This is a genomic window from Bradyrhizobium sp. Ai1a-2 (genome assembly GCF_000426245.1).
Taxonomy (GTDB): domain Bacteria; phylum Pseudomonadota; class Alphaproteobacteria; order Rhizobiales; family Xanthobacteraceae; genus Bradyrhizobium.
In genome coordinates this window covers 1-113,964 of the sequence record NZ_AUEZ01000009.1, presented here as the reverse complement: position 1 = coordinate 113,964, position 113,964 = coordinate 1, and the positions used below count along the sequence as shown (strand labels likewise).

The following is a 113,964-nucleotide window of genomic DNA, read 5'->3' as shown; positions in this document are numbered from 1 at the left end:
AGATGGAGCCGCCCCGGGCGCCGCGCCTGCCGATTTACCCGGCCCTTCCGCTCAGGAAACCGGCGTCCCATGCGGGTTCATGCCCCCCTCGGCCGGACACCCCGGGGGCAACTTTGCGGCCAAAACCGCGTTTCCTTGCCTTGGACTTCCCTTGGACTTCCGGGATTGAGGTGCTATCCAGCCCTCCTCCGTGCCTACCACCCGCATATGGCGGGCCCTCCGGGCGGCGCGCATGCAAGCCAAGCCTCTCATTCCAGACGGATTTTCATCATGACGCAGGTCGATCACACCCGTATGGCCAACGCCATTCGCGGGCTCGCAATGGATGCGGTCGAGAAGGCGAAATCCGGCCATCCCGGGCTGCCGATGGGCGCGGCCGACGTCGCGACCGTCCTGTTTACACAGTTTCTGAAATTCGATGCGGCCGACCCCGCCTGGCCGGACCGCGATCGCTTCGTGCTCTCGGCCGGCCACGGCTCGATGCTGCTCTATTCGCTGCTGTACCTCACCGGCAACAAGGACATGCCGCTCGACCAGCTCAAGCACTTCCGTCAATTGGGCTCGCTGACCCCGGGGCATCCGGAGAACTTCCACACCAAGGGCATCGAGACCACCACCGGCCCGCTCGGCCAGGGCATCTCGACCGCGGTCGGCATGGCGGTGGCGGAGAAGATGCTCGCCGCCGAATTCGGCAAGAAGATCGTCAACCATCACACCTATGTGCTCGCCTCCGATGGCGACCTGATGGAAGGCGTGTCGCAGGAAGCGATCGCGCTCGCCGGCCACTGGCGGCTCAACAAAATGATCGTGCTCTATGACGACAACGGCATCTCGATCGACGGCCCGACGTCGCTTGCGGATTCCGTCGACCAGGTGAAGCGATTCAAGTCGGCGGGCTGGGCCGCCGAACTCATCAACGGCCAGGACCAGAAAGCAATCGCGGATGCAATCACGCGCGCGCAGAAATCGAGCAAGCCGACGCTGATCGCCTGCAAGACCACGATCGGCTATGGCGCGCCGACCAAGGCTGGCACCAACAAGGTGCATGGCGAGGCGCTCGGCGCCGACGAGTTGAAAGGCGCCAAGGAAAAGCTCGGCATCTCGCTCGAACCCTTCTCGGTGCCGGATGACGTGCTGAAGGCCTGGCGCGAAGCGGGCGTGCGTGGCGCCGCGGAGCGCCAGGAGTGGGAAGCGCGTTACGCCGAGCTTGGCAGCCGCAAGCGCGCCGAATTCGAGCGCCGGCTGCGGCACGAGCGGCCGGCCTCGCTGGCAAAAGCGCTGAAGGGGCACAAGAAGGCGCTGCTCGAAAACCCGCTCAACGTTGCGACCCGCAAATCATCGGAGGCCGCGATCGAGGTGATCGCCGCCGCGATGCCGATGGAGTTTCTCGCCGGCTCGGCCGATCTCACCGGCTCCAACAACAACAAGGCGAAATCGGCGGTCAACTTCTCCGCCAAGACGCCGAAGGGCCGCTTCGTTCATTACGGCATCCGCGAGCACGGCATGGCGGCGGCGATGAACGGCATCTTCCTGCATGGCGGCTTTGCGCCGAACGGCGCGACCTTCCTGGTGTTCACCGACTATGCGCGGCCGGCGATGCGACTTGCGGCGTTGATGGGCACCGGCGTGGTTTATGTCATGACCCATGACTCGATCGGGCTCGGCGAAGACGGCCCGACGCACCAGCCGGTCGAGCACCTCTCCGCGCTGCGCGCCATTCCCAACATGCGCGTGTTCCGCCCCTGCGATGCCGTCGAGGTTGCAGAATGCTGGGAGCTCGCGCTGAACCGGATCGATGGCCCGACGGTGCTGGCGCTGACGCGACAGAACCTGCCGCAGCTTCGAACCACCGCGCCTGCCGATAGTCCGTGCAGCCATGGCGCCTATGAACTGGTCGCGGCCCAGGGTGACGCAAAAGTGTCATTCTTCGCGTCCGGTTCCGAAGTCCAGATCGCTGTCGACGCGCAGAAACAGCTCGCGGAACGCGGCATCCCGTCGCGGGTGGTGTCGGCGCCTTCGCTGGAATTGTTACTGGCGCAGCCCGAAGACCGAAAAAAGGCCATCATCGGCAATGCGCCGGTCAAGATCGCGATCGAGGCGGCCGTGCGCTGGGGCTGGGATGCTGTGATCGGCCAGGATGGCGAATTCATCGGCATGCACGGTTTCGGCGCCAGCGCGCCGGCGAAGGACCTTTTCAAGCACTTCGGAATTACCGCCGAGGCTGCCGTTAACGCTGCCCTGAAGCGCGTTGGCTAGCGGTTGAGCTTGCCCCGAAAAAGGACTAGGTAACCTCTATCTAATCCGTCCTCGTCCGGCCGAACCGGGCGATCCGCCGTAACACCCTCGCTGGAGCACGCGCCAGTGGGGACGGCAACAGCTATTAGAGGAGTGAAACAGCATGGCAGTCCGGGTCGCTATCAACGGGTTCGGCCGCATCGGCCGCAACGTTCTCCGTGCCATCGCCGAGTCCGGCCGCAAGGACATCGAAGTGGTCGGGATCAACGATCTCGGCCCGGTCGAGACCAACGCCCATTTGCTCCGTTTCGACTCCGTGCATGGCCGCTTCCCCGGCACCGTCACCGTCGATGGCGATACGATCAGCGTCGGCAGCAGCAAGATCAAGGTGTCGGCCGAGCGCGATCCGTCCAAGCTGCCCTGGAAGGAGCTTGGCGTCGACGTGGCACTTGAGTGCACCGGCATCTTCACCGCCAAGGACAAGGCGTCCGCACATCTGACCGCCGGCGCCAAGCGCGTGCTGGTCTCCGCACCTGCCGACGGCGCCGATGCCACGATCGTCTTCGGCGTCAACCATGACACGCTGACCAAGGATCACCTGGTCATCTCCAACGGCTCCTGCACCACCAACTGTCTTGCGCCGGTGGCGAAGGTGCTGAACGACACAGTCGGCATCGAGACCGGCTTCATGACCACGATCCATGCCTATACCGGCGACCAGCCGACGCTGGACACGCTGCACAAGGATCTCTATCGCGGCCGCGCGGCGGCAATGTCGATGATCCCGACCTCGACCGGTGCGGCCAAGGCGATCGGCCTGGTGCTGCCCGAACTGAAGGGCAAGCTCGACGGCGTTGCGATCCGCGTCCCGACCCCGAACGTCTCGGTGGTGGACCTGAAGATCGTCGCCAAGCGCGCAACCGACCCCAAGGAAATCAACGAGGCGATGAAGCGTGCTTCAGAGCAGCAGCTCAAGGGCATTCTCGGCTACACCACCGCGCCGAACGTCTCGATCGACTTCAACCACGATCCGCATTCGTCGACCTTCCACATGGACCAGACCAAGGTGCTGAATGGCACGCTGGTGCGCGTGATGTCGTGGTACGACAACGAGTGGGGCTTCTCCAACCGCATGGCCGACACGGCTGTCGCGATCGGGAAGCTGCTCTGATTTCTTGGCTTCGTGGTTCGAGACGCGCCGCAGCCAAGTTTACGCAGGCTGCGTAGATTTGCCAGCGTGGCGCGCCTCTTGCCATGAGCGAGAGACCTCATCCTGAGAAGCCGCGCCTGGCGCGGCGTCTCGAAGGATGGCCGCAGAGGACACTCCAATGACAAAATCATTCCGCACCCTCGACGACGTCGACGTGAAGGGCAAGCGCGTGCTGCTCCGCGTCGACCTCAACGTTCCCATGGAAAATGGCCGCGTCACCGACACCACGCGGCTCGAGCGCGTCGCGCCGACGATCACCGAGCTTTCCGACAAGGGCGGCAAGGTCATCCTGCTTGCGCATTTCGGCCGTCCCAAGGGACGCGATCCCAAGGAGTCGCTGAAGCCGGTCGCTGAAGCGCTGTCGAAAGTGATCAAGAAGCCTGTCGCTTTCGCCGAAGACTGCATCGGCGAGCCCGCGGCAACGGCCGTGGCGGCGCTGAAGGACGGCGAGATCCTTTGCCTGGAGAATACGCGCTTCCACAAGGAGGAAGAGAAGAACGATCCTGCCTTCGTCGCCGAATTGGCAAAGCTCGGCGACATCTGGGTCAACGACGCATTCTCGGCGGCGCACCGCGCCCATGCTTCGACCGAAGGCCTCGGCCACAAGCTGCCGGCCTATGCCGGACGCACAATGCAGGCCGAACTCGATGCGCTCGGCAAGGCATTGGAAGCGCCGACCAAGCCGGTGATTGCGATCATCGGCGGCGCCAAGGTGTCCACCAAGATCGACCTCCTCGAAAATCTCGTCAGCAAGGTCGACGCGCTGGTGATCGGCGGCGGCATGGCCAACACGTTCCTGCACGCGCAGGGCGTCGGCATCGGCAAGTCGCTGGCGGAGAAGGATCTCGCCGCCACCGCGCTGCGCATCCTGGACAAGGCCGCGGCATCCAATTGCGCCATCATCCTTCCCGTCGACGCCGTCGTCGCCTTCCACTTCGCGGCCAATTCGCCGTCGCATGCCTATGGCCTGGATGCGATCCCGGCCGAGGGCATGATCCTCGACGTCGGCCCGCAGTCGATCGCCCGCATCCATGCCGCGATCGACGATGCGGCGACGCTGGTGTGGAACGGCCCGCTTGGCGCCTTCGAGCTGACGCCGTTCGATCGCGGCACGATGGTGGCGGCCAAGCACGCCGCCGAGCGCACCAAGGCCAAGAAGCTGCTTTCGGTCGCAGGCGGCGGCGATACGGTCGCAGCGCTGAACCAGGCCGGCGTCGCGCACGATTTCACCTATGTCTCGACCGCCGGCGGCGCGTTTCTTGAATGGATGGAAGGCAAGCCGCTGCCGGGCGTCGAAGTGTTGAAGACCCGCTAGAGCATGATCCGGAAAAGTGGGAACCGGTTTTCCGGAATGATCATACGTAATTGAGACCGACTGAAGCGCGAAAGCGCTGTAAATACAGGGAGAATCCGGATGGCTCGCATTACCTTGCGGCAACTGCTCGACCATGCGGCTGAGCACGATTACGGGGTGCCGGCCTTCAACATCAACAATATGGAACAGGCGTTGGCGATCATGGAGGCAGCTTCCAGCCTCGATGCGCCCGTCATCATCCAGGCCTCCCGTGGCGCCCGCGCCTATGCCAATGACGTGATGCTCAAGCACATGATGGATGCTGTCACCGAAATCTACCCGCAGATCCCGGTCTGCGTGCATCTCGATCACGGCAACGAGCCCGCCACCTGCATGACCGCGATCCAGGCCGGCTTCACGTCGGTGATGATGGACGGCTCGCTGAAAGCCGACGGCAAGACGCCCGGCGACTGGGATTACAATGTCGGCGTGACCAGGACGGTCACGAACATGGCCCATCTCGGCGGCATTTCGGTGGAAGGCGAACTCGGCGTGCTCGGCTCGCTCGAGACCGGCATGGGCGACAAGGAAGACGGCCACGGCGCGGAAGGCAAGCTCTCCCACGACCAGCTCCTCACCAATCCGGACGAGGCTGTGAAGTTCGTGAAGGAGACCAAGGTCGACGCGCTCGCGATCGCGATGGGCACCTCGCACGGCGCCTACAAGTTCACCCGCAAGCCGGACGGCGACATCCTCGCCATGAACGTGATCGAGGAGATCCACCGCAAGCTGCCGAGCACACATCTGGTGATGCACGGCTCCTCGTCGGTGCCGCAGGACCTGCAGGACATCATCAACGAGTTTGGCGGCAAGATGAAGCCGACCTGGGGCGTGCCTGTGTCCGAGATCCAGCGCGGCATCAAGAACGGCGTGCGCAAGATCAACATCGATACCGACAACCGCATGGCGATGACCGGGCAGATCCGCAAGGTGTTCAAGGAACACCCGGAAGAGTTCGACCCGCGCAAATATTTGAAGCCCGCGATGGAAGCGATGACCAAGCTGTGCAAGCAGCGGCTGCAGGAGTTCAATACTGCCGGCCAGGCCAGCAAGATCAAGAAGGTGCTGACCACGGCGGAAATGGCCAAGCGCTACGCCAAGGGCGAACTCGATCCGAAGGTGGCTTGAAGCCGCCGCTGTTTTTTCACCTCTCCCGCTTGCGGGGGAGGTCGGCGCGTTGGCGCCGGGTGGGGGCTCTCCCCCATGGGGAGTGTGAATCGCGGCGACACCCCCACCCCGGCCCTCCCCCGCAAGCGGGAGAGGCAGCACACCGCCGCCGCGGTTCTCAGTTGCGTTAATCTCGTCATGTTCTGGCGCCCGCCGCGGCGAACGTTTTCTAGGCAATTGCCCGATAACCGCCTATTTTGGTTTGCAAGGGCATGAACCATCTGGAGGACGTTCCATGAATCTCGCTGACCTCAACAAGATCGCGCTTGCCATGGTCACCCCGGGCAAGGGCATTTTGGCCGCCGACGAATCCTCAGGGACCATCAAGAAGCGCTTCGACGCGATCGGGGTGGAATCGACCGAGGAGAACCGTCGCGACTACCGCGAGATGCTGTTTCGCTCGACCGAGGCGATGAGCAAATATGTCTCCGGTGTCATCCTCTATGACGAGACGATCTGGCAGAACGCAAAGGACGGCACGCCGCTGGTCAAGCTGATCGAGCAGGCCGGCAGCATCCCCGGCATCAAGGTGGACGAGGGCACGCAAGCTCTGCCCGCCTGCCCCGGCGAACTCGTGACCGTCGGCCTCGACAAGCTCGCCGAGCGGCTGAAGAAATATTACGATCGCGGCGCGCGCTTTGCGAAATGGCGCGCGGTGATCGACATCGGACAGGGCATTCCCACCACGACCGCGATTCATGTCAACGCGCATGCGCTGGCGCGCTATGCCGCGCTGTGCCAGGCGGCGCAGATCGTGCCGATCGTCGAGCCGGAAGTGCTGATGGACGGCGGCCACGACATCGACCGCTGCTATGAGGTGACGCGGCAGGTGCTCAACACCGTATTCCGTGAACTGTTCGTGCAGCGCGTCGAACTCGAAGGCATGGTGCTGAAGCCGAACATGGCGGTATCGGGCAAGAAGAGCCCCAAGCAGGCATCGGTGCAGGAAGTCGCGGAAAAGACCATTCACCTCTTGAAGGCCTGCGTGCCCGCGGCCGTGCCCGGCATCGCCTTCCTCTCCGGCGGCCAGAGCGACGAAGAGGCGACCGCGCATCTTGACGCGATGAACCGGATCGGCGGCCTGCCCTGGAAGCTTACGTTCTCCTACGGCCGCGCACTGCAGGCGGCGCCGCAGAAGGCATGGTCCGGCAAGGCCGCGAACGTCGCCGCCGGCCAGCGCGCCTTCACCCACCGCGCGCACATGAACGCGCTCGCGAGCAAGGGCGCCTGGGAAACCGGCCTGGAAAAGAAGGTGGCATAATTGGCCGCAAAGCCCGTTCCGCAACGCCCGGCGCCGCGCCTCTATCTCGCGACGCCGGTGGTGGACGATCCCTCTGAACTGATCGCGAGCCTGCCCGCTTTGCTCGCCGCGGCCGATGTCGCCGCGGTGCTGGTGCGGCTGCGCGAGACCGACCAGCGCACGATGACCTCGCGCGTAAAGGCGCTGGCGCCGGTGGTGCAGAACGCCGGCGCCGCGCTCCTGATCGACGGCCATGTCGAGCTCGTCGCGCGCGGCGGCGCCGACGGCGCGCATCTCGCCGGCCTTGCCGCGCTGGAGGAGGCGCTGCCGTCGCTGAAGCCGGACCGCATCGCCGGCGTAGGCGGGCTGCCGACACGGCACGATTCCATGGCCGCCGGCGAGCTCGGCGCCGATTACGTGCTGTTCGGCGAGCCCGATGCGAGCGGACAGCGGCCCTCGACCCAGGCGATCGCCGAGCGGCTCAACTGGTGGGACGAGTTGTTCGAGCCGCCCTGCGTCGGCTACGCCACCTCGCGCGAAGAGGCTTTCGAATTTGCATCCGCCGGCGCGGACTTCGTGCTGGTCGGCGATTTCATCTTCGCCGATCCGCGCGGCGCCAGCACAGCGCTCGCCGAGGTCGGCGCGACCATCCGGGAAGCGCATGCGAGTGCATTTGGGAAGGCAACGGCAGGACTGACGCCGGAATGAGCCTGCTGCGTCCGATAGCGGTGGTGCTCGGCTGCGCCGTGCTGACGACGGGCGCGGGCGCGCAGGTTTCGCTGACCCCGCCCACGGCACAGGCGCCGGCCAGCAAATCGGCTCCGAAGAAGGAAGAGCCCAAGCCTGCGCCGAAGCCGAAGGCGGCGGCGGAAAAGAAGCAGGCCGCGCCGAAGCCGGCGCCCTCACCGACGCCATCGCCGAGCCCGACGCACCCGTTCGAGGATCCCAATGTCGACCTCGTCTATGGCGCCTATCAGCGCGGCCTCTACAAGACCGCCTTCGACCTCGCCACCAACCGCGCGAACTACGCCCGCGACCCCAAGGCGATGACGATGCTGGGCGAGCTCTATGCCAACGGGCTCGGCATCAAGCGCGACTACGGCAAGGCTGTCGAATGGTATCAGCGCGCATCCGACGCCGGCGACCGCGAGGCGATGTTCGCACTCGCGATGATGCGGCTTGCGGGCCGCGGCGGCCCGGTGAACAAGGAAGAAGCGGTGAAGCTGCTGGCGTCCTCGGCCAAGCTCGGCAATCCCAAGGCGGCCTATAATCTGGCGCTGCTCTATCTCGACGGCCAGACGCTGCCGCAGGACCTCACGCGCTGTGCCGAATTGTTGCGCATGGCGGCCGACGCCGGCAGCCCCGAGGCGCAATACGCGCTCGCGACCTTCTACAAGGAAGGCACCGGCGTCCCCAAGGACCTCGAGAGATCGGTGCGGCTGTTGCAAGCCGCCTCGCTCGCCGACAATGTCGACGCCGAGGTCGAATATGCGATCGCGCTTTACAACGGCGCCGGCACGCCGCGGAACCAGCCGGCGGCGGTGGCGCTATTGCGCAAGGCTGCCCGGCAGAACTCGCCGATCGCACAAAACCGCCTCGCCCGCGTGCTCGCCACCGGCCAGGGCGTGCTGCAGGACAAGGTCGAGGCGCTGAAATGGCACACCGTTGCCAAGACCGCCGGCAAGGGCGATCCGGAACTCGACGAGATGCTGCTCGACATGAGTCCGCAGGATCGCGCCAAGGGCGAGCAGGCCGCGCGCAAATGGCTCGGCACCGGCAAATGACGCCTTGACGGCGCCACTCCGAGAGGGCACGCAGACCGGAAATCTCCGACGGCATTGGGCCGTTTCCCACCCGGCAAGCCCTCCATCATGCTCTATTCCGCCCTCATCAACGTCATGGTCAAAGCCGCGCGCCGCGCCGGCCGCAGCCTCAAGCGCGATCTCGGCGAGATCGAGCACCTGCAGGTGTCGCTGAAGGGACCGGCGAATTTCGTCTCGCTGGCCGACAAACGCGCCGAGGAGATGCTCTACACCGACCTCGCCAAGGCCCGCCCGGGCTACGGCTTCATCGGCGAGGAAGGCGGCACCCGCGAGGGCGCCGACAAGAGCCACACCTGGATCGTCGATCCGCTCGACGGCACCACCAACTTTCTGCACGGCATCCCGCAATTCGCGATCTCGATCGGGCTGGCGCGCGAGGGCACGGTGATTGCGGGAGTGATCTACAACCCCGCCAACGACGAGCTCTATATCGCCGAGCGCGGCAAGGGCGCCTTCCTGAACGACCAACGCCTGCGCGTTGCCGGCCGCCGCAAGCTCGACGAATGCGTGGTTGCCTGCGGGCTGCCCCATATCGGCCGCGGCGACCACGGACTGGCGCTGAAGGAGATGGCTGCGCTGCAGAACAGGGTCGCCGGCTTCCGCCGCTTCGGCGCCGCCTCGCTCGACCTCGCCTTCGTCGCCGCCGGCCGCCTCGACGGCTATTGGGAACGCAATCTGCAGCCCTGGGACATCGCGGCCGGCCAGATCATGGTGCGCGAAGCCGGCGGCACCATCAGCGGCATCGAGGGCAACGACGATCCGCTCAAGACGGGGGACGTCGTGTGCGGCAACGAGTTCGTGCACGGCGAACTGGTGAAGATTTTGAAGCCGCTGGGCTAGCGGACGCCTCTGCTGGCGCCATCACGCTCACAGTCATCATCCGCCAACGGGTCGGCGGCGCCGCCCGATGACAGGCTGCGGCGGATGATCCAGTAACCTGCGGCGCAAGTGATACGTCCTCTCTGACCCGGTGAGTACTGGATGCCCCGCCTGCGCGGGGCATGACTGTTCCGAGCGATTGCGCTTATGGCTTCTGGGGAGCCGGTGCCGGCGGCGCGTGCGGCTCCTGCGCCTTGGCTTCCTTCGGCTCGCGGTCGCCCGCCAGCACGCGTTGCACGCTGACGAAGAATACCGGGACCATCAACAGCGCCAGGATCACGACCGCGATCATGCCGCCCATCACGACGGTGCCGAGCGCCTGCTGGCTGGCGCCGCCGGCGCCGGAGGCGATCGCCATCGGAAACACGCCGAACACGAAGGCAAGGCCGGTCATCAGGATCGGGCGGAAACGCAGCGAACAGGCTTCGATGGTGGCCTCAAGCAGCGGCTTGCCATGCGCGCGCAGATCCTTCGCGAATTCGATGATCAGGATGGCGTCCTTGGCGGCAAGGCCGATGATGGTGATCAGGCCGACCGTGAAATAGACGTCGTTCGCCAGCCCGCGCATGCTCGCAGCGATCACCGCGCCGGTGACGCCGAGCGGTATGGTCAGGAGCACCGCGAGCGGAATCGTCCAGCTCTCGTACAGCGCGGCGAGCAGGAGGAACACCACCAGCACCGACAGGGCCAGCAAGAACGGTGCCTGCGAGCCCGACAGTTTCTCCTGCAGCGACTGTCCGGTCCACTCATAGCCGAAGCCGCGCGGCAATCTGTTCGCGAGTCGCTCCATCTCGTTCAGGGCGTCGCCCGAGGTGTAGCCGGGGCGCGCCTCGCCGGAGATGCGCACGGCGGGATAATAGTTGAAGCCCGCGATCTGGGTCGGTCCCTTCTGCCATTCGATCGTGGCGAAGGACGAGAACGGCACGAGCTGCCCGCGGTTGTTCTTGACGTTGTAGTTCAGGATGTCATCCGCATTCATGCGGGTGAACTTGTCCGCCTGCACCACGACGCGCTGCATGCGGCCGCGGTTCGGGAAATCGTTGATGTAGTTCGAGCCGAGATTGGTCGAGATCGTATTGTTGATGTCCTCGAAGGTGACGCCGAAGGCGCCGGCCTTTTCGCGGTCGATCACCAGATTGACCTGCGGCGCCGGCGGCAGGCCTTCGATATAGACCTTCTGCAGCACGGGGCTCGCATTGGCTTCCGCGACCAGGCGGTCGGCGGCGGCGGTGAGCTGGGCATAACCCTTCTGCCCGCGGTCCTGAAGGCGGAACGAGAAGCCCGAGGAGTTGCCGAGGTTGTCGATCGGCGGCGGCTGCAGCGCCGAGATCTTGGCGTCACGGATCGATGAAAGATCGCGGTTGATGTCGGCAACGAGCGCGGCCGCAGAATCCTTCGGCCCGCGCTCCGACCAGTCCTTCAGCGTGATGAAGGCCTGCGCGGTGTTGAAGCCCTGGCCGAGGAAGCTGAAGCCGGTGAGGAACGTGACGTTCTCGATCGCGGAGCGCGCCAGAAGATATTTCTCGACCTTCTCGATCGCTGCCTCGGTGCGGGCGTAGGAGGAATCCGACGGCGTCTGCACGTCGGTGGTAATGAAGCCCTGGTCGTCGACCGGCAGGAAGCCGCCGGGCAGCCGCACGAAGCCCCAGCCCAGCCCGACCAGGAGCGCCACATAGATCAGCATCAGCCGCCCGGTGCGCTTCAGCGACCAGCCCACCGTGCGTGTATAGCCGCCGCGAGTGCCATCGAGCGTGCGGTTGAACCAGCCGAAGATGCCGCGGCGGGAGTGACCGTGGCCTGCGGTGACCGGCTTGAGCAGCGTCGCGCACAGCGCCGGCGTCAGCGACATCGCGAGCAGCGCCGAGAACGAGATGGCGGCGACCATGGTGACCGAGAACTGGCGATAGATGATGCCGACCGATCCCGGGAAGAACGCCATCGGGATGAACACGGCGACCAGCACCAGCGTGATGCCGATGATCGCGCCGGTGATCTGCGACATCGCCTTGCGGGTCGCCTCCTTCGGCGACAGGCCCTCTTCGGCCATGATGCGCTCGACATTCTCGACCACGACGATGGCGTCGTCGACGAGGATGCCGACCGCGAGCACCATGCCGAACATGGTCAGCATGTTGATGGAATAGCCGAAGACCATCAGCGTGGCGCAGGCGCCGAGCAGCGCGACGGGCACGACGATGGTCGGAATGATGGTGTAGCGGATGTTCTGCAGGAACAGGAACATCACGACGAACACCAGCACCACGGCTTCGACCAGCGTCGACAGCACCTTCTCGATCGCGGCCTCGACCACGGGCGTGATGTTGTAGGGGATCTCGTAGGTGATGTTGGCCGGGAAGAAGCGCGACAGCTCCTTCATCTTGGCTTCCACCGCGCTTGCGGTCGCCAGCGCATTGCCGGTCGGCGACAGCAGCACCGAAAGGCCCGCCGTCGGCTTGCCGTTGAGGCGCGTCTGGAACTGGTAGCTGAGGCCGCCGATCTCCAGCCGCGCAACATCGCGCAGGCGCACGGTCGAACCATCCGGATTGGCGCGAAGGATGATGGCGCCGAACTCTTCCGGCGAAGAAAGCTGGCCCTTCACCAGCACCAGCGCCGAAACCCGTTGCGCGTCCGTCGCCGGCTCGGCGCCGATGCTGCCCGAGGCGACCTGTGCGTTCTGCGCTGATATCGCCTTGTTGACGTCGTCGGCGGTCAAGCCATAGCCGACCAGCTTTGCCGGATCGATCCAGATCCGCAAGGAACGCTCGGTCGAATACAACGTGGCGCGGCCGACACCGGGGATGCGGCGGATTTCGCCGAGCACGTTGCGGATCATGAAATCGCCGAGGCCGATCTCGTCGAGGCTGCCGTCGGTCGAGTTCAGCGTGATGATCTGCAGCACGGCACTGGAGGCTTCCTCGACCAGGATGCCCTGCTGGATCACGGCGCGCGGCAGGCGCGCCTCGATGCGCTTGATGCGGTTCTGCACCTCGACGGAGGCCTGGCTGGTTTCAGTGCCCGGCACGAAATTGGCGATGATCTCGACCTGGCCCAGCGAGTCGCTGGTGGATTCGAAATTCAGGATGCCGTTGGCGCCGTTCAGTTCCTCCTCGATCAGCCGGGTGACGCTGTTATAGAGGTTTTCCGGCGAGGCGCCGGGGTAGCTGGTCGAGATCGAGATCGAGGGCGGCGCAATGATCGGATATTGCGCGATCGCCAGCAGCGGAATCGAGATCGCGCCGATCAGGCAGATGAAGAGCGCGACGACCCAGGCGAAGATCGGCCTGTCGATGAAAAAGCTGGGCATCTCGGATCACCGCAGCGCTTGCGCGGCTTTATTCTCCGCCGGAGCGGCGGTCGAAGCATCCGCCGCCTCCGTGAACGCCTGCGGCCGGACCTTGTCGCCTGCCGCGAATTTCTGGAAGCCCTCGACCACAACGCGGTCGCCGGACTTCAGGCCTTCGGTCACGAATACCTGCCCGTTCTGCAGCGAGCCGGTACGGACAGGCTGAACCGCGACGCGACCGTCGTCCTTGACGACGAACACCTCGCTGCCGCCACCGCCATTGCGCTGGATCGCCTGCTGCGGCACCGCGATCGAGTCAGAGTCGATGCCCTGCTCGATCAGCACGCGCACATACATGCCCGGCAGCAATTCGCGCCTCGGATTGGGGAACTCGCCACGCAGGGTCACCTGCCCGGTATAGGCGTCGACCTTGGCGTCGGAGAACAAGAGCTTGCCGGGAATCGGATAGGTCGTGCCATCGTCCTGCAACAAGCGCACCTTCATCGCGTCAGCCGCAATGCGGTCGAGCTCGCCGGTCTCGAATGCGCGGCGTAGCTGGTTGAGCTCGGTGACCGACTGGGTGAAGTCGGCATAAATCGGGTCGATCTGCTGGATGGTCGCAAGCGAGGTGGAATCGTTTTGCACCACCAGCGCGCCTTCGCTGACCAGCGCGGCGCCGACGATGCCGTCGATCGGCGCACGAATGGTGGCGTAATCCAGATTGAGCTTGGCGCGCGCAAGATCGGCCTCGCGAGCCGCGACATCGGCTTCGGCCTGGCGCTGCGCAGCGATCGCCTTCTCGTTTTCGGCCTCAGGCATCGCCTTCTGGCTGTAGAGCGTCGTAACACGATGCGCGTGCTGGGCCGCCTGATCGAGCACGGCCTTGGCACGCGCGAGCGCGGCCTGATTGGACTGCACCTCGACCTCGAACGGCCGCGGATCGATGCGGTAGAGGGGATCGCCGGCCTTCACCTCGGTGCCCTGACGGAACAGGCGCTCGACGATGATGCCGGAAACGCGCGGGCGGACTTCGGCGACGCGCGTCGGCGCCACGCGGCCGGGCAGCTCACGCAGCACCGCGCGCGGCTGCGGCTTGGCGACGACAACGCTCACATCAGGTTCAGGCGGCGCCTCCGCCGCAGTGGTCGCGGCAGTGGGCTCGTCACAGCCGGCTAGGAGTGGCGCCGTGGCGGCCAGCATCAGGAGAATGCATGCCGTTCGCGCGCGTAGTCCGGACATTGAAAGCGTCGCCCCGAGTTTGAATTGTTGAACACAGCGGCAAGCGCGGCGTCGCTTCCGACTCCGCCCTGTCACGGTGTGCAGGATAAGGTGGAGGTGCTGCGACGCAATACATCGCGGCGGCGGCTCAATGTCACACACGAATAACTTATTGGATCAGCATATTTTTCTCCGATTCACCGGATTGTGAAACCGGTTCCATCGAAGCTTGTGGGGGTAGCACACCACGCCTTCTTCGACGCAGGGTGGCTGCCGTTGATTTGCTGGGATCTCCGAATCAAACGGGTACGATGTGACGGAAAGCCCTTGGCGGCATCTTCCGATTGCTTCTCGTCTCGCAGTATCCCGCCTCGACATCGGTTCGCGCGCTTCCATAATGGAGGGCGAATGCGAGCTGGACCCGCGGAATGCATCGGTCTGCATGTGCGTGCCGCTGCGACCGATCTCGGCCAATTCGCAACACCTGGAACAGCTTCGACCGAGACGAATTTCGGTGGATGACAGTACCGGCGTCGCCGTCCCGTTCGGCTTCCGCCCGGAAATACCGGTTTCCGATCTTTTTTCCCGCGGCCGCTGTGCCATATTGGCGGCCCAACGCGGCTTTTCGCAACGGACATGCCGGCAATGCCCTCCTCTCCCCGCTCCGACATGGAGACCGAACTCAGCAAATTGTCCTCTCCGCGCATCTTCCTGGTGCGGATGCTGGTATTCCTGGTGCTGTGCGCGTTGATCGGCATCGTCCTCTACAAGCAGATCGTCGTCGCCTTCTTCGCCAATCCAGGGCTGAACGGGCTGATCGGCGCCGTGCTCTTGATCGGCATCATCCTGTCGTTCCGCCAGGTGATCCGGCTCTATCCCGAGGTGCGATGGGTCAACAATTTCCGGATCGCCGATCCGGGGCTCGCGGTCGACCGGCGGCCGACTTTGCTGGCGCCGATGGCGGCGATCCTCGGCGGCGAGCGAAGCGGGCGGATGTCGATCAGCCAGCAGACGATGCGGCACCTGCTCGATTCCATCGCAACGCGCCTGGACGAGGCACGCGACATCTCGCGCTACATGACGGGCCTGTTGGTGTTCCTCGGCCTGCTCGGCACCTTCTGGGGCCTGATCGAAACCGTCGGCTCGGTCGGCAAGGTGATCGACGGGCTGAAGGTCGGCGGCGACGCCGGCGCGCTGTTCGACACATTGAAAGAGGGCCTCGCCGCTCCTCTCGGCGGCATGGGCATCTCGTTCTCGTCCTCGCTGTTCGGCCTCGCCGGTTCCCTGATCCTCGGCTTCCTCGACCTGCAATCCAGCCAGGCGCAGAACCGTTTCTATACCGACCTCGAAGACTGGCTGGCGACCACCGTGCGCGAATATGGCGGCGATGGTGTCGCCGCTGCTGCCGGCGGTGGCGCCGGTGTCCCCCTGCAGCACGCGATCGAGCGGCTGCGTGTCGCGGTGGAGGAAGGTGCCGGAACCCGCAACACCACGGCGGCGATGGCCAATCTCGCCGAAGCGATCCAGGGATTGGTTGCGCATATGCGCACCGAGCAACAGATGATCCGGGAATGGGCCGACGGCCAGGGCGAGCAGAACCGCGAGATCAAGCGCCTGCTCGAGCGCCTCGCGCGCCAGCCGGAGAAGAGTTAGAGAGACAGGGACGGTGTCGATCCTGAAGACGAACGAGAGCCACACGGTTACCTCTCCCGGAGGGAGAGGTCGGATCGCCTCGGCGATCCGGGTGAGGGGTTTCGCTCTATCGATAGACCGGGCGCCCTCACCCGGCGCTGCGCGCCGACCTCTCCCTCCGGGAGAGGTGTAACGTGCGGCCTCCCTCAAGGTACCCTTGCTAACGCTAGTAGAGAGTCAGAATGGCCCTTGCCCGTGCCCGCCGCGGTGAATCCGGCTTCAACTACTGGCCGGGCTTCGTGGACGCGCTGTCGACGCTGGTGCTGTCGATCGTGTTCCTGCTCTCGGTGTTCCTGGTCGTGCAGTTCTTCCTGTCGCAGGAAGTCTCCGGCAAGGACAAGGCGCTGGAGCAGCTCAATGCCAAGATCGCCCAGCTCAACGAGATGCTGTCGCTGGAAAAGCTCGGCAAGCTCAGCCTCAGCGAACAGATCGCGCAGCTTCGCGCCGGGCTCGTGACGGCCGAAGGCGAGCGCGACCGCGTCAAGGGACTCTATGAGGGCCTCGCCAATGCCGGCAGCGACGCGCAGGGCCGCGCCAACGAGCTCACCAAGGCGCTCGATTCGGAGAAGCAGGTCTCCACGCGGGCGCTGGCGCAGATCGAGGTGCTGACCCAGCAGATCAGCGCGTTGCGCCGCCAGCTCGCCGCGCTCGAGGAAGCGCTCGATGCCTCCGAGAAACGCGACAAGGAATCGCAGGGACGCATCGCCGATCTAGGCCAGCGGTTGAACGTGGCGCTGGCGCAGCGGGTGCAGGAACTGTCGAGATACCGCTCGGAGTTCTTCGGCCGCCTGCGCGCGATCCTCGGCAACCGGCCGGACATTCGCATCGTCGGCGATCGCTTCGTATTCCAGTCCGAAGTCTTCTTCGACACCGGACAGGCCACGCTGTTGCCTGAAGGCCGCGCCGAGCTCGACAAGCTCGCGGCAGCCCTGATCGATCTGGACAAGCAGATCCCGAGCGACATCCCGTGGGTGCTCAGGGTCGACGGCCATACCGACACGCGGCCGATCAACAGCCCGGTGTTCAAGTCGAACTGGGATCTCTCCGCCGCACGCGCGATCTCGGTGGTGCAATACCTGGTCTCGCTCGGGGTGCCCGCGCAACGGCTCGTCGCCGCCGGCTTTGGCGAATTCCAGCCGCTCGACACCGCGCAGACCGAAGACGCCTACAAGCGCAACCGCCGCATCGAATTGAAGCTGACGGAACGATAGGTGACGACAGAGTTTCAACTCCGCCCCTACCGCGCCGAAGACGAGGACGAGGACGCGGCGATCGAGCTGTGGCGGCGAACCTGGCAGCAGGCTTATCCGTCGATCGATTTTGATGCGCGCGTGGCGTGGTGGCGTGAGCGCTGGCGCAGCGAGCTGGTGCCGAAGGCAACCATCATCGTCGCGGAAGATGCAAATGCGCTGGTCGGCTTCGTGACCATCGATCGGAGCGGCTATCTCGACCAGCTTGTGGTCGATCCCGCGCATTGGGGCTCGAAACTTGCCTCGGCGCTGGTCGATGAAGCCAAGCGCCTCTCACCTGATGGCGTGACGCTGCTCGTGAACAAGGACAATGCGCGGGCTATCCGCTTCTACGAGCGCAACGGCTTTGCGCATGCGGGCGAGGACGTCAACCCGACGTCCGGGCGCCCGGTGTTGAAGATGCGGTGGGCGCCGTAGGAGAACTTGCCGCTCACTCGTCGTCATGCCCCGCGAAGGCGGGCATCCAGTAACGAGCGGCTTCTCCGTGTCCATCATCTCTCTGGAATACTGGATCGCCCGCCTTCGCGGGCGATGACATCTGTGCTTGGGGCAACGAAAGGAGGTTAAATCCCTTCGAATTGCAACCTTGCCAGCCTCGCATAGAGCCCGTTCGCAGCGACCAGCTCGGCGTGGGTGCCCTGCTCGACGATCTTGCCATGCTCCATCACCAGGATGCGGTCGCAGGACAGCACGGTCGCGAGCCGGTGCGCGATGACCAGCGTGGTGCGGTAGCGCATCAATTCTTCGAGCGCGGTCTGCACCAGGGTCTCGCTTTCGGCGTCGAGCGCGGAGGTGGCCTCATCGAGCAAGAGCAGCGGCGCATCGCGCAGGATCGCGCGTGCGATCGCGATGCGTTGGCGCTGGCCGCCCGACAATGTCACGCCGCGTTCGCCGAGCTGGGCCTCGAAACCGCCGGGCAGGCGGCGCAGGAATTCGGTGGCATGCGCGAGGTCGGCGGCACGCTCAACCTCGGCATCGGTTGCATCGGGCCGGCCGAAACGGATGTTCTCGCGTGCCGACGTCGCAAACACCACAGGGTCCTGCGGCACCAGCGCGATCCGCGAGCGCACCGCGCCTGGATCCGCCTGGCGGATCGGCACGCCGTCGAACGAGATCGTGCCGGAGGCAGGATCGTAAAACCGCAGCAACAGATGGAACAGCGTGCTCTTGCCCGCGCCAGAGGGACCGACGATGGCGACCTTTTCGCCTGATCGCACCCAGAACGAGACACCGTCGACGGTCTTCACCGACTGCCGCGTCGGATAGGCAAAGCTGACATTGTCGAACGCAACGTCGCCGCGGGCGGGCTGCGGCAGCGCCAGCGGCGCAGCCGGCGCCGTGATCTCCGGCTTGACCCGCAGGATCTCGAACAGCCGCTCGGCAGCACCGGAGGCTGCGGAGATTTCGCCCCAGACTTCGCTGAGCTGGCCAAGGCCGGTCGCAGCGAAGGCGGCGTAGAGGATGAACTGGCTCAACCGTCCGGGCGTGATCGCGCCCGCGAGCACATCGTGCGAGCCGACCCAGAGGATCACGACCACGCTCGAGAACACGATGAAGATGATGATCAAGGTGAGCACGGCCCGCGCGCGGGTGGAGTTGCGCGCGGCGTCATAGGCCTGCTCGACCTCGCGGCCGAAGCGCGTGGCGGCGAGGCGCTCGCTGGTGAAGGCCTGCACGGTCCTGATGGCGCCGACCAGCTCGGAAGCATAGGCGCTGGCCTCCGCGAGCGTATCCTGGGCATTGCGCGACAATCGCCGCACCCAGCGCCCGAACGCGACCAGTGGGATCACGATGATCGGGATCGCGAGCAGCACAAAGCCGGAAAGTTTCGGGCTGGTGACCACCATCATCGTGGCGGCACCGAGGAACAGCATCATGTTGCGGAGCGCGATCGACACGGAGGCGCCGACCGCTGATTTGATCTGGGTGGTGTCGGCGGTCAGGCGCGACACCAGTTCGCCGCTGCGCGCGGAATCGAAGAACGAAGGCGACAGCGACATCAGATGCGCGAACACGTCGCGCCGGAGATCGGCGACGATGCGCTCACCGATCGTCATGACGAGGTAATAGCGCGAGGCGCTGGCGCCGGCGAGCACCGCCACCACCGCGATCATCACGCTGAAATAGCTGTTGATCATGGCGATGCCTTCGGCCGTGAAGCCGAAGTCGATCATGCGCCGGACCGCGACCGGCACGATCAGCGTCGTGATTGCCGCAACCGTCAGTGATATAAGAGCAAGAATGGCCCGTCCGCGGTAGCGCGCCACATAGGGCGCGAGCTCCAGCAGCGGCTTCAGCCTGGCGCGGCTCTTCCCTGGCTGTTCGGTCAACGTGGATTCGACCAAGGCCTCGCCTTCGAGCAGCGCGTCGCGGCGCGGCGGCATCGTGGTGCTGGGCGGGTGGTCAAGCTGTTCGGCTGCGCTCATCAGGACAAGAACCAGTTTTTATCTTTTCCAGATAGGCCCCACCGCGGCGGCTGGCAAATCCGGAAGAGTCCTAATCCGGTAATCCCCGGTGGCTTGTTTTGCGGGTTTCCTTACGCTATAGAGCGCCCCAAATCCCGTATCTTTGGACCACTTGCGACGGGCGCCGGCGCGCCGAAGGAACTGCCATGAAAGCCGATATTCACCCGAATTATCATACGATTACGGTCGTGATGACCGACGGCACCGAGTACCAGACCCGCTCCACCTGGGGCAAGGAAGGCGACAAGCTGCAGCTCGATATCGACCCCAGGTCGCACCCGGCCTGGACCGGCGGCTCGCAGCAGCTCCTCGACCGCGGCGGCCGTGTGTCGCGGTTCCAGAAGAAGTTTTCGGGCTTTTTGAAAAAGGACTGAGCGGGCAAGGCTGCGCTCTCTCCTGTCGTCCGACAGACGCCCCTGCCCGTCAGGGGCGTTTTTGTTTCCACCCGTCATTGCGAGCGAAGCGAAGCAATCCATGCCAGCACTCGCGGCGCTATGGATTGCTTCGCTTCGCTCGCAATGACGGGTGGATAAAGTTTCCGCTTACTGCTCGAACGCGGCCTTCAGGCGGTTGAGCTGCGGCACCAGCGGGTTGCCGATCGCGGTGCGATCGGCGGGCGGCGCGTGGATCGTGCTGTCAAGCCGGCGCACGCGCGCCTGCAGGCTCATCGAGCGCGTGATCAGGTCCTGCAATTGTTGCGGCAGCTTCTCGATCAGCTCTGTCGGGCCCGGATCGGCCGCGGAGAGCTTGACCTTGGTCTTCTCCCGATTGGCCTGGGTCAGCGTCATCTCGCCTTCCTTCACCGCGCGATGCAGCAACAGCCAGGAGGCAAGTTGCATCAGGCGGGTGGTCAGGCGCATGCTTTCGGTCGCATAGGTCAGGCTGACGGAGCGCTCCAGCGCCTTGGCCTGGCTGCGGCCGTCGCCGTCGAGATAGGCGGCGGTCTCCTCGACCAGATCCATGCCCTCGCGGAACAGGGTTCCGAACTGTGCAGAATTGGTCAGCCGCTCGCTGAACAGAACAAGCGCGGAATCGCTTTGCGACCGCTCCAGCATGGTTAACGCCCTCACGCCACTTTTAATCTTTGTTTGAGCATGATCTTGCTTGAGATCATGCGCCCAACGCCGCCGGCGTTTGGCGCCAGCCTATGGTGAACAAATCATTGCGCTTGCGGAGCGAAGAGTCCAGACGCATCCGGATTTATGGTTTCCGGCCTCATGCCGGAAGCGACAAATTCATGACGAAATAAAAAAGAGCCGCCGTTTCCGGCGGCTTTGAAGTTGATAACAGGGAGGCGTCAAACAGAGTGGACAGGAGCCACTCGGTGTCCAAACGAGGACGATGCAGTCATAAACGAGAAAGCTTAATTGATCGTAAATGAGCGATTTTGTTTAAGCTTCGTTTGCCATATCGGCCATTGGCCTAGTTTGGGACAGGCGTAGCTCGCGGTTCGTAGCCCGGATGGAGCGCAGCGCAATCCGGGGATCGGTGCGAGCCGGATGCACCGGTCCCGGATTGCGCTGCGCTCCATCCGGGCTACGCGTTTGAACGCTACGACTTGAAGAAGCTGTTGGCGGCGTCCTTCGAGGCGCGCTTCTTGGTGATCGCCTCGCGCAGGCGCTCGACTTCGGCCGAGAGCATCGTCATGCGGTCGGTCAATTCCTCGACCGAGAGCAGCGACAGGTCCTGCCCGATCTCGTGCGAAATCTTCTTCCGCGGCCGGTCGTCATCTTCCATCGCCATGCGCGTCCTCCGTGCTTTGCCTTGAGCATGAAAAGCCGGTCTCCACTTTCCGGTCATGCTCTGTCACGATCCCGTCGCGGCGGTTGCCAGCGCGATCCAGGCTGGGTAATCAACGTGCCGCATTCGAAATCCTCGCATTTTGCCAAGGAAAAACCATGGAAAAGCTGCCAGCGCAAATGACCGTCGTCGGCATCAGCAAGCCCGGCGGGCCGGACGTATTGCTGCCGGAGACGCGCCCGGTGCCGGTGCCGGGCCAGGGCGAGATCCTGGTCAAGGTGAAGGCGGCCGGCGTCAACCGGCCTGACGTCGCGCAGCGTTCCGGTTCCTATCCGCCGCCGCCCGGCGCGAGCGACCTGCCCGGTCTTGAGATCGCCGGCGAAGTGGTGGCGGTCGGACCTGGCGCGACCAGGCACAAGGTCGGCGATCCCGTGATGTCGCTGGTCGCCAGCGGCGGCTATGCGCAATATTGCATTGCGCAGGACGCACAGGCGATGGCGGTGCCGCCGTCGCTGTCGATCGAGGAAGCCGGCGCGCTTCCCGAAACGCTGATGACGGTGTGGCACAATGTGTTCGAGCGCGGCGGCCTGCAAAAAGGCGAGACGCTGCTGATCCATGGCGGCTCCTCCGGCATCGGCACCATGGCGATCCAGCTCGCGAAAGCGCTCGGAGCCAAGGTGATCGTTACCGTCGGCTCGCAGGACAAGGCGGAGGCCTGTCTCAAGCTCGGCGCCGATCGCGCGATCAACTACAAGAGCGAAGATTTCGTCGCCGAGACCAAGGCCGCAACTGACGGCGCCGGCGCCAATGTCATCCTCGACATGGTCGGCGGCGACTACATCGATCGCAACTACGACGCAGCCGCGGTCGAGGGGCGAATCGTGCAGATCGCCTTCCTGGCCGGGACGCCCAAGGCGAGCGCCAATTTCGCCAAGTTGATGGTGAAGCGCCTGCACCATACCGGCTCGACGCTCCGCCCCCGTAGTAATGCGGACAAGGCGGCGATGGTTGCGGCGATCGAGGCCAAGGTGATGCCACTGCTCCGCGAAGGGCGCGTAAAGCCGCTGATGGACAGCAGTTTCCCGCTGGAAAAGGCTGCCGACGCCCACCGTCGGATGGAGACCAGCGCACATATTGGCAAAATTGTGTTGGTCGTTTAGTGCTTTCCACTGCTTGGTCCGGCCGGAAACCCTTTGATTTCCTTCGCTTTCGTGTCAATTATCCGGGAACGCTGGGGCGCTGGTTCGCCCGCATGAATCGGCAAAGCGCGGAGTACTGACATTGCGTCTGATCAGGTGGCTTGCGCCATTTGCGCTGGCCCTCATGATGGTTGTCGGCGCGGCCCCGGCGCGCGCCGTTGACGCCGTTAGCGTGCGCAGCGACGCGCCCGCGATCGATCTCACCGCCGTTCTCGATCACCAGCGCAGCGAGACCGACCGCATCCAGGTCTCGACCGCGCCCGGCACCGACGGCATCGTCCGCCGCATCGAGGTCCGCGCCCGCGAGGGCGGACAATACTGGGTGGTGTTCGCGCTCGCCAACAATACCGACGACCAGCTCGACCGCCTGATCGTGGCGCCACATTACCGCATCGTCTCATCCGGCCTGTTCTGGCCGGATCTCGGCCTGTCGCGCATCGCCACCATCACGCCATCGGTCGGCGACCGCCCCGAGCGGCAGGAAAGCCCGACCGCGGACGTCTTCCGCATCACGCTCGATCCGGGCGCCGTGGTCACTTTTGTCGCGGAATTGCGCACCGACAAGCTGCCGCAGCTCTATCTCTGGGAGCCGGAGGCCTACAAGGACAAGGTCAACTCGTTCACGCTCTACCAGGGCATCGTGATCGGCATTTCCGGCCTGCTCGCGCTGGTGCTGACAATTCTGTTCGTGGTCAAGGGCAGCATCATGTTTCCGGCGGCCGCCGCGCTCGCCTGGGCGGTGCTGGTCTATATCGGCGTCGATTTCGGCTTCTGGGCCAAGGTGCTCGACATGTCGAACAACGCCGAGCGCGTCTGGCGCGCGGCGGGCGAGGCGATATTGGCGGCGACGCTGCTCGTGTTCCTGTTCGCTTATCTCAACCTCAGCCGCTGGCATGTGCGCTACTCCCACATCACCATCGGCTGGCTCATGTTCCTGGGATCGCTGGTCGCGCTTGCGCTGTTCGATCCGGCGGTGGCTTCCGGCATCGCGCGTATGTCGCTCGTCATGATCGCCTTCGTGGGCTTTGCGCTGATCGTCTATCTCTCGACCCACGGCTTCGACCGTGCGGTGCTCTTGATCCCGACCTGGTTCCTGCTGGTGGTCTGGGTGGTCGCGGCCGGCATGACGGTGGCGGGCAGCGTCACCAACGACATCGTCGGCCCGGCGCTGCTCGGCGGCCTCGTGCTGATCGTGATGCTGATCGGCTTCACGGTGATGCAGCACGCGTTCGCGGGCGGCGGCGCCACCACCGGCGTCGTCTCCGATGTCGAGCGCCGCGCGCTGGCGCTGACCGGCTCGGGCGACCTGATCTGGGACTGGGACGTCTCCGCCGACAAGGTGTTCACCAGCCCCGAGACCGAGGCCCTGCTCGGCCTGAAGCGCGGCACGCTGGAAGGGCCGGCGGCGAAATGGCTGGAAGTGCTGCATCCGCTCGACCAGGACCGTTTCCGTGCAGCGCTCGACAGCGTGCTCGACCAGCGCCGCGGGCGCCTGGTGCAGGATTTCCGGCTGCGCACGCCGGACGGCCATTTCATGTGGTTCGCGCTGAAGGCGCGGCCTGTCGTGGGCTCCGACGGCGAGGTCTCGCGCGTGGTCGGCACGCTCACGGACGTTACCGACATCAAGAAATCCGAAGAGCGGATGCTGCATGACTCGGTCCATGACAATCTGACCGGCCTGCCGAACCGCAAATTGTTCATGGACCGGCTCAGTGCGGTCGCCAATCTCGCAAAGACCGTGCCGACGCTGCGGCCGACATTGATGGTGATCGACCTCGACCGCTTCAAGCAGGTCAACGATTCCGTCGGCATCGCGGTCGGCGATTCCATCCTGCTGACGCTCGCGCGCCGCCTCACCCGCATCCTCAAACCGCAGGACACGCTGGCGCGATTGGCCGGCGACCAGTTCGGCCTGATCCTGTTGTCGGAGCAGGACCCGGCGCGGATCACCGCCTTCGCCGAGACCATCCGCAAGACCATCCGCGCCCCGATCGCCTTCAACGACCGCGAGATCTTCCTGACCGCCTCGATCGGGCTGGCGCTCTCCGACCCGCAGACGCAGCTCACCGACGAGATCATCAAGGACGCCGAGCTTGCGATGTATCATTCCAAGCGCATCGGCGGCGACCGCATCGACGTCTACAAGCCGGCGATGCGCGCGCGCAAGACCGACCGCCTGACGCTGGAGAGCGAATTGCGGCGCGCCATCGAGCGGCAGGAGATCACGATCCTCTACCAGCCGATCGTGCGGCTCGAGGATCGCTCGATCGCCGGCTTCGAGGCCTTGTCGCGCTGGGATCATCCGAAACTCGGACGGATGTCGCCGTCCGAATTCATCTCCATCGCCGAGGAGATCGGCCTGATCGTCGACCTCGGCACCTTCGTGATGGACCAGACCGCGCGGCAGCTTTCGATCTGGCAGCGCGCGATGCGCTCGCGCGAGCCGGTCTTTGCCTCTGTCAACGTCTCCTCGCGGCAATTGCTGCGCCACGATCTGATCCACGACATCAGGAGCGTGCTGTCGCGCTCCTCGGTGGCGCGCGGCACGCTGAAACTGGAATTGACGGAATCGCTGGTGATGGAGAATCCGGAGCACGCCGCGCAGATGCTGGCGCGCATCCGCGAGCTCGGCACCGGACTGTCGCTGGACGACTTCGGCACCGGCCACTCGTCGCTGTCCTACCTGCAGCGCTTCCCCTTCGACACCATCAAGATCGACCAGTCCTTCGTCCGCACCACCAGCCGCGGCACGCGGCCCGTGATCCTGAAATCCATCATCGCGCTCGCCCACGACCTCGGCATGGACGTGGTGGCGGAAGGCGCGGAAACTGATTCGGATGCGGTCGAGCTGTACCAGCTCGGCTGCGAATACGCGCAGGGCTTCGCCTTCGGCGAGCCGATGGACGCCGACGCCGCGATGCGCCTGCTGACCGAAGAGCGGCTGGAAGCCGCGAGCTGAACTTCCGCTTTCCGCCGGCTGTCGCGCCCCGCGGAGGCGGGGCATCCAGTACGCCGCGGCTTCTCGGCTCTGCGACTGTCGTCTCTGAAATACTGGATCGCCCGGTCAAGCCGGGCGATGACGGAGCAAGCCCTGTGATTACAGGTCCCCGTCTTCGCGGGGACGACGGGTGTTGCGAGGGAGCCGCTTGAACTTCACGCTGTTGCCGTCGGCCTGGCGCGTGGCGACGTAGCCGGCCTCGAGGCAGGCCTCGCGCTGCGGCATCTTTTCCTGCGGGCTGCGGAGGCTATCCCACCAGGAGGCGCGCTGCGCCGCGCGCGGCAGCGGCGCGTCGATGATGGCCTCGATCTCCTCGAAGCTGAGCACCAGTTCGGTCAGCGTCTGCTTTTTCAGATAGTCCCGCAACGGGCCGTAATCGTTCACTTCAGGTCCTCAAGACTCGCACCATTGCCGAAAAACGTCATGCGCGCCAACCAACCGTTAACCCATTCGCGGATCGCTGTCGCCGCTTAAGGCGGCAACAATGTTTCCGGTGCATGAAGGGTCGCCCGGGACGAAACATGCCATACGAACGGCGACAACAAGCAAAGCGGCGCTGGCGGCTATCGACGAAGCTCCTGATCGCTTCCTCGGTCGCGACCGTGATCGGCTTTTCCGCCGTATGTACCAGCGTCATGCTCGACATGCGCCGCGGCGAGGAAGAGCTGGCCCGGCAGACGCTGGAAAACCTCGCCTCCGGCATCGACGCCGATATCAGCCGCAACATCGAACTGTTCGACCTGTCGCTGCGCGCGGTCGCTGGCGCCATGGTGATGCCGGAGATCAAGCAAGTCAGCAAGGAGGTCCGGCACCTGATCCTGTTCGACCACGCCGCCACCGCGAAGCACTTTGGCGCGATCCAGGTGTTCGACAGCACGGGGCAATTGGTGGTCGATGCGTCGACGCTCGATCCACTGCCGGAGAACCGCAGCGATGAAGAATATTTCTCCATACATCGCGACCAGCCCTACACCGGCCTCTACATCTCAAAGCCGATGCTCCATCGCAGCGCCTACGCGATCGTGCTGAGCCGGCGCATCAGCGGTGAAGACGGGAGCTTTCTCGGCGTGGTCGCGGGCTCGATCCGCTTCAGCTATTTCCATGAGCTGTTCGGACGGCTGACGCTTGCCCCCGGCGACGCCATCACTGTGCTGCGTCGCGACCGCACGATCATCATGCGCACGCCGTTCGATCTCGATGTCATCGGCACCAATCTGGCCGAGGCGCGGCCCAACTGGTCCGCGGACAATCTGAAGGACAACAGCTCCTATGCCGGTGCCGGCCCGATCGATCCGACCCCGCGGCTCTATGTTCGTCGTAGCGGAAACGGCCCGCTGTTCACCGTGGTCGGAAAACCGCTGGATGGTGTCTTTAGTTTATGGCGCAAGGAGGCGATCCGGATCGGCGCCATCATGGCGGCACTGGTCCTGTTCGTGCTCGGCACCACGCTGTTCCTGGCGCGCGAGATCGGCCGCCGCGCCGAGGCCGAGGAGAAGCTCGAAGAGCTCGCGACAACCGACGCGCTGACCGGTTTGCGGAACCGGCGCAAGTTCGATGCCGAGATCGATGTGGAATGGCGCCGCGCCGGCCGGCACGCGACGCCGCTCGCGCTCCTGATCATCGACGCCGACCATTTCAAGGCCTTCAACGACACCTATGGTCACCAGGCTGGCGACCAGGTGCTGGTCGGCATCGCGATCTGCATCTCGGATTCGGTCCGGCGCGCCGGCGATTGCACGGCACGCCTCGGCGGCGAGGAATTCGCAGTGCTGCTGCCCGGCCAGACCGCCGTGGAAGCATTCGACGTGGCTGAGATGATCCGCCGCAAGGTCGAACAGTGGTGCGACGAGGAGACCATCACCACTGTCAGCATCGGGGTCGCGAGCCTCACGCCCCTCGCCGGCCAGAACTGGACCGACCTGGTGGAAGCCGCCGACAGGGCGCTCTATGCCGCCAAGGCCAACGGCCGCAACCAGAGCGTGGTCGCCAGCCTCGAGGCGCTGTCGCTGGTGGCGTGAGACACCACAGCCGTCATGCCCCGCGAAGGCGGGGCATCCAGTACGCCGCACTCTTCAGGATCAATCGCGGGCGCCGCGGGATACTGAATCATCCGCCGGAGCCTGTCATCGGGCGGCGCTCTGCGCCGACCCGTTGGCGGATGATGACAGCGCGAGTGAACTCGTCGCCGTCACTTCTCCAAATATCTCTTCATCTCGGCGAGCAGGCCGTCGCGCAGTTCGGGGCGGCGCAGGCCGTAGGCGAGGTTGGCGCGCAGGAAGCCGGCCTTGGAGCCGCAATCGTGGCGCTCGCCTTCGAACTCCACGCCATAGAATTTCTGCGTCTTCGCCAGCCCGATCATCGCGTCGGTGAGCTGGATTTCGCCGCCGGCGCCGCGCTCCTGCGTCTTGAGAATCTCGAAAATCTCCGGCTGCAAGATATAGCGGCCGGTGATCGAGAGGTTGGAGGGCGCCGTGCCCTTCGGCGGCTTCTCCACCATGCCGTTGATCTCGAACATGGTGGGATGGGCGTGGCGCGGGCCGACACCGCAGATGCCGTATTGGTGGGTGAGATGGTCGGGCACCTCCTCGACCGCGATCAGGTTCGACTTGTCGCCGAGCTTGCCCGCAGCCTCGATCATCTGGGCAAGGCAGCCCGGCGTGTTCAGCACCAGTTCGTCCGGCAGCACCACGGCAAAAGGTTCATTGCCGATAATGTCGCGGGCACACCAGACCGCGTGGCCGAGCCCGTGCGGTGCCTGCTGGCGGGTGAAGCTGACGGCCCCCGCTTCGGGCTGGTTCTGCGCCAGGACATCCATCTCGGCCTTCTTGCCGCGCGCGACAAGCGTGGTGTCGAGCTCGAACATCCGGTCGAAATGGTCCTCGATGATGGCCTTGTTGCGCCCGGTGACGAAGACGAAATGCTCGATCCCGGCCTCCTTCGCCTCGTCATACACGTATTGAATGAGCGGCTTGTCGACGATGGTCAGCATTTCTTTCGGCATTGCCTTGGTGGCGGGCAGGACACGGGTACCGAGACCGGCGACGGGGAAGACGGCTTTACGGATTTTCATGGGAATGTCGGGCGCCTTGAAATGTGGGAGACGGGTATCGCACCTTGCTAACTGGTTTGCAGCCGGGAACAAAGGCGGATGTGTGATGCCGCCTCGCTTTTGTCCTTGTGACAGATCAAAACAAAATGTCGCCTTTGTTAAGCTGTTGGAAACCGTCACAAGGCCTTCTGAACCAATCATTGGAACGGGCAGATCAAGCCATGCGGCGGACGGGAACAGCGACCAGGAGCCGAGTCAGCGCGATGATAATCGCGGCGGCTCTGGTTGTTTCCAATCAGGTCGTCTCTTCTGATCAGGCGTTCGCTCAGTCCCAGGGCGGGCTCGCGGATCTGTTCGGCAACCTGTTCCCGGGATCCAAATCCTCGCCCCCACCGGAGGCCGCGCTCGGCGGTGACGGCTCCGCCCCGCCATGGAGCGGCGAGGACGGCGCTTCCGGTCACCCGCTGATGACGGCGGCCGCGATTCGGCAGGCGGCCGCCAATTTCGACAATTGTGTCGCCTCGATGTGGCCCGATGCGGCGCGACGCAACGTCACACGCGAGAATTTCGAGCGCTTCACCGCCGGGCTCACGCCGGACCTGCGCATCATGGACCTCCTGGATTCGCAGCCCGAATTCACCAAGGCGATCTGGGACTATCTCGACATTCTCGTGAACGATAACCGTCTCGCCAAGGGCCGCGAGATCCTCGCCAAATACAAGGCGCAATTCGACGCGGCGGAAAAAGCCTACGGTGTGGACCGCTACGCGGTCGCAGCGATCTGGGGCATCGAATCCAATTATTCGACCCAGATGGGCGACCGCAGCGTGTTGCAATCGACTGCCACGCTTGCCTGCATCGGCCGCCGGCAGGCCTACTTCAAGGACGAATTTCTCTCGGCGCTGGAGATCCTCAATCGCGGCGATCTGCGCCCTGAGCAGCTCCGCGGCTCCTGGGCCGGCGCCTTCGGGCCGACGCAGTTCATGCCGACGGCCTTCAAGCGCTACGCTGTCGATGGTGATGGCGATGGAAGGCGCGACGTTGTCGACGATCCGGCCGACCTGATCGCCTCGACCGCCAACAACCTGAAAAAGGATGGCTGGCAGACTGGCCAGAGCTGGGGTTACGAAGTCGTCGTTCCCAAGAACTTCAACTACATGCTGGCCGACCGCGCCAAGGCGATGACGCTCGCGCAATGGCAACAGCAGGGTCTCCGCCGCGCCAACAATCAGCCATTTCCGCACCCGGCCGACAAGGCCTATCTGCTCGCCCCCGCCGGCGCCGAAGGCCCCGGCTTTTTGATGCTGCAGAATTTCCGGGTGATCATGAAGTACAACCCGGCCGAGGCCTATGCGCTGGCGATCGGCCATTTCGCTGATCGACTGCGCGGCGCGCCGCCCTTCGTACAGCCCTGGCCCCGCCAGGAACGGGTGCTGTCGCGGGCCGAACGGCTGGAACTGCAGCAACTGCTCGCCCAGCGCGGCTTCTACCGCGGCACCCCGGACGGCCAGATCGGCGGCCAGACCAGGGAAGCGCTGCGCAGTTTCCAGGCCTCGATCGGCACGCCGGCCGACGGATTTGCCACCTCCGACATGCTGGAGCGGCTGAGGGGGCAATAAGGCCCTGAAAGGGACCTGAATACCGCGATTTAGCCGCCGCCTTGACGATTGCGGCGGATGCCCGATCCGTGTTGGAAAATATGCCCGCTTGCGGCCCGATTCCGCTAGTATGGCGTTGTCTTGAAAATCCATTTCGACCGAGCTTTGATGCCGAAGCCAAAGTCCTTCCTGCGCGTGTTCACCGAGACCGGCCCGCTGGTCGCGCTCGCCGTTGCGATCGCGCTTCTGGTCGGGATCGCCGGCCCCGCCTCGGCGCAGTTCTTCGGCTTTCCGGGCTTCGGCGGGCCGCCGCAGCGGTCGGCACCGCGCAACAACGGTGGCGGCTGGTTCGGCGGGGGCGGGGATTTCTTCGCTCCCTTCCAGCATGCGCCGCAGCAACAACAACAGCAGCAACAGGCTCCGCGGCAGGATTTTTCGCGAGCGCCACCGCCGGCGAAGCGCGACACGGCGCCGGAGCGCAACGTGCTGGTGCTTGGCGACGCCATGGCAGACTGGCTCGCCTATGGCCTTGAGGACACCTATTCCGAACAGCCCGACATGGGCGTGATCCGCAGGCACAAGACCGTGTCCGGCCTGATCAAATACCAGCCCAAGGGCGAGCCCTCCGATTGGGCCACCGCCGCGCGGAGCATCCTCGCCACCGAAAAAGCGGATGCGATCGTGGTGATACTCGGCCTCAACGATCGTGTTTCGATCCGCGAGCCTGTCGTCGAGAAGAAGGACGACAAGAAAACCGAGAAGAAGGATGACAAGAACACCCATGCGAAGGACGCCAAGTCTTCGGACACCAAGTCTTCGGACACCAAGCCTTCGGATGGCGCAGCGAAGCCGGACGACAAGCCGGTCGATGCCGAATTGTCGCCTGAGGATGCCGCCGACGCGCCGCAGACCGCGACGTCCGAGCGGAGCGCGCGTTCGGCCAACGGCGTCTATGAATTCCGCGATGAACGCTGGGTCGAGCTCTACAACAAGAAGATCGATGAACTGATCGGCGTGCTCAAGAGCAAGGGCGTGCCGGTCCTTTGGGTCGGCCTGCCGGCGATCCGCGGCCAGAAGGGGACGTCGGACATGCTGTTCCTGGATGCGCTGTACCGCGAAAGCGCGACCAAGGCCGGCATCACCTATGTCGATGTCTGGGACGGCTTCGTCGACGAGGCCGGTCGCTTCATGCAGAAGGGCCCGGATTTCGAAGGCCAGATCCGCCAGCTCCGCACCTCGGACGGCGTCTTCTTCACCAAAGCCGGCGCGCGCAAGCTGGCGCATTATGCGGAGCGTGAGGTGACACGCCTGCTCGCGCGCTCGACACCGATCGCGCTGCCGACCGAGCCGGCGACGCCTGACGCCAGTGCTGCGCCCGGCCAGCCGACGCGGCCATTGGCCGGACCAATCGTGCCGCTGGTCGCCTCCTCCGTCGGCACCGATCAGCTGCTCGGCGGCCCTGGCTCGCGTCCCGCCGCGGTCGATCCGCTCGCGGCACGGACCCTGGTCAAGGGCGAAGCGCTCGCGGCGCCCGCCGGCCGCGCCGACGATTTTGCCTGGCCGCGCCGCGAAATCGGTCGCGAGCAGGCCAAGGGCGAAACGCCGGTTGCCGCGACCACCCCCGGGGGCACGAGCCCAGGTGCAGGCACCGGAACGGCGCCGGCGGCGACGGCCGCAGCTCCCGCGCCTCCGCCAAAGCCGGCACCGCAGAAGCGTGTGTTCCGGCCGGCCCAGTCCAATCCGCCTGCCTCGACCTTTGGCGATTTCTTCGGCTCGCCGCCTGGCGCCGGGCCGCGTCAGCAGACCGCGCCGCGTCCGCCGACACCGATCGTGCCCCGTCCCCCGGCGGACGTCGGACGCTCGGCCGAAGCGCCGTTCGGCAATTTCCTGAGATGGTGACGGCAGTCATTCCAGAGGCAGGGTGGGCACGCTTCGCTTTGCCCACCTACGCCGCTGATCGGCGATTGCTCTAGTAGCGCCAGCGCGGTGGCGGGCGGCGCGGCGGGCGCGTCAGCAACAGCCCGAGCGCCAGACCGATGCCGCCGGCTATCAGCAAGGCGCCGATCGGATTCTCCTGCACGGTCTTGGTGAGCGCCTGCTGGCCGCTGCGAATGGTCTCGCCGCGATTCTCGTAAGCATCCTTGGCGTAGTTGGCAGCGGTGTCCGCCGCTTCGCGCGCGGCATCCTTGGCCTGGCCGTAGAGATTCTGCACCGTGCCGGCCGCTTCGCGCGCGCGGCCCGATGCTTCCGTCTGGGCGTCACCCGTCATTTCACCAACAGCGCCTTCCGCCTTGCCGGCGAAATCCTTGGTGGCGCCAGCGATCCGATCCTTGTCCATCGCGGTCACTCCTCTCCCATTGTCGGTGAGGGTAACCGGCGAGCCGCGCGGCAGTTCCTGTGCCTATAAAATCAAGCCGCCGTCGACGACGATGGTCTGGCCGATGATGTAAGCGGCGAGCGGCGAGGCCAGGAACAGTGCGGCACCCGCCATGTCCTGCGGCGTGCCGAGCCGCCTCAGCGGAATGCGCTCCAGCGCGCCTTCGAGCCGCTTCGGATTCGCCGTCGTCACCTTGGTCATCTTGGTATCGACCAGGCCCGGCGCGATGCCGTTGACGCGGATGCCGTCCTCGGCCCAGGCCTCGGCAAGCGTCCGCGTCAATCCGACCGCACCGGTCTTCGAGGCGTTGTAGGCGGGATTGCCCATCGTCGAATGATAGGCGGCGGTCGAACTGACGATGATGAGCGAGCCCTTGCTCGCGCTCAGCATCGCCTGGAATTTGATCGCGCACGCCATCAAGCTCATGAGGTTGACTTCCACGACCTTGCGAAAGCCTTCCATCTCGAACTCGCCGCGACGGTAGATCACCGCGCCCTGCGTCAGCACCAGCACGTCGAGCCGGTCGAAGCTCGGCTTGAATTGCTCGATCGCATGAGCGTCGCTGACGTCGAGCTGCGAATATTCCAATCCTTCGAGATGCGAACCTTCCTCGGCCGAATAGTCGCTCGCCTTGGCGCGTGTGCCGCAGACATGCACGCGCGCACCCTTGGTGCGGAATGCTTGCGCGATGCCGTTGCCGATGCCGCTGGAGCCGCCCACCACGAGAACCTGCTTGCCGCTGAAATCGAGTTCGTTCATCGCGTGCTTCCTTTCCTCGATCATGATCCGATCAGATTGATCGGATCATGATCTCATCTTTTATTCTGAGCATGATCTTTTCGGAAAACCGGTGCCCACTTTTCCGGATCATGCTCTGCTCTTGCTTGTTTGACCTGTCTGCGGATCGGTGCCAGCCTTGTCAATCCTGCAACCTGTTCCCTCCATCCCGCGAGTCACGCGATGTCCGATTTCAAACAGCTCAGCCGCTCGGTGAAAGGCTTGACCGTCCTCGTCACCGGCGCGGCCAGCGGCATGGGCCGCGCCACCGCGTTGGTATTCGCGGCCGAAGGCGCCAATGTCGCCGTGACCGACATCACCGCCGAAGGCACCGAGACGGTGGCGCAGGAGATCGGCAAGAGCGGAGGGACAGCAAAGGCGTGGGTGCTCGACGTCGCCGATCGTGATGCGATCCCGGTCGTGATTGGCAGCGTCGCCGCGCATTTCGGCGGGCTCGACATCCTCGTCAACAACGCCGGTATCTCTGTGCGGGTCGCGATCGACGACGACGGCTATGACGAGGCCTGGGCCAAGGCGATCGCGGTGATGCTGACCGCGCATCAGCGCATCATCCGTGCCGCTTTGCCGCATTTGCGGAAATCGAAATGCCCACGCATCGTCAACATCGCTTCCACCGAGGCGCTCGGCGCTACCGCGTTGCACAGTCCTTATTCCGCGGCGAAGGCCGGCGTCACCGGGCTGACACGCTCGCTTGCCGTGGAACTGGGCCGCGAGGGCATCACCGTGAACTGCATCTGCCCAGGCCCGATCCGCACCGGGATCACCGACCGGATTCCGGAAGAGCACAAGACGATCTACGCCAAGCGCCGCACGGCGCTCGGCCGCTATGGCGAGCCGGAGGAGGTCGCGCACATGACCTTGAGTCTGTGCCTGCCGGCGTCGTCGTTCCTGACCGGTGCGGTGATCCCGGTGGATGGCGGGCTGATGGCACGGAATGCGTGATGCGCTGCAGCGGCCACCTCGCGCAAGGGGCCATGCGCCGACGCCGCGTTGACATGGCAACGTCACAGGATAGCCTTTCCTCAAACGAAGCGGAAAAACCCGCCTGGACACGAGGAGAGAACGCCATGGCTATCGCAATCCGGCAGCTTCACCCGCATTTTGTCGGTGAGGTCACAGGCCTTGATCTGCGGAAGCCGCTGACCAGGCAGGAAGCGATCGAAGTCGAGGCAGCGATGGACAAATACGCCGTGCTCGTCTTCCACGACCAGGACATAACCGACGAGCAGCAACTGGCCTTCGCGCTCAGCTTCGGCGAACGCGAGAACGCGCGCGGCGGCACCGTAACCAAGAAGGCGGACTATCGCCTCTCCTCAGGGCTGAACGACGTCTCCAATCTCGGCAAGGACGGCAAGCCGCTGCCCAAGGATCACCGCACCCACCTGTTCAATCTCGGCAACTGCCTGTGGCATTCCGACAGCTCGTTCCGGCCGATCCCGGCGAAATTCTCGCTGCTGTCGGCGCGGGTGGTGAACCCGAAGGGCGGCAACACCGAATTTGCCGACATGCGCGCGGCCTATGACGCGCTTGATGACGAGACCAAGGCTGACATCGATGACCTGATCTGCGAGCACTCGCTGATGTATTCGCGCGGCTCGCTCGGCTTCCTCGACTATTCCGACGAGGAGAAGGAGATGTTCAAGCCGGTGCTGCAGCGCCTGGTGCGGACCCATCCGGTGCATCGCCGCAAGTCGCTCTACCTCTCATCGCACGCAGGTGCGGTGCGCGGCATGAGCATGCCGGAGGGCCGGCTCTTGCTGCGCGACCTCACCGAGCACGCGACGCAGCCGGAATTCGTCTATATCCACAAGTGGAAGCTGCACGACCTCGTGATGTGGGACAATCGCCAGACCATGCATCGCGTCCGCCGCTACGATCAGTCGCAACCGCGCGACATGCGCCGCGCCACCGTGGCCGGCACTGAGCCGACCGTCGCGCAGCAGGCGGCGGAGTAACTGTCGTCCGCAATCCCCCGTCATCGTCCGGCTTGACCGGACGATCCAGTATTCCACCGGCAACGGTGCTTATGCTCAGAGGCCGCGGAGAGTACTGGATACTCCGCCTTCGCGGAGTATGACCAGGGAGGAGGGTTTACACAGCCTACGCGTGGCCGGCTTCGTTCGAGAGCATGCCGACGTCGATGCCGATCTTGCGCAGGGCGCGGTCGTACTTGTCCTCGACGTCGTCGCCGAAGATCAATTCCGCATCGGCGTCGCAGTGCAGCCAGCCATTGTGCTGGATCTCGTTTTCCAACTGCCCCGGGGCCCAGCCGGCATAGCCCAGGGCCAGGATGGCGTGCTTGGGGCCGGAGCCCTTGGCGATCGCCTTCAGGATGTCGACGGTCGCGGTCAGGCAGATATCGTCGTCGATATTCAGCGTCGCATCCTGGATGTAGAAATCGCTGGAATGCAGCACGAAGCCGCGGCCGGTATCGACCGGGCCGCCTTTCATCACCTTCATGGACTCGGCATTTTCCGGCAGCTTGATCTGGTCGGCCTTCTGGATGATGTCGAGCTGCACCAAAAGCCCCGGGAAATCGATGCTCCCGGCCGGACGGTTGACGATGATGCCCATCGCCCCCTCGGCGGAATGCGCACACATGTAAATGACAGATCGTTCAAAGCGGGGATCGCTCATAACCGGCATGGCGATCAGAATCTGGCCGTCGAGATAACCGCTGCCCGACGAATTGTCGCCGACGCCGGCCACCTTGCCGCGGGCGGTCTTTGGTACTTTGCCTTCAGGAGTCATCTGAAAGGCCTCCATGCTGATTTGACATCCTGATATTGGGTGAGGCTTCTGTCAATCAAGCTCAACGCCGCATTCGCGCCATCCATCACACGCAATTCAATGGTTTACGAAAGCACCAGCCGGTAAAGACGTTCCATGATCGCCATAGTTCCCATGCGGGTCGCGCTCGGCCTGTTCGCCACTCTCTCAGTCGTCTGGCCTGCGACGGAGGTGCGCGCCGAGGATTCCTCGCCCTGGCAACGGGACGCGCATTCGGCGGTGCGGCTGCTCGCAGGCTCGCGCAGCGGTGCGGTTTTGCTGGGTGGGATCGCCATCCAGCTCGAGCCCGGTTGGAAGACCTACTGGCGCACCCCCGGCGATTCCGGCGTGCCGCCCCGCTTCGATTTCTCGAAGTCGGAAAATGTCGACGCGGTGACGGTGTTGTGGCCGGCGCCGATGAAATTTGACGACGGCGCCGGCGGCACCTCGCTCGGCTACAAGCAGCAGGTGGTGCTGCCGCTTCGGATCGTCGCCAAGAGTGCCGACAAGCCGCTGACGCTGCGCGCCAACATTAACTATGCGGTGTGCGAGAAGCTGTGCATTCCTGTGGAGACCAGCGTCGAGCTTGCCTTTGCGAGCGTCGCCTCGACCGAGGACGGCGCGCTGTCGTCCGCGCTCGACACCGTGCCGAAGCCGGCCAATATCGGCGATCCCAATCCGGTCACGATCCGCGACGTCAAGCGCAGCGGCAAGTCGACCGTGCTGGTCGACGTCACCGCCCCCGAAGGCAAGAACGTCAGCCTGTTCGTCGAGGGACCGACGCCGGACTGGGCCCTGCCGGTGCCGAAGCTCGAGCCGAACTCGCCGCCCGGGGTGAAACGGTTCTCCTTCGAGCTCGACGGCCTGCCGCCGGGCGCCAACCCGGACGGCGCCGCGCTGAAATTGACCTTGGTCGGCGGCGACCGCGCCTACGAATTCAACACCAGTCTGGACTGACCCGTAGCCCGGGTGAAGCGAAGCGCAACCCGCGGACCGCGGAAAGACCTGCCCCGGATTGCGCTTCGCTCCATCCGGGCTACGATTTCAGCGTCATCCATCCAACCCATTCTTAACGTTTCGTTGATACTCCACGGCCCTCGCCGCCCTCGCGGCACTTTCGGGAACTCCGCCTTGGCCGTGATGGATGCCCAATCCGCAACCGCTTCGCCCACGGGCATGATTGCGCGCCTGCGCGGCCTCGTTGGCGGCTCGGGCGAGGCGTCGGTCACACGGCGGCTCGCGGGCACGATCTTTGTCATCCGCGTCGTCAGCGCCGTCGTCGCCTATCTCTCGCAGATCATGCTCGCGCGCTGGATGGGGAGTTCGGACTATGGCGTCTACGTCTATGTCTGGACCTGGGTGCTGCTGCTCGGCAGCATGATGGATTTCGGCATCTCGGCCTCCGCGCAGAAACTCATTCCCGAATACCGCACGGCGGGCGAGCACGCACTGCTGCGCGGCTTTCTCTCCGGCAGCCGCTGGCTGACTTTTGCGGTGTCGACCGCGGTCTCGCTATTGCTCGCGGGCCTGGTAACGCTGCTGTCGCCCTGGATCGGCACAGATACGGTCGTGCCGCTCTATATCGGCTGCCTGACGCTGCCGGCCTTCGTGGTCGCCAATACCCAGGACGGGATTGCCCGCTCGCATGACTGGATGCGGCTCGGGCTGATGCCGCAATTCATCGTGCGCCAGGCGCTGATCATCGGCTTCACCGCCGGCGCGGTCGTGCTCGGCTTCCATCTCGGCGCCACCGCCGCGATGCTCGCCAGCGCCGCGGCGGTGTGGATCGCCATGATCGGCCAGATGCTGGTGCTGAATCGCAGGCTCGCTGTTCATGTCGAGCCGGGCGAGAAGGCCTACGACGTCAGCGGCTGGCTTGCGGTCTCGCTGCCGATCCTGCTGGTCGAAAGCTTCTATCTCCTGCTCTCCTATACCGATGTGCTGGTGCTGCAGCAGTTCCGCTCCTCCGAGGAGGTCGGCGTCTATTTCGCCGTGGTGAAGACGCTGGCGCTGGTGTCCTTCATCCATTACGCGATGGCGGCGACGACGGCGCATCGCTTCGCCGAATACAACGCGCTCGGCGACAAGGCGCGGCTGTCGGCCTATGTCGCCCATGCGATCCAATGGACGTTCTGGCCTTCGCTGGCCGCGACCATCCTGCTGCTCGCCTTCGGCAGGCCGCTGCTCTGGCTGTTCGGGCCGCAATTCGTCGTCGGCTACGACATCATGTTCCTGGCTGCGATCGGGCTCGTGGTGCGCGCCGCGATCGGCCCGGTCGAGCGGCTCCTCAACATGCTCGGCCACCAGAAGATCTGCGCGCTCGCCTACGCGCCCGCCTTCGTCATGAACCTGGTGCTGTGCGTCGCGCTGGTGCCGCGCTTCGGCGGCCACGGCGCGGCGGCCGCGATATCGATCTCGCTGAGCTTCGAGACCGTGCTCTTGTTCTGGATCGTCCGCCGGCGGCTGGGGCTGCACGTGCTGGCGTTCGGGAAGATCGGTTCCGGGCCATAGCAATCTCGGGCCGCGCGGCATATAATTGGGATATGACCGGAGCAGAACTAAAAGATCTTCTGGAACGTGTTCGGACGTGGCCCGAAGCTGCGCAGGATGAGCTCGTTGCCGTCGCAGAGCAAATCGAGAATGAACTGCGAAGCGACGAGTATGTCGCAACGCGTGAGGAATTACTGGCGATCGATGCAGCGATAGCCTCGATCGATGCCGGCGAAGTCGCCACCGCGCACGAGGTCGAGGCCGCCTTTGCGAAGTTTCGCTCGAAATGAAGCTTGTCTGGTCTCGGCGAGCGCTCGCTGATCTGACCGAGATCGCAACTTACTATTCGACCAACGCCAGTCCGACTGTAGCCAGCTCCATCGAGGACCGATTTCTGATCGTGCTAGACCGTATTGGCCGCACACCTGAGTCAGCGCCACGGGTCTCCCAACGGTCCTCTGTCCGCGTCGTTACAGTCGTCCGCTATCCGTTCAGGATTTTCTATCGAGTCCGCGGCGATGCCGTCGACATTCTACACATCCGCCACACGTCGCGGCGTCCCTTCGTTCCAACCGGGTTGGAGTGATAGGGTCATGTCCCTCCCGACTGATGTCGAGAGGGACACGCAAGAAAGCCCCTACTCCGCGGTCCAGCCTCCGTCGATGGAGTAGTTGGAGCCGGTGATCTGCGCGGCGTCGTCGCTGCACAGGAACAGCGCGAGCGAGGCGACCTGGTCGGCGGTGACGAATTCCTTGGTCGGCTGGGCCTCGAGCAGCACGTCGCTGATGACCTGCTCCTTGGTCATGTTGCGCGCCTTCATTGTCTCCGGAATCTGGTGCTCCACCAGCGGCGTCCAAACATAGCCGGGGCTGATGCAGTTGCAGGTGATCTTGAAGGTCGCAAGCTCGAGCGCCGCCGTCTTGGTGAGGCCGGCGATGCCGTGCTTGGCCGAGACGTAAGCCGACTTGAAGGGCGAGGCCACCAGCGAATGCGCAGAGGCGGTGTTGATGATGCGGCCCCAGCCGCGCTTCTTCATCCCCGGAATCGCGGCGCGGATGCCGTGAAACGCCGACGACAGGTTGATCGCGATGATCGCGTCCCACTTCTCGATCGGGAATTCCTCGATCGGAGACACGAACTGGATGCCGGCATTGTTGACGAGAATGTCGACCGAGCCGAAGGTCTTTTCGCCGAGCGCGATCATTTCGGCGATCTCGGCGGGCTTGGTCATGTCGGCCGGCGAATAGGCGGCCTTGACCTTGAAATCGGTCTCGATGCCGGAGCGCTCCCGCTCGATATCGGCCGGCACGCCCATGCCATTGATAACGACATTGGCCCCGGCGCTCGCGAACTTGCGCGCAATTGCCAATCCGATGCCACTGGTGGAGCCGGTCACGACGGCGGTTTTGCCTGTCAACGTAGCCATATCTGCTTCACTCCTTCTTGCCTGCGGGGAACGGATCGACGTCCCCCGTGAGATCGTAGGTCACCATTGTTTCCCCGGACTGCGGCCGTTCTAGCCATTCTTTGTGACGCATCGACAAATGGACGTCGCGGACGCCCGCTTCCCAGTGCTCGACCATGGCGACATGGGAGAAGTCGTAATCCTTCGACGACGTCTCGTAGTTCTTGCTCCGGTAGATCAGGTGCACCACCGTGACGGTGTTCTCTTTCGAGGCCTGCCGCAACAATTCAACGGAGGGGTCGTTCTTCAGGTAGTCCGGCAGCTTGCCGATGAGGTCGCGCACCGCCATGCGCGCATTGTGGATCTGCCTGTTCTTGTCGGTGTTCATCCGGGTGCGGCTGGAATAGCGGATGTCCTTTTCACGTTCGGCGGCTTCCAGCAAGGATTCCGGCAACGGGCCGCGGGCGCTGAACAAGTCGACCTGGAAGATCAGGAGATCGCGGCGGGTCTCCTCATCTAGCACGAAGTCGAGCGGGGTGTTGGAGGCGATGCCGCCGTCCCAATAATGCTCGCCCTCGATGAGGACAGCCGGAAAGCCCGGCGGCAGCGCGCCGGAGGCCATGACGTGTTCAGGGCCGATCTTCTTGCCGAGCTTCTTGAACTCGTAGTTGTCGAAATACCTGAAATTGCCCGAGGTCACGCCGACCGCGCCGACCGACAAGCGGGTCTTGAGGTCGTTGATGCGGTCGAAATCGACCAGCCGCTCCAACGTCTGCTTCAGGGGCGCGGTGTCGTAGTAGCTTTGTGACCCCGAACTGCCCATGGGCCAGAACGGCGCTGGTGGAATCCGTGGCGTGAAAAAGCCGGGGACGCCGAATGTCGCGATGATTGCGGCGCTGGTCTCATTGAACAAAGTGCGGGCGCGATCGCCGGGCGTGACCGGATTCCAGGATACTGGACGCGATACCATCTCCCAGAATTCCTTTAAGCGCGGCACGCGCTTGTCCGGCTCGTTGCCGGCGATGATCGCTGCATTGATGGCCCCGATCGAGATGCCGGCAATCCATTCAGGCTCGAAGCCGGCGTGACAGAGCGCCTGAAACGCTCCGGCCTGATACGAGCCAAGGGCACCGCCGCCCTGCAGGACCAATACGCGTTGCGCCAGGGCCGGCGTCGTGGCGGGCGCGGGATCGGAAGCATCCATTGTGACCGCCAATCAGTGGGGATAATGGCCTCCACCGTGGCCGCAGTTCACGACCGCGTCAATCGGCCTGATCGTGGGTTATGATCACGCAGAGTTAGGTTGACGCCAGGATGAGCGTCCAAAAGACCTTGTACTTGGTGTTCGGCGCATAGCTCGCCGCGATGCCCAATTTTGTGACACCGCCCTTGAGCATATTGGCCTTATGCGGTGGCGAATCGCGCCAGCCGGAAAACGCTTCCGCCAGCGTATGATAGCCGGCCGAGACGTTTTCGACCGCCACCGTCGCCGGATAGCCGGAGCCTTCCAGCCGTTTGCCGAGCGGCGCCTTCACGTCATGGTCCATCTTGTTGCGCGCGGCCATGGCCTGCGACTGCTGCTCGGCGAGCTTCACCAGTGCAGGGTCCACCACCACGGCACCGAGGCCGTTGTTCTGGCGATATTGCGAGATCATGGTTGCGGCGGCCTGGGTGTCCAGGACGGCACCGGGCGCGGCCATGTTGACATACATGGCCGGCTGTTCCGGAAGTGGAGTGTCTGTCGCGCAGCCGCCCAGCACCAGAAGCCCAAAAAGGGCGACGGTCGTCCGTTTCACTGAAAGGATTCCCCCGAGGTTGGTTTGCCGTTGTTGCATACCAACCGTGGCTGAATGGTGAACGGAGGACGATTTTTTACCGCTGCAGTGGTCGCCCGTAGCCCGGATGGAGCGAAGCGTAATCCGGGGCCTTTTCGCAAGCGGCTCAACCGATCCCGGATTGCGCTGCGCTCCATCCGGGCTACGAGGCTTCGCGCCCCGGAATGACGACTAGTCGTGAGCTGCGAAGATCCGGTAGCGGCGGGGCTCCAGCGAGATGATTTCGCCGGCCTGCAGTTCCCGGTCGCGCGGCGCATCGATCTCGATCACGGTCTTGCCTTCGCTGTCGGCGAGCGTGACCTCGGCACGCTGGATCGGGCCGAAGGAACGGACGCGGCGCACCGCCCCTTCCAGCGATCCGCCCCCCGCCGGACCGATCTGCATGTCATGACGGCGCACGAACAGCTTGGAGGCGCCGGGCGCCGCGCCGTTGGCGGCGATGTTGAGTGGCCTGCCACCGAGCCGCACCGCGCCGTCGCTGACGTCGACCGGCAGCACGATGGATTCGCCGATGAAGCCGTGAACGAAGGCCGTCGCCGGATTGTCATAAACCTCGCCGGGGGTGCCGATCTGCTCGATGCGGCCCTTGTCCATGACCACCACGCGGTTGGCGACCTCGAGCGCCTCTTCCTGGTCGTGGGTGACGAAGATCGAGGTGACGTGGATCTCCTGGTGCAGCGAGCGCAGCCATTGCCTGAGCTCCTTGCGCACCTTGGCATCCAACGCGCCGAAGGGCTCGTCGAGCAGCAGGATGCGCGGCTCGATCGCGAGCGCACGCGCCAGCGCAATGCGTTGGCGCTGGCCGCCGGATAGCTGGCTCGGATAGCGGTCGGACAGCCAGTCGAGCTGCACGAGATCGAGCAGGTCCTTGACGCGGGCGCGGATCGCCTTCTCGTCCTTGCGGATCGCGCGCGGCTGCACGCGCAGGCCGAAGGCGACGTTCTCGAACACCGTCATGTGGCGAAACAGCGCGTAGTGCTGGAACACGAAGCCGACATGGCGCTCGCTGGCGCCGCGGCCAAGCGCATCCTCGCCGTCGATCGTGACTTCGCCCGCCTCAGGCCAGTCGAGACCGGCGATGATCCGCAGCAGCGTGGTCTTGCCGGAGCCGGACGGCCCGAGCAGCGCCAACAGCTCGCCGTCGCCGACCTTCAGGCTGACATTGTCGAGCGCTGCGAAATCGCCGAACTTCTTTACGATGTTTCTAACTTCAATCGTCACTGACCATCTGCCCTTCGTCCAAACGCCGTTCGAGGATCGTCTTCACGATCAGCGTGATCAGCGCCAGCATCGCCAGCAGCGACGCGATCGCGAACGAAGCCACGAACTGATATTCATTATAGAGGATTTCGACCAGCAGCGGCATGGTGTTGGTCTCGTTGCGGATGTGGCCCGAGACCACCGACACCGCGCCGAACTCTCCCATCGCGCGCGCGTTGCACAAGAGAACGCCGTAGAGCAGGCCCCATTTGATGTTGGGCAAAGTGACGCGGAAAAAGGTCTGCAGTCCTGACGCGCCGAGTGAAATCGCCGCTTCCTCCTCCTGCGTGCCCTGCTCCTGCATCAACGGGATCAGCGCGCGCGCGACGAAGGGGAAAGTCACGAAGATGGTGGCGAGCGCCATGCCGGGCACCGCAAACAGGATGTGTATGTTGTGCGCCTGCAGCCACGGCCCGAAGAAGCCCTGCGCGCCGAACAAGAGCACGAAGACCAGGCCGGAGATAACGGGGCTGACCGAAAACGGCAGGTCGATCAGCGTGATCAGGAAAGTCTTGCCGGCGAAATCGAATTTCGAGATTGCCCAGGCCGCGATCACGCCGAAGACCAGGTTGAGGCCGACAGAGATCGCTGCGATCAGAAGCGTCAACTGGATCGCCGAGAGCGCCTCCGGCTCGGCGAGCGCGGCGAAATAGGCACTGACGCCGCGCGAAAACGCCGACGCGAACACCACGACCAGCGGCAGCACCACGAACACGGTGAGGAAGATCAGCGCCAGCGCGACGATCAGGGAGCGGATCGGCCGGGGCTCGGTGCGCAGATCCCGCTTCGAGGCCGCCGTGTGCGGGCGCACCTTCTGCCGCTGCTGTGGCGGCGAGGCGACATTGAGGTCGGCCGTCGGGGCATAGGCCCGCAACTGCGTGGTAGAGGGAGCCAGATTCGATTGCAGAGACATCGATCCGGTCCCTCAGTGGGTGGGAATGCGGGTCTGCGCCCAGCGCTGCAGACGATTGACCGCGAAGATGATGATGAAGGAAGCCAGCAGCATGACAACCGCGATCGCAGTCGCATCCGCATAACGGAATTCGGAGAGCCGGATCACGATCAGCAGCGGCGCGATCTCGGAGACATTCGGCAGATTGCCGGCAATGAAGATCACCGAACCATATTCGCCGACGGCGCGGGCAAAGGCGAGCGCAAAGCCGGTGAGCAGCGCCGGGATCAAGCTCGGCACGATCACGCGAAACACCGTGTGCCAGCGGTTGGCGCCGAGGCTTGCGGCAGCTTCTTCGATCTCGGGATCGAGATCGATCAGCACTGGCTGCACCGTCCGCACCACGAAGGGAATGCCGATGAAGACCATGGCGACGAAAATGCCGATCGGCGTGAACGCGACCTTGATGCCAAGCTCGGCCAGCGGCGCCCCTAACCAGCCCTTCTGCGCAAAGAGCTGGGTCAGCGCGACGCCGGCAACCGCGGTCGGCAGCGCGAAGGGGATGTCGACGATCGCGTCGAACAGCCGCCTTCCCGGAAAGCGGTAGCGCACCAGTGCCCAGACGATGATCGTGCCCATCACCAGATTGACGCAGGCCGCGGCAAACGAAAGCCCAAACGAAATCTTCAGCGCGCTCAGGGTGCGGCGGCTGGTGACGATGCCCCAGAACTGATCGAAGCTCAGCTCAAACGTCTTGAGAAACAGGCCGGCGAGCGGAATCAGGACGATAACGGAAAGCCATGTCAGGGTCAGTCCCATCGTGAGACCGAATCCCGGCAAAGTGCTGCGCCGTGCAACCGCTGTGCTCACCTATCCCCCTGCTTCCGGCTTCGTGGCGACAAATTCGCGCATGATCTTGTCGGAAAACCGGTCCCCCTTTTCCGAATCATGCTCCAGATCAATTCTTGTAGATCTGGTCGAAGATGCCGCCCTCGGCGAAGTGCTCCTTCTGCGCCTTGGTCCAACCACCGAAAACGTCGTCGATGGTAAAAAGTTCAACCTTGGCGAAGGATTTCTCGTATTCCTTGGCAATCTCCGGATCGCGCGGACGGTAAGAATTGCGCGCGGCGATTTCTTGGCCTTCCCTGGTATACCAATATTTCAAATAGGCCTCGGCGACCGCCCTGGTGCCCTTCTTGTCCGCAACCGCATCGACGATCGCGACCGGCGGCTCGGCGAGGATCGACAGCGGCGGCGAGACGATCTCGAACTTGTCCTTGCCGAATTCGCGCTGCGCCAGAAACGCCTCATTCTCCCAGGCGAGCAGCACGTCGCCGACGCCGCGCTCGACAAAGGTGACGGTCGAGCCACGCGCGCCGGTGTCGAGCACGGGCACGTTCTGGTAGAGATCGGCGACGAACTTCTTGGCCTTGTCGGCAGAGCCGAACTTCTTCTGCGCATACCCCCAGGCAGCGAGATAATTCCAGCGTGCGCCGCCCGAGGTCTTCGGGTTCGGCGTGATGACGGCAACGCCCGGCTTGATCAGATCGTCCCAATCCTTGATGCCCTTGGGATTGCCCTTGCGCACCAGGAAGACGATGGTCGAGGTGTAGGGTGCGGCATTCTGAGGCAGGCGCTTCTGCCAGTCCGGCGCGATCAGGCCTTTGGCGGCGACCGCATCGACGTCGTAAGCGAGCGCGAGCGTCACCACGTCGGCCTGCAGGCCGTCGATCACGGCGCGCGCCTGCGAGCCGGAGCCACCATGCGACTGCTTGATCTCGACCGTCTTGCCGGTCTCCTTCTGATAGGCGGCGGCGAACGCCTTGTTGAAATCGACGTAGAGCTCACGCGTCGGATCGTAGGACACGTTGAGCAGGGAGTAATCGGCAGCGAAGGCCGAACCCGCCCACAGCAAACCCGCGACGAGCGGCAGGATACGACGGACCATCTCTATCTCCATTCAAATCGGATGAAGCAACACCGGAGCACGCGGAACATAACTCACGGCGGAGAGCGCTTTAGTCAACGGAACCGCATTTCATTGTTTGCGGCGTGGCAGCGTCATTGTCCTAAGAAGTCTTCATCGTATGAATGCCGCATTCTGTCTTGGCGCGGCCACGCCAGCGGCCGGCGCGCGCATCCTCATCGGGCGCGGTGCGGCTGGTGCAGGGCATGCAGCCGACCGACATATATCCGGAGGCGACAAGCGGATGCGGTGGCAGCCTGCCATCGCGGTAGATCGCTTCGATCTCCGTGCGCGTCGCATTGGCGAACGGATTGAATTTCAGGCGCACGCCATCTTCCTCGACCATGGGAATGTCGGCGCGGGCGCCGCCCTGGAAGCGCTTGCGCCCGTTGAGCCAGGCTGCGAACGGCGCCAGCGCACGCGCCAGCGGCTCGACCTTGCGGATGCGGCAGCAGGCGTCGGGATCGGAGAACCAGAGGTCGCGCTCGGGATCTTCGCGGTTCAGCGTCCCCTCGAGCGGCTTGATCGAGCGAACGTCGGTCAGACCAAGCGTGTCGATCAGCGTGTCGCGATAGGCAAGCGTTTCCGCGAACAGCCAGCCGGTATCGAGAAAGATCACGGGGATGGCCGGATCGACATCGGCCATCACCTTCACTAGCGCCGCCGCTTCCGTGCCGAAGGACGAGACCAGCGCAAGGCGCTCCCGGCCGACCATCTTCAGCGCGGTCTCTATGACCTCATACGGCGTCGCCGCGCGCAGGATGCGATTGAGCTCCCGCGCTGACGGCAGCGCCGCCTGAGCCTCGATCGGCATCTCAGGCGCGAGCGCGTTCATGGGCTGGCGCTTTCGGAATGGCGCAACTGCGTGCGGCGGCTCAGTGCCGTGGTGCGGCCGTCGCCGGTCGGCTGGTAGAACACCGTGTAGCGCTTCACCGTCTCCGCGAAAGCATCCGCATCCTTTTCCTTCTTCACGTCGAGCGCGTCGAAGCCGGCGCGCAGCATGAACACGAACTGGTCGCGCAACACCTGGCCGGTGGCGCGCAATTCGCCCTGGAAGCGATAGCGTTCACGGAGCAGTCGCGCCTGGCTATAGGCGCGGCCGTCGCGGAACGACGGGAACACCAGCGCCACCGCAGCGAGCCGGTCGAGATAGGGCACGAGATCGTCGAGGTCGCGGTTGTTCGGCCAGACCACGCCGACCTTGCCGGGCCGCCGCAGCAGCGCCTCGGGATCTTCGAGGAAGCGCGCCGCCGGCACCAGGATCGCGTCGTCAGCCGGAAGCTCCGCGCCGTCGGCGACATGGACGTAGATGTCGGTTGCGATTTTTCCGTTCTTAACGAGTGGCATAGACCCGCTCCCTGAAAGGTTCGACGCCGAGACGCTTGACCGTGTCGATGAAGAGTTCATCGGGGGAGTCGCGCAGCGCCAGATAGGCCTCGACGATGTCCTCGACCACGTCGGCGACTTCGGCATAGGGCACCGAGGGGCCGATCAGCGTGCCGAGCGCGGCACTCTCATCGGCGCGGCCGCCGATCGTGATCTGATAAAATTCCTCGCCGTTCTTCTCGACACCGAGGATGCCGATGTGGCCGACGTGATGGTGCCCGCAGGCATTGATGCAGCCGGAGATGTTGATATGCAGCCGGCCGATCAGGCCTGCGGTGTCATGATTGGCAAAGCGCCGCGTCAATTCCTGCGCGATCGGAATCGAGCGCGCATTCGCCAGCGAGCAGTAGTCAAGCCCCGGGCACGCAATGATGTCGGAGACCAGGTTCACGTTCGGCGTTGCCAGCCCGACCTTGTCGAGCGCCTTCCACAGCGCCGGCAGGTCGCGCTTGGCGACGTGCGGCAGCGCCAGGTTCTGCTCATGGCCGACGCGGATCTCGCCGAACGAATAGCGGTCGGCGAGATCGGCGATCGCGTCCATCTGCTCGGCGGTGGCATCGCCGGGCGGACCGCCAACCGGCTTCAGCGACAGCGTCACGATCGAATAGCCCTGCACCTTGTGCGGAAACACCGAGTTCTTGCGCCAGCGCTCGAACAGCGGATCATGCGCCGCCTGCTTCAGCTCGTCGGGCATGTGCGGCAGCTTCTCATAAGCCGGGTAGCTGAAGCGCGAGCGGACTTCCTCGATCGCGGCGTCATCGAGCGTCAGCGCGCTGTCGCGCAACTGCTGCCACTCTTCCTCGACTTCCTTGCCGAACTTCTCGATGCCGAGCTCGTGCACGAGGATCTTGATGCGCGCCTTGTAGATGTTGTCGCGGCGGCCATACTGGTTGTAGACGCGCAGGATCGCCTCGACATAGCTCAGGATGTCGCGGCCGTGCACGAACGGCTTGATGGACTTGCCGATGAACGGTGTGCGGCCGAGGCCGCCGCCGACCAGCACCTCGAAGCCGGTCTCGCCATCGGCGTTCTTGTGCAGCCGCAGGCCGATGTCGTGGATCCGGATCGCAGCGCGGTCATGTTCGGACGCGGTGATCGCGATCTTGAACTTGCGCGGCAGGAACGAGAATTCCGGATGCAGCGTCGTGTGCTGCCTGAGCAGCTCCGACCAGATGCGGGGATCCTCGACCTCGCCGGGCGCGACGCCCGCCCACTGGTCCGAGGTGACGTTGCGCATGTTGTTGCCGGACGTCTGCATGGCGTGGATGCCGACCTCGGCGAGATCGGCGAGCGCGTCCGGCAATTCGGCAAGCTTGATCCAGTTGAACTGGATGTTCTGCCGCGTGGTGAAGTGGCCGTAGCCGCGATCATAGCGGCGCGCGACATGAGCAAGCGCGCGCAATTGCTTCGACGACAGCGTGCCATAGGGGATCGCGACGCGGAACATATAGGCGTGGAGCTGCAGATACACGCCGTTCTGCAATCGCAGGATCTTGAATTCGTCCTCGGTGAGTTCGCCGGAAAGGCGGCGCTTCACCTGGTCGCGGAATTCTTCGACACGTTCGTGCAGGAGCGTGCGATCGAGTTCATCATATGCGTACATGGGGGAGAACCTTAAGCCGGAACCGGAAGCTCGATGGTGAGGCCTTCCGACCGGACATGTTCGCGGAGATTGCCGGGCGCAATCTCTCCATTGTCCTTGATTTCGACAGGCGCGATGTAAGCACCGATCGCGCCGACGTCGTCGGCAGCCGCTTCGGCAAGCAGCGCCCGCGCTTCGTCGGATGTGCGCACGATGGCGGCATCCGCAAGGCGCGACGACCAGTCATGCTGCGGCGTGCGATAGATCACCACGCCATCATGAGTTCGGTTGGCGGTCACTACCGATGGCCCGGTAATTCTGATTTTCTTCTGTTCAAGCGGAGAGGTCATTCGGCAGCTTCCAAAAGGTCCGAGATCACTTGGTTGAGGTTGGCTTGACGCCACGGCGCGGAGTGGGAGACGACGTCGCCGATGACGAGGATGGCAGGGCCGCCATCGATCTTCTTGACCAGCGACGGCAGATGTTCGAGCGTTCCGACCGCGGCCTTGGCATCCGGCCGCGTCACCCGCGCGAACACGCCGACCGGCGTTTCTGGCGAGCGGCCGGCGGCCAAGAGCCCGGCGCGGATCGTCGGCGCCGCGGTCATGCCCATATAGACGACGACGGTCATCTTCTTGTCTGTCAGCGCCGACCAGTCGACATTCTCGGCGTCGCGCGCCTTGTGCGCGGTGAGGAAGGTGATGCGCAGCGCCTCATTGCGGAAGGTGAGCGGCGTCTCGAATTGTGCGGCGGCCCCTAAGCCTGCCGTGATGCCGGGGATCACCGAATAGGCGACACCTGCGTGGCGCAGCGCTTCGATCTCTTCGCCACCGCGGCCGAAGATGAAGGGATCGCCACCCTTCAACCGCACCGCGCGCTGTCCTGATTTCGCAGCCTCGATCATCAGCTTGTGGATCGCGTCCTGGCCGATGCCGGGCTTGCCGACGCGGCGGCCGACCGGAACGCGCGAAGCATCGCGGCGCACGCGATCAAGAATCTCTGATGACACCAGTTCGTCGTAGAACACGACGTCCGCATCCTGCAGCGCGCGCAACGCTTTGATAGTGAGCAGATCCGGATCGCCAGGTCCGGCGCCGACCAGCGTCACATGGCCCTTGGCCTTGCCGAGCGCATTCGCGCCAGCAAAGGCGGAAGGATCGGAAATCTGCTGCAGCGCCTTCTCGGCTTGGTCCCTCTTGCCGGCCAGCACCAGCGCACCGATCGGACCGTCGACAATGCGCTCCCAGAAACGGCGGCGCAGCGCGAATTCGCCGATGCGCGCGTGTATCGATTTGCGGAATTGTCCGATGAACGACGCTAGATCGCCGATGCGGGCGGGCAGCACCGCCTCGATCCGCTCGCGCACGCGGCGCGCCACAACAGGCGAAGCGCCGCCGGTGCCGACAGCGACCACGACATCGCCGCGATCGACGATCGCCGGGAAGATGAAAGTGGAATGGTCGAGATCGTCCATCACATTGACGGGCAGGCCGACAGCCTTCGCACGCGCCGCCATCGCAACACCGACATCGCCCGCGCCCGCGCAGAGCACCGCGATGACGCCGCCGAGATCGGCAACAAGCGGATCGCCGGTCGCGAGTTCGACGCGCGTCACATCGATCCCGCTCACATCATGATTGCCATCGGTCGCAAACCAGCGGACGCGCGCGCCGGCGGCTGCGAGCAGACGCAGCTTCGCACGCACGAGGTCTCCGGCGCCGACCAACAGCACCACGCCCGTTTGCAGATCGAGGAACACCGGCAAGAACCGCATGCGCCACTCGCTTCCCCAACTTATGGGTTGACTGGAATTTTATTCTATATATGTCTCGACAAGCGCCCGCAAAGAGAAATTTATTTCTTCTCTATTGCATCGCAACTATAGAATTTTCGCCTCCAAAGGCCAAGGCACAGAGATGCATCTTCTCGACAATGAATCCGGCACAGCACGGTTGCGCGCTTCCGAGCCCCGCGAGGGAATAAAGGCGTCGCGCAAAATCCTCGTCGAAGCGCCCGCGACCGTCCCGTCAATGGATCATCTCGACGAGCTCGAAGCGCAAAGCATCTACATTTTACGCGAGGCGTTCGCGCGGCTGAAGAAGCTCGCGCTGTTGTGGTCGCTCGGCAAGGACTCCAACGTGATGATCTGGCTCGCGCGCAAGGCGTTCTTCGGCCGCGTGCCCTTCCCTGCCATGCATGTCGATACCGGCAAGAAATTTCCGGAGATGTACGCCTTCCGCGATCGTTACGCGAAGGAATGGGATCTCGACCTCCGCGTCGAACCCTGCCCGCCGATCGACAGTGTCGATCCCACGCTGCCGCCCGCCGCGCGCTCCGCTGCACGCAAGACCGAGGGCTTGAAGCTCGCGCTGGTCAAGCACGGCTTTGACGGATTGATCGCCGGGATCCGCCGCGACGAAGAGGCCACCCGCGCCAAGGAGCGCGTGTTCTCGCCGCGCGGTCTCGAGGGCGAATGGGACGTGCGCGACCAGCCTCCGGAATTCTGGGATCATTTCAACGCCTCGCCGCCGCAAGGCGCGCATCTACGCATCCACCCGATCCTGCATTGGACCGAGGCCGACATCTGGGCCTACACCCGGCGCGAGAACATTCCGATCATCCCGCTTTATCTGGCGAAGGACGGCAAGCGCTATCGCTCGCTTGGTGATGCCGACATCACCTTCCCCGTCGCGTCGACTGCGTCAAACATCGATGAGATCCTGGCCGAGCTCGAAGACACCAAGGTGCCGGAGCGCGCGGGCCGTGCACTCGATCACGAGACCGAGGATGCGTTCGAGCGGCTGCGTGTCGCCGGCTATCTCTGAGCTCTAGGCAGGTTAAGGCGATCCTCGATGAACATGGTTCTTCCCAGTACGATTTCGGCTACACCGAACGGCACCACGCGTCCGCAAGTCCGCATCGTCATCGTCGGCCATGTCGACCATGGCAAATCCACCCTCGTCGGCCGCCTGTTGCATGAGACCGGCAGCCTGCCCGACGGCAAGCTCGAAATGCTCAAAGCCGTCAGCGCGCGGCGCGGCATGCCGTTCGAATGGTCGTTCCTGCTGGATGCGCTGCAGACCGAGCGCGACCAGGGCATCACCATCGACACCACGCAGATCCGCTTCCGCACCCACTCCCGCGACGTGGTGCTGATCGACGCGCCCGGCCACGCCGAATTCCTACGCAACATGATCACCGGCGCCTCGCAGGCCGACGGCGCCGTGCTCATCATCGACGCGCTCGAAGGCGTGCGCGATCAGACGCGGCGGCACGGCTATCTCCTGCATCTGCTCGGCATCAAGCAGGTCGCGGTCGTCGTCAACAAGATGGACCGGGTCGATTTCAGCGCCGAGCGCTTTGGCGAGATCAGTGACGAGATATCGGCGCACCTGACCGGTCTTGGCGTGAAACCATCGGCGGTGATTCCGATTTCCGCGCGCGACGGCGACGGAGTGGCCGCGCACACGCCGCGGATCGGCTGGTACAAGGGGCCGAGCGTGGTCGAGGCGCTGGATGCGCTCGAGCCGGCGCGGCCGGCGGAAACCTTGCCTTTGCGGTTGCCGGTGCAGGCGATCTACAAGTTCGACGATCGCCGCATCGTCGCCGGCCGCATCGAATCCGGCAGCCTGAAAGCCGGAGACGAGATCGTGATCATGCCGGCCGGCAAGATCGCGAAGATCAAGACGGTCGAGGGTTGGCCGGTGACGCCGCTCGCCACGCCGCAAACGGCGGGCCGCTCGGTCGGCATCACGCTGGATCGCGAGCTTTTCATCGAGCGCGGTGACGTCATCGGCCACGTCGCTCAGAGCCCGCGCGACACCCGTCGCATCCACGCCCGGATATTCTGGCTGCACGACAAGCCATTGTCGAAGGGCGACCAGATCCTGATCCGGCTCGGCACGCGCGAAACCCGCGCGAACGTGGTCGCGATCGACAAGGCGGTCGATCCCGGCGCGCTCTCCAACGAGGAGACCAATTCGATCGCGCGCAATCATGTCGGCGAGATCGACATCTCGCTGGCGCAGCCGATCGCCGCGGATCCCTATCATGAAAACCCGCGCACCGGGCGCCTGGTGATCGAGGTCAACGGCCGGATCGCCGGCGGCGGCCTCGTACTGTCGGTCGATGCCGGCCAGCGCGCCGTGCCCGTCGACATCGTGCCGGTGGAATCGGCCTTGCGCGCCGACGAGCGTTCGGCTCGCTATCGCCATGGCGGCGCCGTGCTCTGGTTCACAGGGCTGCCTGGCTCCGGCAAATCGACGCTGGCGCTCGCGCTGGAGCGGCGGCTGTTCAGGAATGGCGGCTCGCCGATCCTGCTCGATGGCGACACCTTGCGGGCCGGCCTCAACAGCGACCTTGGCTTCTCGCACGCGGATCGCAGCGAAAACATCCGCCGCCTCGCGGAGGTCGCCACGCATCTTGCGCGCAACGGCCATATCGCGATCGTCGCCGCGGTCTCGCCCGCCGCATCCGACCGCGCCGCGGCGCGCCGCATCGCCGACAGCGCGTTCCGCGAGATCTATGTCGCGACGCCTGCGGAAATCTGCGAAAGCCGCGATCCCAAGGGCCATTACGCCAAGGCCCGCGCCGGCGGCCTGCCCTCCTTCACCGGCATCACCAATGATTACGAGCCACCGGCCGGCAACGAACTGACCATCGATACCTCGAGCCGGACAGTCGCTGACGCCGTCGACGAGATCGAACGGATGCTGGCCGAGAGCGGCATCCTGTTCGAGGAGGTCGCCGACCTCGCAGCGAATATTTGAAACTGAGCTTCTGCTTGAGGAGGTGCGGCCGAGCGCTCCCACCTCTCCCCAGCGGGGAGAGGTCGATTTGCGCAGCAAATCGGGTGAGGGGCCGCAGCTCTAACGAGGGACCGTAGCCCCTCACCCGGCGCTCCGCGCCGACCTCTCCCTTTGGGAGAGGTGAGCACCTCCGCCGCAGCGCGCCCACTCACGTTGGTCGGACAATGCGCCCATTGGGGGCCTTCTCATAGCCGTGGCTTTAGCGCTAAAAGGGCGCTGAACCGCCCGCCTTTTGGCGCGTTTTTTGCTGTTTTCGTCCCGAAAACAGTCCGCAAACGCCATTTCTCTTGGAAAGCCCAACATGACGCGTGTCGAAGCCCACGGATTGAAGATCGCCCCTGTCCTGTTCGATTTCATCGCCAAGGAGGCGACCCCCAATACCGGGATATCACCCGACGCCTTCTGGAAGGGGCTCGCCGCCATCATCGCAAAACTGGGGCCGAAAAACCGCGAGCTGCTCGCCTACCGCGACGCGCTGCAGGCCAAGATCGACGACTGGCACCGAGCCAACAAGGGCAAGAAATTCGACATCACCGCCTATTCAACTTTCCTGAAGGAAATCGGTTATCTGCTCCCGGAGCCGCCGACCAGGCAGGTCGAGACTGCCAATGTCGACGAAGAGATCGGCAAGATCTGCGGTCCCCAGCTCGTGGTGCCCCTGACCAATGCGCGCTATGCGCTGAACGCAGCGAATGCGCGCTGGGGCAGCCTCTATGATGCCTTCTACGGCACCGACGCGATCCCGCATGATCCGAGCGAGAGTGGCAAGGGCTACAACAAGGCGCGCGGCGACAAGGTGATCGCGAAGGCCAAGGCGTTCCTGGATTCGGCCGCGCCGCTCGCGACCGGAAGCCACGCCGATGTGACCTCCTACAGCGTCAGCGGCGGCAAGCTCGCGGCAAAGCTGAAGAACGGCAACACCACCACACTGAAATCAGCCGCACAATTCGCGGGCTATCAGGGCGATGAAGCCGCGCCTGATGCGGTGCTGCTCGTCAACAACGGTCTGCATATCGACGTCACCATCAACCGCAATCATCCGATCGGCAAGGACGATTCCGCCGGTGTCGCCGACATGATCCTGGAGGCGGCGGTCTCCACCATCCTCGACATGGAGGACAGCGTCGCGGCCGTCGACGCCGAGGACAAGGTGCTGGTCTATCGCAACACGCTCGGTCTCATGAACGGCACGCTGTCGGCCGATTTCGAGAAGGGCGGCAAGACCCTGACGCGCTCGCTCAATGCCGACCGCGTCTACAAGACGGCCGACGGCAAGGATCTCACGCTGCACGGCCGCAGCCTGCTGTTGATGCGCAATGTCGGCCATCACATGTTCACCGACGCCGTGCTCGATGCGAAGGGCGAGGAGATTCCGGAAGGGATTCTCGATGCCGCAGTGTCCGGCCTGCTCGGGATCCACGATCTCAAGGGCAAGTCGAAGGTGAAGAACAGCCGCACCGGCTCGGTCTATATCGTCAAGCCGAAGATGCACGGCCCGGACGAAATCGCGTTGACCTGCGAATTGTTCGGCGAGGTCGAGAAGCTGCTCTCGCTGCCGGAGAACACGCTCAAGGTCGGCATCATGGACGAGGAGCGCCGCTCCACGGTCAACCTCAAGGCCTGCATCCAGAATGCGGCCAAGCGCGTGATGTTCATCAACACCGGCTTCCTCGACCGCACCGGCGACGAGATCCACACCTCGATGGAAGCGGGTCCGATGATCCGCAAGAACGACATGAAGGCGCAGCCCTGGATCAAGGCCTATGAGGACTGGAATGTCGACATCGGCCTGATCGACGGCCTGCCCGGCCATGCGCAGATCGGCAAGGGCATGTGGGCCGCGCCCGACAAGATGGCCGACATGCTGGCGCAGAAGATCGGCCATCCGCAGGCCGGCGCCACCACCGCCTGGGTGCCGTCACCGACCGCCGCGACCCTGCACTCGCTGCACTATCACCAGGTCAACGTGATCGCGCGCCAGCAGGAACTGGCCAAGGGCGGGCCGCGCGCGAAACTCTCCGACATCCTTACCATTCCGGTGTCGCAGTCGAACTGGGCGCCGGATGACGTGAAGCAGGAGATCGACAACAACTGCCAGGGCATCCTGGGTTATGTCGTGCGCTGGATCGACCAGGGCGTCGGCTGTTCCAAGGTGCCGGACATTCACGACGTCGGCCTGATGGAAGACCGCGCCACCTTGCGCATTTCGAGCCAGCATCTTGCGAACTGGCTGCACCAGGGCGTCATCACCAAAGACCAGGTGATGGAGTCGCTGAAGCGCATGGCTGTGGTGGTGGACGGCCAGAACAAGGGCGATCCGCTGTACAGGCCAATGGCGCCCTCGTTCGACGGTGTCGCCTTCAAGGCGGCCTGCGACCTGATCTTCAAGGGCCGCGAGCAGCCGAACGGCTACACCGAATTCATCCTCACCGCCCGCCGCCGCGAAGCGAAGGCCGCCGGCTGATCTGACCCGTCGCCGTAGCCCGGGTGAAGCGAAGCGCAACCCGGGACCACCATTCCCGGATACGCTTCGCTTCATCCGGGCTACAGAACAAGACGCCGCATGGTTGGAACCCGTGCGGTATCAATCCGTTGCAACGCCATCTCAACTGCAGCATCGGAGAGACGGCAATGGATTGGAACCGGATCGAGGGCAACTGGAAGCAGTTCAAGGGAGCGGCCAAGGAGAAATGGGGCAAGCTCACCGATGACGATCTCAACGTGATCGAAGGGCGGCGCGAGCAGCTCGAAGGCAAGCTGCAGCAGCGCTACGGCTTCGCCAAGGACCAGATCCACAAGGATGTGGACGACTGGTTCCGAAGCCTGAGGTAAGAACGAGCCCCGGCCGGACGCCGGGGCTTTTCGTTTGAGGCGTCTCAGAACACCGCGATGTATTTCAACAGCGAGATCACGCCGAGGATAATCACGACGACACGGGCAATCTGCTTGGCACGGCCGTCGAGCGGCAGCAGGTTGATCAGATAAAGGACGAGGATAACGACAAGAAACGTGATCAGTATGCTGACAAGCATGCGGCCCCCCGAGGACGTCGTGATTGGCGTTTTAGCCTTCCACTAACGACCACGAGCCGGTTCGGTTCCTGGTCCCGGAACTCGCAGTCAGGCGGTGAACCCATAAATCTGCCGGGTGAACGGCCTGCTCCGCCTCAGGGCGCTAGTGGCAACGCCTTCAGTTCCTTCCGAGCGGTACCAAAACTGCCAAGCTGATAGACCGATGCGCCAGTCGCCGAGAACGTGAACGAGTCGAATGGCTCGGCCAACATCTTGTTCAAATAGGTTTCCGTTCCGACGCCGATCGTCACATGCGGATTGAAACGCTTGCCCGCCGCGATCGTAACGAAGTGGGAGACGTACTCGATCAGGGATTCCTGAATGTCGCGTCCGGCATCTTCGCTGAAGAACGCCGCCGGGGTCCCGGTCTTCGCGGTGTAGGGCTCAACGGCTTTGATGAGTTCATTCTGTAGCCGACGCAAGTCTTCAGTCGGCTTGACGACGATCCCCGCGAGGCCGACCGGCGGAGACGGGATGTAGTAATATTTGAAAGCCGTCAGCGTCCATGACGTCGGCTTTTCTTTGGCCAGAACCGCATTCGCCGCGGCGAATACCTTATCGAGGTCGGCCGTGCGGACGAACTGCTGCAACAGAGTGACGTGCGGGTGGTGCGTCTCATCCAGAGTAAAGCCCTTTGGGAAAGACTTGAGCAGGCGAGCGTTGGCGTCCTTCGCGTGCTGAAGCATCGTCGCGTCGGGCTCGAGCGCGATGTCGATCGCCGTCAGGGGATTTTGTTGCGCGACGGCCCCTTGGACGAAGCCGAGCATCAAGGCCAGCCCGACGCCGATGGCTGTAAAGACTCGCGCGCATGAATGCCCCGGATAATCCAGAGGGGCAGGAACGCCTGCCAGGACGGCAGCCTTCATCGCTTTGCTCCCTAAACGTTTAGAAGAACGGTTTCGGGAGTTTGGTCGAAAGGCGGCCGGGCGCGCTATGCGCTTTCGGCGGCTTTTTGCGACCGGGGCGAACGCCTGACCGTCACTCCCGCGCCATCACAGGCACGCGCTCATACTTGGCGCGAATGCGGTCGGGTGCGGGCGAGAGCTGCAGCGAGGCGCCGCGTCTGTCGGGGCGGCCCGCGACCATCAGGCCGTTTTCGCTGGCGACGATGTCGCCCTTGCGCAGGGTGGGATCATCCTCGATCTTGACCTGCGCCAGTCCGCCGGGATCCTTGCCGTTGCAGGTGCAGCCCGCAACGATCTCGTTTCGGTAACGGAACGCGTTCGGCAGTTCTGAATACGCCTTTCCATCTTCCGTCTCGGCGCTGTCGATGCTGCTGCCATAGACCAGCTTGGTCTCGCTCGCCGGGCAGAAACTATTGCAGCTCTGCGCGCGACTGGCGTTGTTAGCTCCCTGGAGCGGGAAGTAACGCCCGTCGCAGGTCCGCACGCAAAACGCGTGACCATCGCCATCCGCCTGCCCGCCGTCATAGGTGCGGACATAGGCGCGCGGCCGCTCGCCCCGCCGTATAAAAGGTGGACCATTGTCGAACGGCGGCGGCTGGACCATCGGTGGCCGGCCGAAACCGCCGAACAGGAACGAGAAGAAGTCCTGGGCTTGCGCCGCGGGCGCGGCGACGGCAAGCGAGAGTGCCGTCGCGCCGAACATCCATCGCCAATGCGGGGTCAGGGCCATCCTCGCCTCAATTCACCGACGACACATTCAGCCGCATCGCCTGCTGGCCCGACGGCAGCGTGGTCGCCGCAGGCTGCGGACGCGGCGGCGCCGGGCGCACGCTGATCGTGGTCCTGCTATCCGAACCGCGGGCCAGCACCGGCGCATTCTTGGGCAGCACCACGACCTTGGTGCCGACGTTGACGCGGCCGAACAGATCGGTGACGTCCTCATTGGTCAGCCGGATGCAGCCGGACGAGACGAACTTGCCGATGGTCGAGGGATCGTTGGTGCCGTGGATGCGGTATTGGCTCGAACCCAGATACATCGCACGCGCGCCGAGCGGATTGCCGGGACCGCCGGCAATGAAGCGCGGCAGATAGGGCTGGCGCTTGATCATCTCGGCCGGCGGATACCAGTCCGGCCATTCCGCCTTGCGGCTGATGGTTTCCACGCCCGACCAGGTGAAGCCCTGGCGGCCGACGCCCACGCCGTAGCGGATCGCGCGGCCCTGCCCGAGCACGTAATACAGCGCGGTGTTGCCGGTATCGATGATGATCGTGCCCGGCGCTTCGCTGCTCGCAAACGGCACTACCGTGCGGCGCAGGCGCTCCGGCAGCACGCCGGCTTCGGCGTCCCTTGCCTCGGGTGTCAACGCCTCGTCGGACGGGAAGCCGTTCTGCTGGGTGGAGACATAGCCCAGCGACTGGGCACTGGCGGCGCTCGAGAGAGCGATTGGCGCCACCAGCAGGCTGGTGGCGAAGACAAGCGCGTTCGCCGCGCGCGAGGATCGGCGGAATAAGGCGGATGACGGTGTCATGTGCTGCCCCATTGGATACGCATCACGCTGATGCTGTGCTCGAACAAACGCACGCCGACGCTTCGCGGTTCCGGCGACGGCGTGGCCGTACCGCACCAGTCAAGGACACGAACGCTCACGATCACGCGATGGAACCCGCGCGTCGACCGAAAGTTGGCCTGCAGGAATTTCCGGTCCCGGGACGCGTCGTGCGTCGCCGCGATCTGCAGGGGAGAGAACCAGCGTGCGTGCCCTTTCCGGTGAGCGTCTCCTGTCCAATGGCGCCGAAGGCACGCCCGCACCCGACGGCCGCGTCGAGTTGCCGCCGGTCATCCGCCGCACCGAGCTCGTCGCTCTGTCGCTGGTCGGGCTCCTGGTCATCGCTGTCGTCGCGGTGCTCTATCTGGCCAGGGCATTCTTCCTGCCGATCACGATGGCCTTCATCGTCGGCACCATGTTGTCGCCCGCGGCAAGCTTCCTGGAGCGCTACCGGGTGCCCCGCGCGGTCGGCGCGGTGCTGATCGTGGCTGCCGTCAGTGCGGCCGGCGCCTTTATTATCGGATTAATTTCCTCTCCGGCGATCGAGTGGAGCGCGCGGCTGCCGGAGCTCGCAGCGACGCTGAAGGAGAAGATGCACATCTTCGACCGGCCGCTGGCGTTGTGGCAGGAATTGCAGAGCATGGTCGGCGGCCCGGAGACGCTGACGCCGCTGCAGTTACCGAAGATCGAATGGGTGCAGCCGACGGTGGAATTCCTGTCGCCGACCTTTGCCGAATTCCTGCTGTTCATCGCCACCCTGATCCTGTTCATCGCAAGCTGGAAGGATCTGCGGCGGGCGCTCGTCATGGCCTTCGGCGACCGCGATTCACGGCTCCGCACCCTGCGGATCCTCAACGAGTTCGAGGGGCATCTCGGCAACTACCTGCTGATGGTGACCATGATCAATATCGGCGTCGGGATCGCGACGGGCCTGATTTGTGCCGTCACCGGCATGCCCAACCCGGCCGGCCTCGGCGCGCTCGCTGCCACGCTGAATTTCATCCCGATCATCGGGCCGGTCGCGATGTTCGTGGTGCTGGTGCTGGTCGGGCTCGTCAGCTTCTCGACCATCAGCGCCGGATTGATTGCGCCGGCCTGCTTCACCGTGCTGACCTTCCTGGAGGGGCATTTCATCACCCCGACCATCGTCGGCCGAAGACTTGCCCTGAATGCACTCGCGATTTTCATCGCGCTGGCGTTCTGGACCTGGCTGTGGGGCCCGATGGGCGCCTTCCTTGCCTCGCCGCTGCTGATCGTCGCGCTGATCCTCAAGGAGCATCTGATGCCGGTCAATTCGCCGCATCTGCCCGAGGACTGAACCAGATTTCGCGTCGGGAACTTAGTTCCCGACCGGGCGTTTTGCCAACAAGCAACATGGTTCGGGAGCTCTTCGATGTCGGCGACAAGCGATTTCGGATTGAAGAACATGACAGACAAAGCAACCTATGACCGCCTGCAGAAAGATGTCGCCGCCGTGAAGGACGACATTGCCGCGCTGACCGATCAGATCACCGAGGCGCTCAATTCGTTCGCCGGCAGCGCCCGAAAGCAGGCCCGCCGCGGCTACGACCAGGCCCGCGACCGCGCCGGATCCGCCGTCGACGACGTGTCGGAGCGCGGCAGCGCGATGATGGACGCCGCGCAGGACGCGTACTCCTCGGTCGAGGAGACGCTGGAGGAGGTCATCACCCAGCGCCCGCTGGCGACCGTCGGCCTTGCCCTTGGCCTCGGCTTCCTGATCGGCATGGCCTGGCGGAGATAGCGGCGGACGCGTCCCCATGCTCCAGCGACTGGTCAATGATGTCAGGGAGCAGGCTGGCAACGCCATGCGGCTGACCTCGCTTGCGGCCGTGATCGCCGCAACCGCGCTCATCGCGCTTGCCTTCCTGTGTGCGGCGTTCTTCGTCTGGGTGCAGCAGACCTATGGGCCGATATGGGCATGCCTTGCCTGCGCCGCGCTCTTCGTGGTGGTCGCAGCGATCGCCGCCGCCCTCTATGTTGCGCGCAAGCGGCAGATGCGGCAGCGCGCCGAGGAGATGGCCCGGGCGGCTCGCCAATCCCTCCTCACCAACCCGGCGGTGCTCGCGACCGGCCTGCAGCTCGTCCGCGCCATCGGCGTGAAACGGCTGGTCCCGATCTTGGCGATCGGCGGGCTGGCGCTGGGGCTGATGGCCAGCCGCAGCGCAGCGAGCGATCCACCACGAGACGAGTGACCGCGGCAGCCGTCGTCCCCAGGGCTACGCAAAGGCTTCGCCGCGGCGCGCAAGCCAGGGACGTTCTGATTCAAATCTCAAATAGCTTCTCCGCTGTCATCGTCAGGCTTGACCGGACGACCCAGTATTCCAGGCGCGTCTGAGTTTAAGTTAAGAGGCCGCCGGATGCTGGATGCCGCGCAGGAGCCTGTCATCGGGCTCGCCGAAGGGGAGACCCGGTGGCGGGGCATGACGGTGGATTAATGAGAGAGAACGAACGATCAGCTCAGGTGACGCAGCGGCCGGGCTGCAGACGCTTTGCCACTTCGGTCAGCACGCTTACCACGGGCTCGCAGGCGCTCATCCTGCGCTCGCCGGATTTGATCAGTTCGGGCGGCTTCGGACGGCTGCGCGCCTCGTTCCGGACCACGGGCACGCGGATCACGACCGAGGTCTCGGCCAGGCTGTCGAGCTTCAGCGAAATGGTTTCGGTCTTGCCGCCGGTTGCCGGGACTGTCGCCCGGTCGGCCTTCGCGGCACGGTTGACTTCGTTTTCCGCCTTGGTGGAGGTGATGAGGCTCTGGCCTCCGATGAGATCATGCCCGGAGGCAAACTGCACGGCGCCGAACGTCAAGGAAACAGCGAGCGTGCCTAAAATTCCCTTCAATATCTGTGACATGGCGATTTATCCCTCGCCCCATGGCGATCACGAACACAACTCGAACAAAGCCCCCCCGTTCGTATGTCTTCGGATCACTTAACCGTGTTCAAAATTATTTTCGAAATTTCGGAACGTTTCTTCGCGCTCCGCGTCGTTCTGGCAGCCGGTTATTCCCCCTGCCCCATTGACCGGCGACGTAGGGCGCGACCGTGGTGATGCCGGTCGCGCTCTACTTTTTTGTCGGGGTCATGGTTTCTGCAATGCCAGCGTGACGCCGCCGAGTGTCAGCGCTATCGCGGCAGCTTCCCTCAGGCCGAGCGACGAGCTCGCGGCTATTTCAGCGCAAGAAAAATCCGGCGCGCCATACGGCACGCCGGATCAATCCACTTAGCCAGAGCGTCAGTTCACGCCGAGGCGGCGCGCGGCGCGCGGTTGCGCGAATTGCGCTGGAAGAACAGCGCCTGGCTCGCAACGGCCGAGACCATCGCGGGCTGGAATGGCTTCGAGATCAGGAACGCCGGCTCCGGACGTTCGCCGGTCAGGAAGCGTTCGGGATAGGCGGTGATGAACACCACCGGTACCTCGAACACGCGCAATAGCTCATTCACCGCATCAAGACCGGACGAGCCGTCGGCGAGCTGGATGTCGGCGAGGATCAGGCCGGGCTTCTTGTTCTTGGCGAGCGCCACCGCATCCGAATGGGTGCGGGCGACGCCAATCACGTTGTGGCCGAGATTTCGCACGAGGCTTTCCAGATCCATCGCGATGAAGGTCTCATCCTCGATGATCAGGACGTCGGTCGCGATCTCGGCGGCCATCTCACGGCCGGCAGCGTCGGTGAGCTTGCGCGTCTCGGCGATGTCGGTGTTGAGGATGTAGGCCACCTCCTCTTCCGAGAAGCCCTCCAGCGACAGCAGGAGGAAGGCCTGCCGCGGCAGCGGCGTGATGTTGGAAAGCCGGCGTTCCGGCGGCAACGCCAACGTCGCCACGTCGGCGTTGTCGTTGATCGAGACCGAATTCCAGATCTGGGTGAACAGCCGGAACAGGCCGGCGCGCGGCCCGTGGGTTTCATCCAGAAGCGCGGGGTCCTGAAGCAGGGCCTCCAGCATGGCCGCGACATAGGCGTCGCCCGACGCCTGGTTTCCGGTCAGTGCGCGGGCATAGCGCCGCAACAATGGCAAGTGTTCAGCAACGAGCTGCGATCGGGACATTCCCACTCCATCCTTGTGTTTGAGGCAAGTGCCTGAAACGCCTTGTATCTGTCGGGCCGGCACATCCGTCCGTGGGGCGACCCGGCCTCCCCGTAAGTTATTACGTCCGGACTACGCCTGAGCCTCGATAAAGTTCCACAAAAAGTTCCGGACATTCGGAACTTTCGGCCGAACTTCGCATTAGCGTACGACCGACAGCAAACGCGGCCAAGACCGAAATTTCGAGGAAACTGCTTGAAACACAGGGACTTAACCTCTCGGGGAAACGTGGATCAGATCATGAAGGAAACCAAGAAGCAGGGCGGTCTCAACGCTGAGATCCAATCGAGAATCGGCCACCAGCTTCGCGCCATGTACGATGATGTGGTGCGACAGGGGGTGCCGGACCGCTTTGCGGAGCTTATCCGCAAACTCGATGATCCCGCGGAGGTCGCCAAGCATTTGGCAGAAACTGACGAGCAGCAAGCTGCAAAAAATGACGGGAGGGACTAATGCCTCTCACCGACCAACTTCGCGACGATATTTTGGCGTCGGTGCCAAGCCTACGCGCGTTCGCGATTTCGCTCTCCGGCAATGGTGACCGCGCCGACGACTTGGTGCAGGAGACCTTGTTGCGCGCAATCGCCAACATCGACTCGTTTCAGCCCGGCTCGAATCTTCCGGCGTGGCTGTTCACCATCCTGCGCAACCTGTTTCGCTCAGACTATCGCAAGCGGCGGCGCGAGGTGGAGGATGCCGAGGGCAACTATGCCAAGACGCTGAAAACACAGCCTGCGCAGAACGCGCATCTGGAGTTCGAGGAGTTTCGCGCAGCACTCGACAAACTGCCGCAAGACCAGCGTGAAGCCCTGATCCTGGTCGGCGCTTCCGGCTTCTCGTACGAGGATGCGGCTGCGATCTGCGGCTGTGCCGTCGGCACCATCAAGAGCCGCGTCAACCGCGCGCGATCGAAACTGAGCGCATTGCTCTATGTCGAAGGCGCGGAAGATTTCGGCCCTGATGATACCGTGCGCGCCGTGATCGGCGGCAACGGCGGCTGACGCTCGCCAACTCTTGATCGTCATGCGCGGGCTCGACCCGCGCATCCATCCATCCTGGAAAAGCGATTTTCCTGAGAAATGGATTGCCGGGTCAAGCCCGGCAATGACGGCGAGAGCAGCGCGTAAGGTGGGCAAAGCGTAGCGTGCCCACCTTCTCTTGCACCGCTCGTGGATCTTGCACCGCCCGTGGATGGTGGGCACGGCTTCGCCTTTGCCCACCCTACGCGACGACGCAACTGCTACGCCGTGCCGCACCCACCGTCATTGCGAGCGAAGCGAAGCAATCCATGCCTCAGCAAGCGGCGCTATGGATTGCTTCGCTTCGCTCGCAATCACGCGTTCAGCGCGCCGGCCGGACTGGCGCCGAGAACTTCTCGGTGCGGTCGCGCTCGTTCATGTCGACGACGGTCTCCATCGGCGCGGTGAGTTCGTAGACGTAGCTGATGTCGGTGAAGTAGCGTTTCGCCGTCCCGCCGAGTGCTTCGGGAGCGACGCGGTCGAGCAGGATCAGGCCGAAATCGGAATCCGGGCGCCGAGTGGCTTCGCTGGTGTTGAACTCCTCCCAGCGGAAATGAAAGATAGCCTCCGACTCCTTGCCGTTGACTTCCCAGTTCGCGACGATGTGCGGATGCTTGCCGACCAGGGACAGGCCCTCGTCGGAATGCGAGGCGAGCTCGAAGAACAACAGCGACAGCGACTGCGCGGCGCGCGCGCTGACCGCTATATCGGGGCCGGAAATCGCGATGCGCTCGGCATGCGGGATCGCGCGGGCCTCGAACAATCCTTTCAGCTTCACGCCCTGCCACTGGCTCTCGCTGAGCAGCGTGACCACGTTCGACATGGCGTGGATGCGTCCGATCAAAAGTTCGCGCGCGACATCGACGTCCGAGCCATGGCGCAGCGTGCGGGTGACGATCGACTGGATCACGGCCAGGATGTTCTTGACCCGATGGTTGAGCTCGTCGATGACAGCAGTGAGTCTCCGCTCGAACCCGATCCTCACCTCGATCTCGCGGCTGAGCCGAAGGTTGTTGTAGGCGACATAGCCGAACAGGCCGCAGACGATGCCGGTCAGCGCGAGGCCGATCGCCGCCACGATCGCCGCAGTCTGGTTGGCCCGCGCGGCCGCGGAGGTCTTGGCGTAATAAGCGAGCGACCAGTCGCGGCCGCCGAACGTCACCGTCCGGACCATCGACGGCGCCGGCCCATCCGGCCGCACCGCGCGCGAGGTGATGACGCCCTGATCGTTGGCGACCAGCTCGTCGTTGGAATCGCGCGGGTCCTTCAGCACCACCGAGAACAGCGACATATCGTCATTCGCGAGCATCAACGGCCCGAGCTCATACGAAAATGTGACAAACCCTGCCGGCTCGGAGGCCCCCTGCTGAAACACCGGCGCGGCGAGCGCGACCCCGATCGGCCCGTTCTGGCGCAACAGCGGAATCGGATCCGAGGCCACCGGCTTGCCGTCCGCCATCGCCTGCGCCAGCATCGGCCCGATCACGGAATGGTGGTCGAAGCTGCGGCCCGGCAGGATGATGGTCTCCGGCGTCCGCGGCTCCAGGTCCATCATCACGTTGAGGGGCCTGTCGATCGTCTTGATATCGAGGGGCTGGTCGTCGAAGTCGCGGATGGTCGGATTGGGGAAGCCGGCCTTCTTCAGCTCCTGCTCGGCCGCCACGAGTTCGTCGGGCCTGAGGCGCGCGATCCAGGCGGCAATCACGAAATCGGTCTTGAAGGCATAGATCGAGGAGCGCAGCGGCTGCAGCATGTCGGCCTTCACCACCGACGGCGCGCGAAACAGGCCTGAGGAGACGCGAGCAAGCAATTCGCGCTCGGTCAGCCGGTCCTGCACCAGGCTCGCGTGAACATCGATCGCTCGCGCCAGCGCGATGCCGTCGAGCGTCAGCTCCTGCTCGTGCACGCGATAGGCCGCAAGACCGGAGAGCAGCACCCCGATCAGCGCAATGAAGGCGATAATAAAACCCAGCCGGACCACGCTGTTACTCGGAGACTGCGGGTTGGCGAAGATGAACAGCGGACATCTGAGGTCTGCGGGGGCGGCAACGATTGGATACGGGGTGAACGCCAACCGGGGCGGAATATGGAGTGGCGATCATCGGTACGCAACGGAAGGCAGCAATTAACGTGAACGACGGCTGGCGCCGGCGGGCGAAACCAGCGTCAGAGTTGGCTAATCGGAGTGGCTGGATTTTGTTCCCATTGCGGCATGGAATATTTCGTCGCACCCCGCCATTGCCTCACTTCTTCCGCTTGAGAAGAGGTGCGCGCATCAAGCTTTGAACAGAGCGGCGTGCCTCGCCGGCATCAAAATATTAACAAATCGGATATCATATTAACAAACGATTCAACCCGCCTTTGCGCTGGCAGAGGCTTTCGGGCGCAGGCCGCCTTTGGCCTCGATGAAGGCGATGATGCGCTCCAGCCCATCGCTCTTCTTCAGGTTGGTCATGACGAAGGGACGCTCACCGCGCATCCGCTTCGCATCGGTCTCCATCTTCTCGAGCGACGCGCCGACATGGGGTGCGAGGTCGATCTTGTTGATCACGAGCAGGTCGGAGCGGGTGATGCCGGGGCCGCCCTTGGACGGGATCTTGTCGCCGGCGGCGACGTCGATGACATAGATCGTGAGGTCGGCAAGCTCCGGCGAAAAAGTTGCGGCGAGGTTGTCGCCGCCGGATTCGATCAGCACGAGATCGAGGCCCGGGAATTTCGCGCGCATGTCGGCGATCGCCGCCAGATTCATCGAGGCATCCTCGCGTATCGCGGTGTGCGGACAGCCGCCGGTCTCGACACCGGCGATGCGGTCCGGCGTCAGCGAGCCCGAGCGCACCAGGAACTCGGCGTCCCATTTGGTGTAGATGTCGTTGGTGATCGCAGCGATGTCGTAGCGCTCGCGCATCGATTTGCAGAGCAGATCCATCAGCGCGGTCTTGCCGGATCCGACCGGACCACCGACGCCGACGCGAAGCGGGCCGTGAGAAGATGCCATGTGAGCCAATCCTCTTAAGCGTCGTCCCGGCGAAGGCCGGGCCCCATACCGCGTGACTTATCCGTGACGTGAGATGGCCGACGCCTTCCGCGACACCAAACCAGGCGCCGCTCTTTCCCTGTCATTGCGAGCGAAGCGAAGCAATCCATCGCGCCCCTTGCTGAGGCATGGATTGCTTCGCATCGCTCGCAATGACGGCGGGACGTTGTGGTTATGGGTCCCCGCTCCCGGGCGCAATTGCGCCCTAGGCGGGGACGACGGAGCGAGCGGGGACGACGGAGACGTCATGACCGGAACAGCCTCGTATATTGCGTCTCGTGGCGCAGGCTTGCGAGATCGGCGCGGAAGGTGGCGCTGCCGAGATCGTCGAGCGAGGCGTCGCGCGCGCGGGTCGCAGTCGCATTGACCACCGGTTCGAGAGCGGCGAGCACCCGCTGGCTGTCGGTCTGGCCGAGCGGGATCAGGCGGGCGCCGGCGGAGATCCAGTTCGAGACCACCGCATGGAAGAACCCGTGCAGCACTGGCGCAAGCGGAATGTCGTGCACGGCGCTGACCAGGCCGACCGCGACGGGATAGACGATCGCGCCGTCGCAGGCGGCGATGAACTCGTCGAGGCCGGGCGAAGGCCAGGCGGCCCGCGCGGTGTCGATGAAGGCGCGGCCCTGCGTGGTGGTCTCGAGCTGGCGCTCGCGCGACGGCACGAAGGCCGCAGCAAGCTCGGCGACGTCGCGCAGTCTTGCAAGGTCGTGCTCCATGGTCGCCTGATGCGTCTGGGCGAGGAACACGCCGTCGCAGAAACCACTGCCGTCGCTCAGCATCGCGGCCAGCCAGCCGCGCATCGAAGCGGCATCCTTGATGTCGCCGGCCTCGACCGCCCATTCGATGCCACTGGAATAGGAGAAGGCCCCGACCGGAAACGCCGGCGACAGCCACGTCATCAAGCGGTAGAGCGAGGCCGCCTCGCTCTCCGTCATCCCGCCCCACGCCTCGCTGCGCGGCGGCTCATTTGTGGTCATGAGCATGGGAGTGGTCATGATGGTGGTGATGGTCGTGGTCGCAATGCTCGTCGTGGTGATGGTGATCGTGATTACCGTGATGGTGGTGATCATCATGACCGTGACCATGATGATGCGCATGGTCGTGGCCGGTGTGGTGATGCGTGGCCAACTCGCCTTCATGCGCATGGCCGGCATAGGCACCGCCTTCGGGATCGAATGGCGCCTCGATCTCGATCACGTGCGCACCCAGCCCCTTCACCATCGCCTCGATGACGTGGTCGCGGCGGATGCGCAGACCCTTCTTCATGATCTGCGTCGGCAGATGGCGGTTGCCGAGATGCCAGGCGACGCGGATCAGATGGTGCGGGTCAGCGCAGCGGATCTCCAGCAGCGGCTCGGGCGCAGCGACCACCTCGACCAGCCGCCCATCTTCCAGCACCAGCGCGTCGCCGCCGCGCAGCGCGATCGCATTCTCGAGATCGAGCAGGAATTCCAATCCGCGCGTGCCCGTCATCGCCATCCGCCGGCGGTGGCGGTCGTCGAAATCGAGCACCACCGTATCGGCCGCCGGCTCGTTCCAGCGATGTTGCGGTTTGACGGACGTCGCGCGGATCATGTGGCCTACTCTCTTAGCGGACTTCGACCTTCTCGGGCGTGATCACCTCGATCTTCGGCGGCGCCGAGAAACACTTCACCGCGACGCGGCCGAAGGTCTTCATGTGGTCGGCGGTGCGGTGCGGCACCAGCGCCTCGGCATTTTCCCACTGCTCGACGAACACCATCCTGCTCGGATCGGTGACGCTCTCGTGCAGGTCGTAGGCGATATTGCCGGGCTCCTTCCGCGTCTCCTTGATGCAGGCGGTGGCCGCCGCAATGAATTCGGCGCGAGTCTCAGGCTTGATGGTCAGTGTGGCAACGACGTAAATCACGGAATTTCCTCCCGGTTTTGGTTCTGGGCATGACTGCCGGGAGAGGTTTTAGAACATGAAATAGCGCTGCGCCAGCGGCAGCACCTCGGCAGGGGCACAGGTCAGAAGCTCACCGTCGGCGCGCACCTCATAGGTCTCCGAATCGACCTCGATCCTGGGCGTGGCGTCGTTATGGATCATGCTCTTCTTGGAGATCTTGCCGCGGGTGTTCTGGACCGCATAGAGCTTCTTGTCGATGCCGAGCTTGCGCGCCAGCCCGCCGGCAACCGCCGCCTTGGACGTGAAGACCACCGAGGATGCGGTGAGCGATTTTCCGTACGCCGCAAACATCGGCTGGTAATGCACCGGCTGCGGGGTCGGGATCGAGGCGTTGGGATCGCCCATGGGCGCCGCCACGATGGAGCCGCCCTTGATGATCAGGTCCGGCTTGGCGCCAAAGAATGCGGGCGACCACAGCACAAGGTCGGCAAGCTTGCCCTTCTCCACCGAGCCGATCAGCTTCGAGACGCCATGCGCGATCGCGGGGTTGATGGTGTATTTGGCGATGTAGCGCTTGACGCGGAAATTGTCGTTGTTGCCCTTCTCCTCGGGCAGCGACCCGCGCTGCTTCTTCATCTTGTCGGCGGTCTGCCAGGTGCGGATGATGACTTCACCGAGGCGCCCCATCGCCTGCGAATCCGAGGACATCATCGAGAGCGCGCCGAGATCGTGCAGGATGTCTTCCGCCGCGATGGTCTCCTTGCGGATGCGGCTTTCGGCGAAGGCGAGGTCCTCGGCGATCGAGGGGTCGAGATGGTGGCACACCATCAGCATGTCCAGATGCTCGTCGATGGTGTTGCGCGTGAACGGGCGCGTCGGGTTGGTCGAGGACGGCAGCACGTTCTTCAGGCCGGCGATCTTGATGATGTCAGGGGCGTGGCCGCCGCCGGCGCCCTCGGTGTGGAAGGCATGAATAGTGCGGCCCTTGAACGCCTTCACCGTATCCTCGACGAAGCCGGATTCGTTCAGCGTGTCGGTGTGGATCATCACCTGGATGTCGTGATCGTCGGCGACCGAAAGGCAGTTGTCGATCGCCGCCGGCGTCGTGCCCCAGTCCTCATGCAACTTCAACGCGCAGGCGCCGCCCTTGATCATCTCAACCAGCGCCGCCGGCCGCGAGGCGTTGCCCTTGCCGGAAATGCCGAGATTGACCGGGAAGGCATCGAACGACTGGATCATCCGGCCCATGTGCCACGGCCCCGGCGTGCATGTGGTCGCAAAGGTGCCGTGCGAGGGGCCTGTGCCGCCGCCTAACATCGAGGTGACGCCAGACATCAGCGCGTGCTCGATCTGCTGCGGGCAGATGAAATGGATGTGGCTGTCGAATCCCCCGGCGGTGAGGATCTTGCCCTCGCCCGCGATCACGTCGGTGCCGGGGCCGATGATGATGTCGACATTGGGCTGGATGTCGGGATTGCCGGCCTTGCCGATCGCGGAGATCATGCCCTCCTTGATCGCGACGTCGGCCTTCACGATGCCCCAGTGGTCGACGATCAGCGCGTTGGTGATGACGGTGTCGGCCGCGCCCTGCCGGTTCGTCACCTGCGACTGCCCCATCCCGTCGCGGATCACCTTGCCGCCACCGAACTTCACCTCCTCGCCATAGGTGGTGAAATCCTTCTCGACCTCGATGACGAGATCGGTGTCAGCGAGCCGCACACGATCGCCGGTGGTGGGCCCGAACATGTCGGCATAAACGGAACGTTTGATCTTCACGGACACTGTGAGCCCCCCATTTCCCTTGTCTCAAAGCGCGCTTTTGGCGGCTTTGGCGGTCTCATCGAACTTCGCATCGAGCGCCGCACTGACGCCTCGGCATCCCGCAACGACTTTCTCGGCCCAGGCGGTGTAGTCAGCGAGATCGTCGCGCTCGTCGTTGCTCGGATTCGGCACGATGCGCGCGCGGATGTTGCTGATCTTGTCGGCGATCTTGATCATCTTGGCGGCGGACGATTTGTGCGGGGCGTCCTCGATCTGCCTTTGACGGCGCTGCGGCTTGGGAAGCGACATGTCGTCGGTCACCTCGACCACCAGCGCGGCGACGCGCTCGCTGAATTTCTGCACGAGCTCCTCGCGCGTGGTGTCGGTGTCCTCGACCGTGTCGTGCAGCCAGCCGGCCGCCACGAGCTCGGCGTCTGCGCCATCGGTCGCTGTTGCGAGCAGGTTTGCGACCTCGGCGAGGTGGTTGATGTAGGGCTCGTTGCCGCGGCCCTTGCGCGCCATACCGTTGTGGCGGCGCGCCGCGAGTTCAGCGGCTTCGGAGACGAGGCGAATTGGCTGCAGCATGACATGAACCTCCTTGTCGGCCCCCAACTGCACCCCGCGCGCTTCGTTCCCCACGCGCCGCTCTCTCCGTTCCCTCCCCCGCAAAGGGGAAGGAAGCCAGACAATCGTGCTCATCTCACGAAGGATCACGGCGCGGCCTTGACGGATCACAACTTGCCCTGCACCTCGCCGCGGAAGCCGTGGATGACGCGTTTGCCCGCGAGGGCGACGAGCTGGACGTCGCGGGTCTGGCCGGGCTCGAAACGCACCGCGGTGCCGGCGGCGATGTCGAGGCGCATGCCGCGGGCTTTTTTGCGGTCGAATTTGAGCGCCGGGTTGGTCTCGAAGAAATGGTAGTGCGAGCCGACCTGGATCGGGCGGTCGCCGGTGTTGGCGACGGTGAGCGTCACGGTCTTGCGGCCGGCATTGAGCTCGATCTCGCCGTCCTGGATGAAGAGTTCGCCGGGGATCATGTTGCGCTCCTTACCGGATCGGCTCGTGCACGGTGACGAGTTTTGTCCCGTCCGGAAATGTCGCCTCCACCTGGATGTCGTGGATCATCTCCGGAATTCCCGCCATCACCTGCGAACGGGTCAGGACCTGAGCGCCCGCCTGCATCAGGTCAGCGACCGTGCGGCCATCCCGCGCCCCTTCGACGATGAAGTCCGTGATCAGGGCGATGGCCTCAGGATGGTTCAGCTTGACGCCGCGCTCGAGCCTGCGGCGCGCCACCATGGCGGCCATCGAGACCAGGAGCTTGTCCTTTTCGCGGGGAGACAAATTCATGCGAGCACTCTGATGGTTTTCGAATGATCTAGTTGAGCCACAGCCTCGGCAGCGGGACGGCAGAGGCGCGGCCGAGCACCGTCATCATGTCGGCACGCAGCCTCATCGCATCTTGGGCACAGAAGCGCGCCATTGCAAACCCATTCCAGCAGGAGATGCCGACTTCACCACGGAAGGAATCTTGCGCCTCACGTATACGCTCCACGACCGCCTGATCGCCGGGCACGATCAGCGCGGTGCCGATGGCGACGCCACCATTGGCGACTGCTGATCGGGCGAGCTTCTCGCCGATATTGCCGTCGAGCCGGATGGTCTCGGCAAACACCAATCTGCCGCCACGGCGCATCCGCCAGCGGTCGACGAATTCGCCGTGGCGCATGGCCTCGCCCATGGCCGAGCGGCCGAACACCACGATTTCACACAGAAGCAGGGACGCACCTTCAGCCAGATCAATATCGATTCGCCGCGAAATCCGCGCGCAGTCGAACAGGATGGTCTCCTGCGGCAGCCACGAAAGATGCGAGCCGGCTTCGGCCTTCAGCGCGATGTTGAGTTGTGCGGCCGGTCCGGCCGCGCGATAGATCTTCTCGGCGGCGGCCGTCGTTAACGTCAGCCGCGCGCCCTCGCCGGCCGCAATATCAATGTCAAAGCGATCGCCGCCGGCAACACCACCGGCGGTATTGACGAACACGGCCGACAGCCCCTCGCCCTCCGGCGACGGAAAGCGCACGCGCAGCGAGCCGGATTCATGCAAGCTTCCGCGGCGGGTGACACCGTCCTGCACGTGCACGCCAAACCTCACCGCGCCGCGGGCGCGGTTGGCCGCAAAGGTCGCTGCATCAGCGCGTGCATTCCCGGTGCGCATCCGTCCCCCCGTTTGGCCGGTCGCGTCCCTTATAGCGCCATTTGCCGGGAGATTTCAGCGGGATCGAGGTTGGAGCGGTCACAGGCATATTTCACCGCCCCGCGGTCCATCACCGCAAAGGAGTCCCCGAGTTCGCAGGCGAAATCGAGATATTGCTCGACCAGCACGATCGCGATGTTGCCGAGATTGCGCAAGTAGGAGATGGCGCGGCCGATGTCCTTGATGATCGAGGGCTGGATGCCCTCGGTCGGCTCGTCCAGGAGCAGCAATTTCGGCCGCATCACCAGCGCGCGGCCGATCGCAAGTTGCTGTTGTTGTCCGCCGGAGAGATCGCCGCCGCGGCGGCCGAGCATCGATTGCAGCACCGGAAACAGCGAGAACACGTCGTCGGGGATGAAGCGATTCTCGCGCTTGAGCGGGCCGAAGCCGGTCTTGAGATTCTCCTCCACCGTAAGCAGCGGAAATATTTCGCGCCCCTGGGGCACGAAGCCGATGCCGCGCCGCGCGCGCTCATACGGCTTCAGGCCGGTGATGTCGCTGCCGTCGAACTCGATCGCGCCTGACGCGATCGGATACTGGCCGACCATCGCGCGCAGCAGCGAGGTCTTGCCGACGCCGTTGCGCCCGAGAACGCAAGTGACCTTGCCGGGTTCGGCCAACAGCGAGACGCCGCGCAGCGCCTGCGCCGCGCCGTAGAAGAGGTTGATGTTTTCTGCTCTCAACATGACCGACCGACTACCTTTGTAGGCGAGTAGCGAATGGCGAATAGCGAATAGATTGAAGAAGAACCCTACGCGCTATTCGCTACTCCCTATTCGCCATTCGCTACTCGCTATTCGCCTATCTACCCAAATACACTTCGACTACGCGCTCATTGGAAGACACCTGGTCGATGCTTCCCTCCGCCAGCACCGTGCCTTCATGCAGGCAGGTGACCTTGACGCCGAGCTCCCGCACGAAGGTCATGTCGTGCTCGACCACCATGATGGTGTGGTCCCTGTTGATCTCCTTGAGCAGCTCCGCGGTCTGGTGGGTCTCGACATCGGTCATCCCAGCCACCGGCTCGTCGACCAGCAGCAGTTTCGGATCCTGCGCCAGCAGCATGCCGATCTCGAGCCACTGTTTCTGGCCGTGGCTGAGGCTGCCGGCGAGCCGGTTGCGCGCGTCGGTGAGACGGATGGTCTCCAGCACTTTCTGGATTCGCTCGGTCTCGGCCTTGCTCTCGCGCCAGAACAGCGTGCCGCGCACGCTATGATCGACATTGAGCGCGAGCAGGAGATTGTCCTGCACGGTCTGGCTCTCGAACACCGTCGGCTTCTGGAATTTGCGACCGATGCCGAGCTCGGCGATGCGGGTCTCGTCGAGCCGGGTCAGGTCGGTGACGCCGTCGAACAGCACGGTGCCTTCATCTGGCTTGGTCTTGCCGGTGATGATGTCCATCATCGTGGTCTTGCCGGCGCCGTTCGGGCCGATGATGGCGCGCATCTCGCCGGGCTCCAGCGCGAGCGAGAGGTTGTTGATGGCGTGGAAGCCGTCGAAGGAGACGTGCACGCCGTCGAGATACAGCATGGCGGAAGTGGCGCGGGTATCCATTACGTTCATGGGTCTACTCCGCTGGATTGGGTTCGGTGATGCCGTCTTCGCGCGCAGCGCTCTCCGCGGCCGCGACGCGCTGTGCCCTCCATGGCTCCCACCAGGAATTGAAGGTGCCGACGATGCCCTTGGGCAACAGCAGCGTCACCAGGATGAACAGCGCGCCCAGCATGAACAGCCAGTACGGCGCGAGCGGGCCCGAGGTGAAGAACGTCTTGGCATAGTTGACGACGACGGCGCCGAGCGCCGCGCCCACCAGCGTGCCGCGGCCGCCGACCGCGACCCAGATCACGGCCTCGATGGAATTGCCCGGCGCGAATTCGCTCGGATTGATGATGCCGACCTGCGGCACATAGAGTGCGCCGGCGACGCCGGCCATGCAGGCCGACAGCGTGAACACGAACAGCTTGTAGGATTCGACGCGATAGCCGAGGAAGCGGGTGCGGCTTTCGGCGTCGCGGACCGCGATCAGCACCTTGCCGAGTTTCGAGGTCACGATCGCCCGGCAAATCAAGAAGCCGATAATGAGTGCCAGGCAGCTCAGCGCGAACAAAGTTGCGCGGGTGCCGTCGGCCTGGACATTGAAGCCCAGGATGTCCTTGAAGTCGGTCAGGCCGTTATTGCCGCCGAAGCCGAAATCATTGCGGAAGAAGGCGAGCAAGAGCGCATAGGTCATTGCCTGCGTGATGATCGAGAGATAGACGCCGGTGACGCGGGAGCGGAACGCGAGCCAGCCGAAGCAGAAGGCGAGCAAGCCGGGCACCAGCAGCACCATCAGCGCCGCGAAGGGGAACATATCGAAGCCGTACCAGTACCAGGGCAGCTTGTCCCAGTTCAGGAACACCATGAAATCAGGCAGGAGCGGATTGCCATAGACGCCGCGGCTGCCGATCTGGCGCATCAGGTACATGCCCATGGCGTAGCCGCCGAGCGCGAAGAAGGCGCCGTGGCCGAGCGAGAGGATGCCGCAATAGCCCCAGATCAGGTCGATGGAGAGCGCGAGGATGGCGTAGCAGACATATTTGCCCCACAGCGCCACCAGATAGGTCGGCACCTGGAGGAACGAGCCCTGCGGCAGCAGCAGGTTCGACAGCGGGATCAGGATGCCGACCGCCGCGACGATAAGGACGAAGGCGGTCGCAGCGCGGTCCAGCGAGCGGGTGAGGATGTGCGCGCTCATGCTTCCACCGCCCGCCCTTTCAACGCGAACAGCCCGCGCGGCCGCTTCTGGATGAACAGGATGATCAGCACCAGGATGGCGATCTTGCCGAGCACGGCGCCGGCGACCGGCTCCAGGAACTTGTTGGCGATGCCGAGCGTGAAGGCGCCGACCAGCGTACCCCAGAGATTGCCGACGCCGCCGAACACGACAACCATGAAACTGTCGATGATGTAGCTCTGGCCGAGATTGGGGCTGACATTGTCGATCTGCGACAGCGCCACGCCGGCGATGCCGGCAATCCCCGAACCGAGGCCGAAGGTCAGCGCGTCGACGCGTGAGGTGGCAATGCCCATCGAGGCCGCCATGCGGCGGTTCTGCGTCACCGCGCGCATCTCGAGGCCGAGCGTCGTGAAGCGCAGCATCGCGAGCAGGATCACGAAGACCGCGAGCGTGAAGCAGAGGATCCAGAGCCGGTTATAGGTGATGGTGATCTGCCCGAGCTCGAAGGCGCCGCTCATCCAGGAGGGATTGCCGACCTCGCGGTTGGTCGGGCCGAACACGGTGCGCACCGCCTGCTGCAGCACCAGCGACAGGCCCCAGGTCGCCAGCAGCGTCTCCAGCGGCCGGCCATAGAGGAAGCGGATGATGCTGCGCTCGATCAGGACGCCGATCCCGCCCGCGACCAGGAAGGCGAGCGGCACGGCGATCAAGAGCGAATAGTCGAACAGACCGGGATAGCGCGTGCGGATCACCTCCTGCACCACGAAGGTGGTGTAGGCGCCCAGCATCACCATCTCGCCATGGGCCATGTTGATGACGCCCATCACGCCGAAGGTGATGGCGAGCCCGATCGCCGCCAGCAGCAGCACCGAGCCGAGCGACAGGCCGTACCAGGCATTCTGCACCGCCGACCACATCGCCAGATTGCTCTGGATCGAGGCGATCGCGCCGGTGATGGCTTGCGCCACCAGTGGCGGCTGGTCAGGGCCCGCGCTGGTCAATAGCGCCAGCGCTTCCTGGTCACCGCGCGACTTGATGACCGAGACGGCTTCGAGCTTGTCGTTGTCGGAGGCGTCGGACTTGAACAGGATGATCGCCGCACGGGCTTCGGTGAAGGCCTCCTTGGCCGCCTTGTCGGTCTCCTTCGCCAGCGCGCCCTCGACCACCGGGAGCGCGTTCTCGTCATGGCTCTTGAAGACGGATTGCGCGGCGGCGACGCGCTTGGCGGGATCCGGCGAGAGCAGCGTCAGGCTGCCGAGCGCGGCCTCGACCGTGCGGCGCAGGCGGTTGTTGAGACGGACGGACGCGGCATTGTCCGGCAGCTTGTCGACGGCGGCCCCCGTGGCGGCATCGATGATCTTGCCGTCGGCCTGCGTGATGAAGACTTTCTTGCTCTCGGGATCGGCCGACAGCCGCTCTTCCTGGAGCGCGGAGATGATCGGGAAGGCGAGCGGATTGCCCGAGCTTGCGACCGCCTCGATCGCCTCTTCGGTATCGGAAAACTCGTCGTTGGCGAATTTGCCGACCGCGTCCTCGAACGTTCCAGCGAAGGCCGGCAGCGCGAAGCAGGAAATCAGCAAGACTGAAAGAACGATCGCGCGAAAACGATCAAGGAAATGGCCAAACACGTGACAACCCCGGCAGGAGTGGTGAGGAGAAGGCGGCGAACGCCGCCGCCTGCTCCGGTCGCTTGGAAGTTCAGATCAGGAGCCCTGACCGCCGCACTTGTTGGTCTTGGTGTTCCAGTTGCCGCACTTCTTGCCGACCCAGTCGCCGATCAGGTCCTTGGAGCCATCGAGCTCCTTCGACCAGGCATCGCCTGCGACGAGGCCGGGGGTCTTCCACACCACGTCGAACTGGCCGTTGCCCTTGATCTCGCCGATGAACACCGGCTTGGTGATGTGGTGGTTCGGCAGCATCTTGGAGACGCCGCCGGTCAGGTTCGGCGCTTCGATGCCGGGCAGCGCGTCGATCACCTTGTCCGGATCGGTGGACTTCACCTTCTCAACCGCCTTCACCCACATGTTGAAGCCGATGTAGTGCGCTTCCATCGGATCGTTGGTCACGCGCTTCGGATTCTTGGTGTAGGCCTGCCACTCCTTGATGAACTTCTCGTTGGCGGGCGTCTTGATCGACTCGAAGTAGTTCCAGGCGGCGAGATGGCCGACCAGCGGCTTGGTGTCGATGCCGGCGAGCTCTTCCTCACCGACCGAGAACGCGACCACCGGAATGTCGGTCGCCTTGATGCCCTGGTTGCCGAGCTCCTTGTAGAAGGGCACGTTGGCGTCGCCGTTGATGGTGGAGACCACCGCCGTCTTCTTGCCGGCCGAACCGAACTTCTTGATGTCGGCCACGATCGTCTGCCAGTCGCTATGACCGAACGGCGTGTAGTTGATCATGATGTCTTCCTGCTTGACGCCCTTCGACTTCAAGTAGGCTTCCAGGATCTTGTTGGTGGTGCGCGGATAGACGTAGTCGGTGCCCGCCAGCACCCAGCGCTTCACCTTCTCGTCCTTCATCAGGTAGTCGACGGCGGGGATCGCCTGCTGGTTCGGCGCGGCGCCGGTGTAGAACACGTTGCGCTCGGACTCTTCGCCCTCATACTGCACCGGGTAGAACAGGATGTTGTTCAGCTCCTTGAACACCGGGAGCACGGATTTGCGCGACACCGAGGTCCAGCAGCCGAACACGACCGCGACCTTGTCCTTGGTGATGAGTTCGCGCGCCTTTTCCGCGAACAGCGGCCAGTTCGATGCGGGATCGACGACGACAGCCTCGAGCTTCTTGCCGAGCACGCCGCCCTTCTTGTTCTGCTCGTCGATCAGAAAGAGAATCGTATCCTTCAGCGTGGTCTCGCTGATGGCCATGGTGCCGGAGAGGGAATGCAGGACGCCGACCTTGATGGTGTCGTCGGCGGCTTTGGCCGGAGAAAATGGCGAGGACGCCAGGCCCAAAACGAGGCCCGCGGCAGCCGCGAGCCAGCCGCGGCGGCTCAGCGTCGCTATATCGTGAGTAAGTTGTGCAAGCATGAAATATCATCTCCCTGACGCAGGCGTGAACGCATGCGAAACGGCCCCACGGCCGCCTGCGACAAAAGGAATCGCAAGAACCATGCCACGGTTGAAGCACTGCTTAAGCTGCTGCTAGCACGGGGAAATTCGCCGTTTACGAGAAAATACCGAGAACGTAAGCCCAATTATTAGGCGACAAAAATGTATGCCAAAGCGGCAATCAGTTTATTTTTTGAGCAATCAGATCGATTTGGCTAAATTTCCGGCAACTAATTGTGACACTGTCGCGACAGCGGGCTCGCGCCCCTGCAACAGTGACTTCGCGCCCGAAGCCGGCCGAATCCGAGCAGAGTTACCTTGAAAGCGCCGCGTTCATGTTCCATATGAGTGTCATGGCCCGAGCGAATCGCCGGGTCGGCGCAAGCTTGCGTGTTCTAAGCCGCCTTGGTTCCCACTAGCCTTGGCGGGTTCTGGCTTGCCTTTGATCAGCCAACAGCACCGATGCCCCAAACACGCGGGTATCACTGATGCCCTCACGCGCCCGGTCGAGATGGCCGGCGCGCCTGACGTTTTGATGGAAAGACCTCCCTTTTGACCTCCTTTCAGGATTTCGGCCTTGCCGATCCCATCGCCCGCGCGCTTCGGGAAGAGAACTACGTCACTCCTACCCCCATCCAGGCCCAGACTATCCCGCTCGCGCTCGAAGGCCGCGACGTGATCGGCATTGCGCAAACTGGCACCGGCAAGACCGCGTCCTTTGCACTGCCGATCCTCAACCGCCTGCTGCAGAACCGCACCAAGGTGCAGCCGAAGTCATGCCGCGTGCTGGTGCTCTCGCCGACCCGCGAATTGTCGGGCCAGATCCTCGACAGCTTCAATGCCTATGGCCGCCACATCCGTCTCTCTTCGGCGCTGGCGATCGGCGGCGTTCCGATGGGCCGGCAGGTCCGCTCGGTGATGCAGGGAGTCGAGGTCATGGTCGCGACCCCGGGCCGCCTGCTCGACCTTGTGCAGAGCAACGGCCTGAAGCTCAACCAGGTCGAGTTCCTGGTGCTCGATGAAGCCGACCGCATGCTCGACATGGGCTTCATCAACGACATCAGGAAGATCGTCGCCAAGCTGCCGGCGAAGCGGCAGACGCTATTCTTCTCGGCGACGATGCCGAAGGATATCGCCGAGCTCGCCGAAGCGATGCTGCGCGATCCCGCCCGCGTCGCGGTGACGCCGGTGTCCTCGACCGCCGAGCGCGTCACGCAGCGCATCATCCAGGTCGACTTCACCGCCAAGCCCGCCGTGCTGGCGCAACTGCTGCAGCAGGAGCCGGTTAACCGCGCGCTGGTGTTCACCCGCACCAAGCACGGCGCCGACAAGGTGGTGAGGGGGCTGGAGAAGGCCGGCATCGCGGCCAATGCGATCCACGGCAACAAGTCGCAGAATCACAGGGAACGCACGCTGGCGGCATTTCGTTCCGGCGAAATCCGCACATTGGTCGCAACCGACATCGCCGCACGCGGCATCGATGTCGACGGCATCAGCCATGTCGTCAATTACGACCTGCCCAACGTGCCGGAGACTTATGTGCACCGCATCGGCCGCACCGCACGTGCCGGCGCCGACGGCGTTGCGATCTCGCTGATCGCGGGTGCGGAGGAAATGGGATATCTTCGCGACATCGAACGGCTGATCCGGGTGGCGCTGCCGCGCGAAGATCGCCGCACGCCGGGCAGCCGCGAACAGGCACCTGCCGCCACCCCGCATCGGGCGCCTGGACGATCGGCGCAGCGGCCCCATCAGACCAGAGGAAATGAATCGCCTCAGGCAGCAAAAGGGCCTCGCCGCCGCCGCCGTCGAGGTGGTAAGAATGGCGCGCCGCAGGTGAACCGGGGCGAGTCGCCACGTCCGCCGCAGATCGGCAAGAGCGATGGCGTCAAGGGCGACATTCAAGGCGTCGCCTTCCTGCATCGCGAAAGCCGGGCGAAACCGCAACCCAACCGCAACAACCAAACGCAGCGCTAGCCGTCGATCGATTCTGGAGAACCACATGGCTAAGGAAGAGCTGATCCAGTTCGAAGGGCTGGTGACCGAAATCCTCCCCGATGCACGCTATCGCGTGCAACTCGATACTGGACACGAGATTGTCGCCTACACAGCCGGCAAGATGAAGAAGAACCGCATCAAGACGCTGGCCGGCGACCGGGTTACGATTGAAATGTCGCCCTACGACCTCGAAAAGGGGCGGCTGATTTTCCGTCACAAGGACGAACGCCCGAGTTCGCCCGGCGGCCCGCCGCGGGGCCAGCCGCCGCGGGGCGGCCAGTTCCGCCGCCGCTGACGTGCCCCAGAGGCGTCTGGAGTCGCGCACGACACCTTTGGTGTCTCGCGCGATCCCGGCGCTTTGCACCTTCGAACGAAATCCGCGCACGTCAGGATTGTTTTAGGGCTGTTTTTCGCATAATATCGGCTTAATCGATTTTCGGCCGGACGACATTAGCCATCCACCGGTATCCCGGTTCAGGTGCTGACGACCCTTCCAAAATTCGATCCACCAGCCCGCGAGAGTGGGTTTTGACTTGTCTATCTGAGAAGGGACTATCCCGTGAGCATGGGAACCGTGAAGTGGTTTAACGCGACCAAAGGCTACGGCTTCATTCAGCCTGACGACGGCGGCAACGACGTGTTCGTGCACATCAGCGCCGTCGAGCGCGCCGGCTTGGGCACGCTGCGCGAAGGCCAGAAGATCTCCTACGAGATCGTGGCCGACCGCCGTTCGGGCAAATCCGCCGCCGACAATCTGCGCGCGGCGAACTGACCGACTGCGGGGCCGCGCACGCGGCGCTCGTATGCCAACAGCAACGAACAAAGAAAAGCCGCGCCCATCGCGCGGCTTTTCGCTTTGGATACGATGCGAATTCCGAAAATGCTCTAAGAGACCGGCGTGCAGCTATTGCTCAACTGGGTGGGCGGCGGATAGTCGACGCAGAGAGACTGTCTCGGGCGGGTATAGGACTCGTCTTTCCTCGTAACTTTGGTCTTGAGTACGTAACCGACTATCGGCGTGTAGTCGTAGCTGACCTCACTCCAGATCAGCCAGGTATTCGGTATCAATAATCCTCCCGGAACCGTCACCGTATCCTTCGGCTTGCGCGGGGACTGCTTAAGTGCCGCCTCCGGGAAGCCGCCAACGAGCGCGACGGTGGCCGACTGGCTCCACTGGATCTTCGCGATGCCGTTCTTGTCGATGAACACTTCCGAGACGGTCGCGGTCAGCGGCGTCAAGGAATAGGGCAACATGATTGCTCCGCTCGCGGCGAAGACATTCTGCATGGCCGCGGTGTTGACGCTGTCCAGCGATTGCGAGGTCAGGTCGGACGCCCCTCGTGCAACCAGCGCCAGCTTGCGCTGGATGGCAACGAGAGAGCCGACCTCGACCGTTCCGAAGAACAGCACCAGCATGATGGGCACGACCAGCGCGAATTCGATTGCCGCCACGCCGCGGCAATCGCGCACGAGATTGCCGATCTGGCGACGCACATGCCACATCGATGATAGCGAAATCATTTTCATTGATTTGCTCATGAGCACGTCGTCCCGCCAGTCGGGAAGGGCTCGTTCCTGAAGACTGCCGTTGCCGACAACAGGCGCTTGCTGCCATTCAGATTGGAGAAGTCGTATTGGAGGTTGTCTCCACCAATAAGCATCTTGAGGATGATGACCGGCCACTCATAGAACAACCGGACCACGACGAAATCGCCGTCCCGGCCAGGACAATACTTCATATCATTGGTGAAGGTACCGCCCGGACCGATCTGGTTAGGGATTTTGACCTCTCCGGCCTGCGGGTAGCTGCGAACGTCGACGGAGATGCCGTTGCAATTGAACATGAAACTGAGCTTGTGAGCGCAGACTGCCGCCTTGAATTGCGCCTGACTGAGCGAGCCGCCTTGCGCCTCGCCGGTCAGGACGAGGCGCGCGGAATCCTGGTTGATCGTCTCGAGCACCTGGCCGGCGAAGAAGATCAGCGCCGTCTCGATGATCGCGAACAGCAGCACGAAGAAGATAGGCGCGACGAGGGCGAATTCGACGGCCGTTACGCCGCGACGATCGCGGCGAAACCGACGCAATAGGTTCCGGAAAGAGCCAAGGGGATGCGACATCAGAGGAGTCTCGCGGGATGACACCGCAAGGACTAACTGAAACTAATTGTCGAAATGTTTCGTCGGGTCGAGACAGGATGGCCTGTTCCGTTAGGCCGCCGTTAAGCATGGACGCGACAGCGCAACACCGTCGTGCCGGCGGCCTCGGCACCTAACGTCAGTTGGACGACTTGCCGCTGCTCTGCCCGCTTGCCTGGCTGCTGAGTGAACCGGCCTGATCGATGGTGGACTTGAAGTAGGTCTCGCCATCGCCGAGCGTCACGCGGCGCTGGCAGATCGGCATGCAGCTATAGGATTCCCGCTCGATGCCGCGATAGACGGTGACGAGCTGGTCGCTCGGTCCCTGGACCTGGATCTGGCGATCGACCAGCACCTGGCCGTTGCGATCCATGGCGATGAAATTGGTGGCGCCATAACCCTTGCCGGTGACGACCACGACGCCGCCGGTCTGCAGCGTCACATCAGCGATCAGGGGATTGCCGACCACGATGGTGGCGATGCCGGTCGGGAGCTTGACGAGCTTGGCCTGGTCGACATTGACCTCGATCCGATCAGGATCGGCGGCGGCCAAGCTTGCAGGAGGCCATGCTGGGACGGCGGCGGCTGCGAGAAGGAAGGCGAGGCCCGCCAACACACGGATACGCTCTGATCTGAACGACATACTCTACCCCGGGGCATTGACAAGCCGGCAACCGCGATACGCAGCGGAAGCGGCGCCCGACACCGCTAAACTGACAACAATTCATGAACGAAGTGCAAAAAGCGCTTCGGCAATTTCATCCGCATTCGTTTCAGGACCAGACAGACGAATGGCCCGACAATCATGTTCGCCGAACCAGCGCCTGCTCCGTGAAGATCAATCACGAGGCGGCTCGGACGCGATCGTTGAATTCTCGGCGTGGCGCTCCCGTAGAGGAGCATGATCTAATTCCAGCGAACCCGAAACATTTGCATTTTGTTGATGGTCTTAAGCCCGCGTTGACTCTGCATCGGAACTGTCAAATTTGGGGCGATCTTTCTGCAATCGAATTAACTGCTGCGCAATTGTCGCACCCCTACGGTCGCGTGCATGGTCACGGTGCTGAGAACGCCGGTGTGACCAAAGGATAGTTCGACCAGCCACGTGCACACCAGGAGTAATCTATGAAGAACCTCGTTTCCCGTTTCATTAAGGACGAATCCGGCGCGACCGCCATCGAATACGGTCTGATCGCCGCTCTCATTGCTGTTGCCATCATCACTGCCCTTCGCCTCGTCGGCACCAACCTGACCAACATGTTGAACAACGTGGCGACCAATCTGGCGCCTGCGCCGTAATCGGCGCTCCCGACCAACAATAAAGGCCCCGGCAATCCGGGGCCTTTGTCCTATTCGTCGAGTTGGACGGCGAAAGCATGCGTAGATCAACTGTTCATCGCTTTGTGGCGACAAAGGCCTATCTTCAGGCCGGCAATCCGAACGACGCATCCGCACAGATCATCTGCGCCGCCCTGGTACTGGCAGTTGTCACGCTCGCCTGGCGCATTGCGGCAGTCTGGTGACGTGCCTCCTTCGCCGATTGTTCATCTCTCGCGGCTATATTCGAGGCGCCATTCATCCTGACCGCACGGGCTGTGTAATCACATGATCCTCGACATTCTTCGCCTGCTGCTGTTTCCCGCACTGATGGCGTTCGCGGCTGCAAGCGACCTTGTCAGCATGACGATTTCCAACCGGGTATCGCTGGCGCTCGTGGTCGGCTTCGTCGTGCTCGCTGTCGCGAGTGGCATGGGGCTCCACGATGCGATTTCGCATGCGGGTGCCGGCGCCGCCGTGCTCGCGGCAGGATTTGCCTTCTTTGCGTTCGGCTGGATTGGCGGCGGGGACGCCAAGGTCGCGGCCGCCGCCGCGCTGTGGTTCGGCTTCGACCATCTGCTGCCCTATCTCCTCTATGCATCCCTCTTTGGCGGCGCGCTGACGCTGGGCCTGCTCCAATTCCGACAATGGCCGCTGCCCTACCCGCTGATGGGCCAGGCCTGGCTGCTGCGGCTGCACGCCAAGGAGACCGGCATTCCCTATGGCATCGCACTCGCGCTCGGCGCACTCGTGATCTATCCCGAGACCGAGTGGATGAAGGCGGTCGACTTCGCGCATTTCGCAATGCGTTGAGCGGGCGGAAGTAACAGCCCGTTAAGCCGATTTAGATACGCCTCATTAACCATGCTTTGACGAATAGCTGGTCAACTGCCGATCACGGCGGCGGGAACCGTCGCGTCGTCCCGTGGAAAGTGAAGCGTAATGAACACCGCACGCATCGTGGTCCTGGCTATCGCCGGCGTTGCCGGCCTCGCGGCCCTGTACCTGGCGAGCGGAAGCAGTGACCAATCCGCTCCCAAGCCCCAGCCAGTCGCGCAATTGCCGACCGTCGATATTCTCGTCGCGAAGTCCGACATCGGCCTGGGCCAGGCGGTCAAGCCCGACGATTTACAGTGGCAGACCTGGCCGGCCTCGAGCGCGAGCGGCTCGTTCATGCGGCGCGACGGCAAGGCCGACGCCATGAAGGACGTCATCGGCGCCATTGCTCGTGCGCCCTTCATCGCCGGCGAGCCGATCCGCGAGCAGAAGCTGGTGAAGGCCGATGGCAGCGGCTTCATGGCCGCGATCCTGCCCTCCGGCATGCGCGCGATCTCGACCGACATCTCGCCAGAGACCGCTGCTGGCGGCTTCATCCTGCCGAACGACCGGGTCGACGTCATTCTGTCCAGGCGCACGAAGAATCCGGACAGCAATGGCTCCGATATCGTCCAATCGGAAATCATCCTCAGCAATGTCCGCGTGCTCGCGATCGACCAGGCTCCGAAGGAGAAGGACGGCACCAGCGCGCTGATCGGCAAGACCGTGACGCTCGAGCTCAAGCCCGAACAGGCGGAGACGCTGGCCCGCGCGCGCCAGAGCGGCACGCTGACGCTGGCGCTGCGCAGCATCGCCGACCTCAACGTGGTCGAGGCCAATGCGGAAGATTCAGTGCGCAGGCGCGGCCAAAGCATCAACGTCATCCGCTACGGCGTCGCCAGCCAGCAGTCGACTCAGAAATGAGGAAAAGGGCACAGGGAATGAAGGGCTGGGGGAACCGATCGATGATGCGAGCTTTCGTCGTTCGCGCCCTGTCGTTTTCGGCCGCCGTCGCGTTCACGCTCAACCCGGCCCTGACGCCGGTGGTGGCGAGCGATTACCGCGTCGCAGCGCCGATGGCGGCGGACGGTCAGGCTAACGCGCGCTTCCTGTCGCTCGGCGTCGGCAAATCGGTGGTGGTCGACCTGCCCCGCGATATCAAGGACGTACTGGTGGCCGATCCCAAGATTGCCAATGCCGTGATCCGCTCCGCGCAGCGTGCCTATATCATCGGCGCGGCGGTCGGCCAGACCAACATCGTGTTCTTCGATTCCACGGGCGTACAGATCGCCGCCTATGACATCGCGGTGAAGCGCGATCTCAACGGCGTGCGCGCCGCGCTCCGCCAGTCGCTGCCGAATTCCGACATCCAGATCGACGGCGTCGGCGACGGCGTGGTGCTGACCGGCACGGCCTCGAGCCCGATCGAGGCGCAGCAGGCGGGCGATCTCGCCGCGCGGCTCGCCGGCGGTCCTGAAAAGGTGGTTAACTCAATCATCGTCCGCGGCCGCGACCAGGTGATGCTCAAGGTTACCGTCGCCGAGGTCGCGCGTTCGATCATCAAACAGCTCGGCATCGACCTCACTGCCAACCTGAACTACGGCACGGCGGTCGTGAACTTCAGCAACGCCAATCCCTTCAGCGCCTACGGCCGCCCGCTGGTTCCTACCAATACGGCCACCGCCTCTTTCGGCGCCACCCCCTCGGTGTCGGCGACGCTGCGCGCGATGGAAAGCGCGGGCGTGGTGCGGACGCTGGCCGAGCCGAATCTGACCGCGATTTCCGGCGAATCCGCGACCTTCATCGCGGGTGGCGAATTCCCGATCCCGGCGGGCTATTCCTGCGATCCCGTCACCCATATCTGTACGACGCAGATCCAGTACAAGAAATTCGGCATCTCGCTGAACTTCACGCCCGTCGTGCTGACCGAGGGCCGCATCAGCCTGCGGGTGATGACGGAAGTATCCGAACTGTCGAACGACAATTCGATCACGATCGCGCAGGCGGTCACCGCCGGACAGGTGAATTCGCTCACCATTCCCTCGATCAGGACTCGCCGCGCGGAAACGACCCTGGAAATCCCCTCCGGCGGCGCGATGGCGATGGCCGGCTTGATCCAGGATCAGACCAAGCAAGCGATCAACGGCTTTCCGGGCCTCGCTCAAGTGCCGGTGCTCGGCGCGCTGTTCCGCAGCCGCGACTTCGTCAGCAACCAGACCGAGCTCATGGTGCTAGTGACGCCCTATGTGGTACGCGCGGTGGCGCAGAAGGACCTGTCGCGGCCGGATGACGGCTTTGCCAACGCCTCCGACCCGCAGGCCGATCTCCTTGGCACTGTCAATCGCATCTACGGCGTACCGGGTCGGGCCGGCCCGGCGCGGAATTATCGCGGCACCTACGGCTTCATTACGGACTGAGGCGGGACGATGACACCCAAGCTGACATCCAAACGATCCGCCGATCGCAGCCGCGCCCTCGCTCGCCTCGGAGCGCTGATCAGCATCGCCGTGGCGCTCGGTGCCTGCCGGCACACGGACGATTCGCCGTTGGCGAGCTATCCCGATGATTATCGCCTGCGCCATCCGATCGCAGTCCAGGAAGCCGACCGCTCCATCGTGGTGTTCGTCGGCAGCGGCCGCGGCGGCCTCACCGCTGAACAGCGCGCCGACGTGATGGGACTGGGGCAGACCTGGCTGCGCGAGGGCACCGGCGCGATCAGCATCGACACACCGGTCGGCACGCCGAATGCGCGCGCCGCCGCCGATTCCTTGCGCGAGATCCAGGCGACGTTCGCCGCCGCGGGCGTGCCGCCGCGCGCGGTCGCTGTGCGCCAGTATCATCCAGAGGATCCGCGCCATTTCGCAGCCATCCGGATCAACTATGCGCGGATCTCGGCGGTGGCCGGCCCCTGCGGAGTCTGGCCGGAAGACCTCGGCCCGTCGATCAACAACAAGAGCTATTTCGAGAACAAGCCCTATTACAATTTCGGCTGCGCCTACCAGCGCAACCTCGCCGCCATGGTCGACAACCCGAGCGACCTCGCGCAGCCGCGCGCGGAGACGCCGCCTTACACGAGGCGGCGCGACGTGGTGTTCGATAAATACCGCAAGGGCCTCCCGACGACGACGGCCTATCCCGAGGCCGACTCGGCCAAATTGAGCAATGTCGGCAAATGATCAGCTACGCGCGCCAGAACCCCGACGCCCAGCCTGACATCCTGTCAGAGGTCGAGGAGCATATTGCGCCGGCACCGCGGGTGTCGGTGCAGGCGTTCTGCGACACGGTGGAGACCGCAGCGGCGGTGCAGTCGGCCGGCGAGGACCGCCGACTCGGCAAGGCGCATCTGAAGATCCAGATGGGCGGCATGGCCGCCGCCATCGAGGCCTACCGCTCGGCGCCGACGCCAAACGTCATCATCCTGGAAACCGGGGCCAATGGCGACATTATCGGCGGTCTCGACCAACTCGCTGCGGTCTGCGACGCTGGCACCAGGGTAATCGTGATCGGCCGCCTCAACGACGTCGCGCTCTATCGCGAACTGGTGCGCCGCGGCGTCAGCGACTACCTGATCGCGCCTGTTGTCACCATCGACGTGGTGCGCTCGGTCTGCAACCTGTTTTCGGCGCCCGAGGCCAAGGCGGTCGGGCGCATTCTTGCCGTGGTCGGCGCCAAGGGCGGCGTCGGCGCGTCCACCGTGGCGCATAACGTCGCCTGGGCCATCGCGCGCGACCTGGCGCTGGATTCCGTGGTCGCCGATCTCGATCTCGCCTTCGGCACCGCCGGCCTCGACTATAACCAGGATCCGCCGCAGGGGATCGCCGAAGCCGTGTTCTCGCCCGACCGCGTCGACACCGCCTTCATCGACCGCCTGCTGTCGAAATGCACCGATCACTTGAGCCTGCTGGCGGCGCCGGCCACGCTCGACCGCGTCTACGATTTCGGCGCCGAGGCGTTCGATGCGATCTTCGACACGCTTCGCACGACCATGCCCTGCACCGTGCTCGACATCCCCCACCAATGGTCGGGCTGGACCAAGCGGGCCCTGATCGCCGCCGACGACATCCTGGTGGTCGCGGTCCCGGACCTTGCGAATCTGCGCAACACCAAGAACCTGGTCGACCTCTTGAAGGCGTCACGGCCGAACGACCGCGCGCCGCTCTATTGCCTGAACCAGGTCGGCGTGCCGAAGCGCCCCGAGATCAACACCGCCGAATTCGCCAAGGCGATCGAGGCCGAGCCGATCGCGGCGATCCCGTTCGATCCGCAGATCTTCGGCTCGGCCGCCAATAACGGCCAGATGATCGCGGAGATTTCCGCCAATCATCGCACCATCGAGATGTTCCTGCAGATCGCGCAGCGGCTGACCGGCCGCGGTGAGACCAAAAAGCCGAGGGGGTCGTTCCTGTCGCCCCTGCTGGAGAAGCTGCAGGCGAAATAACGGGTCTGGAGTAGAGTCGTGTTTGGTAAGCGTAGCGCAAATGACAGTGAAGTGCGGGGACTGAGGCCCGCCGTTCACGCGCCGGAGCCTTCGGCCGCAGCCGCGCCGGCGCGCGAGATCACGCCTCCCACCATGCCTTCGCCGTCGATCGCACCGCCCAAGCCGCCGCCGGCGCCGACCGTCGACACGCGCCGGTCCGACAATTATTACCAGGTCAAGGCCACCATCTTCGGGGCGCTGATCGAGGCGATCGACCTCGCCCAGCTCGCCAAGCTCGACGGCGATTCCGCGCGCGAGGAAATCCGCGACATCGTCAACGAGATCATCGCGATCAAGAACATCGTGATGTCGATCGCCGAGCAGGAAGATCTGCTCGATGATATCTGCAACGACGTGCTCGGTTACGGCCCGCTCGAGCCGCTATTGTCGCGCGACGACATCGCCGACATCATGGTCAACGGCGCCGGCACGGTCTACATCGAGGTCGCCGGCAAGATCCAGCGCACGGGCATCCGCTTCCGCGACAACCAGCAGCTTCTCAACATCTGCCAGCGCATCGTCAGCCAGGTCGGCCGCCGCGTCGACGAATCCTCGCCGATCTGCGACGCGCGCCTCGCCGACGGCTCGCGCGTCAACGCCATCGTGCCGCCGCTCGCCATCGACGGCCCGGCGCTCACCATCCGCAAATTCAAGAAGGACAAGCTGACGCTGGAGCAGCTCGTCAAGTTCGGCGCGATCACGCCGGACGGCGCGACCATCCTGCAGATCATCGGCCGCGTCCGTTGCAACGTCTTGATCTCCGGCGGTACCGGCTCCGGCAAGACGACGCTGCTCAACTGCCTGACCAACTATATCGAGCACGACGAGCGCATCATCACCTGCGAGGACGCCGCCGAACTGCAATTGCAGCAGCCTCATGTGGTCCGGCTGGAGACCCGGCCGCCGAACATCGAGGGTGAAGGCCAGGTCACCATGCGCGAACTGGTCCGCAACTGCCTGCGTATGCGCCCCGAGCGAATCATCGTCGGCGAAGTCCGCGGACCGGAGGCGTTCGACCTGCTGCAGGCGATGAACACCGGCCACGACGGCTCGATGGGCACGCTGCACGCCAACAACCCGCGCGAGGCGCTGTCGCGCTGCGAATCCATGATCACGATGGGCGGCTTCTCGCTGCCCTCGCGCACGATCCGCGAGATGATCTGTGCCTCGATCGACGTCATCATCCAGGCCGCGCGCCTGCGCGACGGCTCCCGGCGCATCACGCACATCACCGAAGTGATGGGCATGGAAGGCGACACCATCATCACGCAGGACATTTTCCTGTACGACGTCGTCGGCGAGGACGCCAACGGCAAGATCATCGGCCGGCATCGCTCGACCGGCATCGGCCGGCCGAAATTCTGGGAGCGCGCCCGCTACTATAACGAGGAGAACCGCCTCGCCGCCGCGCTCGACGCCGCCGAAGCGCCGCCGACGGCATAAGGAAGCCGATGATGAACCTGCAACCGCTCGCGCTCGCCTTCCTCGCCGCAACCACCATCGGCGGACTCGCCTGGGTCTTCCTCTATCCTTTGCTGTCGGGGGAGAAGAAGGCTGAAGCGCGCCGCACCTCCATCGCCCACTCCGAACCCACCGCCGTGCGCCAGACCGAACGGACCCAGCGTTCGCGCCGCGAGCAGGTCGAAGGAACCTTGCGCGAGCTCGACGCGCGCCGGCAGAAGGAGGCGAAGCTCTCGCTGAGCAAGCGCCTGACGCAGGCCGGTCTCGACTGGACCCCTCGGAAGTTCTGGATCATTTCCGGCGTCCTTGCCGCGATCGGCTTCGCGCTCACCTACATGGTCGGCGGCGGGCTATTGGGCGCAGTGGGTTTTGCTTTCGCCGCCGGCTTCGGACTGCCGCGCTGGCTGCTCGGCTTCCTGAAGAAACGTCGCGAGGCGGCGTTCCTCAAGGCGCTCCCCGACGCCGTGGACGTCATCGTTCGCGGCATCAAGGCCGGCCTTCCGCTGTTTGAATCGCTCAAGGTGGTCGCCAACGACTCGCCCGAGCCGCTCAAGAGCGAGTTCAAGGCCATCATCGAGACCCAGACGATCGGCATGCCACTCGGCGAGGCCTGCGCCCGGCTGTATGAGAGCATGCCGGTGCCGGAAGCGAACTTCTTCGGCATCGTGGTCTCGATCCAGCAGAAATCCGGCGGCAATCTCTCGGAGGCACTCGGCAACCTGTCCAAGGTGCTGCGCGACCGCAAGAAGATGAAAGAGAAGATCAAGGCGATGTCGATGGAAGCCAAGGCTTCGGCGGGCATCATCGGCGCACTGCCCCCGACCGTCATGATACTCACCTATATCACAGCGCCCGACTACATCTCCCTGCTCTGGACCCATTCAACCGGCCAACTGATGCTGGTTGCCTGTATGGTCTGGATGAGCACCGGCATCTTCGTGATGAAGAAGATGATCAATTTTGATTTCTGACGGATGAAGCATGATTGATTTTCTGGCCGCCAAGCTCCACGACGTCAGGTTCATGACGATGCTGCTCGCGGCGATCGCCGCGAGCGCAACCTGCTATTCGCTGATCATGCCGCTGTTCGCAGGCGAGAACCTGCAGAAGCGCATGAAGGCGGTGGCCAGCGAGCGCGAGCGCATCCGCCAGCGCGAGCGCGAGCGGCTGGCCAGATCGGAGAAGGTATCGCTGCGGCAGACGCCGAAGCAGATCGTCTCCAAGGTCGTGGAGGACTTCAACCTCAGCAAATGGGTGGCGCAGGAGAGCGCCCGCGACAAGCTCATCATGGCCGGCTATCGCGGCAACGCTCCCTATATCACCTTTCTGTTCTTCCGCGCAGTGACGCCGATCGTCATGCTGATCGGCACCGCACTGTACATTTTCGTGATTGCGCAACTGGAAACGTCGCTGCTGGTGAACGTCGGCATCTGCATCGGCGCGGCATATCTCGGGCTGCAGGCGCCGATGCTGTTCCTGAAGAACGCCATTTCCAAGCGTCAGCTTTCCATCAAGCGCGCCTTCCCCGATGCACTCGACCTGCTCTTGATCTGCGTCGAGTCCGGCATGTCGGTCGAGGTCGCTTTCAGGAAAGTCGCGATCGAAATCGTCGGGCAATCGGTGGCGCTGTCCGAGGAGTTCACACTCACCACGGCGGAGCTTTCCTACTTGCAGGACCGCAAGACGGCCTATGAAAACCTCGCCGCCCGCACCGGGCTCGAGAGCGTGAAGTCGGTCTGCCTGGCGCTGCAGCAGTCCGAGCGCTACGGCACGCCGCTCGGCCAGAGCCTGCGCGTGATGGCGCAGGAGAATCGCGACATGCGCATGAACGAAGCGGAAAAGAAAGCTGCCGCGCTGCCGCCAAAACTGACGGTGCCGATGATCCTGTTCTTCCTGCCCTGCCTCTTCATCGTCATCCTCGGCCCGGCCTACATCAAGGTCATGGCGACGTTCCACTGAATCGGGTGTGCGGCTCGCGGAACGCTTGGGACGGATCAATCGTCGCGCGCGACGACCGGCAGTGGTTTCGCCGACGCGGTCCGCGGATTGTCCCGGCCCTTCAGCATGTCGCGGAGGTAGGCGACGTTGGCGGCGGCTTCGCCGGCAGGCAGGTCGGCCTTGACGATGCTCTCGGCTTCCTCGAACCGGCCCTGCAGGCCGACCACCAGGGCAAGGTTCTGCCGCACCCGGCTGTCGGCACGGCTGCTGGCATAGGCGCGGCGCAGATTCTCTTCGGCCTTGGCCAGATCGCGGCTCAGCATGTAGGACAAGCCGAGATTGGACAGCACCGACGGCTCGTCCGGGGCGATGCGCAGCGCGCTCGCATAATAGCGGCGCGCCTCCTCATGCCGGCCAAGCCTGTCGAGCGTGGTTCCCTGCACCGACAGGATGCGCCAATCAGGATTATCGGGTGAGTGCGCGCGGCTCAGTACGTCGAATGCCGCCTGCGCATTGCCGTTGTCGGCAAGCGCCCGGCCATAGGCCGCGAGCAGCGGCCGGTTGCCGGGATTGGCGATCGTGGCCTGCTCCAGCATCGCGACCGCCTGCGCGCGCTGTCCGGTCGTCCGCAGCGCCTGACCGTAACCGATCGCAGCCTCGACATCCTTCGGATTGGCGCGATAGCGCTCGCCATAGAATTCGACAGCACGGTGCGGGTCATCCGGCGCGGCTGCGGCGGTCCGTGTCCGTGTCGTCAGCGGGCCCGCGACATCGGAGAGCGTCTGGCACCCACCAAGACCTGCCGCCAGCAGCGCCGAAAAGGCAGCCGACGCGAGAGCGCGGACAAGACTGGACTGTCGACGCATAGCCCTTTAACTCACAAATTCGCGCGAAAAGATTGAGCCGAATGCACCAGCAATAGACTGTTAACCCTAACGTCTGGTTAATTAGGCAGAGACCCTGCCATTTGCGTCCCTGCCATTGATGAGAGTCGCATGCCATCCATCTTCGAAACCGCACCCGCGTCGAACGCCGTTCCCATCACTTTCGTCACCAAGACGAACTGGGAACAGATCCGCGAAACGCTTCCTGCTCATGCACGGCAGTTCGCGCAGGCCAATGGCTATGCAGCCAAGCCCGGCAAATATCTGGCGCTCCCAGCGCCCGACGGTTCACTCGCGCAGGTGCTGTTCGGCCTGGAAGACGAGGCAAGCCGCTCGCGCGATCCGTTCCGGCCGGGCAGCCTGCCCGGATTGCTGCCATCAGGCGTCTACCGCTTCGCCAATGCGCCGCACGATACGCGGCTCGCCGCACTGGCCTTTGCGCTCGGCAACTACCGCTTCGGCCGCTATCGCAAGGCGGAAACCCCCGACGTGCGGCTGGTGCCGCCAGATGGTGTCGATGCTGCCGACATCTCGCGGGTGGCGGAAGCCGCATCCCTGGCACGCGACCTCATCAACACCCCCTCGAACGACATGGGGCCGCAGGAGCTGGCGCAGGCGGTTGAGCAGGTAGCGTCCCGGTTCGGCGCCGCGTTCAACTGCATCACGGGCGACGAGCTCGTGCGGCAGAATTTTCCGCTGATCCATGCCGTCGGCATGGCCTCGAGCCGCGCGCCGCGGCTGATCGATCTCACCTGGGGTAACCCGGATCACCCCAAGGTGACGCTGGTCGGCAAGGGCGTCTGCTTCGACACCGGCGGGCTCGACCTGAAGCCATCGAGCGGCATGCTCATCATGAAGAAGGACATGGGCGGCGCCGCCAATGTGCTTGCACTGGCACAGATGGTGATGGACGCGAAGCTCAAGGTACGGCTGCGCGTGCTGATTCCCGCGGTCGAGAACGCGGTCGCGGGCAATGCCTTCCGCCCGCTCGACATCTTCACCTCGCGCAAGGGGCTGACGGTCGAGATCGGCAACACCGATGCCGAGGGACGGCTGGTCCTCGCCGACGCGCTGGCGCTCGCCGACGAGGAGAAGCCGGATCTCTTGATCGACCTGGGCACCTTGACCGGCGCCGCGCGCGTGGCGCTGGGGCCGGACCTGCCGCCCTTTTACACGCAGGATGACACGCTGGCCGCGGAGGTGGCGGCGCATGCGAGAGCGGAGTACGATCCGTTGTGGCGCATGCCGCTGTGGCCTGCCTACGATTCCTGGCTGGATTCGAAGACGGCCGACATCACCAACGCGCCGTCGGGCACCTTCGCCGGTTCGATCACCTGCGCGCTGTTCCTGCAGCGCTTCGTCGAGCGCGCCAAACGCTGGCTGCATGTCGATATCTACGGCTGGACTCCCAGCGCAAGGCCGGCGCGCCCCGAGGGCGGCGAATGCCAGGCGGCGCGCGCGATCTACAAACTGTTGAGCCAGCGCTATGGATGATCCGCGCCTCACTCCCGCACGCGGCGACATCGCCGCGAAATATCTCGAAGGCAAGGTGAGCGCTGAGCGCTTCGTCCCCGGCGAGGAGTTCGAGGTCGCGTGCGCGCTCGCACCGCTCCACGAAGCGCCCCGCTCCGACGCCACGCTGCTGACGCAGGCGCTGAAGGGCGAGCCTGTCACCATCTATGACCGGAACAGCGAGGGGTTCGCCTGGGGCCAGCTTGGCAGCGACGGCTATGTCGGCTGGCTGCCCGATGCCGCGCTGGCAAAGCCTTCGGCCGCGCCGACCCACAAGGTGACGGCGCTACGGACTTTTGCGTTCCCCGGTCCCTCGATCAAGCTGCCGCCGGTCGAAACGCTGCCGCTCGGCGCCAGGCTGAACGTCGCTCGCGAGGACGGCGTGTTCGCGGTAACGCGCGAAGGCTGGCACCTGCCGCGCCACCATGTCGGCGGCATCGACGCGATCGAGGATGACTTCGTCACTGTTGCCGAACGCTTCGTCGGCACGCCCTATCTCTGGGGCGGCAAGAGCAGCCTTGGCATCGATTGCTCCGGCCTGGTGCAGGTCGCGCTGACCGCCGCCGGCACCGGCTGTCCGCGCGACAGCGACATGCAGCAGGAGGGCCTCGGGCGCGAGTTGAGCGCGACCGAAACAAGGAAACTGCAGCGCGGCGACCTGATCTTCTGGAAGGGCCATGTCGCCATCGTGCGCGATGCGACAACGATCGTGCACGCCAACGCGCATCACATGGCAACCGTAATCGAGCGCACCACCGAGGCCATCCCACGCATCAAGGCGGCCGGCAGCGAAGTGGTCGCGATCAAGCGGCTTTAACTCGTAGCCCGGGTGGAGCGCAGCGTAACCCGGGACAACTGCATCAAAACCCACCAGCGGCCCCGGGTTACGCTAACGCTCCACCCGGGCTACGGCGCTCTCCTCCCTCTCCCCCAAGCGGCAGAGGTGGGACGGAGTGCGCGGCTCCACTGCCTTACGTCGCCACCGCACCGTCGCCTGCCGTCTCCAAGCGGAAGGCGGCGGCGAAGAGGGCGCGGGTGTAGTCGCTCTTCGGGTTCTTGAACAGTTCGGAGGCCGGACCCTCCTCCTCGACCTTGCCGGATTTCATCACGATCAGATGGCTGGCCAGCGAAGCCACCACGCGCAGATCGTGCGAGATGAACATGTAGGTAAGGTCGCGCTTGCGCTGCAACTCGCGGAGCAGATCGACCATCTGCGCCTGGAACAGCATGTCGAGCGCGCTCGTCGGTTCGTCCAGCACCACGAAATTCGGCTCCAGCACCACCGCGCGCGCGATCGAGATGCGCTGCCGCTGACCGCCGGAGAATTCATGCGGATAGCGAAAGCGCCATTCCGGCTTCAACCCGACGTCCTTCAGCGCCTTGATCACCCGCGCCTCGCGCTCTTCGGCCGACAAATGCTGCTGATGGACGCTCAAGCCCTCCGCGATGATGTCACCGACCGACATGCGCGGACTCAGCGCGCCGAACGGATCCTGGAACACGATCTGCATGTCGCGGCGGAACGGCCGCATCTGCTTGAAGCGCAGGCCCTGGATATCGTTGCCCAGGAAGACGATCGGCCCGTCCGAGGAGATCAACCGCAGCAGCGCGAGTCCGAGCGTGGTCTTGCCGGAACCGGATTCGCCGACCACGCCGAGCGTCTCGCCCTTGCGCACCGCGATGCTGACGCCGTCGACCGCCTTGATATGGCCGACAGTGGAGCGCAGCAATCCGCGCTTGATCGGGAACCAGACCTTCAGATTATCCGCCGAGATCACCACCGGCTGGTCCGGGCGCGGCGGCGCCGGATCGGGTTTCGGCTCCGCGGCGAGGAGATCGCGCGTATAGGGATGCTTGGGGGCGGTGAAGACCTGCTCGACCGGGCCGTGCTCGACGATCTTGCCACCATTCATGACGCAGACGGTATCGGCGATGCGGCGAACGATGCCGAGATCGTGGGTGATGAACAGCATGCTCATGCCGAGCCGGGTGCGGATCTCGGCCAGCAGCGCCAGGATCTGTGCCTGCACGGTAACGTCGAGCGCCGTCGTCGGCTCGTCCGCGATCAGAAGGTCGGGCTCGTTGGCGAGCGCCATCGCGATCATCACGCGCTGGCGCTGGCCGCCGGAGAGCTGATGGGGATAGCTTTGCAGCCGCGTCTCGGGCTCGGGAATGCCGACCTGCGTCAGGAGCTCGATGGTGCGCGCCCGCGCCCGCGCGCCACGCACGCCGCTGTGCAGCGATAGAATCTCGCCGATCTGCGCCTCGATGGTGTGGAGCGGATTGAGCGAGGTCATCGGCTCCTGGAAGATGATCGAGATGTCGTTGCCCCGCACCTCGCGCATCTCTCGCTCCGAGGCGGTAAGGAGGTCGCGCCCCTTGAAACGGACGCTGCCGGAAGGATGCGAGGCCGCCGGATAGGGCAGCAGTTTCAGGACCGACAGCGCGCTGACGGATTTGCCCGAGCCGGATTCGCCGACCAGCGCGACGCATTCGCCGCGCTTGATCGAGAACGAGACATGGTCGACCGCGACCGAGGGGCCGAAAGCGACCGAGAGGTCGCGGACATCGAGCAGCGGCTGATTGATGGCGTCCATGATGCTGCCCTCTACCTGAACGTCTTGCGCGGGTCGAAGGCGTCGCGAGCGGCCTCGCCGATGAAGATCAGGAGCGAGAGCATGATCGCGACCGAGAAGAAGCCGGTGAAGCCGAGCCACGGCGCCTGCACATTGGCCTTGCCCTGCGCCAGCAATTCGCCGAGCGAAGGCGAGCCCGGCGGCAGGCCGAAGCCGAGGAAGTCCAGCGCTGTCAGCGTCATCACGGAGGACGAGACGATGAAGGGCAGGAAGGTCATGGTCGCCACCATCGCGTTCGGCAAGAGGTGGCGGAACATGATCACCGCATTGGAGACGCCGAGCGCGCGCGCCGCCTGGATGTATTCGAAATTGCGCCCGCGCAGGAATTCCGCGCGCACCAGGCCGACCAGCGACACCCAGGAAAACAACAGGAGGATGCCGAGCAGGATGAAGAAGCCCGGCGGCAGCACCGCGGAGATGATCAGAAGCAGATAGAGCGAAGGGATCGCGGTCCAGACCTCGATCAGGCGCTGGAACGTCAGATCGATCCAACCGCCGAAATAGCCCTGCACGCCGCCAGCGGCGACGCCGATGATCGAGGACAGGATGGTCAGCGTCAGGCCGAACAGCACCGAAATCCGGAAACCGTAGATCAGGCGCGCGAGCACGTCGCGGCCCTGGTCGTCGGTGCCGAGCCAGTTGTATTCGAGGTCGCGGCAGCCGCTGAGCTGCTTCCTCTCGACCACCTCCTTGCACTGCTTTTCGGTCAAAAGCCAGGTCGGCTTTGACGGCGCCGGCGTCGGCAGATCGAGATTGTGGGTGTCGTAGGAATAGCGGATCGGCGGCCAGATGATGGTGCCACCCTTGGCAGCGATCTGCTTCTGCAAGTAGGGATCGCGGTAATCCGCCGTAGTCTCGAAATCGCCGCCGAACGTCGTCTCGGCATAGTTGAAGAGCACAGGCCAATAGAGCCGACCGTCATACCTGACCATCAGTGGGCGATCATTCGCAATGAAATTGGCGAACAGCGAGACCACGAACAGCACCAGGAAGATCCAGAACGACCAGTAGCCGCGGCGGTTGGCCTTGAAGTTCTGCCAGCGGCGCTTGTTGAGCGGCGACGGCTCGAAGGGACGGCGGCTCGGCGGCACGGCTTCGCCGAGCGGCGACTGCGTCGTGGTCTCGACCGGCTGGGGCGCGAGCATCGTCATCAGACTTCCCTCGCCTCGAAATCGATCCGGGGATCGATCCACATGTAGGCGAGATCGGAGATCAGGTTCACGACCAAGCCGACCAGCGAAAAGATGAACAGCGTGCCGAACACGACCGGATAGTCACGGTTCAGGACACTCTCGAAGCCGAGCAGGCCGAGCCCGTCGAGCGAGAAGATGGTCTCGATCAAGAGCGAACCGGAGAAGAAGGCATGGATGAACGCGCTCGGGAAGCCGGCGATCACGATCAGCATCGCGTTACGGAAGATGTGACCGTACAGTACCTGCGTCTCGCTGCAGCCCTTCGCGCGCGCGGTCATGACATATTGCTTGCGGATCTCGTCCAGGAACGAGTTCTTGGTCAGCAGCGTCATGGTCGCAAACGCGCCGAGCGCCATCGAGATCAAGGGCAGCGTGATGTGCCAGAAATAGTCGATGATCTTCCAGTACCAGGGGAATTGCGACCAGCCGTCCGAGGTCAATCCGCGCAACGGGAACCAGTTGAAGAACGAGCCGCCGGCAAACAGGATGATCAAGAGGATCGCGAACAGGAAGCCGGGAATCGCAAAGCCGACGATGATGACGGCCGACGTCCAGGTATCGAAGCGCGATCCATCTTGCACGGCCTTGCGGATGCCGAGCGGGATCGAGATCAAATAGGTCAGGAGCGTCATCCAGATGCCGAGCGACATCGACACCGGCAATTTTTCCTTGATCAGTTGGATCACGCTGACATCGCGGAAATAGCTCTTGCCGAAGTCGAAACGGGCAAAGTTCCACACCATCAGCGCGAAGCGCTCGGGCGCCGGCTTGTCGAAGCCGAACTGCTTTTCGAGATTCTTGATGAAGGCAGGATCGAGGCCCTGCGCGCCGCGGTATTTGGAGTTCACTGCATCCGCCGAGGCGCCGCCCGGCGCACGCGCGGCAAAATCGCCGCCGGAAGAACCAGAAACCCGCGAGGTGCCGCCGGTATCGGCGCCGGAAAGCTGGGCCAGCACGCGCTCGACCGGTCCTCCCGGCGCGAACTGCACGACCACGAAGGACACGAAGAGGATGCCGAGCAGCGTCGGCACCATCAGGAGAATGCGGCGGGCGATATAAGCGCTCATGTCTACTTCGCCTGTTCGGCGTTCGTGGCCTTGGCCGGATCGGCCCACCAGTTCTCCGGCGCTCCCACGCCTTGCGCGTAGCGCGCCGGCTTCTGCGGATGGGCGAACAGGTCCCAATAGGCGACGCGGTGCGTGTTGGCGTACCACTGCGGCACCCAGTAGCGGCCGGCGCGGAAGACGCGGTCGAAGGCGCGGCAGGCGGTGGTCAGTTCCGCCCTGGTCTCGGCGGCGATGATCTTCTCGATCAGCGCATCGATCACCGGGCTGGAGATGCCTGCGAGATTATAGGAACCCTTGGTGCTGGCAGACTGCGACGAAAAGAACGCGCGCATGCTGTCGCCCGGGGTTGCGTTCATCGAGAAGCGCTCGATGGTCATGTCGAAATCGAAATCCTCCAGCCGCGCCCGGTATTGCACGGCGTCGATCAGCCGGAACGTGGCGTCGATGCCGAGCGTGGCGAGGTTCTTGATGTAGGGCCCGTGATGGGGCTGGATCGAGGCTTCGTCGTTGAGGAATTCGATGGTGAAAGGCTCGCCGTTCGGCAGCAGCCGCTTGCCATCCTTGACGACACAGCCGGCATCGCTCAGCAGTTGAGCCGCCTTGCGCAGCAGCGCCCGGTCCTGCCCCGAACCATCCGACACCGGCGGCACGAAGGGCTTGCCGAACACCTCGTCCGGCACCTGGCCGCGGAACGGCTCGAGCAGCGCCACTTCCTCCGGCGACGGCGGGCCGGAGACCATCATGTCCGAATTCTGGAACGGCGAATGCGTGCGCGCATAGGCGCCGTACATGATGGTCTTGTTGGTCCATTCGAAATCGAAGGCGTAGATCAGCGCCTCGCGCACACGCGGGTCCTTGAACTTGTCGCGACGCATATTGATGAACCAGCCCTGCGCGCCCGACGGCGTCTCATCCGGCAACAGCTCGCGCTTGACGCGGCCGTCCTTGATCGCGGGGAAATCATAGCGCGTGGCCCAGATGCGCGCGGTGAGCTCCTCGCGATAGAGATAATTCCTGCCGGTGAAACCCTCGAAGGCGACGTCGCGGTCGCGATAGAACTCGTAGCGGACGGTGTCGAAATTATAGCTGCCGCGGCAGACTGGAAGATCAGCCGCCCACCAGTCCTTGACGCGATCATATTCGATAAAGCGGTTGACCTCGAACCGGCCGACCTTGTACGGCCCAGAGCCGAGCGGCGCATCGAGCGTCGATTCCTCGAACGGCCGTTTGGCGTAGTAGGCCTTCGAGAAGATCGGCAGGCTCGCGACATAAAGCGGCACGTCACGCGCGCGCTTCGGCGCAAAGGTGACGACGACGGTCGCGTCGTCGAGCGCTTCCGCTTTGATGAAATCGCGGAGTTGCACCAGGATCAGCGGGTGTCCCTTCTCCTTCAGCGTGTTCAGCGAGAACGCGACGTCCTGCGCCGTCAGCTTGGAGCCGTCGTGAAAGCGTGCCTCGGGGCGCATCGTGAAGGTGTAGGTAAGCTTGTCGGGCGAAATCTGCACCGACTTTGCGGCCAGCCCGTACATCGCGTCGGGCTCATCGCCGGCGCGCGCCATCAGCGCCGTGAACGTCATGTCCATGCCCTGCGCGCCCTCGCCCTTGAGGATGTAGGCGTTGAGGGAATTGAACGTGAAATAGGACTGGTTATAGGCGCGGACCGAGGGGATCAGCGAGAACATGCCGCCCTTCGGCGCATTCACATTGACATAGTCGAAATTGCGGAAGTCGGCGGGATATTTCAAATCGCCGAACGCCGACATGCCGTGCATCCCGACGCCGTTATCGGCGGCTGCCGGGCGAAGCCGCGTCGCGCATAGCGCCCCGATGCCGAGGCCGAGCGCGTGCCGACGGGTGAATAGCGCCATGCGGGGATCGTCCTTCAAGATCGTTTCGCGATCCGGTTCGCCTTGTCCGCGTCGTACCACCAGACAGCGGGGAAGCCCGATGCGCCATATTTGGGCAATTCGGCCGGACGGCCGAAGCGATCCCAGCGCGCGGTGCGCAGCTTCGGGTAGTTCCACTGCGGCACGACGTAGTGATTCCACAGCAGCACGCGGTCGAGCGCCTTGGTGGCGGCGACGAGCTCGGCGCGATTCTTGGCAAAGATGACCCGATCGATCAGCTTGTCGATCGCCGGATTCTTGATGCCCAGGATATTGCGCGAACCGGGCACGTCCGCGGCCTTCGTGCCCCAGAACTCGCGCTGTTCATTGCCGGGCGACAGCGACTGCGGCCAGGACGAGGTCACGATGTCGAAATCCCATTCGCGCATCCGGTTCTCGTATTGGCTCGGATCGATGGTGCGCACGCTGACGGCGATGCCGAGCCGTTCCAGCGACGGCTTGTAGAACAGCATGACCCGTTCGAATTCCGGCTGCTGCGTCAGCAACTCGATCGTGAACGGCGTTCCGGTCTTGACGTCGACCTGCTTGCGATCGCGGACTTCGTAGCCGGCCTCCTTCATGAGGCGCAGGGCCTCGCGAAGGTTATCGCGCGAGGCTTGAGGATTGCCTCCGACGGGGTTGCTGTAGGCGGTCGTAAAGACCTCGGGCGGGACTTCAGCACGCACGCCTTCGAGGATTTCCAGCTCCTGGCCCTGCGGCAGGCCGGTCGCCATCAGTTCTTCGGCGCCGTCAAAATAGCTGGAGATGCGCTTGTACTGGCCGAAGAAAATCTGCTTGTTCATTTCCTCGAAGTCGAACGCATAGTTCAGCGCGCGGCGAACCTTCGGATCGCTGAACTTGGCGCGACGGAGGTTCAGCGCAAACGCCTGCATCACGCCCGAGTTGCGAAGGGGGAACTCCTCGAGCACCACGCGCTTCTCGGAAACGGCTGGAAAATCATAAGCGGTCGCCCAGTTCTTGGCGCTGTTCTCGGTGCGCCAGTCGACCTGGTCTGCCTTGAAGGCCTCGAGCGCGACGGTCCCGTCCCGGAAATATTCGTAACGCAACTCTTCGAAATTGTTGCGCCCGACATTGACCGCAAGCTCGTTGCCCCAATACTCCTTCACGCGTTCGAACGTGATGGACCTGCCCGGGACAAATTCCTTAACCCGATAGGGGCCCGAGCCCAACGGCTTCTCGAGCGTCGTTGCGGAGACGTCGCGTTTCTTGCCGTCGCTGTCGGTGCCTTCCCACCAATGCTTCGGCAGGATCGTGAGCTGGCCCACAATGTGCGGCAGTTCGCGATTGCCCGGCCCATCGAACACGAACTTCACGTCGCGGTCGTTGACTTTCTCTGCCCGGACCACATGGCTGTAGTAGGCCGCGGACATCGGGTCGTATTTCTTGAAGGCGTCAAACGAGAAGACGACATCGTCCGCAGTCACCGGCTTGCCGTCGTGCCACTTCGCCTGCGGTCTCAGCCGGTAGATCACGAAGGAGAAGTCGTCGGGATAGCTCGCGGCCTCGGCGAGCGCGCCGTACCCCGTGGAAACTTCGTCAAGCGACGACGTCATCAGGTTCTCATAGATCAGAGGGATCGCGGCGACGATGTTGCCCTTCACGCCCGCGATCGCGAGATTGAAATTATCGAAGGTGCCGATCAGGATCGAACGTACCGTGCCGCCCTTGGGCGCATCCGGATTGACGTAATCGAAGTGCTTGAAGTCGGCCGCATACTTGACATCGCCGAACAGCGATAGCGCGTGGCGCCATGCCGGCTCACCGCCTCCCGAGTCCGCCTGCGCGCTCGACATCGCCGGGATGCCAATTGCCATGCCCATCACGGGGGTCAGCGCGGCCACCGCGCCGGTCTGCAGAAGGTGTCGTCGGGTAATGGCCAAAGGGAGCATCCTGTCGTGAACCGAGGTTACGCATCTAAGTGCGTAATATAGGGCAAGGTTTCGGCGGATTATGTTGCTTTTTCCTCATCTTGGAAGCCCGGGAGCCATCACGTGTGCGGCGAAACGTCCCGATGACAAGATGCGATCCATACGGAAACGGCCAGGCAATGCCTGGCCGTTCCGATTGAATCCATGAGGGAAATGCTATTTCTGCGCAGTCGGCAGCGGCTGCGGATGATCCGACAGCGAATTCAGGTAGGCGATCACGTCTGCGCGCTCGCTGTCCTTCGGAATGCCCGCGAATCCCATCGCGGTGCCCGGGATGAAACCCTTCGGGTTGGTGAGGAACTTGTTGAGATCGTCGAAGGTCCAGGTGCCGCCCTTGGCCTTCATGGCGGCCGAGAAGTTGAACCCGCGTCCTTCGCCGCGGGCCTCGCCGACGATGCCGAACAGATTCGGACCGACCCGGTTCGGGCCGCCCTTCTCGAAGGTGTGGCAGGCTGCGCACTTCTTGGCGGCTGCGGAGCCCTTTTCCACAGAGGCGGTCTGCAGCAGTTTCTCGATCGGCTCAGACGATGCGGCGGCTTCCGCAGGTCCGCCCCCCTTGGTCTCCTCCTTCACGGCGATCTCGAAGCCGGGCTTCTCCAGCGGCCGCGGCGTGAACACCGCCTGCGCGGCAAAGCTCGTCACCAGGACAATGAGACAGGTGCCAAGCAGCGCACCGAGAATCTTGTTGAGTTCGAAGGAGTCCATTTCGGATCAGGCTCCAGGCCTAAAATGTCGACTTCAGGCGGGCCGAACGGCCGCGGGGGTGAGCCTCGGAATCAGCCCTCATCGCGCCTCCCCCGAGCAGAGTTGAGATATCGGTTTGCCTGCGCTCTGGCAACCCGTATAAACGCGCCGACTTTCACCCCGTCCCCACCCTGATTCCTGCCTTCGGCAGGGTTTCTATACGATGGCTGATCCGCGGATTTTGGTGCTGATTCCCGCCCGCATGGCGGCCACGAGGCTGCCGGGCAAGCCGCTCCTCGACATTGCCGGCCTGCCGATGATCGTCCACGTATTGCGCCGGGCGATCGAGGCCGACATCGGCCGGGTCGCGGTCGCAACCGACGCGCCGGAGATCGCCGCGGCCGTAACAGCGGCTGGCGGCGAGGCGGTGATGACCCGCGCCGATCACCCCTCCGGCTCCGACCGCATCTTCGAGGCCGCAACCACGCTCGATCCGCAAGCCAAGGCTGACGTCGTGGTCAACCTGCAGGGCGATTTCCCGACCATTACGCCGGACACGATCCGCGCCGTGCTGCCGCCGCTCGACGACGGCGCCGTCGATATCGCAACGCTCGCCTCCGAGATCCACACCGAGGAGGAAAGCCTCAACCCGAACGTGGTGAAGGCGGTCGGCTCGCCGATCACGGCGCAGCGGCTGCGCGCGCTCTATTTCACCCGCGCGACCGCGCCGTACGGCGACGGGCCGCGCTACCACCATATCGGCCTCTACGCCTATCGCCGCGCCGCGCTGGAGCGCTTCGTGCGGCTGCCGCCGTCGCCGCTGGAACAGCAGGAGAAGCTCGAGCAGCTCCGCGCGCTGGAGGCGGGGATGCGGATCGACGTCACCATCGTCGATACCGTGCCGCGCGGCGTCGACACCCCGGCCGACCTCGAAACCGCGCGGCGGATACTGGCCAAAACCTGAACGGCTGATACAAGGCAGCATGACCAAGAAGCTGAAAATCGCCTTCCAGGGCGAGCCCGGAGCCAATTCCCACATCGCGATCGTCGAGGCCTATCCCGACGCCGAGCCGATACCGTGCGCGACCTTCGAGGATGCGCTGTCGGCGATTTCCTCCGGCGAGGCCGATCTCGGCATGATCCCGATCGAGAACTCGGTCGCCGGCCGCGTCGCCGACATCCACCATCTGCTGCCGGCCTCCGGCCTGTTCATCGTCGGCGAATGGTTCCTGCCGGTCCGGCATCAGTTGATGGCGGTGAAGGGCACGAAGCTTGCCGACATCAGGAGCGTGGAGAGCCATGTGCACGCGCTCGGCCAGTGCCGGCGCATCATCCGCAAGCTCGGCATCAGGCCGATCGTCGCCGGCGACACTGCCGGCAGCGCGCGCGACATTTCCGAGCGTGGCGACAAAAGCGTCGCCGCCATCGCCTCGCGCCTAGCCGCCGACATCTACGGCCTCGACATCCTGGCCGAGGACATCGAGGACGAGGCCCACAACACCACCCGCTTCGTGGTGCTGGCGCGCGACGCTAAATGGGCCGAGCAGGATTCGGGCCCCTTGGTCACTACGTTTGTTTTCCGGGTGCGCAACCTGCCCGCCGCGCTCTACAAGGCACTCGGCGGCTTCGCCACCAATGGCGTCAACATGACCAAGCTCGAAAGCTACATGGTCGACGGCAATTTCTTCGCCACGCAATTTTATGCCGATGTCGATGGCCACCCTTACGATCGCGGGCTGGCCTTCGCGCTTGAGGAGCTGAAATTCTTCTCCCGCGAATTCCGTATCGTGGGCGTCTATCCCGCCCACCCCTTCCGCGCGACGTTCAGCGAAAAGGCGGATTGAGGGGCGGTGGTGGACGCGTAGCCCGGGTGGAGCGCCAGCGTAACCCGGGACCGCCAATAGACATTGACGCAGCTGTCCCGGGTTGCGCTTCGCTCCACCCGGGCTACGAAGCTTCGCTTGGCGTCAAGCAGCTTCCTTCTTAGTAACCCCGAACGCATCTGCCAGCAGGCTGTACGACTTCTTCCGCGCCTCGTGGTCATACACCGCGGTGATGATCATCAGCTCATCCGCCTCGGTCGCCGCGATCAGCGGCTGCAGTTTTGCAACCACCGTCGCCGGGCTGCCGACGAAGAAGCGCGAGCGGTTGCGGGCGATGGAAGCGCGTTCGGCGGCAGTATAGGGATAGGCCAGCGCCTCCTCGACGCTCGGCAGCGGCAGATACTGGCCGCGATCCCGGCGCAGCCGGTTGAGGTCCATCGACAGCGCCAGCTTCTCCGCCTCGTCATCGGTCTCGGCCGCCACCGCTGCCACCGCGAGGATCGCGCTGGGCGTCTGGCGCCAGCCCGAAGGCTTGAAATGGGCTTTATAGTTGGTCATCGCATCGACCGCGTCATGGGTTGCGAAATGATGCGCGAAGGCGAAGCCCATGCCGACCTGCGCCGCCAGCTCGGACGAATAGCCGCTGGAACCGAGCAGCCAGATCGGCGGCAGCGGCGAATCATCAGGCATTGCCACCACATTGTTGTAGGGATGGCCGGGCGGGAAGTCGCGCGTCTCCCACAGTGTCAATTCGTGCAGCCGCTCCAGGAAATCGTCGCCCTCGCGGCGGTCGAGCCGGCTGCGCAGCGCATGGGCCGTGGCGCCGTCGGTGCCCGGCGCCCGCCCGAGGCCGAGATCGATGCGGCCGGGGAACAGCGCCTCCAGCATCTTGAAGCGCTCGGCGACCACCAGCGGCGCATGGTTGGGCAGCATCACGCCGCCGGAGCCGACGCGGATGTTCCTGGTGACGGCAGCGATCTGCCCGATCATCAGGTCCGGCGCGGGGCTCGCGACGGAGGCGAGGTTGTGGTGCTCGGCGAGCCAATAGCGGACAAAGCCGAGCCCATCGACATGGCGCGCCAGGTCGATGCTGTTGCGCAGCGCCGCGGCGGGCTTTGTGGCTGTCGTGACGACCGAAAGGTCCAGGACGGAAAGCGGGATCATCGCGCTAAGCTAGGGCGGCACATTGAAACCACAAAGCCCCTTCACGTGCAGATCAGCTCCGCGACACTCCAAGTCTGGAGCCTAGCGATCACGCTTGAGAGTGGGACAGAATGTCGTCAATCCGTAACAATCCTTTGCTGCCCAACCTCAAGAAGCACATCGATTTGACCTGAGAATCGGGCGCAACCAGCATTTATCTCTGGATTTTCGGGCTCAGACGCAAGATTTGCACTCCTGCCCACCTTGCATTTAAAATGCTGCTGACAACCAACAAATTCCCTAAAAGTGGGCAAATTCCCATTACCGATGGGCTGTTTGCCGCGCCCGCTTTGCCCTATCTTACCTGCTTGACTGCCAAGCCTGTCGCCGATTGTCCCTGGAGCTTGTGAGAGCCATGACCGAGGTTGCCACCCCGCCGTTCAGGACTCCCGCCATTTCCTTCGAGTTCTTCCCCCCGAAGACCGCGGAGATGGAGCGTAACCTGTGGGACACGATCAACCGATTGGCGCCGCTGTCGCCCACCTTCGTCTCGGTGACCTATGGCGCCGGCGGATCGACGCGCGAGCGCACCCATTCGACCATCGCCCGCATCCTGAACGAAACCAGGCTGTTGCCGGCGGCCCATCTGACCTGCGTAAGCGCCTCACGCGGCGAAATCGATGAGATCGTCGATCGCTATCACGAGGTCGGCGTCCGCCACATCGTGGCGCTGCGCGGCGACCCGCCCGGCGGCATCGGCACGCCCTATTACACCCATCCGGACGGCTACCAAAGCTCGCCCGAACTGGTCGCCGGCATCAAGAAGCGTCATCCCGATATCGAGATTTCGGTCTCCGCCTATCCGGAGAAGCATCCGGAGAGTGCGGATTTCGACGCCGATATCGACACGCTGAAAGCCAAGGTCGATGCCGGCGCCACGCGCGCCATCACCCAGGTGTTCTTCGATAACGACCTCTACTTCCGCTACCTCGACCGGGTGCGGGCGCGCGGCATCGAGATCCCGATCGTGCCGGGCATCATGCCGATGCACAATTTCAAGCAGGCCCGCAATTTCGTCACCCGCGCCGGCACCACGGTGCCGGACTGGTTCGCCGCGAAATTCGAAGGCCTCGATGACGACGCCGAGACCCGCAAACTGGTGGCAGCAACTGTCGCCGCGGGCCAGGTGCAGAAGCTGGCCAAGCACGGCGTCGACACCTTCCATTTCTACACCATGAACCGCGCCGATCTCGTGTTCGCGATCAGCCACCTGCTCGGCATCCGTCCGAACGGCGCGCAGAAGGCTGCCTGATCAAATGACCGTACCCGTCTCTCCCAAGCGTACCGCCCTCATCGCCGCCGCGCGCGAGCGCATCCTCGTGCTCGACGGCGCCATGGGCACGATGATCCAGGGCCTGCAATTCGACGAGGCCGCCTTCCGTGGCGAACGCTTCAAGGATTTCCACCGCGACATCAGGGGCAACAACGACCTCCTGATCCTGACGCAAGCGAAGGCGATCGAGGACATCCACGCCGCCTATTTGCGCGCCGGAGCCGACATCGTCGCGACCAACACCTTCTCCTCGACCTCGATCGCGCAGGCCGACTACGACATGTCGGACCTCGCCTATGAGCTCAACCGCGAGGGCGCCAGGCTCGCGCGCGCAGCGGCGGAGAAGGTGAGTGCCGAGGATGGCAGGCCGCGGTTCGTCGCGGGCGCGCTGGGGCCCACCAACCGCACCGCCTCGATCTCGCCCGACGTCTCCAATCCCGGCTATCGCGCTGTCACGTTCGACGATCTGCGCAAGGCCTATGGCGAGCAGATCAACGGCCTGCTCGACGGCGGCGCCGATCTGCTGCTGGTCGAAACCATCTTCGACACGCTGAACGCCAAGGCCGCGCTCTATGCGATCTCCGAGATCACCGAAGAGCGCGGCATCGACGTGCCCGTGATGATCTCGGGCACCATCACCGACAAGTCCGGCCGCCTGCTCTCGGGCCAGTTGCCGGAGGCGTTCTGGAATTCGGTGCGGCATGCCAAGCCGATCACGATCGGCTTCAACTGCGCGCTCGGCGCGGAGGACCTGCGCAGCCACATCGCCGATATCGGCCGCGTCGCCGATACGCTCGTTTGCGCCTACCCGAACGCCGGCCTGCCCAACGAGTTCGGCCAGTACGACGAGACGCCGGAATATATGGCGCGGCTGATCGGCGAATTCGCGCGCGACGGCCTCGTCAACATCGTCGGCGGCTGCTGCGGCACCACGCCGGACCATATCGCCGCGATCGCCGCGTCGGTTAAGCCGCACAAGCCGCGCATAGTCCCTGAGATCGAGCCGCGCTTGCGGCTCTCAGGCCTCGAACCGTTCGCGCTGACCGACGCCATCCCGTTCGTGAACATCGGCGAACGCACCAATGTCACGGGCTCCGCGCGCTTCCGCAAATTGATCACCGCGGGCGACTACGCGGCCGCGCTGCAGGTCGCGCGCGACCAGGTCGAGAACGGCGCGCAGATCATCGACGTCAACATGGACGAGGGCCTGCTCGATTCCGAGAAGGCGATGGTGACGTTCCTCAACCTCGTCGCCGCCGAGCCCGACATCGCTCGCGTACCTGTCATGGTCGACTCTTCGAAATTCGCCGTGATCGAGGCCGGGCTGAAATGCATCCAGGGCAAGCCGGTGGTGAACTCGATCTCGATGAAGGAGGGCGAGGAGAAATTCATCCACGAGGCCACGATCGCCAAGCGCCATGGCGCGGCCGTGGTGGTGATGGCGTTCGACGAGACCGGCCAGGCCGACACGTTCGCGCGCAAGACCGATATCTGCAAGCGCGCCTACGACATCCTGGTCAACCGGCTCGACTTCCCGCCCGAAGACATCATCTTCGATCCCAATATCTTCGCGATCGCGACCGGCATCGAGGAGCACAACAATTACGGCGTCGATTTCATCGAGGCCACGCGCTGGATCCGCCAGAATTTGCCGGGCGCGCATATTTCCGGCGGCGTCTCCAATCTCTCCTTCTCGTTCCGCGGCAACGAGCCGGTGCGCGAGGCGATGCACTCGGTGTTCCTCTATCATGCCATCAAGGCCGGCATGGACATGGGCATCGTCAATGCCGGGCAGATGATCGTCTATGACGACATCGATCCCGAGCTGCGACAGGTGTGCGAGGACGTCATCCTCAACCGCGATCCAGGCGCCTCCGAGCGCCTGCTGGCTCTGGCTGAGAAATTCCGCGGCAAGGAGAAGCAGAGCAAGGAAGCCGATCTCGCTTGGCGCGAATGGCCGGTCGAGAAGCGGCTCAGCCACGCGCTGGTGCACGGCATCACCGAGTTCATCGAGGCCGATACCGAGCAGGCGCGGCAGGCGTCGCAGCGTCCGCTCGACGTCATCGAGGGTCCGCTGATGGCCGGCATGAATGTGGTCGGCGACCTCTTCGGCGACGGCAAGATGTTCCTGCCGCAGGTGGTGAAGTCCGCGCGCGTCATGAAGCAGGCGGTCGCCTATCTGATGCCGTTCATGGAAGAGGAGAAGGCGCGCAACCTCGCCAATGGCGTAACCAGCGATGGCCGCAACGCCGCCGGCAAGATCGTGCTCGCGACGGTGAAGGGCGACGTCCACGACATCGGCAAGAACATTGTCGGCATCGTGTTGCAATGTAACAATTTCGAGGTCATCGACCTCGGCGTGATGGTGCCGGCCGCAAAGATCATCGAGACGGCGAAGGCCGAAGGCGCCGACATCATCGGCCTCTCCGGCCTGATCACGCCCTCGCTCGACGAGATGAGCTTTCTCGCCGGCGAGCTGGAGCGCGAGGGCCTGAACCTGCCGCTCCTGATCGGCGGCGCCACCACCAGCCGCGTCCATACGGCCGTGAAGATTGATCCGAACTATCCGGGCGGACCGGTCGTGCATGTCAACGATGCCAGCCGCGCCGTCGGCGTTGCTTCCTCGCTGCTCTCGCCCGAGAAGCGCAAAACCTATGCCGCGGATGTCCGCGCCGAATACGCCAAGATCTCCGCGGCGCATTTCCGCGCGCAACAGGACAAGAAGCGGCTGAAGCTGGCGCAAGCCCGCGCCAACGGCGTCAAGATCGATTTCGCCAAGACGCCACCGAAGCAGCCGGCCTTCTTCGGCATCAAGAGCTTCGACGCCTACGATCTGGCGGAGCTGGCCAAATACATCGACTGGACACCGTTCTTCCAGACCTGGGAATTGACCGGGCGCTTTCCGGCCATCCTCGACGATCCGAAGGTCGGCGAGGTCGCGCGCTCGCTCTATGATGATGCGCAGAAGATGCTTAAGCGCATCATCGCGGAGAAATGGTTCACGGCGCGCGCCACCATCGGCTTCTGGCCCGCCCATGCCGAGGGCGACGATATCGCCGTCTATGCCGACGAGACGCGGAAGAAGAAGATCGCGACCTTCCATACGCTGCGCCAGCAGCTCGAGAAGCGCGAAGGCCGCTTCAACGCCGCGCTGTCGGACTTCATCGCGCCCGCATCGTCGGGCGTGCCCGACTATATCGGCGGCTTCGTCGTCACGGCGGGGATCGGCGAGGACGTGATCGCCGACCGCTTCAAGAAGGCCAACGACGATTACTCCTCGATCCTGTGCAAGGCGCTGGCCGATCGCTTGGCCGAAGCCTTCGCCGAGCGCATGCACCAGCGCGTGCGCCAGGAGTTCTGGGGCTACGCGCCCGAGGAGACGTTCTCGGCGGACGAGCTGATACTGGAGAAATATCAGGGCATCCGCCCGGCGCCGGGCTATCCGGCGCAGCCCGACCACACCGAGAAGCAGACGCTGTTCGCGCTGCTTGATGCTGAGAGCACCGCCGGTGTGAAGCTCACCGAGAGCTTTGCGATGTGGCCGGGCTCGTCGGTCTCCGGCCTCTATTTCAGCCATCCCGAGAGCTTCTATTTCGGCGTCGGCAAGATCGAGCGCGACCAGGTCGAGGACTACGCCGCGCGCAAGGACATGACGGTCACCGAAGTCGAGCGCTGGCTCGCGCCCGTGCTGAACTACATCCCCTCGCAGGACGCCAAGCAACCAACGCCTGCGCCCGCGCCGGTCGCCACCCCCGCCAACGACGTCACCTCGCACCCACCCGGCTGCACCTGCGCCGTGCATCTCGCCTGGCGCAAGAAAGCCGTCGGCGCGGGCTAGTCCCGCGGTCCCGACCTCTGCCGTCATTGCGAGCGAAGCGAAGCAATCCATGCCTGCACAAGCGGCGCCATGGATTGCTTCGTGGAGCCTGTCATCGGGCGCGCGTTCGCGCGACCCGTTGGCTCGCAATGACGATGTGGGGACATTGGGTGCGACAAATCACCCCGACGGGCAAATCAGCCAAAAGTCTGTCCAGCCCTCGCGCGAAAAACATTCCGCTTCCGTCGTCGGGCAAATCAGCACTATGAATCCGCGCGTCTCACCCGAATGAGGGGCGGGTCGCGATCGTCACGAACGTTGCGGTGAGATGCGGTGGACGCGGGTGTTGCGGCTGACGAGCGCAAGTAACGCGGACGGCGAAGTCGTGTGGTCCTGGCGCCCCGACGCTGGCGCTAAGTCCTGGGGGATGGAAACATCCCTAAGGGTGACGGTGGCAAAAGAGCCCGGTCACCGGGCAGAGCACGAAGTAAGCCGTAACACCATCGCGCAGGGAAAGCCGGAATGCTTCGGTTGAACCTGTGGTCCTACCCCCGTGCTTTTTGTTGCACGGGACCCACGGGTGCAACCAGCACCCGGCTT

At 64.1% G+C, this 113,964-nt stretch carries 106 protein-coding genes; 52 read left to right on the top strand and 54 right to left on the bottom strand.

Annotation, left to right across the window (positions count from 1 at the left end; all coding sequences use genetic code 11):
* The first annotated feature begins 270 nt into the window (after positions 1-270).
* The 8 genes from tkt (at position 271) to K288_RS0109260 (ending at position 9,869) form a co-directional block, all read left to right on the top strand.
* Positions 271-2,256 carry a transketolase gene (tkt, locus tag K288_RS0109295; RefSeq protein WP_027579300.1) on the top strand — a complete coding sequence of 662 codons (1,986 nt, stop codon included), beginning with the start codon at positions 271-273 and terminating at the stop codon, positions 2,254-2,256.
* Between the two features lie 142 nt (positions 2,257-2,398).
* Complete coding sequence (gene gap / locus K288_RS0109290; RefSeq protein ID WP_027579299.1) at positions 2,399-3,406, top strand: type I glyceraldehyde-3-phosphate dehydrogenase; 1,008 nt, start codon at positions 2,399-2,401, stop codon at positions 3,404-3,406.
* Positions 3,407-3,563: 157 nt separating this feature from the next.
* Positions 3,564-4,760 (top strand): phosphoglycerate kinase, encoded by a 1,197-nt coding sequence (locus K288_RS0109285; protein WP_027579298.1) that lies wholly within the window; start codon positions 3,564-3,566, stop codon positions 4,758-4,760.
* A 99-nt stretch (positions 4,761-4,859) separates the two neighbouring features.
* Positions 4,860-5,927 carry a class II fructose-bisphosphate aldolase gene (gene fba / locus K288_RS0109280; RefSeq protein WP_027579297.1) on the top strand — a complete coding sequence of 356 codons (1,068 nt, stop codon included), beginning with the start codon at positions 4,860-4,862 and terminating at the stop codon, positions 5,925-5,927.
* Between the two features lie 274 nt (positions 5,928-6,201).
* Positions 6,202-7,227 (top strand): class I fructose-bisphosphate aldolase, encoded by a 1,026-nt coding sequence (locus K288_RS0109275; RefSeq protein WP_027579296.1) that lies wholly within the window; start codon positions 6,202-6,204, stop codon positions 7,225-7,227.
* On the top strand, positions 7,228-7,914 hold the full coding sequence (locus K288_RS0109270) for a thiamine phosphate synthase (protein ID WP_027579295.1): 687 nt from the start codon (positions 7,228-7,230) through the stop codon (positions 7,912-7,914).
* Positions 7,911-8,990 carry a tetratricopeptide repeat protein gene (locus tag K288_RS0109265; protein ID WP_027579294.1) on the top strand — a complete coding sequence of 360 codons (1,080 nt, stop codon included), beginning with the start codon at positions 7,911-7,913 and terminating at the stop codon, positions 8,988-8,990. The genes K288_RS0109270 and K288_RS0109265 overlap by 4 nt, the downstream gene beginning before the upstream one ends.
* 87 nt (positions 8,991-9,077) lie before the next feature.
* Complete coding sequence (locus tag K288_RS0109260; protein WP_027579293.1) at positions 9,078-9,869, top strand: inositol monophosphatase family protein; 792 nt, start codon at positions 9,078-9,080, stop codon at positions 9,867-9,869.
* A 184-nt stretch (positions 9,870-10,053) separates the two neighbouring features.
* On the opposite strand, the gene K288_RS0109255 is transcribed toward K288_RS0109260, so the two are convergent.
* Both K288_RS0109255 and K288_RS0109250 read right to left on the bottom strand, forming a co-directional pair.
* A complete protein-coding gene (locus K288_RS0109255) occupies positions 10,054-13,212 on the bottom strand; it encodes a multidrug efflux RND transporter permease subunit (protein ID WP_027579292.1) in 3,159 nt (1,052 codons plus the stop codon).
* 6 nt (positions 13,213-13,218) lie between these two features.
* Complete coding sequence (locus K288_RS0109250) at positions 13,219-14,430, bottom strand: efflux RND transporter periplasmic adaptor subunit (protein WP_152535451.1); 1,212 nt, start codon at positions 14,428-14,430, stop codon at positions 13,219-13,221.
* Between the two features lie 624 nt (positions 14,431-15,054).
* On the opposite strand from K288_RS0109250, the gene K288_RS0109245 reads away from it, so the two are divergent.
* The 3 genes from K288_RS0109245 (at position 15,055) to K288_RS0109235 (ending at position 17,768) form a co-directional block, all read left to right on the top strand.
* The gene (locus tag K288_RS0109245; protein ID WP_027579290.1) at positions 15,055-16,062 is read left to right on the top strand and encodes a hypothetical protein; all 1,008 of its coding nucleotides are present in this window, start codon (positions 15,055-15,057) and stop codon (positions 16,060-16,062) included.
* Between the two features lie 221 nt (positions 16,063-16,283).
* Positions 16,284-17,312: a peptidoglycan -binding protein gene (locus K288_RS0109240; RefSeq protein ID WP_027579289.1), complete on the top strand. Its 1,029-nt coding sequence runs from the start codon at positions 16,284-16,286 to the stop codon at positions 17,310-17,312.
* Positions 17,313-17,768 (top strand): GNAT family N-acetyltransferase, encoded by a 456-nt coding sequence (locus tag K288_RS0109235; RefSeq protein WP_027579288.1) that lies wholly within the window; start codon positions 17,313-17,315, stop codon positions 17,766-17,768.
* A gap of 146 nt (positions 17,769-17,914) precedes the next feature.
* Here K288_RS0109235 and K288_RS0109230 read toward each other — a convergent pair whose 3' ends face one another.
* Positions 17,915-19,777, bottom strand: coding sequence for an ABC transporter ATP-binding protein/permease (locus K288_RS0109230; RefSeq protein WP_027579287.1), 1,863 nt, complete (start codon positions 19,775-19,777; stop codon positions 17,915-17,917).
* A 185-nt stretch (positions 19,778-19,962) separates the two neighbouring features.
* Here K288_RS0109230 and rpmE point away from each other — a divergent pair, with 185 nt between their 5' ends.
* Complete coding sequence (gene rpmE, locus K288_RS0109225; protein ID WP_027579286.1) at positions 19,963-20,190, top strand: 50S ribosomal protein L31; 228 nt, start codon at positions 19,963-19,965, stop codon at positions 20,188-20,190.
* 168 nt (positions 20,191-20,358) lie between these two features.
* Here rpmE and K288_RS0109220 read toward each other — a convergent pair whose 3' ends face one another.
* Both K288_RS0109220 and K288_RS0109215 read right to left on the bottom strand, forming a co-directional pair.
* On the bottom strand, positions 20,359-20,871 hold the full coding sequence (locus tag K288_RS0109220) for a DUF1465 family protein (protein ID WP_027579285.1): 513 nt from the start codon (positions 20,869-20,871) through the stop codon (positions 20,359-20,361).
* A 496-nt stretch (positions 20,872-21,367) separates the two neighbouring features.
* A complete protein-coding gene (locus K288_RS0109215; RefSeq protein WP_027579284.1) occupies positions 21,368-21,559 on the bottom strand; it encodes a DUF1192 domain-containing protein in 192 nt (63 codons plus the stop codon).
* Between the two features lie 155 nt (positions 21,560-21,714).
* Here K288_RS0109215 and K288_RS0109210 point away from each other — a divergent pair, with 155 nt between their 5' ends.
* Both K288_RS0109210 and K288_RS0109205 read left to right on the top strand, forming a co-directional pair.
* Entirely contained in the window at positions 21,715-22,716 is a 1,002-nt protein-coding gene (locus K288_RS0109210) for an NAD(P)H-quinone oxidoreductase (protein WP_027579283.1), read from the top strand.
* Positions 22,717-22,837: 121 nt separating this feature from the next.
* Complete coding sequence (locus tag K288_RS0109205; protein WP_027579282.1) at positions 22,838-25,714, top strand: EAL domain-containing protein; 2,877 nt, start codon at positions 22,838-22,840, stop codon at positions 25,712-25,714.
* A 138-nt stretch (positions 25,715-25,852) separates the two neighbouring features.
* Here K288_RS0109205 and K288_RS0109200 read toward each other — a convergent pair whose 3' ends face one another.
* Positions 25,853-26,137, bottom strand: coding sequence for a hypothetical protein (locus K288_RS0109200; RefSeq protein WP_027579281.1), 285 nt, complete (start codon positions 26,135-26,137; stop codon positions 25,853-25,855).
* A 137-nt stretch (positions 26,138-26,274) separates the two neighbouring features.
* Between K288_RS0109200 and K288_RS0109195 the strand changes: the two genes are divergently transcribed.
* Positions 26,275-27,771, top strand: a complete 1,497-nt coding sequence (locus tag K288_RS0109195) for a sensor domain-containing diguanylate cyclase (RefSeq protein WP_027579280.1) — start codon at positions 26,275-26,277, stop codon at positions 27,769-27,771.
* 170 nt (positions 27,772-27,941) lie between these two features.
* Here the strand turns inward: K288_RS0109195 and K288_RS0109190 are convergent, their stop codons facing one another.
* A complete protein-coding gene (locus K288_RS0109190) occupies positions 27,942-28,823 on the bottom strand; it encodes a UTP--glucose-1-phosphate uridylyltransferase (RefSeq protein WP_027579279.1) in 882 nt (293 codons plus the stop codon).
* 242 nt (positions 28,824-29,065) lie between these two features.
* Between K288_RS0109190 and K288_RS0109185 the strand changes: the two genes are divergently transcribed.
* Complete coding sequence (locus tag K288_RS0109185) at positions 29,066-30,421, top strand: lytic murein transglycosylase (protein ID WP_043159529.1); 1,356 nt, start codon at positions 29,066-29,068, stop codon at positions 30,419-30,421.
* Between the two features lie 147 nt (positions 30,422-30,568).
* Entirely contained in the window at positions 30,569-32,299 is a 1,731-nt protein-coding gene (locus tag K288_RS0109180) for an SGNH family hydrolase (protein WP_027579277.1), read from the top strand.
* A gap of 70 nt (positions 32,300-32,369) precedes the next feature.
* Here K288_RS0109180 and K288_RS0109175 read toward each other — a convergent pair whose 3' ends face one another.
* Positions 32,370-32,738, bottom strand: a complete 369-nt coding sequence (locus K288_RS0109175) for a CsbD family protein (protein WP_027579276.1) — start codon at positions 32,736-32,738, stop codon at positions 32,370-32,372.
* A gap of 63 nt (positions 32,739-32,801) precedes the next feature.
* Positions 32,802-33,536, bottom strand: coding sequence for an SDR family oxidoreductase (locus K288_RS0109170; protein ID WP_027579275.1), 735 nt, complete (start codon positions 33,534-33,536; stop codon positions 32,802-32,804).
* 201 nt (positions 33,537-33,737) lie between these two features.
* Here K288_RS0109170 and K288_RS0109165 point away from each other — a divergent pair, with 201 nt between their 5' ends.
* Positions 33,738-34,517, top strand: coding sequence for an SDR family NAD(P)-dependent oxidoreductase (locus K288_RS0109165; RefSeq protein ID WP_027579274.1), 780 nt, complete (start codon positions 33,738-33,740; stop codon positions 34,515-34,517).
* A 125-nt stretch (positions 34,518-34,642) separates the two neighbouring features.
* Positions 34,643-35,530 carry a TauD/TfdA family dioxygenase gene (locus K288_RS0109160; protein WP_027579273.1) on the top strand — a complete coding sequence of 296 codons (888 nt, stop codon included), beginning with the start codon at positions 34,643-34,645 and terminating at the stop codon, positions 35,528-35,530.
* A gap of 145 nt (positions 35,531-35,675) precedes the next feature.
* Here the strand turns inward: K288_RS0109160 and K288_RS0109155 are convergent, their stop codons facing one another.
* Positions 35,676-36,326: a YqgE/AlgH family protein gene (locus K288_RS0109155; protein ID WP_027579272.1), complete on the bottom strand. Its 651-nt coding sequence runs from the start codon at positions 36,324-36,326 to the stop codon at positions 35,676-35,678.
* A 135-nt stretch (positions 36,327-36,461) separates the two neighbouring features.
* Between K288_RS0109155 and K288_RS0109150 the strand changes: the two genes are divergently transcribed.
* The 4 genes from K288_RS0109150 to K288_RS50430 all read left to right on the top strand — a co-directional run bounded on the left by K288_RS0109150 (position 36,462) and on the right by K288_RS50430 (position 39,420).
* Positions 36,462-37,301 carry a protein-disulfide reductase DsbD domain-containing protein gene (locus tag K288_RS0109150; RefSeq protein ID WP_027579271.1) on the top strand — a complete coding sequence of 280 codons (840 nt, stop codon included), beginning with the start codon at positions 36,462-36,464 and terminating at the stop codon, positions 37,299-37,301.
* Between the two features lie 174 nt (positions 37,302-37,475).
* Entirely contained in the window at positions 37,476-38,855 is a 1,380-nt protein-coding gene (locus K288_RS0109145; RefSeq protein WP_027579270.1) for an oligosaccharide flippase family protein, read from the top strand.
* A gap of 32 nt (positions 38,856-38,887) precedes the next feature.
* Entirely contained in the window at positions 38,888-39,124 is a 237-nt protein-coding gene (locus K288_RS0109140) for a hypothetical protein (protein ID WP_027579269.1), read from the top strand.
* The gene (locus K288_RS50430) at positions 39,121-39,420 is read left to right on the top strand and encodes a type II toxin-antitoxin system RelE/ParE family toxin (protein ID WP_084799525.1); all 300 of its coding nucleotides are present in this window, start codon (positions 39,121-39,123) and stop codon (positions 39,418-39,420) included. Before K288_RS0109140 ends, K288_RS50430 begins: the two co-directional genes overlap by 4 nt.
* A 51-nt stretch (positions 39,421-39,471) precedes the next feature.
* On the opposite strand, the gene K288_RS0109135 is transcribed toward K288_RS50430, so the two are convergent.
* The 12 genes from K288_RS0109135 to cysG all read right to left on the bottom strand — a co-directional run bounded on the left by K288_RS0109135 (position 39,472) and on the right by cysG (position 50,934).
* Positions 39,472-40,260 carry a 3-hydroxybutyrate dehydrogenase gene (locus tag K288_RS0109135; RefSeq protein ID WP_027579268.1) on the bottom strand — a complete coding sequence of 263 codons (789 nt, stop codon included), beginning with the start codon at positions 40,258-40,260 and terminating at the stop codon, positions 39,472-39,474.
* A 7-nt stretch (positions 40,261-40,267) separates the two neighbouring features.
* On the bottom strand, positions 40,268-41,443 hold the full coding sequence (locus K288_RS0109130; RefSeq protein ID WP_027579267.1) for a DUF3734 domain-containing protein: 1,176 nt from the start codon (positions 41,441-41,443) through the stop codon (positions 40,268-40,270).
* Between the two features lie 94 nt (positions 41,444-41,537).
* Positions 41,538-42,035, bottom strand: coding sequence for a CAP domain-containing protein (locus tag K288_RS0109125; protein ID WP_027579266.1), 498 nt, complete (start codon positions 42,033-42,035; stop codon positions 41,538-41,540).
* Between the two features lie 210 nt (positions 42,036-42,245).
* Complete coding sequence (locus K288_RS0109120) at positions 42,246-43,295, bottom strand: sulfate ABC transporter ATP-binding protein (RefSeq protein ID WP_027579265.1); 1,050 nt, start codon at positions 43,293-43,295, stop codon at positions 42,246-42,248.
* Positions 43,285-44,247: a sulfate ABC transporter permease subunit CysW gene (gene cysW, locus K288_RS0109115; protein WP_027579264.1), complete on the bottom strand. Its 963-nt coding sequence runs from the start codon at positions 44,245-44,247 to the stop codon at positions 43,285-43,287. The genes K288_RS0109120 and cysW overlap by 11 nt, the downstream gene beginning before the upstream one ends.
* 12 nt (positions 44,248-44,259) lie before the next feature.
* Complete coding sequence (cysT, locus tag K288_RS0109110) at positions 44,260-45,096, bottom strand: sulfate ABC transporter permease subunit CysT (RefSeq protein ID WP_152535449.1); 837 nt, start codon at positions 45,094-45,096, stop codon at positions 44,260-44,262.
* 88 nt (positions 45,097-45,184) lie between these two features.
* Positions 45,185-46,174 (bottom strand): sulfate ABC transporter substrate-binding protein, encoded by a 990-nt coding sequence (locus K288_RS0109105; RefSeq protein WP_027579262.1) that lies wholly within the window; start codon positions 46,172-46,174, stop codon positions 45,185-45,187.
* A gap of 121 nt (positions 46,175-46,295) precedes the next feature.
* On the bottom strand, positions 46,296-47,027 hold the full coding sequence (locus K288_RS0109100) for a phosphoadenylyl-sulfate reductase (protein WP_027579261.1): 732 nt from the start codon (positions 47,025-47,027) through the stop codon (positions 46,296-46,298).
* Entirely contained in the window at positions 47,024-47,539 is a 516-nt protein-coding gene (locus tag K288_RS0109095) for a DUF934 domain-containing protein (protein WP_027579260.1), read from the bottom strand. Before K288_RS0109095 ends, K288_RS0109100 begins: the two co-directional genes overlap by 4 nt.
* Positions 47,526-49,181: a nitrite/sulfite reductase gene (locus K288_RS0109090; RefSeq protein WP_027579259.1), complete on the bottom strand. Its 1,656-nt coding sequence runs from the start codon at positions 49,179-49,181 to the stop codon at positions 47,526-47,528. Before K288_RS0109090 ends, K288_RS0109095 begins: the two co-directional genes overlap by 14 nt.
* 11 nt (positions 49,182-49,192) lie before the next feature.
* The gene (locus K288_RS0109085) at positions 49,193-49,510 is read right to left on the bottom strand and encodes a DUF2849 domain-containing protein (protein WP_027579258.1); all 318 of its coding nucleotides are present in this window, start codon (positions 49,508-49,510) and stop codon (positions 49,193-49,195) included.
* Positions 49,507-50,934 (bottom strand): siroheme synthase CysG, encoded by a 1,428-nt coding sequence (gene cysG, locus K288_RS0109080; RefSeq protein ID WP_027579257.1) that lies wholly within the window; start codon positions 50,932-50,934, stop codon positions 49,507-49,509. Before cysG ends, K288_RS0109085 begins: the two co-directional genes overlap by 4 nt.
* A gap of 256 nt (positions 50,935-51,190) precedes the next feature.
* Between cysG and cysD the strand changes: the two genes are divergently transcribed.
* The 4 genes from cysD to K288_RS0109060 all read left to right on the top strand — a co-directional run bounded on the left by cysD (position 51,191) and on the right by K288_RS0109060 (position 56,800).
* Entirely contained in the window at positions 51,191-51,985 is a 795-nt protein-coding gene (gene cysD / locus K288_RS0109075) for a sulfate adenylyltransferase subunit CysD (protein WP_027579256.1), read from the top strand.
* A gap of 27 nt (positions 51,986-52,012) precedes the next feature.
* Positions 52,013-53,929: an adenylyl-sulfate kinase gene (gene cysC / locus K288_RS0109070; RefSeq protein WP_027579255.1), complete on the top strand. Its 1,917-nt coding sequence runs from the start codon at positions 52,013-52,015 to the stop codon at positions 53,927-53,929.
* Between the two features lie 340 nt (positions 53,930-54,269).
* The gene (locus tag K288_RS0109065) at positions 54,270-56,432 is read left to right on the top strand and encodes a malate synthase G (protein WP_027579254.1); all 2,163 of its coding nucleotides are present in this window, start codon (positions 54,270-54,272) and stop codon (positions 56,430-56,432) included.
* A 167-nt stretch (positions 56,433-56,599) separates the two neighbouring features.
* On the top strand, positions 56,600-56,800 hold the full coding sequence (locus K288_RS0109060) for a CsbD family protein (RefSeq protein ID WP_027579253.1): 201 nt from the start codon (positions 56,600-56,602) through the stop codon (positions 56,798-56,800).
* Between the two features lie 44 nt (positions 56,801-56,844).
* Here the strand turns inward: K288_RS0109060 and K288_RS52230 are convergent, their stop codons facing one another.
* From K288_RS52230 to K288_RS0109040, 4 genes are all read right to left on the bottom strand, one after another.
* Positions 56,845-57,000 carry a Thivi_2564 family membrane protein gene (locus K288_RS52230; RefSeq protein WP_152535447.1) on the bottom strand — a complete coding sequence of 52 codons (156 nt, stop codon included), beginning with the start codon at positions 56,998-57,000 and terminating at the stop codon, positions 56,845-56,847.
* A gap of 134 nt (positions 57,001-57,134) precedes the next feature.
* A complete protein-coding gene (locus K288_RS0109050) occupies positions 57,135-57,905 on the bottom strand; it encodes a 2'-5' RNA ligase family protein (protein WP_051334439.1) in 771 nt (256 codons plus the stop codon).
* 112 nt (positions 57,906-58,017) lie between these two features.
* Positions 58,018-58,647 (bottom strand): DUF2865 domain-containing protein, encoded by a 630-nt coding sequence (locus tag K288_RS0109045; RefSeq protein WP_343207769.1) that lies wholly within the window; start codon positions 58,645-58,647, stop codon positions 58,018-58,020.
* A gap of 34 nt (positions 58,648-58,681) precedes the next feature.
* A complete protein-coding gene (locus tag K288_RS0109040) occupies positions 58,682-59,473 on the bottom strand; it encodes a L,D-transpeptidase (protein ID WP_027579250.1) in 792 nt (263 codons plus the stop codon).
* 223 nt (positions 59,474-59,696) lie between these two features.
* Here K288_RS0109040 and K288_RS0109035 point away from each other — a divergent pair, with 223 nt between their 5' ends.
* From K288_RS0109035 to K288_RS0109025, 3 genes are all read left to right on the top strand, one after another.
* Positions 59,697-60,809: an AI-2E family transporter gene (locus K288_RS0109035; protein ID WP_027579249.1), complete on the top strand. Its 1,113-nt coding sequence runs from the start codon at positions 59,697-59,699 to the stop codon at positions 60,807-60,809.
* 75 nt (positions 60,810-60,884) lie between these two features.
* Positions 60,885-61,253, top strand: coding sequence for a DUF883 family protein (locus K288_RS0109030; protein ID WP_027579248.1), 369 nt, complete (start codon positions 60,885-60,887; stop codon positions 61,251-61,253).
* 16 nt (positions 61,254-61,269) lie between these two features.
* Positions 61,270-61,704 carry a phage holin family protein gene (locus tag K288_RS0109025; RefSeq protein WP_027579247.1) on the top strand — a complete coding sequence of 145 codons (435 nt, stop codon included), beginning with the start codon at positions 61,270-61,272 and terminating at the stop codon, positions 61,702-61,704.
* Between the two features lie 265 nt (positions 61,705-61,969).
* On the opposite strand, the gene K288_RS0109020 is transcribed toward K288_RS0109025, so the two are convergent.
* Positions 61,970-62,362, bottom strand: a complete 393-nt coding sequence (locus K288_RS0109020; RefSeq protein WP_027579246.1) for a hypothetical protein — start codon at positions 62,360-62,362, stop codon at positions 61,970-61,972.
* A gap of 386 nt (positions 62,363-62,748) precedes the next feature.
* The gene (locus K288_RS0109015; protein WP_027579245.1) at positions 62,749-63,555 is read right to left on the bottom strand and encodes a response regulator; all 807 of its coding nucleotides are present in this window, start codon (positions 63,553-63,555) and stop codon (positions 62,749-62,751) included.
* A gap of 279 nt (positions 63,556-63,834) precedes the next feature.
* On the opposite strand from K288_RS0109015, the gene K288_RS0109010 reads away from it, so the two are divergent.
* Positions 63,835-64,047, top strand: coding sequence for a NepR family anti-sigma factor (locus K288_RS0109010; protein WP_027579244.1), 213 nt, complete (start codon positions 63,835-63,837; stop codon positions 64,045-64,047).
* The gene (locus K288_RS0109005; RefSeq protein WP_027579243.1) at positions 64,047-64,595 is read left to right on the top strand and encodes a sigma-70 family RNA polymerase sigma factor; all 549 of its coding nucleotides are present in this window, start codon (positions 64,047-64,049) and stop codon (positions 64,593-64,595) included. Before K288_RS0109010 ends, K288_RS0109005 begins: the two co-directional genes overlap by 1 nt.
* A 340-nt stretch (positions 64,596-64,935) precedes the next feature.
* Here the strand turns inward: K288_RS0109005 and K288_RS0109000 are convergent, their stop codons facing one another.
* From K288_RS0109000 to urtA, 15 genes are all read right to left on the bottom strand, one after another.
* The gene (locus K288_RS0109000) at positions 64,936-66,594 is read right to left on the bottom strand and encodes an HWE histidine kinase domain-containing protein (RefSeq protein WP_027579242.1); all 1,659 of its coding nucleotides are present in this window, start codon (positions 66,592-66,594) and stop codon (positions 64,936-64,938) included.
* Between the two features lie 369 nt (positions 66,595-66,963).
* Entirely contained in the window at positions 66,964-67,608 is a 645-nt protein-coding gene (gene ureG, locus K288_RS0108995; RefSeq protein WP_027579241.1) for an urease accessory protein UreG, read from the bottom strand.
* Positions 67,609-67,892: 284 nt separating this feature from the next.
* Entirely contained in the window at positions 67,893-68,630 is a 738-nt protein-coding gene (locus K288_RS0108990) for an urease accessory protein UreF (RefSeq protein WP_043159525.1), read from the bottom strand.
* On the bottom strand, positions 68,611-69,222 hold the full coding sequence (locus K288_RS0108985; RefSeq protein ID WP_027579239.1) for an urease accessory protein UreE: 612 nt from the start codon (positions 69,220-69,222) through the stop codon (positions 68,611-68,613). Before K288_RS0108985 ends, K288_RS0108990 begins: the two co-directional genes overlap by 20 nt.
* A gap of 13 nt (positions 69,223-69,235) precedes the next feature.
* Positions 69,236-69,535 carry a putative quinol monooxygenase gene (locus tag K288_RS0108980; RefSeq protein WP_027579238.1) on the bottom strand — a complete coding sequence of 100 codons (300 nt, stop codon included), beginning with the start codon at positions 69,533-69,535 and terminating at the stop codon, positions 69,236-69,238.
* A gap of 48 nt (positions 69,536-69,583) precedes the next feature.
* Entirely contained in the window at positions 69,584-71,296 is a 1,713-nt protein-coding gene (gene ureC, locus K288_RS0108975) for an urease subunit alpha (RefSeq protein WP_027579237.1), read from the bottom strand.
* 24 nt (positions 71,297-71,320) lie between these two features.
* Positions 71,321-71,860, bottom strand: coding sequence for an HD domain-containing protein (locus K288_RS0108970; RefSeq protein ID WP_027579236.1), 540 nt, complete (start codon positions 71,858-71,860; stop codon positions 71,321-71,323).
* 146 nt (positions 71,861-72,006) lie between these two features.
* On the bottom strand, positions 72,007-72,312 hold the full coding sequence (locus K288_RS0108965; RefSeq protein WP_027579235.1) for an urease subunit beta: 306 nt from the start codon (positions 72,310-72,312) through the stop codon (positions 72,007-72,009).
* A 10-nt stretch (positions 72,313-72,322) separates the two neighbouring features.
* Positions 72,323-72,625 carry an urease subunit gamma gene (locus K288_RS0108960; RefSeq protein WP_027579234.1) on the bottom strand — a complete coding sequence of 101 codons (303 nt, stop codon included), beginning with the start codon at positions 72,623-72,625 and terminating at the stop codon, positions 72,323-72,325.
* A gap of 28 nt (positions 72,626-72,653) precedes the next feature.
* Entirely contained in the window at positions 72,654-73,490 is an 837-nt protein-coding gene (locus K288_RS0108955) for an urease accessory protein UreD (RefSeq protein ID WP_027579233.1), read from the bottom strand.
* 29 nt (positions 73,491-73,519) lie between these two features.
* Complete coding sequence (gene urtE, locus K288_RS0108950) at positions 73,520-74,215, bottom strand: urea ABC transporter ATP-binding subunit UrtE (RefSeq protein ID WP_027579232.1); 696 nt, start codon at positions 74,213-74,215, stop codon at positions 73,520-73,522.
* 115 nt (positions 74,216-74,330) lie between these two features.
* Positions 74,331-75,092 (bottom strand): urea ABC transporter ATP-binding protein UrtD, encoded by a 762-nt coding sequence (urtD, locus tag K288_RS0108945; RefSeq protein ID WP_027579231.1) that lies wholly within the window; start codon positions 75,090-75,092, stop codon positions 74,331-74,333.
* A gap of 4 nt (positions 75,093-75,096) precedes the next feature.
* Complete coding sequence (gene urtC / locus K288_RS0108940) at positions 75,097-76,263, bottom strand: urea ABC transporter permease subunit UrtC (RefSeq protein ID WP_027579230.1); 1,167 nt, start codon at positions 76,261-76,263, stop codon at positions 75,097-75,099.
* On the bottom strand, positions 76,260-77,873 hold the full coding sequence (urtB, locus tag K288_RS0108935; protein ID WP_084799524.1) for an urea ABC transporter permease subunit UrtB: 1,614 nt from the start codon (positions 77,871-77,873) through the stop codon (positions 76,260-76,262). Before urtB ends, urtC begins: the two co-directional genes overlap by 4 nt.
* A 75-nt stretch (positions 77,874-77,948) precedes the next feature.
* Entirely contained in the window at positions 77,949-79,274 is a 1,326-nt protein-coding gene (gene urtA, locus K288_RS0108930) for an urea ABC transporter substrate-binding protein (RefSeq protein ID WP_027579228.1), read from the bottom strand.
* A gap of 573 nt (positions 79,275-79,847) precedes the next feature.
* Here urtA and K288_RS0108925 point away from each other — a divergent pair.
* The 3 genes from K288_RS0108925 (at position 79,848) to K288_RS0108915 (ending at position 82,065) form a co-directional block, all read left to right on the top strand.
* Positions 79,848-81,272 carry a DEAD/DEAH box helicase gene (locus tag K288_RS0108925; protein ID WP_027579227.1) on the top strand — a complete coding sequence of 475 codons (1,425 nt, stop codon included), beginning with the start codon at positions 79,848-79,850 and terminating at the stop codon, positions 81,270-81,272.
* Between the two features lie 25 nt (positions 81,273-81,297).
* Positions 81,298-81,588: a translation initiation factor IF-1 gene (gene infA / locus K288_RS0108920; RefSeq protein WP_027579226.1), complete on the top strand. Its 291-nt coding sequence runs from the start codon at positions 81,298-81,300 to the stop codon at positions 81,586-81,588.
* Positions 81,589-81,852: 264 nt separating this feature from the next.
* On the top strand, positions 81,853-82,065 hold the full coding sequence (locus K288_RS0108915) for a cold-shock protein (protein ID WP_027579225.1): 213 nt from the start codon (positions 81,853-81,855) through the stop codon (positions 82,063-82,065).
* 113 nt (positions 82,066-82,178) lie between these two features.
* On the opposite strand, the gene K288_RS0108910 is transcribed toward K288_RS0108915, so the two are convergent.
* The 3 genes from K288_RS0108910 to K288_RS0108900 form a co-directional block, all read right to left on the bottom strand.
* Positions 82,179-82,820, bottom strand: a complete 642-nt coding sequence (locus K288_RS0108910) for a TadE/TadG family type IV pilus assembly protein (protein ID WP_244443109.1) — start codon at positions 82,818-82,820, stop codon at positions 82,179-82,181.
* An 8-nt stretch (positions 82,821-82,828) separates the two neighbouring features.
* Positions 82,829-83,410, bottom strand: coding sequence for a TadE/TadG family type IV pilus assembly protein (locus K288_RS0108905; protein ID WP_027579223.1), 582 nt, complete (start codon positions 83,408-83,410; stop codon positions 82,829-82,831).
* 157 nt (positions 83,411-83,567) lie between these two features.
* On the bottom strand, positions 83,568-84,071 hold the full coding sequence (locus K288_RS0108900; RefSeq protein ID WP_027579222.1) for a pilus assembly protein N-terminal domain-containing protein: 504 nt from the start codon (positions 84,069-84,071) through the stop codon (positions 83,568-83,570).
* A gap of 83 nt (positions 84,072-84,154) precedes the next feature.
* Between K288_RS0108900 and K288_RS52225 the strand changes: the two genes are divergently transcribed.
* The 11 genes from K288_RS52225 to K288_RS0108850 all read left to right on the top strand — a co-directional run bounded on the left by K288_RS52225 (position 84,155) and on the right by K288_RS0108850 (position 93,458).
* On the top strand, positions 84,155-84,520 hold the full coding sequence (locus tag K288_RS52225; RefSeq protein ID WP_152535446.1) for a hypothetical protein: 366 nt from the start codon (positions 84,155-84,157) through the stop codon (positions 84,518-84,520).
* Between the two features lie 33 nt (positions 84,521-84,553).
* Positions 84,554-84,727, top strand: a complete 174-nt coding sequence (locus K288_RS50165; protein ID WP_064737308.1) for a Flp family type IVb pilin — start codon at positions 84,554-84,556, stop codon at positions 84,725-84,727.
* 77 nt (positions 84,728-84,804) lie between these two features.
* The gene (locus K288_RS53565) at positions 84,805-84,951 is read left to right on the top strand and encodes a hypothetical protein (RefSeq protein ID WP_160168952.1); all 147 of its coding nucleotides are present in this window, start codon (positions 84,805-84,807) and stop codon (positions 84,949-84,951) included.
* An 82-nt stretch (positions 84,952-85,033) separates the two neighbouring features.
* Complete coding sequence (locus K288_RS0108885) at positions 85,034-85,558, top strand: prepilin peptidase (RefSeq protein WP_027579221.1); 525 nt, start codon at positions 85,034-85,036, stop codon at positions 85,556-85,558.
* A gap of 129 nt (positions 85,559-85,687) precedes the next feature.
* Complete coding sequence (cpaB, locus tag K288_RS0108880; RefSeq protein ID WP_027579220.1) at positions 85,688-86,485, top strand: Flp pilus assembly protein CpaB; 798 nt, start codon at positions 85,688-85,690, stop codon at positions 86,483-86,485.
* Between the two features lie 17 nt (positions 86,486-86,502).
* Positions 86,503-87,978 (top strand): type II and III secretion system protein family protein, encoded by a 1,476-nt coding sequence (locus K288_RS0108875; RefSeq protein WP_027579219.1) that lies wholly within the window; start codon positions 86,503-86,505, stop codon positions 87,976-87,978.
* A 9-nt stretch (positions 87,979-87,987) separates the two neighbouring features.
* The gene (locus K288_RS0108870) at positions 87,988-88,737 is read left to right on the top strand and encodes a CpaD family pilus assembly protein (RefSeq protein ID WP_043159523.1); all 750 of its coding nucleotides are present in this window, start codon (positions 87,988-87,990) and stop codon (positions 88,735-88,737) included.
* Positions 88,734-89,999, top strand: coding sequence for a hypothetical protein (locus K288_RS0108865; RefSeq protein WP_027579217.1), 1,266 nt, complete (start codon positions 88,734-88,736; stop codon positions 89,997-89,999). The genes K288_RS0108870 and K288_RS0108865 overlap by 4 nt, the downstream gene beginning before the upstream one ends.
* 18 nt (positions 90,000-90,017) lie before the next feature.
* A complete protein-coding gene (locus tag K288_RS0108860; RefSeq protein ID WP_027579216.1) occupies positions 90,018-91,481 on the top strand; it encodes a CpaF family protein in 1,464 nt (487 codons plus the stop codon).
* Between the two features lie 11 nt (positions 91,482-91,492).
* Entirely contained in the window at positions 91,493-92,470 is a 978-nt protein-coding gene (locus K288_RS0108855; protein WP_027579215.1) for a type II secretion system F family protein, read from the top strand.
* A 10-nt stretch (positions 92,471-92,480) separates the two neighbouring features.
* On the top strand, positions 92,481-93,458 hold the full coding sequence (locus tag K288_RS0108850) for a type II secretion system F family protein (protein ID WP_027579214.1): 978 nt from the start codon (positions 92,481-92,483) through the stop codon (positions 93,456-93,458).
* A gap of 35 nt (positions 93,459-93,493) precedes the next feature.
* Here the strand turns inward: K288_RS0108850 and K288_RS0108845 are convergent, their stop codons facing one another.
* Entirely contained in the window at positions 93,494-94,303 is an 810-nt protein-coding gene (locus tag K288_RS0108845; RefSeq protein ID WP_027579213.1) for a tetratricopeptide repeat protein, read from the bottom strand.
* Positions 94,304-94,432: 129 nt separating this feature from the next.
* Here K288_RS0108845 and K288_RS0108840 point away from each other — a divergent pair, with 129 nt between their 5' ends.
* Positions 94,433-95,815, top strand: coding sequence for a leucyl aminopeptidase family protein (locus K288_RS0108840; RefSeq protein ID WP_027579212.1), 1,383 nt, complete (start codon positions 94,433-94,435; stop codon positions 95,813-95,815).
* A complete protein-coding gene (locus K288_RS0108835) occupies positions 95,808-96,650 on the top strand; it encodes an NlpC/P60 family protein (RefSeq protein ID WP_027579211.1) in 843 nt (280 codons plus the stop codon). The genes K288_RS0108840 and K288_RS0108835 overlap by 8 nt, the downstream gene beginning before the upstream one ends.
* A 154-nt stretch (positions 96,651-96,804) precedes the next feature.
* On the opposite strand, the gene K288_RS0108830 is transcribed toward K288_RS0108835, so the two are convergent.
* From K288_RS0108830 to K288_RS0108805, 6 genes are all read right to left on the bottom strand, one after another.
* Positions 96,805-98,430, bottom strand: a complete 1,626-nt coding sequence (locus K288_RS0108830; protein ID WP_027579210.1) for an ABC transporter ATP-binding protein — start codon at positions 98,428-98,430, stop codon at positions 96,805-96,807.
* 11 nt (positions 98,431-98,441) lie between these two features.
* A complete protein-coding gene (locus K288_RS0108825) occupies positions 98,442-99,620 on the bottom strand; it encodes an ABC transporter permease (protein WP_027579209.1) in 1,179 nt (392 codons plus the stop codon).
* Positions 99,620-100,729 carry a microcin C ABC transporter permease YejB gene (locus K288_RS0108820; protein WP_027579208.1) on the bottom strand — a complete coding sequence of 370 codons (1,110 nt, stop codon included), beginning with the start codon at positions 100,727-100,729 and terminating at the stop codon, positions 99,620-99,622. Before K288_RS0108820 ends, K288_RS0108825 begins: the two co-directional genes overlap by 1 nt.
* A gap of 2 nt (positions 100,730-100,731) precedes the next feature.
* Complete coding sequence (locus K288_RS0108815; protein WP_027579207.1) at positions 100,732-102,597, bottom strand: extracellular solute-binding protein; 1,866 nt, start codon at positions 102,595-102,597, stop codon at positions 100,732-100,734.
* A 14-nt stretch (positions 102,598-102,611) separates the two neighbouring features.
* Positions 102,612-104,516: an extracellular solute-binding protein gene (locus tag K288_RS0108810; RefSeq protein WP_027579206.1), complete on the bottom strand. Its 1,905-nt coding sequence runs from the start codon at positions 104,514-104,516 to the stop codon at positions 102,612-102,614.
* Positions 104,517-104,720: 204 nt separating this feature from the next.
* Entirely contained in the window at positions 104,721-105,269 is a 549-nt protein-coding gene (locus K288_RS0108805) for a cytochrome c family protein (protein ID WP_027579205.1), read from the bottom strand.
* A 202-nt stretch (positions 105,270-105,471) separates the two neighbouring features.
* Between K288_RS0108805 and K288_RS0108800 the strand changes: the two genes are divergently transcribed.
* Both K288_RS0108800 and K288_RS0108795 read left to right on the top strand, forming a co-directional pair.
* Positions 105,472-106,212: a 3-deoxy-manno-octulosonate cytidylyltransferase gene (locus K288_RS0108800; RefSeq protein ID WP_027579204.1), complete on the top strand. Its 741-nt coding sequence runs from the start codon at positions 105,472-105,474 to the stop codon at positions 106,210-106,212.
* A 19-nt stretch (positions 106,213-106,231) separates the two neighbouring features.
* Entirely contained in the window at positions 106,232-107,092 is an 861-nt protein-coding gene (locus K288_RS0108795; protein WP_027579203.1) for a prephenate dehydratase, read from the top strand.
* Between the two features lie 123 nt (positions 107,093-107,215).
* Here the strand turns inward: K288_RS0108795 and K288_RS0108790 are convergent, their stop codons facing one another.
* Positions 107,216-108,235 carry an LLM class flavin-dependent oxidoreductase gene (locus K288_RS0108790; RefSeq protein ID WP_027579202.1) on the bottom strand — a complete coding sequence of 340 codons (1,020 nt, stop codon included), beginning with the start codon at positions 108,233-108,235 and terminating at the stop codon, positions 107,216-107,218.
* A gap of 394 nt (positions 108,236-108,629) precedes the next feature.
* Between K288_RS0108790 and metF the strand changes: the two genes are divergently transcribed.
* Both metF and metH read left to right on the top strand, forming a co-directional pair.
* Entirely contained in the window at positions 108,630-109,526 is an 897-nt protein-coding gene (gene metF, locus K288_RS0108785; protein ID WP_027579201.1) for a methylenetetrahydrofolate reductase [NAD(P)H], read from the top strand.
* 4 nt (positions 109,527-109,530) lie between these two features.
* On the top strand, positions 109,531-113,385 hold the full coding sequence (gene metH, locus K288_RS0108780; protein WP_027579200.1) for a methionine synthase: 3,855 nt from the start codon (positions 109,531-109,533) through the stop codon (positions 113,383-113,385).
* The last annotated feature ends 579 nt before the right edge of the window (positions 113,386-113,964 follow it).

Excerpts from the sequence above, each read along its gene's own strand:
- tkt (WP_027579300.1), top strand. The coding sequence starts at position 271 with ATGACGCAGGTCGATCACACCCGTATGGCCAACGCCATTCGCGGGCTC.
- gap (WP_027579299.1), top strand. The coding sequence starts at position 2,399 with ATGGCAGTCCGGGTCGCTATCAACGGGTTCGGCCGCATCGGCCGCAAC.
- K288_RS0109285 (WP_027579298.1), top strand. The coding sequence starts at position 3,564 with ATGACAAAATCATTCCGCACCCTCGACGACGTCGACGTGAAGGGCAAG.
- fba (WP_027579297.1), top strand. The coding sequence starts at position 4,860 with ATGGCTCGCATTACCTTGCGGCAACTGCTCGACCATGCGGCTGAGCAC.
- K288_RS0109275 (WP_027579296.1), top strand. The coding sequence starts at position 6,202 with ATGAATCTCGCTGACCTCAACAAGATCGCGCTTGCCATGGTCACCCCG.
- K288_RS0109265 (WP_027579294.1), top strand. The coding sequence starts at position 7,911 with ATGAGCCTGCTGCGTCCGATAGCGGTGGTGCTCGGCTGCGCCGTGCTG.
- K288_RS0109260 (WP_027579293.1), top strand. The coding sequence starts at position 9,078 with ATGCTCTATTCCGCCCTCATCAACGTCATGGTCAAAGCCGCGCGCCGC.
- K288_RS0109255 (WP_027579292.1), bottom strand. The coding sequence starts at position 13,212 with ATGCCCAGCTTTTTCATCGACAGGCCGATCTTCGCCTGGGTCGTCGCG.
- K288_RS0109250 (WP_152535451.1), bottom strand. The coding sequence starts at position 14,430 with ATGTCCGGACTACGCGCGCGAACGGCATGCATTCTCCTGATGCTGGCC.
- K288_RS0109245 (WP_027579290.1), top strand. The coding sequence starts at position 15,055 with ATGCCCTCCTCTCCCCGCTCCGACATGGAGACCGAACTCAGCAAATTG.
- K288_RS0109240 (WP_027579289.1), top strand. The coding sequence starts at position 16,284 with ATGGCCCTTGCCCGTGCCCGCCGCGGTGAATCCGGCTTCAACTACTGG.
- K288_RS0109230 (WP_027579287.1), bottom strand. The coding sequence starts at position 19,777 with ATGAGCGCAGCCGAACAGCTTGACCACCCGCCCAGCACCACGATGCCG.
- rpmE (WP_027579286.1), top strand. The coding sequence starts at position 19,963 with ATGAAAGCCGATATTCACCCGAATTATCATACGATTACGGTCGTGATG.
- K288_RS0109220 (WP_027579285.1), bottom strand. The coding sequence starts at position 20,871 with ATGCTGGAGCGGTCGCAAAGCGATTCCGCGCTTGTTCTGTTCAGCGAG.
- K288_RS0109215 (WP_027579284.1), bottom strand. The coding sequence starts at position 21,559 with ATGGCGATGGAAGATGACGACCGGCCGCGGAAGAAGATTTCGCACGAG.
- K288_RS0109210 (WP_027579283.1), top strand. The coding sequence starts at position 21,715 with ATGGAAAAGCTGCCAGCGCAAATGACCGTCGTCGGCATCAGCAAGCCC.
- K288_RS0109195 (WP_027579280.1), top strand. The coding sequence starts at position 26,275 with ATGCCATACGAACGGCGACAACAAGCAAAGCGGCGCTGGCGGCTATCG.
- K288_RS0109190 (WP_027579279.1), bottom strand. The coding sequence starts at position 28,823 with ATGAAAATCCGTAAAGCCGTCTTCCCCGTCGCCGGTCTCGGTACCCGT.
- K288_RS0109185 (WP_043159529.1), top strand. The coding sequence starts at position 29,066 with ATGATAATCGCGGCGGCTCTGGTTGTTTCCAATCAGGTCGTCTCTTCT.
- K288_RS0109180 (WP_027579277.1), top strand. The coding sequence starts at position 30,569 with ATGCCGAAGCCAAAGTCCTTCCTGCGCGTGTTCACCGAGACCGGCCCG.
- K288_RS0109175 (WP_027579276.1), bottom strand. The coding sequence starts at position 32,738 with ATGGACAAGGATCGGATCGCTGGCGCCACCAAGGATTTCGCCGGCAAG.
- K288_RS0109170 (WP_027579275.1), bottom strand. The coding sequence starts at position 33,536 with ATGAACGAACTCGATTTCAGCGGCAAGCAGGTTCTCGTGGTGGGCGGC.
- K288_RS0109165 (WP_027579274.1), top strand. The coding sequence starts at position 33,738 with ATGTCCGATTTCAAACAGCTCAGCCGCTCGGTGAAAGGCTTGACCGTC.
- K288_RS0109160 (WP_027579273.1), top strand. The coding sequence starts at position 34,643 with ATGGCTATCGCAATCCGGCAGCTTCACCCGCATTTTGTCGGTGAGGTC.
- K288_RS0109155 (WP_027579272.1), bottom strand. The coding sequence starts at position 36,326 with ATGACTCCTGAAGGCAAAGTACCAAAGACCGCCCGCGGCAAGGTGGCC.
- K288_RS0109150 (WP_027579271.1), top strand. The coding sequence starts at position 36,462 with ATGATCGCCATAGTTCCCATGCGGGTCGCGCTCGGCCTGTTCGCCACT.
- K288_RS0109140 (WP_027579269.1), top strand. The coding sequence starts at position 38,888 with ATGACCGGAGCAGAACTAAAAGATCTTCTGGAACGTGTTCGGACGTGG.
- K288_RS50430 (WP_084799525.1), top strand. The coding sequence starts at position 39,121 with ATGAAGCTTGTCTGGTCTCGGCGAGCGCTCGCTGATCTGACCGAGATC.
- K288_RS0109135 (WP_027579268.1), bottom strand. The coding sequence starts at position 40,260 with ATGGCTACGTTGACAGGCAAAACCGCCGTCGTGACCGGCTCCACCAGT.
- K288_RS0109130 (WP_027579267.1), bottom strand. The coding sequence starts at position 41,443 with ATGGATGCTTCCGATCCCGCGCCCGCCACGACGCCGGCCCTGGCGCAA.
- cysW (WP_027579264.1), bottom strand. The coding sequence starts at position 44,247 with ATGTCTCTGCAATCGAATCTGGCTCCCTCTACCACGCAGTTGCGGGCC.
- K288_RS0109105 (WP_027579262.1), bottom strand. The coding sequence starts at position 46,174 with ATGGTCCGTCGTATCCTGCCGCTCGTCGCGGGTTTGCTGTGGGCGGGT.
- K288_RS0109100 (WP_027579261.1), bottom strand. The coding sequence starts at position 47,027 with ATGAACGCGCTCGCGCCTGAGATGCCGATCGAGGCTCAGGCGGCGCTG.
- K288_RS0109095 (WP_027579260.1), bottom strand. The coding sequence starts at position 47,539 with ATGCCACTCGTTAAGAACGGAAAAATCGCAACCGACATCTACGTCCAT.
- K288_RS0109090 (WP_027579259.1), bottom strand. The coding sequence starts at position 49,181 with ATGTACGCATATGATGAACTCGATCGCACGCTCCTGCACGAACGTGTC.
- K288_RS0109085 (WP_027579258.1), bottom strand. The coding sequence starts at position 49,510 with ATGACCTCTCCGCTTGAACAGAAGAAAATCAGAATTACCGGGCCATCG.
- cysG (WP_027579257.1), bottom strand. The coding sequence starts at position 50,934 with ATGCGGTTCTTGCCGGTGTTCCTCGATCTGCAAACGGGCGTGGTGCTG.
- cysD (WP_027579256.1), top strand. The coding sequence starts at position 51,191 with ATGGATCATCTCGACGAGCTCGAAGCGCAAAGCATCTACATTTTACGC.
- cysC (WP_027579255.1), top strand. The coding sequence starts at position 52,013 with ATGAACATGGTTCTTCCCAGTACGATTTCGGCTACACCGAACGGCACC.
- K288_RS0109065 (WP_027579254.1), top strand. The coding sequence starts at position 54,270 with ATGACGCGTGTCGAAGCCCACGGATTGAAGATCGCCCCTGTCCTGTTC.
- K288_RS0109060 (WP_027579253.1), top strand. The coding sequence starts at position 56,600 with ATGGATTGGAACCGGATCGAGGGCAACTGGAAGCAGTTCAAGGGAGCG.
- K288_RS52230 (WP_152535447.1), bottom strand. The coding sequence starts at position 57,000 with ATGCTTGTCAGCATACTGATCACGTTTCTTGTCGTTATCCTCGTCCTT.
- K288_RS0109050 (WP_051334439.1), bottom strand. The coding sequence starts at position 57,905 with ATGAAGGCTGCCGTCCTGGCAGGCGTTCCTGCCCCTCTGGATTATCCG.
- K288_RS0109045 (WP_343207769.1), bottom strand. The coding sequence starts at position 58,647 with ATGTTCGGCGCGACGGCACTCTCGCTTGCCGTCGCCGCGCCCGCGGCG.
- K288_RS0109040 (WP_027579250.1), bottom strand. The coding sequence starts at position 59,473 with ATGACACCGTCATCCGCCTTATTCCGCCGATCCTCGCGCGCGGCGAAC.
- K288_RS0109030 (WP_027579248.1), top strand. The coding sequence starts at position 60,885 with ATGTCGGCGACAAGCGATTTCGGATTGAAGAACATGACAGACAAAGCA.
- K288_RS0109025 (WP_027579247.1), top strand. The coding sequence starts at position 61,270 with ATGCTCCAGCGACTGGTCAATGATGTCAGGGAGCAGGCTGGCAACGCC.
- K288_RS0109020 (WP_027579246.1), bottom strand. The coding sequence starts at position 62,362 with ATGTCACAGATATTGAAGGGAATTTTAGGCACGCTCGCTGTTTCCTTG.
- K288_RS0109015 (WP_027579245.1), bottom strand. The coding sequence starts at position 63,555 with ATGTCCCGATCGCAGCTCGTTGCTGAACACTTGCCATTGTTGCGGCGC.
- K288_RS0109010 (WP_027579244.1), top strand. The coding sequence starts at position 63,835 with ATGAAGGAAACCAAGAAGCAGGGCGGTCTCAACGCTGAGATCCAATCG.
- K288_RS0109005 (WP_027579243.1), top strand. The coding sequence starts at position 64,047 with ATGCCTCTCACCGACCAACTTCGCGACGATATTTTGGCGTCGGTGCCA.
- ureG (WP_027579241.1), bottom strand. The coding sequence starts at position 67,608 with ATGGCATCTTCTCACGGCCCGCTTCGCGTCGGCGTCGGTGGTCCGGTC.
- K288_RS0108990 (WP_043159525.1), bottom strand. The coding sequence starts at position 68,630 with ATGCTCATGACCACAAATGAGCCGCCGCGCAGCGAGGCGTGGGGCGGG.
- K288_RS0108985 (WP_027579239.1), bottom strand. The coding sequence starts at position 69,222 with ATGATCCGCGCGACGTCCGTCAAACCGCAACATCGCTGGAACGAGCCG.
- K288_RS0108970 (WP_027579236.1), bottom strand. The coding sequence starts at position 71,860 with ATGCTGCAGCCAATTCGCCTCGTCTCCGAAGCCGCTGAACTCGCGGCG.
- K288_RS0108965 (WP_027579235.1), bottom strand. The coding sequence starts at position 72,312 with ATGATCCCCGGCGAACTCTTCATCCAGGACGGCGAGATCGAGCTCAAT.
- K288_RS0108960 (WP_027579234.1), bottom strand. The coding sequence starts at position 72,625 with ATGAATTTGTCTCCCCGCGAAAAGGACAAGCTCCTGGTCTCGATGGCC.
- K288_RS0108955 (WP_027579233.1), bottom strand. The coding sequence starts at position 73,490 with ATGCGCACCGGGAATGCACGCGCTGATGCAGCGACCTTTGCGGCCAAC.
- urtE (WP_027579232.1), bottom strand. The coding sequence starts at position 74,215 with ATGTTGAGAGCAGAAAACATCAACCTCTTCTACGGCGCGGCGCAGGCG.
- urtD (WP_027579231.1), bottom strand. The coding sequence starts at position 75,092 with ATGAACGTAATGGATACCCGCGCCACTTCCGCCATGCTGTATCTCGAC.
- urtC (WP_027579230.1), bottom strand. The coding sequence starts at position 76,263 with ATGAGCGCGCACATCCTCACCCGCTCGCTGGACCGCGCTGCGACCGCC.
- urtA (WP_027579228.1), bottom strand. The coding sequence starts at position 79,274 with ATGCTTGCACAACTTACTCACGATATAGCGACGCTGAGCCGCCGCGGC.
- infA (WP_027579226.1), top strand. The coding sequence starts at position 81,298 with ATGGCTAAGGAAGAGCTGATCCAGTTCGAAGGGCTGGTGACCGAAATC.
- K288_RS0108910 (WP_244443109.1), bottom strand. The coding sequence starts at position 82,820 with ATGAAAATGATTTCGCTATCATCGATGTGGCATGTGCGTCGCCAGATC.
- K288_RS0108905 (WP_027579223.1), bottom strand. The coding sequence starts at position 83,410 with ATGTCGCATCCCCTTGGCTCTTTCCGGAACCTATTGCGTCGGTTTCGC.
- K288_RS0108900 (WP_027579222.1), bottom strand. The coding sequence starts at position 84,071 with ATGTCGTTCAGATCAGAGCGTATCCGTGTGTTGGCGGGCCTCGCCTTC.
- K288_RS52225 (WP_152535446.1), top strand. The coding sequence starts at position 84,155 with ATGAACGAAGTGCAAAAAGCGCTTCGGCAATTTCATCCGCATTCGTTT.
- K288_RS50165 (WP_064737308.1), top strand. The coding sequence starts at position 84,554 with ATGAAGAACCTCGTTTCCCGTTTCATTAAGGACGAATCCGGCGCGACC.
- K288_RS53565 (WP_160168952.1), top strand. The coding sequence starts at position 84,805 with ATGCGTAGATCAACTGTTCATCGCTTTGTGGCGACAAAGGCCTATCTT.
- K288_RS0108885 (WP_027579221.1), top strand. The coding sequence starts at position 85,034 with ATGATCCTCGACATTCTTCGCCTGCTGCTGTTTCCCGCACTGATGGCG.
- cpaB (WP_027579220.1), top strand. The coding sequence starts at position 85,688 with ATGAACACCGCACGCATCGTGGTCCTGGCTATCGCCGGCGTTGCCGGC.
- K288_RS0108875 (WP_027579219.1), top strand. The coding sequence starts at position 86,503 with ATGAAGGGCTGGGGGAACCGATCGATGATGCGAGCTTTCGTCGTTCGC.
- K288_RS0108870 (WP_043159523.1), top strand. The coding sequence starts at position 87,988 with ATGACACCCAAGCTGACATCCAAACGATCCGCCGATCGCAGCCGCGCC.
- K288_RS0108865 (WP_027579217.1), top strand. The coding sequence starts at position 88,734 with ATGATCAGCTACGCGCGCCAGAACCCCGACGCCCAGCCTGACATCCTG.
- K288_RS0108855 (WP_027579215.1), top strand. The coding sequence starts at position 91,493 with ATGAACCTGCAACCGCTCGCGCTCGCCTTCCTCGCCGCAACCACCATC.
- K288_RS0108850 (WP_027579214.1), top strand. The coding sequence starts at position 92,481 with ATGATTGATTTTCTGGCCGCCAAGCTCCACGACGTCAGGTTCATGACG.
- K288_RS0108845 (WP_027579213.1), bottom strand. The coding sequence starts at position 94,303 with ATGCGTCGACAGTCCAGTCTTGTCCGCGCTCTCGCGTCGGCTGCCTTT.
- K288_RS0108840 (WP_027579212.1), top strand. The coding sequence starts at position 94,433 with ATGCCATCCATCTTCGAAACCGCACCCGCGTCGAACGCCGTTCCCATC.
- K288_RS0108835 (WP_027579211.1), top strand. The coding sequence starts at position 95,808 with ATGGATGATCCGCGCCTCACTCCCGCACGCGGCGACATCGCCGCGAAA.
- K288_RS0108830 (WP_027579210.1), bottom strand. The coding sequence starts at position 98,430 with ATGGACGCCATCAATCAGCCGCTGCTCGATGTCCGCGACCTCTCGGTC.
- K288_RS0108825 (WP_027579209.1), bottom strand. The coding sequence starts at position 99,620 with ATGACGATGCTCGCGCCCCAGCCGGTCGAGACCACGACGCAGTCGCCG.
- K288_RS0108820 (WP_027579208.1), bottom strand. The coding sequence starts at position 100,729 with ATGAGCGCTTATATCGCCCGCCGCATTCTCCTGATGGTGCCGACGCTG.
- K288_RS0108815 (WP_027579207.1), bottom strand. The coding sequence starts at position 102,597 with ATGGCGCTATTCACCCGTCGGCACGCGCTCGGCCTCGGCATCGGGGCG.
- K288_RS0108805 (WP_027579205.1), bottom strand. The coding sequence starts at position 105,269 with ATGGACTCCTTCGAACTCAACAAGATTCTCGGTGCGCTGCTTGGCACC.
- K288_RS0108800 (WP_027579204.1), top strand. The coding sequence starts at position 105,472 with ATGGCTGATCCGCGGATTTTGGTGCTGATTCCCGCCCGCATGGCGGCC.
- K288_RS0108795 (WP_027579203.1), top strand. The coding sequence starts at position 106,232 with ATGACCAAGAAGCTGAAAATCGCCTTCCAGGGCGAGCCCGGAGCCAAT.
- K288_RS0108790 (WP_027579202.1), bottom strand. The coding sequence starts at position 108,235 with ATGATCCCGCTTTCCGTCCTGGACCTTTCGGTCGTCACGACAGCCACA.
- metF (WP_027579201.1), top strand. The coding sequence starts at position 108,630 with ATGACCGAGGTTGCCACCCCGCCGTTCAGGACTCCCGCCATTTCCTTC.
- metH (WP_027579200.1), top strand. The coding sequence starts at position 109,531 with ATGACCGTACCCGTCTCTCCCAAGCGTACCGCCCTCATCGCCGCCGCG.